Here is a 114,074-nt window from a genome sequence, read left to right on the forward strand (position 1 = left end):
CCGACGTGCCGACGGCGGGCAGCGCGGCACGCACCGCCCTGCGCGACGCACCCGCCGCCGCGGCGCTGCTCGCCGCGGCATCCCTCGCACTCGATCGCGAGCCCCTCACCCCCGAGCTCGCCGTCGCGGTGCTCACGGGTCCGCTCGGCCGGCTCGACGGCGTCGGGCTGCGCCGGCTCCGCCTCGCGCTCCGCCACGAAGAGCTCGCCGGCGGCGGCGACCGCACGGGCGATGAACTGCTCGTCGAGGCGCTCTCCGCGCCCGGCGGGTTCGAGACGATCGATGCCGCCCCGGCTAGGCGCGCGGGGCGACTCGCCAAGCTCCTCGCGGCAGCGCGCGGCGTGGCCGAGAGCGGCGGCACCGTCGAAGAACTGCTCTGGGCACTGTGGAGTGGCAGCGGCCTCGCAACCGAGTGGGCGGCGCAGGCGGCCGGCACGGGCGTGCTCGCCGAAGAGGCGAACCGCGCGCTCGACGCCGCCGTCGCGCTCTTCGCGGCTGCCCAGCGGTTCGTCGAGCGCGAGCCCGAGGCGCCGGCTTCCCGCTTCGTCGACGAGGTGCTCGCGAGCGAGCTGCCCGAAGACTCGCTGGCACCGCAGCGCAGCGCCGAGACGGTGCTCGTCACCACGCCGCCCGCGCTCATCGGGCGCGAGTTCGAGATCGTCGTGATCGCCGGCCTGCAAGAGGGCGTCTGGCCGAACCTGCGGCCGCGCGGCACACTGCTGCACGCCGCGCTCCTGCCGAGGGTCGTCGCCGCGGCTCGCGCGGGTGCCCCGCTGCCCGCGCCCGAGTCGGTCGCCGAAGCACGGGCGTCGGTGCGCGGCGACGAGCTGCGTCTCTTCGCCCTCGCGGCATCGAGGGCCACCCGCCAGCTCGTGCTCAGCTGCACCGCCAACGACGATGAGCAGCCGTCGATGCTCATGGGCTACGCCACCCAGCGCATCGCGGGCTCGCGTCGTCGTCCGCTCCATCTCCGCGGACTCGTCGGCGCGTTGCGTCACGAGGCGGTCGCCTCCGCGTCGGGCGAGGCGCCGTCCGCGCTCGCGCTGCTCGCCGAGGAAGGCGTGCCCGGAGCGAACCCAGACGACTGGTATGGGCTCCGCGCCCTCTCCACCACGGCCCCGCTCGTCGACCTCGACGGCGATCCCGAGGCGCTCGTGCCCGTGTCGCCGTCGCAGATCGACCGGGCCGAGGAATCACCGCTCGGCTGGTTCATCGACCACGTCGCCTCGCCGCCGTCGGGCCTCGCCGCCTCGATCGGCACGATCGTGCACGCGGTCGTCGAAGAGGCGGGTGCCCGCGACGACGGCGACACGAGCATCGAGACGCTCTGGGCGGCCGTGGAGCTTCGGTGGCGCGAGCTCCGATTCGAGGCGGGCTGGGTCGCCGAGCGCGAGCGTCGCGGTGCGCGACGTATGGCCGAAGGGGCATCCGATTACCTCACGAACTTCGCCGACGACGGCAAGGTGCTGCTCGGCGCCGAGGGCCGGTTCACCCTCATCGTCGACCGAGTGCGCATCACGGGCACGATCGACCGCGTCGAGGCCTCGCCCGATGGCACGACCGTGATCGTCGACCTGAAGACAGGGCGCACGCCGCCCACGGCCGAACAGACCGCGGCCCACCCGCAGCTCGCCGCGTACCAGCTCGCGGCTCGAGCGGGCGAGGTGCCGCACGCCGGTCTGCACGGAGGGGCGAAGCTCGTGTACGTCGCGAAGCCCACTCGGGGCGTGGGCTACACCGAGCGCGCCCAGCAGCCGTTCGACGACGACCCCGAAGCGGCATTCCGCGAACGGCTCGCCGCGGTCGCGCGCACGATGGCCGGCGCCGAGTTCGAAGGTCCGGCCGAACTCGGCTTCCGCTCGCGATTCGGCGCGTGGCAGTATCGCGTGCACCTCGTGCCGGCGGTGTCGGCGTGAGCGCGGGCCTCAGCGCCAGCGAGATCGCCGCGCGCCTCGGCCTGCACGAGCCGACCCCAGAGCAACGCGCGGTCATCGAGGCCGACCCTCGCGGGCAGAGCATCGTCGTCGCGGGCGCCGGCAGCGGCAAGACCGAGACCATGGCGAATCGCGTCGTGTGGCTGCTCGCGAACGGCCACGTCGACGTGCCCGAGGTGCTCGGCCTCACCTTCACCCGCAAGGCGGCGGGCGAGCTCGCCGAGCGAGTGCGCGAGCGCGTGGCGCAACTCGTGGCCGAGGGCATCGCCGACGTCTCACTCGACCCCCTCGAATCCGCCTCCGTCGGCACGTACAACGCCTTCGCGAGCGCCATCTACCGCGAACACGCGATGCTCATCGGGCGCGAGCCCGACGCCGCCGTGCTCGGCGAGGCATCCGCATGGCAACTCGCCCGAACTGTGGTCGCTGCATCCGACGACCCTCGACTCGTCGAGCTCGACGCCTCGCTCGACCGGGTCACCGGCGCTGTGCTGGCGCTCAGCCGCGCCCTCGCCGAGAACGTCGCCGACAGTCGCGACGTGCGGGCGATGTCACGCGACTTCCTCGCAATGGAGGGGCTGCCCATCGAGGCGCCCCGCAAGCGCACGCCCTTCACGTCGTTCACCGACGCGCTCGGCGTGGTGGGCGCCCTGCCGCCGCTCCTCGAGCTCGCCGACGCCTACACGGCGGCCAAGCAGATGCGCGGGTACGTCGAGTTCTCCGACCAGGTCTCGCTCGCCCTCGAGATCTGCACGAGGAATCCCGAGGTCGTCGCCGCCCATCGCGAGCGCTATCGCACCGTGCTCCTCGACGAGTACCAAGACACCAGTGTCGTGCAGACGAAGCTGCTCGCGACGCTGTTCGGCGGGCAGCCGGTGATGGCCGTCGGCGATCCCGACCAGTCGATCTACGGATGGCGCGGCGCGAGTTCGGCGAATCTCGCGCGGTTCGGCGGCGACTTCGCCACCACCGGGGCGGCGGCGGTCTTCGACCTGTCGACGAGCTGGCGCAACCCGAGGGTCGTGCTCGACGCAGCGAACGCCCTCATCGCGCCGCTCGACGCCGGCATCCCGAAGGCGCCGCTCACCGCGTCGCCGTTCGCGGGCCCAGGTCGCCTCGAGTTCGCGTGGGCCGAGACGATCGAGCTCGAGGCCAATCACGTCGCGCGCTGGTTCGCGGAGCGCCTCACGCGGCGCGGCGACGGCCCGGCGCTCAGCGGCGCGCTGCTCTGTCGCACGTTCGCGAGCGTCGGCGTGTTCACGGCCGCACTCCGCGAACACGGCGTGCCGGTGCACGTGCTCGGCATGGCAGGCCTGCTCGACCAGCCCGTGATCGCCGACCTCGTGTGCGTGCTGCGGGTGCTGCACGATCCGACGGCCGGGTCCGAGCTCGTTCGCGTGCTCGGCGGCGCGCGGTGGCGCATCGGGCCAGCCGATCTGGCCGCGCTGCACGGCCTCGCGAAGTGGCTCGCCGATCGCGATTTCGCGGCTCGGCGCCTCGACGACGACGTGCGCGCTGGCCTTCGCGCCTCGATCGCGCCCGATGAGTCGCCCTCGATCGTCGACGCTCTCGACTACCTCCTCACCGCTCCCGACAGCCATTCGGCCCTCAAGGGCTTCAGCGAGACCGGGCTCGCCCGCATGCGACGCGCGGGTGCGCAACTGCAATCGCTGCGCCGGCGCGCGGGGCTCGGCCTCGTCGACTTCGTCAGCCTCGTGCAGCAAGAGCTGCTCCTCGACATCGAGGTCGCCGCGAACGCCGATCAGCCGCTCGGGAGGCCGAGCCTCGAGGCGTTCGACGAGCTGCTCGCGGGGTTCGTCGACGTCTCCGAACATCCGACCCTCGGCTCGTTCCTCGGGTGGCTCACCGAGGCCGAGCAGCGCGACCGGCTGGCGCCGCGGCGCGACGAACCCGAGCCCGGCGCCGTGCAGGTGCTCTCGATCCACGGGTCGAAGGGGCTCGAGTGGGACGTCGTGGCGATCCCCCGCATGGTCGAAGACGAGCTGCCGTCCAAGCCGAGGTCGGCGAAGGGATGGCTCGCATTCGGCGAGCTGCCGAACGACTTCAAGGGCGACCGCGACGAGTTGCCCGAGCTGCAGTGGCGCGGCGTGCAGAGCCAGGCCGGGTTCGACGAGGCGGTCACTGCGTTCGCAGCCGAGAATCGCGAACGGCACGCCGCTGAAGAGCGCCGCCTCGCCTACGTCGCCCTCACCCGTACTCGTGCCGACCTCCTGCTCACCGGGTCGTGGTGGTCGACGCAGAAGGCGCCGCGACAGCCGAGCCCCTTCATCCGCGAGCTCGTGCACGCCGGTGTCATCGAGCCGGGCCGGCTGCCCACGGCGCCCGAGGCCGATGAGAATCCGCGCGGTGACGTCGCGGAGCGTGAACGCTGGCCGCTCGATCCGCTCGGCGCGCGGCGATCGGCGGTCGAGGCCGCAGCTCGCGCCGTGCGTGCCGCGGCCGAGGGTCCGAGCGGCGCCGGCATCGGGCCGCGCCTCGCCGAGCAGATCCGCCTCCTCCTCGAGGAGCGGCGCCGTCGCGCCGACGGCCCGGGCACCCCCGACATCCCGGCACGGGTGCCGGCGTCGAGATTCAAGGACTACGTCGACGACCCCGCCGCCGTCGCCGCCCAGCTCCGGCGCCCCATGCCGCAGCGGCCGTTCCGCGCAACCCGCATCGGCACGCTCTTCCACGAGTGGGTCGAGCATCGATCAACCGGCGAGGGCGAAGCCGCGGCGATCGATGCGCTCGATGGTATCGGCATCGGCATCGGCATCGGCGTCGGCATCGGTGCCGGTGGGGGAGCACCGGGAGAGTCGGGCGACGCCCGCGAATCCGGTCTGTATGTCGCGGATGCCGCCCCCGAGCGCCTCCGCGCCCTGCAGGCCACGTTCGCGGCATCGGAGTGGGGCACCCGCAAGCCCATCGCGGTCGAGCTCGAGCTGCACCTGCCGATCGGCGGAAACGTCTTCGTGTGCAAGCTCGATGCCGTCTACGAGGTCGAGCCGGGCACCGAGCTCGCGGCGCGCGGCATCCGATACCAGCTCATCGACTGGAAAACCGGCAAGGCGCCTCGTGACGCCCGCGATCTCGAGCTCAAACAGACGCAGCTCGCGCTCTACCGGCTCGCCTACGCGAGCTGGGCGGGAGTCGCCCCCGAGATCGTCGACGCGGTGTTCTATTTCGTCGAAGACGACCGAGTCATCCGCCCCGAGCAGCTCTACGACGAAGCAGCGTTGCGGCGTGCCTGGGCGTCGGTCTCGGCGTCGGAGTCGAGGGCGTCGGCCTGACCCGGGCGAGCGGGCGGATTCGCATCGCCCCAGTCGCTCAGGTCGAGCGGGATCGGGGCCGTGGCATCCATCGGGGGCGTGTCCCGTTCGCCGGCGTCGCGGCGCTCGAGCTCCGAGAAGTCGTAGGTGTCGGTGAGCATGCTCGAACCGCCCTCGCGCGGCACGTGGTCGCGCGGCGTCTCGTCGAGCATCCGCTCGACGTCGCCGACCGTGAGGATCGGGCCGGTCTCGGGCGACAGCGGCTCGCTCGATCGGTCGTGCACGCTCTCGACGAGCCCGTCGAGCAGCCCGACCGCATCGTCGACGATCGACTCGTCGTGAACCTCAACCCCGTGCAGCAGCCATTTCGCCAGTTCGAGCTCACCGTAGAGCAGCGCCCGCTGCGGCAGGTGCGCGTCGGCGCCACCCTCGCGAGCCGCGATGTACGCCTCGAGCGCGCGCTCGGCGGCGGCCCCTCGCGACGTGAGCAACCAGTGCAGGTCGATCGCCGGGTCGCCGAGCGCGAGCGCGGACCAGCCGATGATGCCCGTGACCGTCTCGCCGTCGACGAGCATCGAGTCCGCACTCAGCGCGCCGTTGACGACCGTCGGGCGGAATCGCCAGAGCGCCTCGTCATCGGTGGCCTCCTCCCAGCGGCGAAGGATCGCGGCGGGCAGGCGACCGGTGTCGGCGGTGCGACCGATGAGCTCGACGACCGCATCGTGCGATTCCTCGGCGGTCTGCCGCGGCAACCCGGCGTCGGCGACGAACCCGCTCGGCAGGGCGTGCACGGCGGCGATCGCGAGGCCCACGGATGCCGCGAGCCGCTCGTGCGCGGTGAGCCCGTCGGCCGACTGCACGGCACCCGGCAGGTACTTCGTGACGATCGCGCGCGTGCCGTCGATCGGAGCCTGCCCGACATAGGTCGGCACGGCGAACGGGAGGCGCGCGCGGATTCCCGGCGTCATCGCGTGAAGCGCCACGAGGTCGGCCGACTGCTCGGACTCCGCGGCTTGGGAACGTGGAACACGGATGAGCAGGTGCTGCTCGTCGAGGGCGGTGAGCTCCACCGCATCGAACGCGCCATGGCTGCGGCGAGTATGCGGCCGAGCGGCGTTCACCTCGAGACCGGGCACCGCCGCCGTGGCCAACGCGGCTAAGGTGAGAGGGGGTCTGGCCATGGCACTCAGCTTAAGCAGGCATCTCCGCGAGCCGAGCGACCGCCACGCCTTCCGGCCGACTCCGACCGAGCAGCGAGAGGTGGTCCGTGACCGTTTCCACGTCCCCACCACTTGCCCGTGCGCCAATCGATCGTGATGGCAGGACGCGCGCCGACCCTGAGTTCGAGGCGCGATTCGACGCCGATCCGACCTCCCGCGTCGTGGCACTCCGGCTCGGCCGGGCGCTCCTCGCCGAGCGCATCGAGGGTTCGATGCCGGCGCTGGAGCTCCGGCATCCGAGTGAGCTTCCCGAGCCGGTGCTGCGCTGCTACCTCGGCCGTGCCGACGACGTCCTGTACGAGGTGCGGGTGTTCGACGAGGATGCCGCCGCCCTGATCGAACCCGAGGAGGCACGCTGGTCGGGCCTCCGGCAGGCCGTGCCCCTGCTCGGCGGGCGCGATGCAGCACTGGTCACCGAGGCGGTGGCGATGGCCACGTGGCATGAAGGACACGCGCATTGCCCGCGATGCGGCGCGACGACGGTGTCTGTGCAGGCGGGCTGGGCGCGGCGCTGCGAGAACGAGGGCAACCTGCTGTTCCCGCGCACCGACCCCGCGGTCATCGTGCTCGTCGTCGACGACGACGATCGGGTGCTCCTCGGGTCGAACGCGCTCTGGGAACCGCACCGCTTCTCGCTCCTCGCCGGCTTCGTCGAACCCGGTGAGTCACTCGAATCCGCAGTGGTGCGTGAGATCGGCGAGGAGGCCGGCGTGCTCGTCGACCGCGTCGAATACGTCGCGTCGCAGCCCTGGCCGTTCCCGGCGAGCCTCATGCTCGGCTTCACCGCACGCATCGCCGACGGAACTCCTGCCGCATCGGCGGCGGCCGACGGCGAGGAGATCATCGAACTCCGCTGGTTCACCCGCGACGATCTCGTCGCCTCGCTCGGCGACATCGCCCTTCCCGGCGAGACGTCGATCGCCCGGTGGTTGCTCGAGCGGTGGTTCGGCGGCCCGATCGACGGGGGCTTGCCGTGGTCGACGCGATGACCGCGTCATCCGACCCGCTGCTCGACGCCCTCGACGATGAGCAGCGCGTGGCGGCCGAGGCGTTGCTGGGCCCGGTGTGCGTGCTCGCCGGTGCGGGCACCGGAAAGACGCGCGCCATCACGCACCGCATCGCCTACGGTGTGTCATCGGGCGCCTACGACCCGGCGCGGGTCATGGCGCTCACGTTCACGTCGCGAGCTGCTGCAGAGCTCCGCGCGCGCCTGCGCGCACTCGGCGCGGGTGCAGTGCAGGCGCGCACGTTCCACGCCGCGGCGCTCGCGCAGCTGAACCACTTCTGGCCGCTCGTCGTCGGCGGACAGGCGCCGCGCGTGCTCGAGTACAAGGGGCGGCTGCTCGGGCAGGCGGCCGAGAAGCTGCGGATCAGGGTCGATGTGCCGACGTTGCGGGATGTCGCAGCTGAGATCGAGTGGCGCAAGGTGGCGGCCCTCGGCCCCGACGCCTACGAGGCGCGGCTCGCCACTCGCGGAGCGCCGGGGGCCCTGAGCGCCGAGCCGTTCCTCGCGCTCGTGCAGGCGTACGAAGATCTGAAGGACGAGCGGCGCATGCTCGACTTCGAAGACGTGCTGCTCGCGACGGCCGGCATGATCGAGTCCGAGGCATCCGTCGCCATGCACGTGCGGGAGAGCTACCGGCACTTCGTCGTCGACGAGTACCAGGACGTCTCGCCCGCCCAGCAGCAATTGCTCGAGCTCTGGCTCGGCGGCCGTCGCGACCTGTGCGTCGTCGGCGACGCGAGCCAGACGATCTACTCCTTCGCGGGAGCGAGCTCGCAGTACCTGCTCGACTTCGAGCGCCGGTTCGACGATGCGATCGTCGTGCGGCTCGAACGCAACTACCGCTCGACGCGCCAGATCGTCGGCGTCGCGAACCGGCTGATGCGCGGCCGGGCGGGCGCCCTGCGGCTCGAGGCCGTCGGCGACCGGCAGGGTGCCGAGAGCGGTGGGCGCGGCGCAGCGGATGCCGCGGCGATCGCCCCGCTCGCCGAGCCCACGGTCACCGCCTACGCCGACGAGCTCACCGAGGCCCGTGGTGTCGCCACCCGCATCCGATCGCGTATCGACGCGGGCACCCCGCCCGAGTCCATCGCCGTGCTCATGCGCGTGAACTCCCAATCGGCGATTCTCGAGCGCGCTCTCGAAGAGGTCGGCGTCGGCTCGCGGGTGCGGGGCGCATCGCGATTCTTCGACCAGCCCGAGGTGCGCGAGGCGGTGCACGCGTTGCGCGCGGCGGCGCTCACGATCGCCGGCGAGCCCCTGTTCAAGTCGGTGAGCGACGTGCTCCGCTCGATGGGGTGGACGGTGCAGCCGCCCGACGGGCCGGGTGCCGTGCGGGCCCGTTGGGAATCCCTCAACGCGATCGCGCGGCTCGTCGACGACGCCCCGGCGGGCACGACGTTCCGTGCCTTCGCCGACGAGCTGCGTGCTCGTGCCGAGGCTCAGCACGAGCCGACCGTGTCGGCCGTCACCCTGGCGACCCTGCACTCGGCGAAGGGCCTCGAGTGGGACGACGTCTTCATCGTCGGCCTCACCGAGGGCATGCTCCCGATCGCCTACGCGAAGGGGTTCGACGCCATCGACGAGGAGCGCCGCCTGCTCTACGTCGGCATCACGCGGGCACGGCGCCGGCTCGAACTGAGCTGGCCGCGCCAGAGCGGAACGCATCGAGGGGAACGGGAGCCGTCGCGGTTCCTCCAGGAGCTCGGCAACCGCACCCAGGGTGCGGGGAATGGCGCTGGAGCCGCGGCTCGCCGCCGAGCCTCTGGAGGGTGATCGACGCCGCAGCGAGGTCGGAGGTGCCACGCGAGATGCGGTCGTCGATGATCGACGCCGCGAGCGCCGCGGCATCGTGCGCGACACGAGCGGTGAGGCCCGCCGCTGCTCGCCCGGCGAGCTGTGCGGCGATCACCGGCCACGCCACGTCGGCGTCGCGCCGCGAGAGGTCGAGGCAGCGCAGGCACGGCCCGGCGCCCGGTTCGACGAGCGGGCCCACTCGCGTGCCCGACTCGTCGAAGACGAGCGAGAGGTGGGGCACGTCGCTGCGAAGCCATGGCAGGTAGCGCGGTGGCGGGATCACCCATGCGGCGGCGATCACCGCGAGGTCGGCGTGTTCCGGGTCGACCTCGTCGACTGGCGCGACGTCGTGGCCGAGCGCCGTGAGGTTCGAGGCGAGGCGCTGCGCCACGATGCCGTCGGCGTCGAGTGCAATCACCGCCCGGTGCGACGGGGCGACGGATGCCGCGTCATCCGTTGCGGCCTCGGGTTCGAACGTCGGCGCGAGCACGTCGAGCAATCGGGCGGTGTCGGCGGGGGAGCCGCCGAGGCCGGCCCCTATCGTCTGGAGCGTCGAGAGACGTGCGCCGTGGCGGAGGGCCGCGATGAGGCCGGTCTCGAGCTCGCCCGGATCGCGGAGCACGACACGCGGCATTATTGCGCCGAACTGCAGTTCGTGCGGCGAGCGCCACACGAGCGGGAGGGCCGGGTCGATGCGGGGGACCATGCGGAGAGCTTGCCCCAAGTGCCGCGGAGGCGGCGGCATCCGTCCACAGGGCCAGTCGACGTGACGGCGCTCGCCGCCTAGGGAGCCGGCTCCTCGCCGTCTTCGCCGGGAGCCGTGGGCGTCTCGCCGCGCAGCAGCTGCTCGAGCGCCTGGTCGAACTCGTCTTCGGCTTCGGAGCCCGCGTCGGCGCCCGTGAGTCGTGCGATGAGGGCGCTCGGGTCGTCGAGGTCAGCGGCCGTCGGCAACAGGTCGGGATGCGACCACAGCGCATCGCGCGCGTCGACCCCGACGGCGTCGGTGACTGCACGCCACATCGCGGTCGCCTCGCGCAACCGCCGCGGCCGCAGCTCGAGCCCTACTAGGGTTGCGAACGCGGACTCGGCCGGGCCGCCAGAGGCGCGACGGCGGCGGATGGACTCGGCGATCGCGTCGGACTTCGGCAGCCGTTCGGTGGCTGCGGCCGTGGCCGCGTCGACCCAGCCCTCGACGAGCGCGAGCATCGTCTCGAGCCGGGCGAGCGCCGCCTGCTGGGCCTCGCTCTTCGGGCGGATCAGCGCGCCGTTCACCACGGCGTTGCGCAGCTCTTCGGTGTTCGATGGATCGAAGCCCTCGGCGAGCTCTTCGAGCCGATCGGTGTCGATGTCGATGCCGCGGGCGAACGCGGTGATCGCGGTGATGAGGTGCAGGCGCAGCCACCTCGCGTGCCGGAAGAGTCGCGCATGCGCGAGCTCGCGCACCGCGAGGTAGAGCTCGACCTGGTCGGTGGGGATGTCGAGTCCCTCGCCGAACACGGCGGCGTTCTGCGGAAGGATCGCCGCGTGCCCGTCTTCGAGCAGCGGGATGCCGATGTCGCCGCCCGAGACGACCTCGGTGGCGAGCTGGCCGACCACCTGGCCGAGCTGCATGGCGAAGAGCGCGCCGCCGATGCCCCGCATCATCCGGCTCGCACCCTGGATCATCGATTGCAGCTCTTCGGGAGCCTGCTCGCTCATGACCCTCGTGAGGGAGTCGGAGATGCTGATGGCGACGGGTTCGGCCAGCTGCGACCAGATGGCGATGGTCGAGGCGACCCACGCGCGTCGGGTGAGCAGTTCGGGGGCGCCCGCCAGCGCTGAGAACGAGACCGCCTCGTCGAGCCAGAGCGAGGCCACCTGGAACGCCTGGTCGAGCCGGGCGCGCTCCTGGTCGGTGATCTGACGCTGGCCGGATGACGCTCGCTCCTCGCCCTGGCGCTGGGCGACGCTCCAGTCGATGCCATCGCCGGCCTGGTTCATCGCCTGCTGCAGTTGGCCGAACAGCGCGGCGATGCTCGCCGGATCGTTCGGGAGGCCGGCCGCCCCGGCGAGTTGCGACGGATCGATGCCGCCCGCGCCCGAGAGCAGCTCGCGGAGCATCTCCCGGAACTCGTCTTCGGGGCTCAGGTCGCCAGGCTCATCGTCTCGATCGGCCACTGCAGCCACCTCCCAGTCGCGTCTCGTCAACCGTAACGCGAGCGCATGGCCCGATGTCTGGGAAATGGCCTAGGCTGGCGTTCCGGGTGTCCGCCCTTCGCGAACAGCGCCGGGCCACGGGCCCGCACACCGGCGACGACACCCCGGAAGGAACGAACACGGATGGCCCTCTTCGCCGACGAGCCGTCACCTCATGCTCCGTCGTCGGCACGTGACGAGCGCCGCCCGTTGCGTGAACGAATCGGCTGGGCGTCCCTCACGATCGCCACGGCCGTCGCGGTGGTGTTCGCGCTGCTGCCGTCGCCCTACGTCATCGAACGACCGGGACCGGTCTACGACACGCTCGGCACGGCAGACCGCGACGGCGAGGCGGTGCCGCTCATCGAGATCCCCGACGAGCGCACCTATCCGACCGACGGCGAGCTCAACCTGCTCACCGTCTCAGTGGTCGGACTCCCCGGTCAGACCCCGAACTGGCTCGAGGTGCTCGCTGCGTGGCTGGATCGCACGCGCTCGGTCGTGCCGGTGGAGTCGGTCTTCCCGGTCGGGGTGAGCAACGAGGACCGCGACGCGCAGAACGAGGCGGCGATGGTCGACTCGCAGCATGACGCGATCGCCGCGGCGCTCGTCGATCTGGGCTACGACTTCCGACGAGACGTGACGGTCGCGGGACTGCTCGACGACTCGCCCGCCGACGGCGCGATCGCCGAGGGCGACGTGATCGTCTCGGTGAACGGCGGCGACGTGCATTCGGTCGACGAGCTGCGCCGGGCGGTGCAGGAGAACGGGCCGGATGCCGCGGCGTCGCTCGTGATCGCACGCGACGGCGTCGAGCGGACCGTCCAGATCACGCCCGCCGATCGCGATGGCACGAGCGTGCTCGGCGTCGGGGTGCGCATGCAGTACGACTTCCCGATCGACATCGAACTGCAGCTCGACAACGTCGGTGGGCCAAGCGCCGGCATGATGTTCGCGCTCGGCATCGTCGACAAGCTGACGCCGGGCGCCATGACGGGCGGCGAGATCGTGGCGGGCACCGGCACGATCGACTCGGCCGGCGAGGTGGGGCCCATCGGCGGCATCCGCCAGAAGCTCTGGGGAGCCTCGGATGCCGGAGCCGAGTGGTTCCTCGCCCCCGAGGCGAATTGCGGCGAAGTGGTGGGGCATGTGCCCGACGGCATCGAGGTCTTCGCCGTGTCGACACTCGAAGAGGCTCGCGCCGTGGTGGAGGATCTCGCCGACGGCACCGTGACCGGCTCCTACCCCTCGTGCACGGCCGGCTGAACAGCCGTTTCCAAGCGAACGAACCGTAGGATGGAATCTCGATCCCATCCCGACCGAACACGAGGCCGAGAGTGTCAGCACAGTCGCAAGAACCGAGGATGCCGCGCCGTCGTGCGCCGATCGCGATCACGATCGGGGTGGTCGCAGCCCTCGTCATCGCATTCTTCGTCTTCGCGGGCCTCTACGCCGACGTCCTGTGGTTCGACCAGCTCGGCTTCCTGCCGGTGCTCACCACCGAGTGGATCTCGCGCATCGTGCTCTTCGTCGTCGGCTTCGTCGCGATGGCGCTGCCCGTGTGGGCGTCGATCCAGATCGCCTATCGCACGCGACCGGTCTATGCGAAGCTCAACTCGCAGCTCGACCGCTACCAAGAGGTCTTCGAGCCGCTCCGCAGGCTCGCCATGTTCGGCATCCCTGTGGTGCTCGGCGTGTTCGCGGGTGTCTCGGTGTCGAGCCGGTGGGAGCTCACGCTCACCTTCCTGAACCGCACGCCGTTCGGCACCACCGACCCTCAGTTCGGGTTCGACGTGGGCTTCTTCGTGTTCGAGCTGCCCTACTACCGTTCGATCGTCGGCTTCGCCTCGGCGGTCGTGCTGCTCTCGGTGCTCCTCGTGATCGCCACGAACTACCTATACGGCGCGATCCGGGTGAGCGGCCGCGAGGTCGTCATCTCGAAGTCCGCGCGAGTGCAGATCGCGATCACGGCCGGCATCTACCTGCTCCTCCAGGCCGTCAGCATCTGGTTCGACCAGTATGCGACGGTGACCGAGACCGGCGAGCTGATCACCGGTGCTGCCTACACCGACGTCAACGCGACGATCCCGGGCCACGGCATCCTCGCGGCCATCGCCGCGGTCGTCGCGGTGCTGTTCTTCATCACGGCGGCCATCGGGCGCTGGCGTCTCCCGCTCATCGGAACGGCGCTCCTCATCGTGTCGAGCATCCTCATCGGCTCCCTCTATCCCTGGGTGGTGCAGCGCTTCCAGGTCGACCCGAGCGCCCGCACCCTCGAGGCGCCGTACATCCAGCGCAGCATCGACCTCACTCGTGATGCCTACGATGTCGCCGACATCGAGCAGATCCCATATGAGGCGACGACCGACGCCACGCCGGGCGCCTTGCGTGCCGACGCCGAGACCACGGCGAACATCCGCCTCATGGACCCGCTGCAGATCAGCGACGCGTTCGCGCAGCTCGAGCAGTTCCGGCAGTACTACCAGTTCCCCGACGCCCTCGACGTCGACCGCTACAACATCGACGGCGCGACGCAAGACACGGTCGTGGCCATTCGCGACCTCAACCTCGCCGGCCTCGGCGACGCCCAGACGTGGTTCAACACGCACCTCGTCTACACGCACGGCTACGGCCTCGTCGCCGCGGCGGGCAACCAGCGCTCGGTCGACGGCCAGCCGGTCTTCCTCCAGTCGAGCATTCCGTCGACGGGTGACCTCGGCGAGTTCGAGCCGCGCGTCTACTTCGGCGAGGAGTCACCCGAGTACTCGATCGTCGGCGCCCCCGACGGCAACGACCCGGTGGAGCTCGACTATCCCGCGGGCGGCGACGGCGGCCAGACCCAGACCACGTTCAAGGGCGAGGGCGGCCCGAAGCTCGACAACGTCTTCACCAAGCTCGTGTACGCCCTGAAGTTCCAGTCGGAGCAGATCTTCCTCTCCGACGTGGTCACGAACGAGTCCCAGATCCTCTACGACCGCGACCCGATCCAGCGCGTGCAGAAAGTCGCGCCCTACCTCACGCTCGACTCCGACGCGTATCCGTCGGTCGTCGACGGTCGAGTCGTCTGGATCGTCGACGGCTACACGCTCACCGACCAGTACCCGTACTCGAACAAGCAGAGCATGAGCGATGCCATCGCCGACAGCGAGGGCCTCGCGCCGACGCTCGCGTTCGACGAGGTGAACTACATCCGCAACTCGGTGAAGGCCACGGTCGACGCCTACGACGGCAAGGTCACGCTCTACGCGTGGGATGAGGAAGACCCCATCCTGCAGACGTGGCAGAAGATCTTCCCGACGACCCTTCAGCCGATGAGCGAGATGTCGGGTGAGCTCATGAGCCACGTGCGGTACCCGTCCGACCTGTTCAAGGTGCAGCGAGCGGTGCTCGGCCGCTACCACGTGACCGACGCGAGTTCGTTCTACTCGCGTGAAGACGCGTGGACCACGCCGAAAGACCCGACCGCCGGCGCCGGCAGCACGCTGCTGCAGCCGCCCTACTACCTGACGATGCAGATGCCCGGTCAAGACGACCCGTCGTACTCGCTGTACTCGTCGTTCATCCCCGAGGCCAGAGGCGAGCAGAGCCGGAACGTGCTCCGCGGGTATCTCGCCGTCGACGCCGACGCCGGAAATGTCGATGGTGAGCGCTCCGACGGCTACGGCAAGCTTCGATTGCTGACGTTGCCCGAAGACGACAACGTGCCCGGTCCCGGCCAGGTGCAGAACAAGTTCAACGGTGATCCGAGCATCTCGGCGCAACTGAACATCCTGAAGCAGGGCCAGTCCGAGGTCATCAACGGCAACCTGCTCACGGTGCCGGTGGGTGGCGGTCTGCTCTACGTCCAGCCGGTGTACGTGAAGTCCACCGGAGAGACGAGCTATCCGCTCCTCCAGAAGGTGCTCGTGGCGTTCGGCGACCACATCGCGTTCGAAGACACCCTCGACCTCGCGCTCGACGTGCTGTTCGGCGGCGAGTCCGGCGCCGAAGCGGGCGACAACGAGGTCGAGCCGGGCACCGAGCCGACGACGCCGCCCGAGGAGGGCGCTCCCACGACGCCCGAGACGCCGACCGACGAGGTGCAGGCGTTGCTGAACGAGGCATCGCAGGCGCTGAAGGAAAAGGAGGCCGCGCTCGCCAAGGGCGACTGGGCCGCCTACGGCGTGGCCGATGAGCGGCTCGCGGAGATCATCACGAACCTCATCGAGTTGACGTCCGCGACGTCGACGACGACCGAGTGAGCTGAGCACCGACCGCGGCCGACGGCAGAGCCATCGGCCGCGGCCGGCGCGGGCAGTGCGCGGTTCAGTCGAGCGGGCCGGACTCGGCCGCGCGCAGGACCCCGCCGAGTGTTCCGCCGAGCTCGTTGCGGTAGTCGCCCGAGAGATCCCACCACATGGCCCCGCCGTATCCTTCGGTCGTGAGCCAGTCCGCCTTCGCCGTGATCGACGACGGGTCGTCGAGGCTCCACCAGTCGCCGGTCGCGGCGTCGTAGCGCCACGAGGCCCCGACCTCGGCATCGAAGTACGCGTCACCGACGTCGCGGATCTCGAAGTACGGCTTCGTGCCGAGCGATCCTGCAGCGGGCTGCCACGCCTCTGAGCCGTTCGTGACGCCGCTCCAGCCGTGTCCGTAGGCCGCCAGGCCGGCGTTCAGCTGTTCGGGGCGAGCGCCGGCGTTCAGGTACATGCCGACCGCGACGTCGAGGCCCAGGCCCCAGTTCTGCGTGCCGTCGGGATGCAGGTTGCCCTGGTGTCCCGTGGTGTTCGGCACCCAACCGCCGTGGAAGTCGTAGCCTTGCACGTTGAGGAAGTCGACGGCCGCGAACAGCCGGGGATCGAGCCATCCGCCCTGCCCGGCGTTCCAGCCGCCGGCGGGCGCGAAGGCGGTGAGCAGGTAGTCCTCGCCGGTCACGGCGCCGTAGGCGTCGAGCTGCGCGCGGAACTCCTCCATGAGGGCGAGGAAGTTCTCATTGTCGGCCGGGGTCGCGTTGGCCGTCTCGCCTCCGGTGACCGGCCACTCCCAATCGATGTCGATGCCGTCGAAGATGCCGGCTGCCGAGCCGGGGCCACCCTTTCCGTCGATGACGGGCAGGTTGCCCTTCAGGTAGAGGTCGATGCACGAGGAGACGAGGGCCGTGCGGCCCTCGGGTGTCGCCGCGGCCGCCGAGAAGTTGTCGGACCAGGTCCAGCCGCCGAGCGAGATGAGCACTTTCGTCTCGGGGCTGCGCTCCTTGAGCTTGCGCAGCTGGTTGAAGTTGCCGGCGAGCGATTGCGTCGCCTTGTCCTTCTTCCCGTCGACGGAGTCGGCTGCCGAGACGAGCCGGAGGAAGTCGTTCTGCGCATCACCCTCGCCGGCGACGTCGAGGATGTCGCAGCGAAGGTCGGCGGTCACATTGCCGAAGGCGTAGTTCAGGTGCGTGACGTCGCGGATCGCGCCCGTGTCGAAGAGGCCCTCGATCTGGTAGTCGCGAGTGACGGGAGCGTCGGACATGAGGTAGCCGACGCTGCGATATCCGTTGATGTCGGCCGAGCCCGCGACGGGCGGCGGTTTCGATTGGCCGGGCGCGGCGAGAGCAGGGGAGGCGATCGCGGAGGCGGCGATCGCGGTGGCGGTGGCCAGCGTGATCGAGGCGCGGCGGAGCGTGCGGCGGCGTGGTGACATGGAATCCTCATCGGTCTTGTCGGGGGTGGGTATCCGACGAACTGGAGCGGTCTCGGGGACAGTACCAACGCGCGGGCGAGTTGGGAAGGGTTCCTAACAAAGTGGTGCATTCCGACAGCCGATACCCGTGTCGGCGGCGGAAAGCTACAGTCGCGTGCGATGCGATGTCGGGATGCCACAGGCGACCGCGGCTTCGATTCGACGGTGGCCGGGACGCGTGCTAGTGTTATCTCTTGTGCCGCGGGGTGGAGCAGTTCGGTAGCTCGCTGGGCTCATAACCCAGAGGTCGTAGGTTCAAATCCTGCCCCCGCAACCAACAAGTCCCGGTCAGATCCGTTTTTTCGATCCCCACAGAGGGAAAGGGGATGACTGACTCGGCACAAATCCGGCGCAGCCTAGGCTGCGCCGGATTTTTTCGTCGCTGCGCGATCGTTGAAAATCGGCTCGGCTCGGAGAAGGTCCGCCAAACGATCCTTCAGCGGGTCGAATGCCCAAGGCCTTACTCCTGGCGCGGTCGCCGCCATACGACAAGAGCGCCGAGCCACATGACGATCAGGCCGCCGGCGATTCCGAACCCGATCACGTTGAGGTCCAAGCCGGCTGCGAGCCGCCACACGCTGCCGTCGAGTCCGAGTTCATGGCCGAACATCGCGACAAGCTCGGTGGTTCCGACTGCGACGGCAACGATGACGGAGATCGCGGTGATGGCCAGGTTGTACCGAAGCTTGCGTGCGCCGTCGGCGAACGCCCAACCGTACGCGTAGCGCATCACCAGTCCGTCGGCGGTGTCCAGGAGGGACATGCCCGCGGCAAAGAGGAGCGGTAACGCCAGCAGGGTGTACCACGCGATCCCGGACGCGGTGCTGGTTGCGGCAAGGACCAGCAGGCCCACCTCGGTTGCGGTGTCGAATCCGAGGCCGAAGAGTACACCGAGCGGATACATCTGCCAGGGTGCGCGGATCGCTTGCATCACCGGTGCGAAGAGACGGGAGAGGGGGCCGCGGCTCGTCGCGTGCTCTTCCACCTGAGTCATCGTCATCTCACCCGAGCGCACCTGCCGATATGTTCGCCACGTCGATGCCAGCAGGACGACGTTGATTGCCGCAATGAATCCCAGGAACAGACCCGACACGGTTGTGCCCACGGCGCCGGTGACCTGGTGCAGCGCGGATTTTTCGTCCTGGAGCGGACCGGCCAAGGCACCCACGCCGAGCGCGAGCAGCACCACGAGCGCCAGCACGATCGTGGAATGGCCGAGTGAGAACCAGAACCCCACCGACAGGGGCTTCTTGCCGTCACTGAGCAGCTTCCGGGTCGTGTTATCGATCGCCGCGATATGGTCGGCATCGAACGCGTGCCGTAGGCCCAGGACGTAGGCGGTGAGCCCCACCCCGAGACTGAGAGACGCGCCGGCACCCGCTTCTCGCCCACCTTGTGCCAGGAGGACACTGAACCCCGCGACATGGAGGGCCAGAATGGCCCCAACCATCCCCGCGAGAGAGAGGCCGGTTCCGCGGCGATCAGAACGCGCTGACGCTGGGGCGCTGCTGCTCGCAGTCGACGACATCGGACTCAACACCACCGCGCCCGGGGAAAGACGAGTCATTCGACTGACCTGACCGAGTCAACCCCTCGAGGCGAGGACAACCCTCCTGCCGTGAGAGGCACGGCAGTGGCCACGGGGGGAACCGCAGATGACTTGGCTATCTCCGACCACGTCGCCCAGACGTCATCCATCGGCGACTCGTGCATGAGGTCGCCCAAGTGTCGTGCCACCGCCCCGGGCTGGTCGAGCAGCATCGCGCCAGGCTGGAGGTCAGGGCGAAATCCGACCGCGACTACCGCGTCCAGCACTCGCGCCGAGCCCAATATGCCTGGCTCAGGGAAGGACCCGTCGACGTCGAGGTCCTCGTTGAGCACTGGGCCGTCGGGATCCGTGATCGAGATGTGGGACGTGAGGCTCCCAGCCGTCTCACCCTCCCGACCCAGCACGATGGTCTCCCGGATGACAGCGCATCCACCCTGGTCAAGGTCGATCTGTGTGCGGCGCTCGACGCGTGCGCCCGCTGCGACGACCAGCGGCAAGGCACGCCAGAGGAGAGTTCCCCCTGATCCGACCCGCGCAACAAGCGTCAATTGAGAAGCCGACCTCGGAGCGCGATAGGCGACCATGCCGCCGACGTCTTCGAGTTCAAGGGTGCAGTCGGGCCCGACGTCCACCTCGACGTGAACCAGGTCGCCGCCGAGAAGGAGCATGCCGGCAGCGCTGAGAGCAACGTGCGCGGTGCCGGAGGTCCGTCCTACAAGGCGCGGAGCCAGGGCGCCGACCGCCAAGTCGACGTGCGCCCGGGGATGCCCGGCCCGCACCGCGATCCGCGTCGTCGTCATTTCCGAGTGTCGGAATGCGAGTGGACGTGATGCGGCGCACTCGCGTGGTGCTCGTCCCCGCTCGTCTCGTCGTGGGCGTGGACGAAGCCTCCTTCTGGGTGCTCTTCGTCGGCGTGGAAGTGCGGTGCCATCGGCCCGGGGTCCTGAGGCACGTGCGTGCCGCGCCGGTGGCTCTCGAGAACGCCGAGCACCCAGGCGCGCAGCGCAGCGATGGACGCGACGTCCGAGCGCGACAGCGCCAGGACTGCCCGGCCCTCGCGCGCCACCGACGCATCCGCCACCATTTGCGGCACGTCGACGCCGACGTACGGTGCCAGGTCGGTCTTGTTGACCACCAGCAGGTCGGCTCGGCCGATGCCCGGGCCGCCCTTGCGGGCCACGTCGCCGCCACCTGCGACATCGAGCACGAAGATCTGCGCGTCGACCAGCGCCGGTGAGAACGTCGCGGTGAGGTTGTCACCACCGGACTCGATAAGCACGACATCGAGGGGGGCGAAGTCACGCTCGAGGTCTTCGGCGGCGAGCAGATTCGTGGTGATGTCATCGCGGATCGCGGTGTGCGGGCACGCGCCGGTCTCGACGGCACGGATGCGCTCTGGCTCGAGCACTCCGGCCGAACGGAGGAATCGGGCGTCTTCGTCGGTGTAGATGTCGTTCGTGATCACCCCGAGCCGGAGCTCGTCTGCGAGGGAGCGGCACACGGTTGCGATGAGCGAGGATTTGCCGGTTCCCACGGGTCCGGCAACGCCCAGGCGCAGTGCACGGGTGGGGGTGTTCTCAGGCACGGAAGAGCCTCCTGGTGGTCAGGGCATGGGCTTCCGACCATGCCTCGCTTTGCGGCGCACTCGCCGCGGGGATCTGGTGGGCAGCGGTGATGCTCGACACTGCGGCGACCTGCGGCTCGATGGATGAGCAGGCTTCGAGCACCATCGCGACACCGTGCGCGGGATCGCCGGGTTCGAGCTTCAGGAGCGCGGCTACGGCGCATGCCATGTCGTCGTAGACGGTGAGCCGGACCAGGCTCTCGGCATCGATTCCCGCGTGTGCGGCGATCGCACCGAGCACGAGCGGCCGCGGCGGGGACTCGCCGAGGTGGTCGAGCGAGGATCGCACTTCGGGCCAGATCCGCCCGGCAAGCCGAAGAAGGCCGCGTCCGAGATCCTTCGAGGCATCACGGATCGCACGGCTCGGCGTGCGCGCAGCCCATGCCCGCTCGATCGGTGCCACCGGGATGCAGTCGAGCGCCCTGTGCCGGGCGAGCACAGCGGTGCCGGCATCCACCATGCCCGTCGTCCGCGCTCTGGCACGCAGGAACGCGGGCACGTCCGCGACCGGCATCCCCGCCAGCAGTGCCGGCTCCACCCCCGACGACTGCGCATGACCGCCGCTGGGGAGGCGCGCATCCGCCAGCAGCAGGCTGATCGTCTGTGGTGACGGCTGCATCAGAAGAGGTTGTACAGCTGGGCGAGGGGGAGGGATGCCGCGGGCGCCGGTTCGACGTCTTCGCCGTCGATCGCGATCTCGAACGTGTCGGAACGAATGCGGATCGCCGGCAGAACGTCGTTGTTCTTCATGTCGGCCTTGCCGATCTGACGCGTGGGCTCGACCGCAGCCAGGCGACGACGCAGGCCGAGCGTTTCGGCGAGGCCGGCATCGAGCGCCGCCGGCGAGACGTACGTCACCGACAGGTCCGCCCCGATCGTGTCACCGAAGGACGGTCGCATCATCACGGGCTGGGGCGTCGGGATGGAGGCGTTCGGGTCGCCGAGCGCGGCCCACGCGATCGCGCCGCCCTTGATGACGACGCCAGGCCGGACACCGAAGAACTTCGGGTCCCACACAACGAGGTCGGCCAGCCTGCCGACCTCGACCGACCCCACGTCATACGCGATCCCGTGAGCGATCGCGGGGTTGATCGTGTATTTCGCCACATAACGACGCGCGCGCTCGTTGTCTGCCGGCATCCCGCCGCCCAACTGGCCGCGACGGTGTTTCATGACGTGTGCGACCTGCCACGTGCGCGTGACCACTTCGCCGATCCGGCCCATCGCCTGCGCGTCGGACGAGGTCACCGACAGGGCTCCGATGTCGTGGAGGATGTCTTCCGCGGCGATCGTGGTGGCACGGATGCGCGACTCGGCGAACGCGAGGTCCTCCGGCACCGCCGGGTTGAGGTGATGGCAGACCATCAGCATGTCGAGGTGCTCGGCGACCGTGTTGACGGTGTGAGGGAGCGTCGGGTTCGTGGAACCGGGGATCACGTTGGGCAGCCCTGCGATCGAGAGGATGTCGGGGGCGTGACCGCCGCCGGCGCCTTCGACGTGGAACGCGTGGATCGATCGGCCCCCCATCGCTGCAATCGTGGACTCGACGAATCCCGCCTCGTTCAGCGAGTCCGAGTGCAGCGCGACCTGCAGGCCCCAGTCCTCGGCCGCCCGCAATGACGCGTCGATCGCGGCGGGGGAGGAGCCCCAGTCCTCGTGCACCTTGTAGCCGGCGGCCCCTGCGAGAGCCTGCTCCTTCAGTGCGGCCATCGACACCGTATTGCCCTTGCCGAGCAGCAGGACGTTGATGGGCAGGGGATCGAGCGCACGGTGCATGGCTGACAGATGCCACGCCCCCGGGGTGACCGTCGTCGCCTTGGACCCCTCCGAGGGCCCCGTGCCGCCGCCCACGATCGTCGTGATCCCGGTGGCGAGGGCCTCGTGGATCTGCGAGGGCGAGAGCAGATGGACGTGCGAGTCGATGGCGCCTGCCGTGACGATGCGTCCCTCACCGGAGATGACATCAGTGGACGGCCCGATGATCATGTCGATGCCGTCGCTGATGTCGGGATTGCCAGCATGCCCGATCCCGACGATGCGACCATCTCGGATGCCGATATCGGCGCGGATGATGCCCCACCAGTCCAGGATGATCGCGTTCGTGATGACGGTGTCGAGGGCGCCGTCCGCTCGCGTCGTCGTCGCCTGCGCCATGGACTCGCGGATCGACTTGCCGCCGCCGAAGACAGCCTCCTCGCCGCCGACGGTGAGGTCGCGCTCGATCTGGATCCACAGATCGGTGTCGCCCAGCCGCACCTCGTCTCCTACCGTCGGCCCGTAGATCGCTGCGTAGCGTGATCGGTCAAGCCAGACCATGGAGCAGCTCCTGTCCGTCGGCCTTGATCTGGATGCCGGGAACCCGGCGCGCCCCGCGCAGTGCCACGGCGTCGAGCGCCCGCGACGCGCCCGGCTCGAAGCGCTGCGACGTTCCGGAGGGGATGTCGAGGCGAAATCCGTGTGCGAGGGCACGGTCGAACTCGAGGGCCCCGTTCACGTCAGGGAGGTGGATGTGCGAACCGATCTGGATCGGGCGGTCGCCCGTGTTCACGAACACGAGCCGGATGCGCTCGGCCTCGCTGCGGTCGGCGTTGAGCTCGATGCGCCCCGGTTGGATTCGGTAGGCGCCAGGGCCTTGCGAGGAAGGGGATGCCACGGCGACTCCTCAGTCGATCGGGTGGTGGACGGTGATGAGCTTGCGACCATCCGGGAACGTCGCCTCGACCTGCACATCGGCGAGCATTTCAGGAACGCCCGGCATCACCTGATCACGCCTGAGCACGGTGCGGCCCTCCTGCATCAGCTCGGCGACGCCATGTCCTTCTCTGGCGCGTTCGATGACCCAGCACGACAGCAGGGCGACCGTCTCGGGGTGGTTGAGCAGGATGCCCCGCTCGAGCCGGTCGCGCGCGACCATCGCGGCGACCGACAGCAGGAGCTTCTCGGTTTCGGCGGGAGTGAAGTGCATTCGGGCCTCCGGCGGGTGATGTCAGAAGTGTGCCATATCGAGCCAGTTGGCCGGAGGTCATCGCCCGTCTGAGTCCCCGCACTCGGGCATGGAAGCCCGGAATCACGCCGATTTCACCGCGAAGTCCGGCTGATGGTTAACAGAATCGGAACAATCGAGAAATGTCAGAGTAATGCCACGGTCCCATGCTGGCACTACCGGAGCAGTCGGCGATCACGTTCCGCCGATCCAAACCGGCATGCGAAGCCCGGCACCACCCGACATCGAGACGCACGCACCACCGGACCACCCCCTGCACCACGCTCCGATTCACCGATCAGCTCGTTCCGTCACTCCCTCGGCACGCCCTCCTTTCGGCGTGCCCCGGAATGGTGCCGGGGCGACGGCGTCATTCGGCGTGCCTGCAGGACGCAGCATCCGATCCGAGAACGCATCACCTGCATCACACAGAAACGGAGATCCACATGAAAACGACACGAACTCGAAGGGTGCGCAGCCTGCTGGCGATCCCCGCCCTCGCGGCGGCGGCGACCCTCGTGCTCGCCGGCTGCGGTTCCCGCGCCGGCGACTCCGCGGAGCCGACAGGGTCCGGTGCCGCGTCTGAGAGCTGCATCGACACGTCCGGCGACACGATCAAGCTCGGCTTCCTCAACTCGCTGACCGGTGGCATGGCGATCTCGGAGCAGACCGTCTCCAACGTCCTGCACATGGCCGCGGATGAGATCAACGCCGACGGCGGCATCCTCGGCAAGCAGATCGAGTACGTCCAGGAAGACGGCGCCACCGACTGGCCGACCTTCGCGGAGAAGACCGAGAAGCTGCTCACTCAGGACTGCGTCGCCGCGATCTTCGGCGGCTGGACCTCGTCGTCCCGCAAGGCGGTCAAGCCGGTCGTCGAAGAGAACAACGGCCTGTTCTTCTACCCGGTGCAGTACGAGGGCCTCGAGTCGTCGCCGAACATCTACTACACCGGTGCGACCACGAATCAGCAGATCATCCCCGCGATGGACTACCTCGCCGCGCAGGGCGTGAAGACGCTGTTCCTGGCGGGCTCCGACTACGTGTTCCCGCGCACCGCGAACGCGATCATCAAGTTGTACGCCGCCGAACTCGGGATCGAGATCGTCGGCGAGGAGTACGTGCCCCTCGACAAGGATGACTGGACCACCCAGGTGTCGAAGATCGCCGCGGCGGACCCGGACTTCGTCTTCAACACGATCAACGGCTCGTCGAACGTCGGCTTCATCAAGGCGTACTACGACGCCGGTCTCACCCCGGAGACGACGCCGATCATCTCGGTCTCGATCGCCGAGGAGGAGGCGCCGGCCATGGGTCACGAGGTCACGGGCAACTACGCGTCGTGGAACTACTTCCAGTCGCTCGAGGCTCCCAACAACCCGGGCTTCATCGAGCGCTGGCAGGCGTACCCCGACAGCAGTGGGGTGACCTCCGACCCGATGGAGGCCGCGTACATCTCGCTGTACCTCTACAAGGCTCTGGCCGAGGCGGCCGGTTCGTTCGACGTCGACGAGATCAATGCCGCCGCTGCGGAAGGCGGAATCACCGTCGACGCGCCGGAGGGCGTCGTAACGCTGGACGGCGAGAACCACCACATCTCCAAGCCGGGCAACATCGGCAGGATCAACGCCGACAACCAGTTCGACATCGTCTGGTCGTCCGAAGGCTTCATCGATCCTGACCCGTACCTCGAGGGGTACGACTGGTTCCCCGCAGACGTCCGCGATGCTCTCGTAGCCGCCGCGGGCTGATCGCCTACTGGGCGTGGGGTCCCGTGCACACTCGGGTACGGGACCCCACGCTCTAGAACCCCCTACCAGAACTCCTCACCGTAAAGAGAGAGGGCAGCACATGGATGCACTCATACCGCCGCTATTGAACGGCACCGCGCTGGGTGCGCTCCTGCTGCTCGCAGCGCTCGGGCTCACCCTCACCTTCGGCCAGATGGGGGTGATCAACATGGCGCACGGGGAGTTCATCATGGCCGGTGCCTTCATCGCGTACCTGACCCAGCTGGTCGTCACCTCCAGCAACACCTCGATCGTGCTGGCGCTACCGCTCGCCTTCCTGGGCGCGGGTCTCCTCGGCCTCCTTCTGGAGGTCGGCATCATCCAGTGGATGTACCGACGGCCACTGGATACCCTCCTCGTCACGGTCGGGGTGAGTCTCATCCTGCAGCAGATCGCGTTGCAGATCTTCCCCGCCCAAGGCGTCCCCGTGGAGAGCCCCGGCTGGCTGGATGGGCGGGTGGACACCCTCGGCTATGCGTGGCCGCTTCGCCAGGTGTTCACCATGCTGCTCGCAGCCCTCTGCCTGGCCGCTCTCGCGGCCTGGCTCAAGTACACGTCCTTCGGACGCCGGATCAGGGCGACAGTCCAGAACCGGGACCTCGCCGAGACCAGTGGTATCCCCACCCGCACGGTCGACCGCATCACCTTCTTCGTCGGCTCCGGTCTGGCCGGGGTGGCCGGAGTCGCCGCATCCCTGATCGGCGGCACGAATTCTCAAATGGGCACGCAGTACATCATCCCGGCCTTCCTTGTCGTCGTCGCCGGCGGAGTCGGACAGATCAAGGGCACCGTCATCGCCGCGTGGGCCGTAGGCATCGCGTTGTCGTTCTTCGCCGATTGGACGACCGGAAGCATGGCCCAAGTGCTCGCCTTCGTGCTCGTGGTGATCTTCCTGCAGTTCCGCCCACAGGGCCTGTTCACCGTACGAACCAGGGGATTGACATGATGAAACTCAAACCGTGGCTTCCCCTCATCGGCATCGGGGTGTTCGCCGTTCTCCTGCTGGTCGTCGCCCCCGCGGTGCTCTCCATGCATTGGATCAACAACCTCGGCAAGTATTGCTGCTGGGCGATCGCGGCGGTAGGGATCGGCCTGGCCTGGGGCCGAGGTGGGATGCTGGTCTTGGGTCAGGGGGTCTTCTTCGGGCTCGGTGCCTACGCCATGGCGATGCACCTCACGTTGGAGACCGCGGGGCCCGACCGCCTGCCGGTCTTCATGATCCTGTACGACCCATCGGCGCCGCTTCCGGCTTTCTGGGAGCCGTTCCGCAGTGACTCGTTCACACTCGTGGCCATCGTGCTGCTCCCGGTGATCGTGGCGTCGATCCTCGGCTACGCGCTGTTCAAGCGCCGGGTCAAAGGGGCGTACTTCGCGATCCTGACTCAGGCGCTCGCCGTGGCGCTGGCCGTCCTGATCAGTTCTACGATCCGGGAGACCGGTGGTGACACGGGGCTCAGCGACTTCAAGTACTTCTTCGGATTCGTCCTTGACGACGACGCCAACAAGATCATGGTCTTCATGATCGCGGCCGCGATGCTCATCGTGTGCCTTCTGGTGGTGTGGCAGCTCAACCGCAGCCGCTTCGGCGAACTGCTGATCGCCACGCGGGATGCGGAGGAGCGCGTTCGGTTCCTCGGCTACGACCCCGCCAACATCAAGCTGGTCGCCTTCGTGGTCGCCGCCGTGATGGCCAGCATCGCAGGAGCCATGTTCGTCCCCATCGTCGGCATCATCACGCCGGCGGAGATCGGCGCCTCCGCCTCGATCCTGATGATCGCCGGTGTGGCGCTCGGTGGCCGCGCCTCGCTCTTCGGTCCGGCACTCGGGGCGATGGCGATCGGGTGGGGTCAGTCGAGCCTCGGTTCCAGCTGGCCAAGTGGGTGGATCTACATCCTGGGCCTCGTCTTCATCCTGGTGACCCTGTTCCTACCGATGGGATTGTCCTCGCTGTCGGGCAGGGCGAAAAGCTTGGTGTGGCGCTCACGCGCAGCGCCGACCGCGCCCGCCGCCGCCTCGGCACCTGTGCTCGAGGAGCTGAAGAAGTGACCATGACTCGTTCGCTCGTTGTCACCGATCTGCGCGTCGAGTTCGATGGATTCGCCGCCGTCGGCGGCGTCTCCTTCGACGCCCACCCCGGCGAGGTCCGATTCCTCATCGGCCCCAACGGCGCCGGCAAAACGACGTGCATCGACGCCATCACCGGCTTGTCCAAGGGCTCCGGCTCGGTGAAGCTCGGCGACCAGGAACTGCTGGGCAAGTCCGTCAACAAGATCGTCCGCCTCGGAGTCGGCCGTACCTTCCAGACCGCGAGCGTGTTCGAGCAGCTCTCGGTTCTGCAGAACCTCGACATCGCGGCAGGGCTCCACCGCTCTTCCCTCTCCCTGCTGCGTGCCCGACGCGGCATCGAACCGGCGATCGAGTCGGCACTGGAGGAGACGGGACTCACCGCGGAGCGGGAGACGCCCGCAGGCATCCTGTCTCACGGCCAGAAGCAGTGGTTGGAGATCGGGATGATGCTCGTGCAGGAGCCCCGCGCGCTGCTGCTCGACGAACCCGTCGCCGGGATGAGCCAGGACGAGCGGACCGCGACGGGGGAGCTGCTGCAGCGCATCGCCCAGCGCCGCATCGTCCTGGTCGTCGAGCACGACATGGATTTCATGCGCCGTTACGCGTCGCGCGTCACGGTGCTGCACCAGGGCAAGGTGCTCTCGGAGGGCGCGGTGGCGCAGGTGCAGGCCGACCCCAAGGTGCAGGAGGTCTACCTCGGTACCGCCGGGGCCGCGACCACGACCGCAATGCTGGCCGTGGCCGACACGACGACCGCGGTGTCGAATACCGCTACGCAAGGGGAGGGGGCCTGAAGTGCTCGAGCTGAACGACATCCACGCCGGCTACGGCCGCACGCTCGTGCTGCACGGCGTGACGCTGCCGGCCTCCGACAAGGTGGTCGCCGTGCTCGGCCACAACGGCGCCGGAAAATCGACGCTGCTGCGCGTCGCGATCGGACTCATCAAGCCGCGCAGCGGCCACGTGATCTTCGACGGCGAGGACGTCACGTCGCTGGCACCCAACAAGCGCGTCGCGCGCGGCATGGCATACGTGCCGCAGGGCCAGCAGTCGTTCTCGCAGCTCACGACGATGGAGAACCTGCAGCTCGTCGCCGACGGCCGCAAGCGCGGCAAGTTGCTCATCGACCAGCAGCTTTCGCGCTTCCCCGCCCTGGAGAAGTTCGCCACTCGCAAGGCCGGCCTGCTCTCGGGCGGCCAGCGTCAGCAGCTCGCAATCGCCCGGGCGCTCATCACCGAGCCGAAGATGCTCATCCTCGACGAGCCGACCGAGGGCATTCAGCCGACGATCGTCGCCGAGATCGAGCACACGGTGATGCAGCTCGCAAGCGAGGGCCTCTCCGTGCTGCTCGTCGAGCAGCACATCGGCTTCGCGCTGGAGGCCGCGGACAAGTACCTCGTGCTCGCGAGCGGCTTCGCGTCGAGCACCGGCGACGGCGGAGCATCCGCGGCCGAAGGCGTGCGTGCGGCAATGGCGATCTAGCGCTGTCTGCGCGCAATGCGGCTGTAACACGCAAACCGGGACAATGAGCCCAACGTGCGAGGCGCAGGGAGTGCGACGTGGCGAGGGCAGACAACGCGCGGGCAGCCGCCGAGGACAGCCTCGAGGACTATGCCTTCCGCTACGTTCCGCGGACGTTCCGGCGCTGGAGCGCCGGCTCGATCGGGGTCACCGCCCTCGGCTCGATCGCCTTCCTCGCCGATTTCTCGATCGGGGCCAGCGTCGGCATCGAGCACGGCACGAACAACGCCGTGCTCGGCATCCTGTTCGCCTCGGTCATCATCTTCATCGTCGGCCTGCCCATCGCGTACTACGCCGCTCGCTACAACCTCGATCTGGATCTGATCGCGCGGGGGTCGGGGTTCGGCTACTACGGCTCGTCGATCACGACCGTGATCTTCGCCGTGTTCACGTGCATCTTCTTCGCCCTCGAGGGGGCGATCATGGCGCAGGGGCTCCACATCGCGCTCGCCATCCCGCTCCCGATCGGCTACCTCATCTCCACCGTGGTGGTGATCCCGATCGTGATCTACGGGATGCGCGCACTCGAGCGCCTGCAATTCTGGACCACACCGCTGTGGCTCGCGCTCGCTCTGCTGCCGCTGCTCTGGGTGATCGTGTCCGACCCCGACGCGGTGAGCGCGTTCGTCGCGTTCACGGGCGCTTCCGATGGCGCCGTCAGCTTCGAGGCGATCGTCGCGAGCGCGGCTGTGTGCTTCGCGCTGACTCCCCAGCTGGCCGAGCAGATCGACGTGATCCGGGCGATGCCGCCGCGCACGAGCGTGAATCGGCGGTCATGGTGGGCCTCGCTCATGTTCGCGGGACCCGGCTGGGTGCTCTTCAGCGGCATCAAGCAGGTCATCGGCGTCTTCCTCGCGGTCTACCTCATCACCCGCGCCGACCCGGCTCTCGGCCAGCAGGCCGCCGAGCCGGTCCGCCAGTTCATCGCCCTCTACGAATCGATCATGCCGGAGTGGCTGGCGATCGGGTTGGCACTCGTTCTCGTCGTCGTCGCCCAGGTCAAGATCAACGTCACGAACGCCTACTCCGGGTCGCTGGCGTGGTCGAACGTGTACACCCGGCTCACCAAGACCTACCCGGGCAGATCGATCTTCATCTTCTTCAACCTCGCCATCGCGCTCGCGCTGATGTGGATGGACGTCTTCAGTCTCATCAGCTTCGTGCTCAGCCTCTACGCGAACGTCGTGATGGCTTGGCTGGTCACGATCGCCGCCGATATCGCGATCAACAAGCATGTGCTGCACATGTCGCCGATCTACCCCGAGTTCCGTCGCGGCATGCTGCGCGATTGGAATCCGGTCGGCCTCGTCTCGGTCGGCCTAGCGTCGCTCCTGTCACTGGCGGCGTTCGGGGGACTGTTCGGCGAAGGGCTGCGGCCGTTCTCGGTGCTGATCGCCATCGGCGTCGCCGTGATCACGACCCCCCTCATGGCGGTGGCCACGCGCGGCAGGTACTACCTGCGACGCCAGACGGATGGCATCGCCTCGCCGATACTCGATGCCGACGGCAACCCGTCCGGGGTGCGGCTGCGCTGCCATGTCACTGGGTACACATTCGAGCGTCCGGATATGCTGGCATCGGCGGAGCGCGGGGCTCATGGCGAGACGCAGTATGTGTCGTCACTGGCGCTGACGCTGGACGACTCGGATCATTATGTGCTGCCTGCCGAGCCGACGTCGTGGCGGGACCATTCGCCAATGCGGACGGCCGAAGAGACCAGACGACCGAAGGGAAGGGGCGGATGATGGCGGAGGGAGTGGATACTCCGACCGCGATCCTTGCCAACGCCGCTGCGGCTCTGCGTGAGAGTCCGTTCGACGACATCTCGTACCGCTCACTGGGCGACGCGGTCGGCGTGTCGGAGAGGACGGTCTACCGTCACTTCCCGACGAGATCGCATCTCCTGGAGGGCGTCGCGGGGTGGATCGAGTCCGCCGAGTTCCCGTTGCCACCGTTCGTCACGATCCCTCAGTTCCAGGACGCGTCGCGCGCCCGGTTCCTGGCCTTCGATTCGTCGCCGGCGTTCGCCTTCGTGTGTGCACGCGCCGCATCCATCTCACCTACCGGAGAATCGGAAGCCACGTTCTTCACACGCGCCCTGGTAGCTATGCTCGCGACGAATCATCCCTCGGTGAACGAACGCGATCTGCGCCGGGTGGCGGCCACGCTGCGCTACTTCGCGTCGGCGCACTTCTGGGCTCGCATGCGGACCGGCTTCGACATGAGCGCGCCGGAGATCTCGGATGTCTTCGATCGCACTGTCGTCCAGGCCTTGAGCGGCCTTCCCACCCTGTCACGGACCTCGAGATGAATCACTCCTTTTCGCGAGCGCGGGCGTGACGATGTCCGCCACATCTGAACCCGATGACCGATCGGCGGGCGACGTCAACCGCACGCAGGAGGCGATCCTCGCCGCCTACGCCGAGTTGATCGAAGAACTCGGCACCGACGACGTGTCGTTCCGGCTGATCGCCCGACGTGCGGGAGTCGGCGAGCGCACGATCTTCCGCAACTATGCGACACGGGTAGATCTGCTGCTCGCTGTGGCCGCATGGATCGAGCGTAGGATCTTCCCGCGCCAGGACTCTCCGAGCATCTTCGACATGCCCCTCACGATCCGGGCGGCGATGGAGTCGTACGACCATCGACCGGAACTGGCGCACGTCGTGGCCGAAACCACGATGCGAGGCATCAGCGGCGCGACGCCCAGCCCACGAAGGGCCATGCTCGAGGAGATGATCGATGCCGAGGTCCCTTCGCTCGGAGACGCTGAGCGCAGGGCGATCGTTGCGGCCCTGGCTCACCTCGATTCGGCGGCGACGTGGGTCACGTTCCGTCGGGAGTTCGGCATGACCCGTAGCGACATCGCCGACGCTGCAGCGTGGGCAGCGGAGGCGGTGCTCGATCCGATACGCTCCCGCGTCGGCTGAGCCGAGCGAGCCCCGACAGTAGCGCGTCGATGCGGATCAACTGCACTCGAGTTGTGACCTAGACTGGAGGGACCATCGCAATTAGCTCGATCGAGAAAACACGATCTGACGAGGGCTGATTCGAGGGAAGACTGCCGAAAGGGAGTCGGTGCCGCGGGGTGGAGCAGTTCGGTAGCTCGCTGGGCTCATAACCCAGAGGTCGTAGGTTCAAATCCTGCCCCCGCAACCGAAAGAAGATCCCGGTCTCGTTCTGAGGCCGGGATCTTCTGCATTTCCGGGCGGTCCACAGACGCGCGTCGCACCGCCGCCCAGAGCGGATGCCTCAGCGCCGCGAGCCCGACGCGACTACGCTTTCGACATGGCCGAAGCGACCTCCCAGAGCCCCGCATTCGCGATCGCCGTCGCGCAGTTCGCACCCGGCCCCGACACCGCCGCGAACCGTGCGGAGATCGCGCGGCTCGCCGAGCTCGCGGCATCCCGTGGCGCAGGGCTCATCATCTTCCCCGAGTACTCGAGCTACTTCACGCCCGAGGCGGGTGAGGAGTGGCTCGCGGCATCCGAGCCCGTCGGCGGCCCGTTCACGCAAGCGCTCACGGTGCTGGCCGACCGTCTCGGCGTGCACCTCGTCGCCGGCATGATCGAGCGCCTCGAGGGTGAGCGCCGCGTCGCCAACACGGTTGTGGCCGTCGCTCCCGGCGCCGGCGTCGTCGCACGCTATCGCAAGCTCCACCTCTACGACGCCTTCGGGGAGCGGGAGTCCGACTGGGTCGCTCCGGGCGACATCGGCGAGCCCGAGCTCTTCGAGGCGGGAGGTCTCCGCTTCGGCCTGCAGACCTGCTACGACGCGCGCTTCCCCGAGGTCACCCGTCGCATCGTCGACGCGGGCGCCGACGTCGTGTGCATGCCCGCCGAGTGGGTGCGCGGGCCGCTGAAGGAGGCGCACTGGCGGCTGCTCGCCACCGCACGCGCCCTCGAGAACACGATGTACGTCGCGGCCGCCGACCATGCACCGCCCATCGGCGCAGGCAACAGCATGATCGTCGACCCCATGGGTGTCGAGCTCGCGACGATCGGTGAGGCGACGGATGTCGCGATCGCCTGGGTGTCGCGTGAGCGCATCGACGCCGTGCGCCGCATCAATCCGGCGCTCGAGCTGCGCCGTTTCGGCGTCAGCCAGCGCTGAGCGCGGCGAGCCGGGCCGACGCCTCCTCGAGCACGTCGAGGCGCTTGCAGAATGCGAAACGCACGAGGCTCCGGTATGCACCCTGGCGGTCGTGGTGCACGAACGCCGACACCGGAACTCCGACGACTCCGGCTCGCTCCGGCAGCTGGCGGCAGAACGCCGCGCCGTCGTCATACCCGAGCGGCGCGGCATCCGCGACGATGAAGTAGCCGGCCTCGGGAAGCGACACGGTGAAGCCGGCGGCGCTGAGACCCGCGGCGAGCACGTCGCGCTTGGCGTGCAGGGCGGCGGCGGCATCCGCGAAGGACGAATCGGGCAGGCCGAGTCCGACGGCGATGGCCGGCTGGAACGGCGCGCCGTTCACGAACGTGAGGTACTGCTTCACGGCGAGCACGCTCGTGACGAGCGAAGCCGGCGCGGTGAGCCAGCCGATCTTCCATCCCGTGGTGCTGAATGTCTTGCCGCCCGACGAGATCGAGATGGTGCGCTCGCGAGCACCGGGCAGTGTCGCGATGGGCGTGTGCGCGGCGCCGAACGTGAGGTGCTCGTAGACCTCGTCGGTCACGATGATCGCGTCGTGCCGGGTGGCGAGCTCGACGATGAGCGCGAGGGTGTCGGCGTCGAGCACGGTGCCGGTCGGGTTGTGCGGGGAATTCACGAGGATGAGACGCGTGCGATCGGTGATCGCAGCCCGGAGCTCCTCGGGATCGGGCCGCCAGTCGGGGAATCGCAGCGGCACCGTGCGGTGAACGCCGCCGGCTCGGGCGATGAGCGCCGCGTACGCGTCGTAGTACGGCTCGAACGTGACGACCTCGTCGCCGGTGTCGACGAGCGCCAGGATCGTCGCGGCGAGGGCCTCGGTCGCGCCCGCGGTCACGAGCACCTCGGATGCCGCGTCGACGTCGATGCCGTAGAAGCGCCGTTGGTGCGCCGCGATCGCCTCGCGCAGCACCGGTGCCCCGATGCCGGGCGGGTACTGGTTCACCCCGTCGCTGATCGCCTGGCGGGCGGCGTCGAGCACCTCGGCAGGGCCGTCTTCGTCGGGGAAGCCCTGGCCGAGGTTGATGGCGCCGGTGCGCGCGGCCAGGGCGCTCATCTCGGCGAAGATCGTGGCTGCGATCGTGCCGTCGGCGGCGAGGAGCCCGGCGCCGGCGGCGGTGCGCTGCCAGGGGCGCAGATCAGGTGCGGGGGAGAAGTCGCTCACGCTCTCACCGTACGTCAGGCTAGGGCCGGTACGCTGTCGCAGGGCGAGCGACGGGGCCACCCCGCGTTCGGATGAATCACTGCTCGTCGATAGCAGGATCACAGACTCCGCCGACCTGGCACACAGCTTGCGGCGGGAGGCTGGCAGCGCTTGGAAGGAGCAGACATGACCGACACCACCAACGGCGCCACGGGGGAGCCCCGCGACGGCGACGTCTCCGAGACCCCGGCCGCACCGGAGTCCGCCACGGAGCGGCCCGACGCGGCAGCACCTGCGGAGTCCGCACCCCCTGCCACCGGCACCGTCTACGAGCCCGGCCACGAGCCGCAGCCGTACACTGCGCCCCACTACGAGCACGAGGCGCCTGCCGCGGTCGCAGCACCGGCCTCGGCCGCACCCGCTGCGCCTGCTGCTTCCACCGGCAGCGCGAACGCGCCGGGCCACGTGCCGCCCGCGTTCGGCGGCCCGCAGCACACCCAGCCCACCACGCCGATCGCCGGCGGGCAGGCGCAGGGCACCGACGCCACCGGCACTCCTGGCGCACCGAAGCCGCGCAGGGTCGGTCTCGGCGTCGCCGCCGCGATCGTGGCCGCCGCCCTCATCGGCGGCGCATCCGGCGCCGGCATCACCACGCTCATCTCGAACAACGACGGCGTGGTCTCGAACGACAGCGCCGGTGTCGAGAGCATCGTCGTGAACGACCCCGATTCGGTGAACCAGATCACCGCGGTCGCCGCGAAGGCGAGCCAGAGCGTCGTGACCATCTCGGTCTCGAGCGGCCAGGGCGGCGGCACCGGATCGGGCATCATCCTCTCCGACGACGGCTACGTGCTGACGAACACCCACGTGGTCACGCTCGACGGCGCGACCGCCGACCCGTCGATCAAGGTGAAGACGAGCGACGGGCGACTCTTCGATGCCGAGCTCGTGGGCACCGATCCGCTGTCCGACCTCGCAGTCATCAAGCTCGCGGGTGCCTCCGACCTCACCCCGCTCAAGTTCGCCGACTCCGACGAGCTCAACGTCGGTGACACGGCGATCGCGATCGGCGCTCCCATGGGCCTCGCGGGCACCGTGACGAACGGCATCGTGAGCGCACTCAATCGCAGCATCGACGTGGCCTCATCGGCTGCTCCGGCGACGCCCGACGATGGGACCGACGAGGGTGACAACGGGCAGAACGGCTCGGAGAGCCCGTTCGACTTCTGGAACTTCCAAGGTCCTGAAGGCGGCGAGCAGCCGCAACAGCAGGAGGGCACCGGCCAGATCTCGATTCCGGTGATCCAGACGGATGCCGCGATCAACCCCGGCAACTCGGGCGGCGCGCTCCTCGACTCCGAGGGCAACCTCATCGGCGTCAACGTCGCGATCCTCTCGGCCGGCGGTGCGCAGACCGAAGCCGGCAACATCGGCGTCGGGTTCGCCGTTCCCGCGAACCTCGCCGAGCGCGTCGCGAAGGAGATCATCGAGAGCGGCTCGGCCACCCACGGCCTGCTCGGCGCCACGGTGACCGCCGCAGAGAGCGACGCCGAGAGCACCGTGGTCGGCGCACTCATCTCCGAGGTGAGCTCGGGCGGCGCGGCAGAGGCCGCCGGCCTCAAGTCGGGCGACGTCGTCACCGAGTTCAACGGAGTGCCGATCACCGACCAGACCGACCTCACCGCGCAGGTCCGGGCGCTGCCCGGCGGCGCCAAGGCGGAGCTCACGTACCTGCGCGGCGGCGATTCGCACACCGCGTCGGTCACGCTCGGCACGTTCGAGGGCTGATCTGAGCGGCATCGGATGCCGCACGGCGGGGCCGGATCCCAAGGGGTCCGGCCCCGCCGCGTGCGTGTGCCCCTCGAAGCCCGTCGCAAGGGCTGCTGCTAGGCTCGATCGACCCCAGCGCGAGTGAGGAACATGCCCGAGCAACACCCAGAGGCGGCGACATCGCCGCTCCTCGGCGTCTCCTACGTCATGCCGGTGCTGAACGACGCATCGCACGTGCGGGCCGCGGTGGAGTCGATCCTCGCGCAAGATTACGAGGGCCCCGTCGAGGTGCTCATCGCACTCGGCCCGTCGATCGACGGCACCGCAGGGCTCGTCGCCGACCTCGCCTCGCGCGACGAGCGCGTGCGAGTGCTCGAGAACGAGGTGGGCTCGACGCCGGCGGGCCTGAACATCGGCATCCGCGCCGCGCGTTACCCGGTGGTCGTGCGCGTCGACGCCCACTCGATGCTGCCCGTCGACTACGCCCGCGTGGCGGTCGAGGTGCTCGAACGCACCGGGGCCGACAACGTGGGCGGCATCATGGACGCGCACGGCGAGACGCCGTTCGAGCGGGCGGTCGCGATCGCCTACGGCACGAAGGTCGGCCTCGGTGGCACGCCATGGCACGTGGGAGGGCACGAGGGGCCCGCAGAGACCGTGTACCTCGGCGTCTTCCGAACGTCGGCGCTCCGTCGCGTCGGCCTCTTCGACGAGGGAATCAAGCGCGGCCAGGACTGGGAGCTGAATCGGCGCCTCCGCGAGACGGGCGGCATCGTCTGGTTCACGCCCCGGCTCAGCGTCACCTACCGTCCCCGGTCGAGCCTCGAGCGGCTCGGGCGCCAGATGTTCTCGACCGGCCTCTGGCGCGGAGAGCTCGCGCGTCGTTTCCCGGCGGCCAACGGCATCCGGTACTTCGTGCCCCCGGTCATGGTGCTCGGGGTCATCCTCGGACTGATCGCCGGCGTGTCCGGCATCGTGCAGGCCTCCGCCGGCGGGGCGCCGTGGCTGCTCGCCGGATTCGCCGTGCCGCTCGTCTACCTGCTCTTCGTCGTCCTCGCGACGATCGCCTACGCCCGCGGGCGTGGCGCAGCCACCGCCGCGTGGTTTCTCATAGTCTTGCCCTGCATCCACGTCTCGTGGGGGCTCGGCTTCGTGCTCGGCTATCTCTCGCTCACGAGCAACATCGCAAAGCACACGGGAAGGTGACGCGGATGTCCCCAGCCAGATCGGGTTCCGCCAGGCCCTCGAGCATCGCCGAGCTCCGCGCCGTCACCCAGCCGCCCGAGGTGCGCGGTCGCCGCAATGCCGAGCACTGGACGGCATCGCTCTACCTCCGTCAATTCTCGCCCTACCTCACATGGCTGCTCCTGAAGACGTCGATCTCGGCGAACGGCGTGACAGGGCTCATGATCCTCGTCGGGTGGTCGACCGCCGCCGCGCTGCTCATTCCGGGCATCTGGGGCGCGCTGCTCGCGGTCGTGCTCGGCCAGCTGCAGATGCTCGTCGACTGCTGCGACGGCGAGGTCGCGCGCTGGCGTCGCACGTCGTCGCCGGCCGGGGTGTTCCTCGACAAGGTCGGGCACTACACGACCGAGGCCCTCATCCCGATCGCGCTCGGCATCCGGGCGGCGGCATACCCGCTCGAGTTCCCCGCCGACTTCCTCTGGACGACGGTCGGCGCCATGCTCGCCCTCATCATCGTGCTGAACAAGGCGCTCAACGACATGGTGCACGTGGCACGCGCGAACGCGGGGCTCGCGAAGCTTGCCGACACCCCCGGTGAGACCGAGCCGCGCGGGGGACTCGTCGCCAAGCTGCGCAAGGCCGCGCGCTTCCTGCCGTTCCACCGCCTCTACCACTCGGTCGAGCTCACGCTCATCGCGTTCGCCGCGGCGCTCGTCGGCCTCGTGGGCGGCGAGCCGCTCGTCGACCGCCTCGTCGTCGTCGCGCTCCTGCCCCTTGCATTCGTCTCGGTGGTCGGCCACTTCGTGGCGATCATGGCTTCACGTCGTGTCCGTTCCTGACGACGTGAACCCCGGCTCGAACGAGGCGGCGCCCACGTTGCCGCACGTCGGCGTGGTGGTGCTCACGCAAGGCACCCGGCCCGACGACCTCGTGCGCGGCATCCGGAGCATCCTCGACCAGGAGGGCGTCGTCACCGATGTCGTCTGCGTCGGCAACGGGTGGGATCCCGCCTCGGCAGAGCCGCCGTTGCCGGCCGGGGTGAAGACCCTGCACCTGCCCGAGAACCTCGGCATCCCGGCCGGTCGCAACCGCGGCGTGCCGCTCGTTTCGGGCGAGGTGCTGTTCTTCCTCGACGACGACGCGTTCCTGCCGAACGTCCGGTTCCTGCGTGACGGATGCCGCATGCTCGCCGAGCGCCCAGAGCTCGGCCTCATTCAGCCGCGGGTCGTCGACCCCACCGGTCTCGTGTCACCGCGCCGCTGGATCCCGCGCATCCGCAAGGGCGATCCCGGGCACTCGAGCAACGTCTTCTCATGTTGGGAGGGAGCGGTGCTGCTGCCGCGCGCGGTCTTCGACCAGACCGGCGGCTGGGCCGACCCGTTCTTCTACGCGCACGAGGGTATCGAGCTCGCATGGCGGGTGTGGGACACCGGCCACGTCGCGTGGTACGCGGGCGACCTCGAGGCGGCGCACCCTGTGATCGACCCCGCCCGGCACGCGTACTACTACCGGTTGAACGCGCGCAACCGGGTGTGGCTCGCCCGCCGCAACCTTCCGGCGATCCTCGTGCCGTTCTACGTCGGCTCGTGGACCGCGATCCAGGTGCTGCGCTGGGTGCGCCACCCCGCTGCGCTGTCGGCCTGGTTCGCAGGATGGCGCGCCGGCTGGCGGGAGCACCCGGGGGAGCGACGTCCGCTCTCGTGGCGCACGGTCTGGCGGATGACGATTGCCGGTCGGCCGCCACTCGTCTGAGCCTCCACGGTAACGATCCCCTTTCGGTCCCGTCGTGAACGCGACCTCGCGGCATCCGTGCAGCCGGCCCTCGCTACCCTTGGACCCGTGGCATTGATGAGAGACGCGCGGCGCGCGATCAAGCTGGCGAAAGACGTCATGTGGTCGCGGCGCGCCCAGCGTGCGCTTGCGAAGAAGCTCGCCGAGCGCCCCCCGCTCGAACCGCACCACTACCGCGTCGGCGTCTACTTCGCCGATGGCAGGGTCAACCTCTACCAGCTGCGGCAGTGGTACAAGCCGCTCCTCGAGCTCTCGAAGCGGCATCCGGTGCTCATCCTCAGCCGCGCCTCGGGTTCCGCCCTGCAGTTGCTCGACGAGGCGCCGCTGCCCGTCGCCTACGTGCGCCGTGTCGTCGACCTCGAGCACGTCATCCACGAGCAAGACCTCCACGTCGTGCTCTATGTGAACCAGAACGCGAAGAACTTCCAGATGATGCGCTACGGGCGCCGCTGGCATGTGTTCATCAACCACGGCGAGTCCGACAAGATGTACATGACCACGAACCAGTTCAAGGCCTACGACTACGCGCTGATCGCGGGCGATGCCGCCCGCGCACGGCTCGAGAAGGTGCTCTGGGACTACGACTTCGACAAGCGGGCCATCCCGATCGGCCGCCCGCAGGCCGACCACTACCTCGACGGCTCGCCGCTGCCGTATCCGTCCGACGGGCGCGAGGTCGTGCTCTACGCCCCGACGTGGGAAGGCGACCGCGGGGCCGCAGCCTACGGCTCGATCGCATCGCACGGCGTCGAACTCGTGCGTGGCCTGCTCGCGACCCGCCGCCACCGGGTGATCTATCGACCGCATCCTCGCTCCGGAGTCGTCGACCCCGAGTACGGGGCCGCCAACCGCGCGATCATCGCGGCGCTCGCCGCGGCCAACGCCGCCGACCCGAGCGCCTACCACATCTACGACAACGGTCCGGAGCTCGGCTGGCAGCTCGCTGCCCCCGATGTCGCGATCGTCGACATCTCGGCCATGGTCTACGACCGGCTCGCCGCAGGCAGGCCCCTGCTCATCACCCGCCCGGCGAACCGCGAGGCGCAGATCGACACGGGCGGTTACCTCCAGGCGTGCGAGTGGCTCGAGGCGACGGATGCCGCGGCGATGGTCGCGCGCGTCGACGAGGTCACCCACGACGCGGCGGCACTCGCACGGCTCGGCGTGTGGGTCGAACGCTACTTCGGCGACACGACCCCCGGGGTGACGACCGCGCGATTCCACGACGCCGTCGACCACCTCATGGACGAGTGGTCGCGTTTCGCCGCCATTCACGCCGGCGAGCCGGAGATCGACGAGTTCGAGATCGAGGCCGAAGAGGCCGACGAGGCTCTCGAGGCCTGAGGTCAGTCGGCTGCGTCGTCGGGCGCGCGCTGACGGCGGCTGCGCGGGGTGATGGCACGCCTCGCTGCACCGGCGGCGCCCGCGATGCCGCCGCCGACAGCGGTGCCCACTCGTGAGAGGCGGCCTCCGGCGGCCCGCAGGAGCGTCGTGCCCTCGCCGGGTTCGAGCTCGAGCGGGAGCGCGGACGGTGGGGCCCCGAAGCCGAGTCGCGAGTGCCGCAGCACCCGTCGCCCGAGCATCTGATTGCCGGCGCCGCCGATCGCCGCCCCGATGCCGAATGGGATCGCCTTGCCGATGATGCCGGCACCGCCGCGCACCGCGAACTGCTTGATGAAGACCGTGCGCAGCCGGTCGACGACGGTGCCCATCACGGCCTTCGGCAGGCTGTTCGTGATGAGTTCGCCCCAGTACACGTTTCGCGTGACGCCCGCGCCGGTCACCTGCGACGCGAACTGGCGCACGAGGTCGACGCCCTCGTTCCCGAGCATGAGCGTCATCACGAGCGCGCGTGCTCGGTCTGGGTTCTCGATCGCAATGCCGTGCACCTCGGCGACGGACTGGGCGAAGAGCGCGGTCGCTTCGAGGAACCCGACGGTCTCCACGCCCGAGAGCGCCAGGGTGACGCCCGTGCCGATGCCGGGAATCACTGCCGTCGCGCCGACGGCCGCTCCGCCCGTGGTGACGGCGGCGAGGTAGCGGCGCTCGAGGATGCGAACGATCTGCTCGGGGGTCGCATTCGGAGACCGCCGACGGATGCCGCGAAGGTGAGCCACCACGATCGGACGCTGGATCGCCAGTGCACGGTCGATGGCGCGCTCCATGCCGTGGGCGCGGGGTTCGGCGGGGGAGGAGCTCTCGTGCTCGCCGCTGATGCCCTGGGGGCGCGGTTCGTTCGGGGCATCCGCCCCCATCGACGTGATCCGGTGCACGCGCTCGGTCATGGTGGGTCGATCTTACGAGATGCGCTCGACCGGGAGCTGAAAGCGAACGAATTCGGAACGCGAGGCCCGCCGAGCGTCGCGCTCACGACAGGTGCGCTCTGTTACGCCTTCGACCCGTGGTCGGCGTTGTAACGCTCGAGCACCTCGTCGATCGAGGCGTCGAGCACGAGCGCTCCCTTGTCGAGATAAAGGCCCCGTGTGCAGAACCTCCGCAGGTCGCGTTCGTTGTGCGAGACGAAGAAGAGCGTGCGGCCGCCCGCGAGCAGCTCGTCGATGCGCCGGTAGCACTTCTCGCGGAATCCCTTGTCGCCGACCGCGAGCACTTCGTCGACGAGCATGATGGGCTCCTCGAGCTGCGAGATCACCGCGAACGCGATGCGCACTTTCATGCCGCTCGAGAGGTGCTTGTATGGGGTGTCGAGGAAGTCGCCGATGTCGGCGAACTCGATGATCTCGTCGAACTTCGCGTCGATCTGAGCCCCCGTCATTCCGTGCAGGCCCGCGGTCAGGTAGACATTGTCGCGCACCGTGAGGTCGTCGACGAACCCGCCCGTGATCTCGATGAGCGGTGCGACGCCGCCCGTGACCTCCACGATGCCCTCGTCGGCGATCATGACGCCTGCGACGAGCTTCAAGAGGGTCGACTTGCCCTGGCCGTTGCGTCCGACGACGCCGATGGCCTCGCCGGGGCGCACATGGATCGACACGTTGCGCAGTGCCCAGAACTCGCCGGGACGGGTGCGGCGGCGGCGGCCGGCGAGCAGATCCTTGAAGGTTCGGCGACCGCGACGATTGCGACGGAACCGGATGCCGAGCCCGTCGGTGCGGATGGCGGTGTCGGTCGCCGAGACGGCGGTAGTGGCATCCACGTCAGATCTCCTTCAGCACTTGGCGCAGGCTTCCCCGGAAGACCAGAAGGCCGATGGCAAGCAGCGCAACCGACATCGCGGCCGAGATCACGACGTTGAACCAGTCGAGTTCCTCGGGGAAGAAGCCGGCACGATACAGGCCGAAGATGCCCGACAGCGGATTGAAGGCCGCCCAGACGTGCAGTTCGCTCGGCAGGTTGGACACGCCGTAGATGATCGGCGACGCGTAGAACAGGAAGCGCAACACGAGCTTCACCGCGCGCTCGAGGTCGCGGAAGAAGACGACGAGCGGGGCCACGATGAGCGCCACGCCGGCGGTGAGGATGGCCTGCAGCAGGATGGCGAGCGGGAAGTACGCGAGCTCCCATCCGACCCGCGTGCCGGGTACCAGGATCGCGAAGAGCGCGAGCACCGGGAGGGCGAACACGAACTCGATGCCCTTCGAGAGCACGATGCGGTTCACCCAGATCGTGCGAGGGATCTTCGTCGACCGCACGAGCTTCGCGTCCTTCAGGAACGCGCGCGTCGAGTCCGACACCGCCCCGTTGAACCACATCCACGGCAGCAGCGCCGAGAGCAGGAACACCATGTAGGGCTCGGTGCCCACGGGGCGCTGGAACACCTGTGTGAACACGAACCAGTAGATGCCCGCCATCACGAGCGGATCGAGCACCGACCAGAGGTACCCGAGCGCAGACGTCGAGTAGCGCACCTTCAGGTCGCGTGTGGTGAGCAACCACAGCGAGTGCCGGTAGCGATCCCACGGCGTTCGCTGCAGTGGATGCGTGTCGGCGTAGCTCATCACGCTCTCATCGTAGATGCCGTGCCGCGGTAGGTTTGTCAGCAGACGATCGGCGCGTGCCGAGCCCCGTCGGAAGGAGCGTCGTGCACCGCACCAGCACCCGCGTGATTTTGAGCTGCGCGGCCATCGGCGTCGGCGGCGGGCTCTTCGCGGCCGGGGCGGGCTACCTCGCGGGCCTCGTCGCCGGCATCGTCCCCATGCTCTACGGAATCACGATCGGTTCGCATTTCCTGCCGAGCGCCGTCGCACTCGCGTTGCTGAAACGACCGGGCGTCGCGATCCTCACGGGGTTCATCGCGGGTCTCGTCGGGGCGGCGTTCGCCCCGCAGTGGATCCTTCGCTTCCTCGGCACGGGCCTGCTCGTCGGTGCGCTCCTCGAGCTGCCGTTCCTGGTCACCCGATACAAGAACTGGTCGCCGGTGCTCTATTACCTCGCCGCAGGAGCCGCCGGCGTGCTCCTCGCCGCCGGCACCTTCGTGGTGCTCGGCCCCGAGCATTACGCCCCGTGGTTCTGGGCGCTCTACCTCGCGCTGTTCGTGCTCAGCCCGGTGCTCTTCACGTGGCTCGGCCGTGCGATCGCGGTGTCGCTCTCCCGGGCGGGTGTCGCGCGAGCGCTCACCTGAGCCGCCACAAGCGCTGACATGCGAAGAGCGGATGCCGCGAGGCATCCGCTCTTCACTGCTGTGCTGCTGCGATCACACGAAGTGGTTCGCACGCTCCAGGTCTTCTGCGAAGTCGATCTCGACCGCGTAGAGGTCGGAGATGTCCATCGGCTCGACAAGCAGGCCGTTCTGCTCGATGGCGAGCTCGAGGCCGCGCTCGAAGTAGTCCTGGTCGCCGACGCGCGCGAGGTGTGCGAGGAGCGTGGACTTGTCGCGGCTCGAGATGTAGTTGATGCCGACGGCCTCGCCGAGCCCGCCCTTGACGGTCTTGGAGAGCTCCTTGATGTAGCCCTCGGCGCTCGTGGTGTACTTGACCTCTTCGTCGGACACCTTCGAGGTGTTGACGGTCACGAACGACTGGTCGCGCGCGATGAACGGCAGCGCGCGGTCGAGGATGCGCGGGTCGAAGACCACGTCGCCGTTCATCCAGAGCACCCCGCCCGACTGCGACGCCTGCAGGGCGCGCATCAGGCTCTTGGAGGTGTTGGTCTGGTCGTATTCCTCGTTGTAGACGAACGACGCCTGCGGGAATGCCTCGATGATGTGCTCGAGCTTGTAGCCGACGACGATCGTGACGTTGGCGTTGCGGCCGAACGCGTGCTCGATGTTGTCGAACTGCTGGCCCATGATCGTGCGGCCGTCGCTGAGCTCGGTGAGGGGCTTGGGGAGGGATCGCCCGAGCCGGCTCCCCATGCCGGCCGCGAGAATCACGATCTGGGTGTTCACTGCATCTCCTTCGGTGGGTCGGATGTCGGGAGCCGCGACACCCATCGCAGGGTGTTCGGCGCAAATTCATCCGGAAGTTCACATATGGACACGCCGTTATGCCGGAGTTCAGGATACCGGGAGGGCGCCACCCCCACCACGGGGGAGGGACGTCGTGTCAGGATCGTGATGCGACGTTCAGGAGATCCCCAGCTTTTCGGACCGTGTGAGGAGGCCCGAACGAGCGCTGCAAGAGCCGTCTTGGTAGGTTGGCTTGGTGACTTCTGTTTCGCGCTCCAACCAAGACGACGAAGCAGCCGAAGGCACCGGCACGGGGGTGCCTGAAGCAGGGGAATCCCCGACGGGCGCGGCGGCTGAAACCTCGTCGACCCCGGCACGTTCGGGTGCGACGAAGAGCACGGCCGCGGGGAGGTCCGCGGCACCCAAATCGACGGCTGCGAGGCCTGCCGCGAAGTCTGCAGCCGCCAAAGCTGCAGCCGCGAAGCCTGCAGCCGCGAAGCCTGCAGCCGCGAAGCCCGCGGCGAAGGCAGCCGCTGCGAAACCGGCGGCGAAGTCGGCAGCGGCGAAGTCCGCAGCGGCGAGGTCGGCAGCAGCGAAGGCGGCGGCAGCCGAGCAGGCTGAAGCCGAGCAGGCTGATGCGAAGCCCGAAGACGTGAAGCCGGCGGCACCGAAGCCCGCAGGCGCGAAGCCGGCGACGGCGAGGTCGACCGCGGCGAAGTCTGCGGCGGCGAGGTCGACCGCAGCGAAGTCGACCGCAGCGCGGACCGGAACATCGAAGCCCGCCCCGAGGAAGCCGGCCGCGACGACGACGGCGGAGGGTGAGACGAACCAGCCCGCACCCTCGAAGCGTACCGCGGCCTCCCGAGCCGCGTCGGCGGATGCCGCGGCAGCGCGAGGCGAGGCGGCGAAGTCGACGCGCACCCCGCGGGTCACGGCAGCGGAGGGTGCGGCCAGCTCCTCTGCACCCAGCCGCGCGGCGGCGGCGGCGGCCGCGAGCAGCCAGCGCCAGGCCCAGCGCGTCGCGGCTTCGCTCACGACCGAGACGACGGCGGCAGAACGATCGTCCCGTAAGCCCGCGACGGAGGTGCCCTCCGCGGAGGTCGGCGAAACGTCGACCGCAGAAGCGCCGGCCGTGCGATCCGAGATCGATGAGGAGACGGTCGAGCGTGCGCCCTCGCGTGCCGCAGCCGAGGCGACCGAGTCGGCGGCGGCGATTCCCGCACCGATGGCAGCAGCCTTCGTTGCACCGACCACCGAGTCGGCGACATCCGATGCCATCGCACCGGCAGCTGACACGACGGCCAACGAAGAGACGGCCACCGCCGACCAGGCCGTCGCCGTCATCCCCGTGCCGAAGAAGCCCTCACCGCGCAAGAAGCGCACGCTGCGCGTCGCGCGTCCGGCTCCTTCCGCCGACGCGCCTCGAGTGCTCGCGATCGAGGGCCTCGTCAAGCGCTTCGGCCCGAACACCGCGGTCGACGGCATCTCGCTCGACGTGCGCGCCGGGTCGTTCTTCGGTCTCGTCGGGCCGAACGGCGCCGGCAAGACCACTACGCTCTCGATGGTCACGGGGCTGCTCCGGCCCGACGCGGGCACCGTGCGCATCCACAACATCGATGCGTGGGACAACCCTCGGGCCGCCAAGCGCGCCACCGGCGTGCTGCCCGACCGCCTGCGTCTCTTCGACCGCCTGACGGGAGCTCAACTCCTCTATTACTCGGGCGTGCTCCGGGGCCTCGACAACCGCACGGTACGTGAACGGAGTGCCGACCTCATCGCAGCGTTCGGACTCGACGACGCCGTCGACCGTCTCGTCGCCGATTACTCGGCGGGAATGACGAAGAAGATCGCCCTCGCCTGTGCGATGATCCACTCGCCGCGACTGCTCGTGCTCGATGAGCCGTTCGAATCGGTCGACCCAGTGTCGGCCGCGAACCTCACCGACATCCTCGAGCGCTACGTCGCGGGCGGCGGCACGGTCGTGCTCTCCAGCCACGGCATGGACCTCATCGAGCGGGTCTGCGACTCGGCGGCGATCATCGTCGGCGGGCGGGTGCTCGCTGCGGGCACCCTCGATGAGGTACGTGCCGGCCAGACCCTCGAAGACCGATTCGTCGAACTCGCCGGCGGACGCAAGGCAGCGGAAGGCATGGAATGGTTGCACAGTTTCTCCGACTGAAACTGCGCCTGCTCGCGAACATCTTCCGGCGGAGCCCCTGGCAAGTGGTTGGCATCGTCGTCGGGCTCATCTATGGGCTCGGTGTGGCCGTGCTGCTCTTCGCAACGCTCGTCGGCTTGCGCTTCTCAGGCGACGTCGCGGTGATCCGCGACGCGTTCATCGTCGCCGGGGCGGCGACGATCATCGGATTCATCGTGTTCCCGCTCGTGTTCGGAGTCGATGACACGATGGACCCGAGGCGGTTCGCGCTCTTCGGGGTGCCCAACCGCACGCTCGCGTTCGGTCTCGCGGTCGCAGCCGTGGTCGGCATTCCCGCACTCGTGCTCGCCATTGTGCTGGTCGGCACCGTGTTCACCTGGTCGCGCGGGCCGGCCGAGACCCTGCTCGCGATCATCGCGGCGGCGATGGCGTTCGCCACGTGCATCCTGCTCGCCCGTGTCGCAAGCGGGCTGGCATCGCTCCTCCTCGCCACTCGCCGCGCCCGCGAGCTCATGGGAGTGTTCGGGATCCTGCTCATCGTGATGCTCTCGCCGATCCTCGTCGTGCTCGTGTCGACGGACTGGGCCGATTCTGGCCTCGGGGTGCTCGAGTCGATCGCGGGCGCGCTCGCCTGGACGCCCCTCGGCGCCGTGTTCGCGATTCCGGGCGACGCTGCAACGGGCGACTGGGGCCCCGCGATCCTGAAGCTCCTGATCGCCGCCGCGACCCTCGGCGCGATCTGGCTCGCGTGGCAGGCGCTCGTCGCACGCATGCTCGTGACTCCGGGTCGCGAGGCATCCGCCAAGAACTACCGGGGGCTCGGCTGGTTCGACCGGATGCCGCATGGCGCAACGGGCGCCGTCGCCGCCCGCAGCCTCACCTACTGGTTCCGCGATGCGCGCTACTGGGTGTCGCTCCTGATGGTGCCGGTCGTGCCGGTACTCGTGATGGTGCCGCTCAGCCTCGCCGGCATCCCGCTCTCGTACGTCGCGCTCATTCCAGTGCCCCTCATGTGCCTGTTCCTCGGCTGGAGCCTCCACAACGACACCGCCTACGACAGCACCGCGGTCTGGATGCATGTGGCCTCGGGCGTGCGCGGTGCTGCCGACCGCACCGGTCGCCTCGTGCCGGTGCTCATCGCGGGTGTGCTCGTCATCGGGCTCGGGAGCGCCGTCACGGTGTTCGTGCTCAACGACTGGCGGCTGCTGCCGTCGGTTCTCGGGGTCAGCACGGCCCTGCTCTTCGCGGGACTCGGGCTCGGCTCGTTCACCTCCGCGCGGTTGCCGTATCCGGCGGTCAAGCCCGGTGACAGCCCCTTTCAGGCGCCTCAGTCGACGGGCACGATCACGGCGCTCGTGCAATCCGTCACGATGTTCGGTTCGCTGCTCATCGCGTCGCCGGCCGTCGTCTTCGCTGCCCTTGGGATCCTCGTCGACCCGGCCTGGTACACGGCATCGTTCGCGGCCGGCGTGGGCCTCGGGCTCCTCGTGCTCGTGTGGGGCATCTGGGTCGGCGGTCGCGTGTTCGACCGTCGCGGCCCCGAGATCCTCGCCGCCGCGCTGCGTGCGTAGGAAGTCGCAAGCCGAGGCCGTGGTGCCGGGTTCGTTGCGTAGAATCGAGGGCATGATCGAACCCGTGCACGCGAGCATCGCCGACCCGGATACCCCGGGTGGCGGCACCTCGGTCCTCGACCGCGAACTCGAGGAACTCCTCGAGAAAGAGGCCATCGAGCCGGGTGACCATGAGCGCTTCTCGCACTACGTGAAGAAGGAGCAGATCCTCGAGTCGGCGATGACCGGCAAGCCGGTGCGCGCGCTGTGCGGCAAGAAGTGGACCCCCGGGCGCGATCCCGAGAAGTTCCCGGTGTGCCCGTCGTGCAAGGCGATCTACGAGCGGCTCAAGGCCGGGTAGTGCCCGACGCGCGTCAGCGGTAGACCGTGGGGATCACCGCTTCGCCGCGCCCGAGGCGGAACGCGTCGATGGGGAGCTCCTGCATGACCTCGGCACGATGCGCTCGCGCGGCATCCGTGCCGGCCTTGCCGAGGTAGGCGGGATCGGCCTCGCCGGCCGTCATGAAGCGCACCATGAGTGGACGAAGCGACGTGCCGGCCTCGAACTCGGCCTCGCCGTCGGGACCATCGCCGACGAACACCACCTCTTCACGGGCGGTTCGCATGGAATCGAGCCGTCGCGCGGCGTTCTTGCGGCCGCCGACGCTCAGCTTCTGGGTTGACGCCTTCGCCACGGCCACCCATTCGCCGGCGTCGTCGCGCCGCGCGACGAGCTTGTACACCATGCCCGCGGCCGGGAAGCCCGAGCCGGTGACGACTGCCGTGCCGACGCCGTAGGAGTCGACCGGTGCGGCCGAGAGAGCCGCGATCATGAACTCGTCGAGGTCGCTCGTGACGGTGATCTTCGTGTCGACGGCGCCGAGCTCGTCGAGTTGCTCGCGCACCGCGGCGACGATCGTTGGCAGGTCGCCGGAGTCGATGCGCACCGCACCGAGCCCGAGGCCGGCGATCCGCACAGCGCGATCGACGCCCTCGGCGATGTCGTATGTGTCGACGAGCAAGGTTGTCTTCGGGCCGAACGCGTCGACCTGGGCCTGGAACGCGTCTTCCTCGGAGTCGTGCAGCAGGGTGAACGCGTGTGCCGCCGTGCCCATCGTGGGGATGCCCCACGTGCGGCCGGCCTCGAGGTTGCTCGTCGCGTCGAAGCCGGCGATGTACGCGGCGCGCGCCGCGGCGACCGCGGCGTATTCGCTCGTGCGACGCGAGCCCATCTCGACCACCGGCCGGCCGAGCGCGACCGAGACCATGCGCGCTGCGGCGCTTGCCACCGAGGAGTCGTAGTTGAGGGTCGACAGCACGAGCGTCTCGAGCATCACCGCTTCGGCGAAGGACGACTGGATGGTGAGCAACGGTGAACCGGGGAAGTACGCCTCACCCTCGCGGTATCCCCAGATGTCGCCCGAGAACCGGAAGTCGGCGAGCCAATCGATCGTCGCGGACCGCACCACCTCGTGCTCGCGCAGCCAATCGAGGTCGGCGTCGTCGAATCGGAACCGATCGATGAGCTCGAGCAGCCGGCCCGTGCCGGCCACGACGCCGTACCTGCGTCCGTCGGGCAGTCGCCGCGCGAACGCCTCGAAGAGGCTCTCGCGATGCGCGGTGCCGTCGAGCAGTGCGGCATCCACCATCGTCAGTTCGTAGCGGTCGGTGAAGAGCGCAGCAGACCCGGTCACACGGTCAGCCTATCGGTGACACCTCGGCCGGTCGGCGACGTGCAGGCGGGGATGCGGAGGGAGTGCCGCGTCCGACGGCGATGGCATTCCCGGCCGTGATGAGCACGAGGCCGGCGATCTGCCATGCCCCGAGCGTCTGGCCGAGCACGACGAGTCCGGCGACCGCGGCAGCGGCCGGATGCACGCTCTGCAGCACGCCGAAGAGCTGGCGGGGAAGGCGCCGGAGCACGAGGAGGTCGATCGAGTAGGGGATTGCGGAGGACAGGATGCCGGCGGCGAGGCCGACGACGGCGACGCGGAGCAGCTCGTGCGGATCGAGCCCGACGAGGACGATGACGAGGATCGGCGACGTGAGGATCGCGGCGACGAGGCTTGCGATCGCCGTGCCCTGGATGCCGGGCAGGCTGCGTCCCGCCCGCTGGCTCAGCAGGATGTAGGCCGCCCAGGCCGCGGCCGCCGCGAGGCCGAGGAGGATCCCCACGACGTCGAGCCCCGGCACGGTGCCGGTGAGGAGCACGACGCCCACCCCGGCGAGGGCGGCGCACACGAGGTCGAACCGCCGGCGAGAACCGAGGAGCGCGACGGCGAGCGGGCCGAGGAACTCGAGCGTGACCGCGAGTCCCAGGCCGATTCGCTCCACGGCGCCGTAGAGGGTGAGGTTCATCACCACGAGCACGAGGCCGAGCAGGATGGCGGGTCGCACGGTCGACCAGCGCAGTCCGCGGAGTCGCGGCCGCGCGACGGCGATCAGTGCGATCGCCGCGACGGCCTGTCGGAGCGCGACGACGCCCGCGGGCCCGACGAGCGGGAAGATCGTTGCGCCGATCGCCGCGCCGATCTGCACCGACACGGCGCCGCCGACGGCAGCGCTCGCTGCGATCCGTTCCCGTGCCATACCCGCCACGCTACGTCGCTATTGGTGCAATGAGAAATGCAATCTATGTAGATTGATACGCTTGTCGCATGAGTATCGACCTTCGCCAGTTGCGGGTACTCGTCGCGGTCGACGACGAGCGATCGTTCACGGCTGCCGCCGATCGGCTCGGGATGTCACAAGCGAGCGTCTCCCGGTCGCTCGCGTCGCTCGAGCACGAGCTCGGAACAGCCCTCATGCACCGCACGACACGTCGCGTGGAGCCCACCGACGCCGGCATCGCCTTCACGGCCACGGCCCGCCGCGTGCTCGCCGAGCTCGACCGAGCGGTGACCGAGGCCCGCGGGGAGCGCTCCGTCGTGCGCATCGGGTACGCCTGGGCCGCGCTCGGCGCGCACACCACGCCCGTGCTCCGCGCGTGGAATCGGGCGCACCCGGCGACGCCCCTGAGACTCGTGCGCATCAACCGGCGCGATGCCGGCCTCGTCGACGGCCTCGTCGACCTCGCGGTGGTGCGGCATCCGGTGGAACGGTCTGATCTCGACTCCGAACTCGTCGGCGTCGAACCGCGAATGGTCGTGCTGCCCGTCGACCATCCGCTCGCCGATCGCGACGCCGTCGGCCTCGCCGAACTGGTGCCGTTCCTCGTCGCCGTCGATCGGCACACGGGTACGACGAGCGCCGCCCTCTGGACGTCGGCAGGGCTCGAGGCGCCGTCGATGACCGAGACGGGCGATGTCGAGGAGTGGCTCGACCTCATCGCGGCGGGCGATGCCATCGGCGTCACCGCCGAGGCGACGGCCCACCAGTCCCCGCGTCCTGGCGTCGTCTTCGTGCGCATTCAGGACGCGCCGCCGATCGAGGTGCACCTCGCGTGGCACCGTCAGTACCGGCATCCGGAGGCCACGAAAGTCGCACGTGCCATCCGTGCCGCCTACGACGGCGCCGTGCTCACCTAAGCTTGGATGTCGTGACGGACGCACCGATCGGAATCTTCGACTCCGGCGTCGGCGGTCTCACCGTCGCTCGAGCGGTGAAAGACCAGCTGCCGAACGAGTCGATCCTCTACATCGGCGACCTCGAGCACTCGCCCTACGGCCCGAAGAAGATCGCCGACGTGCGCGGCTACGCGCTCGCCGTGCTCGACGATCTCGTGGCACAGGGCGTGAAGATGCTCGTGATCGCGTGCAACACGGCGTCGGCGGCGATGCTCCGCGACGCCCGTGAGCGCTACGACGTGCCCGTCGTCGAGGTCATCCAGCCGGCCGTGCGCCGCGCCGTCTCTGCGACCAGGCGTGGTCGGGTGGGCGTGATCGGCACCCAGGGCACGATCTCATCGCGTGCGTACGACGACGCGTTCGCGGCGGCCCCGCACCTCGAGCTGTTCTCGGCGGCGTGCCCGCGATTCGTCGAGTTCGTCGAGGCCGGCGTCACCACGGGCGACGAATTGCTCGCCGTGGCCGAGGAGTACCTCGCGCCGCTCCGCACGGCCGACATCGACACCCTCGTGCTCGGGTGCACGCACTACCCGTTCCTGAAGGGCGCGATCTCCTATGTCATGGGCGAGGAGGTCACGCTCGTCTCGAGCGATGTCGAGACGGCGAACGACGTGTACCGCGTGCTCGTGAGCACCGGCATGGAGCGCCGCGCCGCGCAGCCGCCCACCTACCGCTACGAGGCGACGGGGCACTCGACGAGTGACTTCCTCGACCTCGCCCACCGCCTCATCGGCCCCGAGATCCCGAGTGTCGAGCTCGTGGAGACGGGTGCCGTGACCCTTCCCGACCATGCACAGCTTCGACAGGAGACCCGATGACCGAGGCATCCGAGACCACTACGCCCGCCACCGCCGTTCGCGCCGACGGCCGCACCGCCGACGAGCTGCGGGTGGTGACGATCGAGCGGGGCTGGAGCGAGCACGCCGAGGGCAGCGCGCTCGTCTCATTCGGCCGCACCAAGGTGCTGTGCACGGCGTCGTTCACGAACGGCGTGCCGCGGTGGATGTCGGGCAAGGGCAGGGGCTGGGTCACCGCCGAGTACGCGATGCTGCCGCGCGCGACGAACACGCGCAACGACCGCGAGTCGGTGAAGGGGCGCATCGGGGGCCGCACGCACGAGATCAGCCGGCTCATCGGGCGGAGCCTGCGCGCCGTCGTCGACACCAAGGGCCTCGGCGAGAACACCATCCAGATCGACTGCGACGTGCTGCAGGCCGATGGCGGCACCCGCACGGCGGCGATCACGGGCGCCTACGTCGCGCTCGCCGACGCGATCGAGTGGGCGCGAGAGAAGAAGTTCATCGGCCAGCGCGCGAAGCCGCTCATCGACACGGTCTCGGCGGTCTCCGTGGGCATCATCGACGGCGTGCCGATGCTCGACCTCGCCTACGTCGAGGACGTGCGCGCCGAGACCGACATGAACGTCGTCGCCACGGGGCGCGGCCTCTTCGTCGAGGTGCAGGGCACCGCCGAGGGCGCGCCGTTCGATCGACGGGAGCTCGACTCGCTGCTCGACCTCGCGCTCGACGGCACCGCCGAGCTCACCCGCATCCAGCAGTCCGTGCTCGCCCGAGTCGAGGCGTGATCTCGATGCCGCTCGCGTTCGTGCTCGCAAGCCACAACCAGCACAAGGTCGCCGAGTTCCAGCGCATCATCGCCGAGCGGATGCCGGGAGCCGTCGTGCATGCGTACGACGGGCCCGAACCGGCCGAGACCGGCGTGACGTTCGCCGAGAACGCCTTCATCAAGGCGCGAGCTGCTGCGCAGCACACGGGACGCATCGCACTCGCCGACGACTCCGGCATCTGCGTCGACGTGCTCGGCGGCGCTCCCGGCGTCTTCTCCGCACGCTGGGCCGGGTCGGCAGCGGGCGACGAGGCGAACGTGCGACTGCTGCTCGACCAGCTGAGCGACATCCGCCGGCCCCATCGGGGCGCCGAGTTCCGGTGCACGATCGCACTCGTGGTGCCCGACTCGGTGCTCGCCGGCGGGCACGAGTTCACGGCCGAGGGTCGATGGCGCGGCGCGCTCGCCTACGAGCCGCGCGGGTCGTACGGCTTCGGCTACGACCCCATCTTCGAGCCCGAGGGGCTCGAAGTGACGTCGGCCGAGCTCCTTCCGGCTGAGAAGAACGCGCAGAGCCACCGGGCCCGCGCGTTCGAGGCGCTGCTGCCCGAGCTCGAGCGCATCGCGGGCGACGCCTAGACGTCAGCCCCGATCGGAGGTTCGTTGACGGGCGCAGGGGACGCTGCCATAGTGAGGGCATCTCAATAGTGGTGCAAAGGAGCCCGTCATGGCCGCCATGATCCGCAAGAGTCTGAACGAACCCGAAGAAACGCGTCCTTTTGAGGATGGGAAGGGAAAACTCGAGCTCGTCAACGTTGAGACCGGCGCCGTCGGCAGGGCCACTTTCGAATCCGGCTGGCAGTGGTCCAAACACGTCAAGCCGATCGCCAAGACGGACAGCTGCCAGTTCGCCCACACGGGTTATGTCCTGTCGGGGCGGATGAAGGTCGTCATGGACGACGGCGAAGAAAATGAGTTCAGCGCCGGGGACTACATGTTTGTCCCGCCGGGCCACGACGCGTGGATTGTGGGGGACGAGGCATGCGTCGTCATCGACTGGCAGGGGATGAGCGACTACGCCAAGCGCCAGGCATAGCGGATCGCAATCGTCAGCTTCGAGGGCGCACTCGGCTCCGGACTACGCCGGCGGGCCGTCGCCGTCGTCGGTGCCGCCACCCATGAGGGCGTAGAGGTCGCCGACTGGCCCGAGATGCGTGAGCTTCTCGGGGTTGAGCTGGTTCGCGATCACCTGGGCGCCATTCGCATCGAACTGCACCATGAGCACGCTGAGCAGAGCGCCGTCGGGGCCCCGCACCCAGAGCGCGGGTGCGCCGTTGACCGGACGCCGCTCGAGCCGCACCCCCATGCTCGTTCCGCGGCGGACGAGCCCGCCGAGGAACCGCGCGACCGCCAGTGCACCGTGCATCGGCTCGCGGATCGCGGGCGCGCGGCCGCCGCCGTCGCCGTAGAAGACGACGTCGTCGGCGAGGACGTCGACGAGCCGGTCGACGTTGCCCGCCTCGACCGCGGCGAAGAACGCGTCGGTCAGCTCGGCATCGCGCTCCTCCGCGGCCTCGAACCGCGGACGGCCCTCGGCGATGCGCGCCTTCGCGCGATGGAGGATCTGCCGGCACGCAACCTCGTCGCGCCCGACGATCTCGGCGATCGCCGCGTAGTCGTAGGCGAATACCTCGCGGAGCAGGAACACGGCCCGCTCGACCGGACCGAGGCGCTCGAGCACGGCGAGAAACGCGAACGAGAGCGTCTCATCGCGCTCGACGCGGTGCGCCGGGTCGGCGTCGTCGTCGGGTAGTGGCTCCGGCATCCACGGGCCGACGTAGACCTCGCGCTGGCGGCGCGCCGAGCGCAGGGCGTCGATCGCGATCCGCGTGGTGACCGTCGAGGCGTATGCGGCAGGATTCTCGATCTCGAGCCCGGCCACGCGGCGCTCCTCGATGCGCAGATGCGCCTCCTGCACGACGTCTTCGGCCTCGACCACGCTGCCGAGCATGCGGTAGGCGATCGAGAACATCAGTGGTCGCAACTGATCGTGGGCGACGGATGCTCCGGCCATGGTTCGAGCATGGCACACCTGCGTTCCGGCGTGGCCGTCACAGATCGACCGGCTCGTACGTCGTAGGGAGTGAGAGAAGGGATGCACGATATGAGAGTGCTCATCGCCGGCGCCACGGGCGCCGTTGGAACGAGGCTCGTGCCGCTGCTCGTAGCGGCCGGGCACGAGGTGGTCGGCACGTCACGGAGCGAGGCGCGCTTCGGCGAGCTCCAGCGGGCGGGCGCGTCGGGCGTCGTCATGAACGGCCGCGACGCGGCATCCGTGCGCCGTGCCGTGCTCGATGCCCGCCCCGACGTGATCGTGCACCAGCTCACTGCCCTGAGCGGGCAGGTCGGCGACGTGAAGCACTTCGACGAGAGCTTCGCCGCGACGAACGAGCTGCGCACCCGCGGCACCGACCACCTGCTCGCGGCCGCCGCCGAGGCGGGCGTCGGGCGCTTCATCGCGCAGAGAGCTACTCCGGCTGGCCGTACGAGCGCACGGGTGGCCCCGTGAAGACCGAGGAGGACCCGCTCGACCCGACTCCGACGAAGGCGTCGCGCGAGACGCTCGCCGCGATCCGCCATGTCGAGCGGCAGACGACGGATGCCGGTGGGCTGGCGCTGCGCTATGGCGGGTTCTACGGCCCGGGCAACGCCATCGGGCGTGGCGGCGAAGTCGTCGAGATGGTCATGGAGCGAAAGCTCCCGGTCGTCGGCGGCGGCACCGGCGTCTGGTCGTTCTGCCATATCGACGACGCGGCATCCGCCGCCGCGGCAGCCGTCACGCGCGGCGCGCCGGGTGTCTACAACATCGTCGACGACGAACCGGCGCCGGTGTCGGAGTGGCTGCCGGAGCTCGCGCGTGCGATCGGCGCGAAACCGCCGATGCGGGTTCCCGCGTTGATGGCCCGACCACTCATCGGCGAACACGGCGTCTCGATGATGACGAAGGTGCGCGGCTCGTCGAACGCCAAGGCGAAGCGGGAACTCGGGTGGGAGCCCGCGTGGCCGAGCTGGCGCGAGGGATTCCGCAGGGGACTCGGCTGAGCATCCGCCGGCGCCGGGTGCCTCAGGCGTCCGCTGAGAACGCGACTCATTCCCGTCACGGGTCCGCCGGCGATTTGCGGCCTACGCTGGAGAGGACATGGGACACTCGCACGATCACTCGCAGCAGGGCGCGAACCGCGCCCGGCTGGGGGTTGCCATCGGCATCGTCGCGACGGTGCTCGTGCTCGAGGTGGCGGGCGCGTGGCTGAGCGGCTCGCTCGCACTGCTCGCCGACGCGGGGCACATGCTCTCCGACCTGATCGGGCTCATCATCGCGCTCATCGCCGTGATCGTGGCTGCGCGCCCGGCGACCGACCGGCAGACCTATGGCTACCAGCGCGTCGAGGTGTTCGCGGCGCTTATCAACGGCGTGATTCTGCTCGTGGTCGCCGCCTCGGTCACCGTCGAGGCGGTCGGCCGTCTCGTGGCGCCCGAGCCGAACGAGGTGCAGGGCGGGTTGATGCTCGTGATCGCGGCCGTGGGCCTCGTCGCGAACTCGGCGGCGCTCCTCGTACTGCGCGGTGGCGCGAAGGACTCCATCAACATGCGCGGCGCGTACCTCGAGGTGTTCGGCGACCTCATCGGGTCGGTTGCGGTCATCGTCGCCGCGATCGTGCTGCTCACGACGGGCTTCGAGCAGGCCGACGCGGTCGCGTCGCTCTTCATCGCGGTGCTGATGGTGCCGCGCGCGTTCCTGTTGCTCCGCGACGTGATGCGGGTGCTCAGCGAGTCCGCGCCGGCCGACACGGATGTCGCCGAGATCCGCGAGCACATTCTCGAGACGAACGGCGTTGTGGCAGTTCATGACGTGCACGTATGGGCGATCACATCGGGTTCCCACGTGTTCAGCGCCCACGTCGAGGTGGAGCCCGAGGTCTTCGCCACAGGCCGCACCGGAGAGCTCCTTGATGAGCTCGGCGGATGTCTCGACGCGCACTTCGACGTCGCGCACTCGACGTTCCAGCTGGAGCCCGCAGGGCGGGCCGAACGCGAACAGTCGCAGCATCCGTGATCCCGCAGGAGGAGCGCGGTCGCACCCTGCGCGAGGAGTTGCGGGCGCTGCCCGCGCTCGTCGGCGAGCCGCCGCCGTTCGACCCCGCGGAGGTACCGGCCGGGCCGCATGAGCTCTTTCTGCGCTGGTTCCGGGAGGCCGTCGACGCAGAGGTGCCCGAACCGCACGCGATGACGTTGTCCACGGCGGATGACGCCGGGTTGCCCGATGCGCGGGTGCTGCTGCTGAAGGACCTGACGCCCGAGGGGTGGTGGTTCGCGAGCGACGAGGCCAGCGCGAAGGGACGCCAGCTCGCCGGGAATCCGCGCGCCGCGGTCACCTTCTATTGGGGGTCGCTCGCGCGCAGCGTGCGGATTCGCGGTGAGGTCACGCACGGCAGCCGTGCGCAGGCCGCCGAGGACTTCCTTGCGCGCGGCGCCGGAGCGCGCGCCGTCGCGCTCGTCGGACGCAGCGGAAGCCCCGTCGACCGAGCGGGTGTCGACGCAGAGATCGACGCAGCTCTCCGGCGCGTCGAGGCCGATCCCGGGCTCGTCGCCGAGGACTGGAGCCTCTGGTGCGTGCACGCGACGTCCGTCGAGTTCTGGCAGGCGCATCCCGAGCGGCGGCACGTTCGGGTGCGCTACGAGCGGCCCCGCGGCGGCGACGCCTGGCGCACGGCCGTGCTCTGGCCGTAGCGCACTACGAGCGTCGACGCCGATGCTCGGGGTCGGAGCATCCGGTGCCGCGACCGGCGGACGGCGCGCTCAGTGCTCGTCGGCGCGGCGCTCGAAGATCTTCGGGTCGAGCGCGAGATGCTCGGCCTCTTCGTGGTCGGTCACGACATCGGCGCCGGCGGCCGCGGCCTTGCGTGCGTTGCTCGCCGAGCGGAAGTAGTGCCACAGAGTCGGGATGAGCGTGAGCACGACGGCGCCGAGAAGGATGACGTCGATGTACTCCTGTACGAAGTCGGCGACCGGCGGGATGTAGCCGATGAGGAAGCCGAAGTAGGTCAGCCCCACGCCCCAGATGAGCGCGCCGATGAGGTTGTAGATCGAGTACTTCCGGTAGTTCATGTGGCCGACGCCCGCGGCGACGGGCGCGAAGGTGCGCACGATCGGCACGAAGCGGGCGAGGATGATCGCGAGTGCGCCGAAGCGCGTGAAGAACGCGTTGGTGCGTTCGACGTTCTTCACGCTGAACAGGCCGGATTCCTTGCGTTCGAAGACGCTCGGGCCGAACTTGTGGCCGATAAGATAGCCGACCTCGCCGCCGAGGAACGCGGCGACGCCGATCGCGAGGCACACCCACCAGATGTCGACGCCGAACACGAGCACGGTGTGGGTGAGCAGGCCAGAGATGACGAGGAGGGTGTCGCCTGGCAGCAGGAAGCCGACGAGCAGGCCCGTTTCGGCGAACACGATGGCGCAGACGACGACGAGTGCCCACGGGCCCGCGCCCTGGATGATCGATTCAGGGTCGAGCCACGGGATGAGCGCGGTGTTGATCACGGGCGGAAAGCTCCTGTCGTCGTCGGACACGGCGAGTGCCGGTCAAGGCGGCGCGGTGTCGTTGCAGTCTACCGAGGCGACGGGTGTGCGAGCGGAACGGGGGATGGGAATCATCCCGGAGGATGACCCGGATGATGAGGGCGGTTCGGGGCGACGCGAAGGCCGGCTCGCGGCATCCGTCGCTCAGCCCGCGAGCTCTTCGAAGATCGCACCGTTCAGACGGAACGATGCCCGCACCTCGTCGATGAGCACTTCGACCTGCTCGGGCGAGAGCGCGAGGTCGTTCATCGCGTCGCGGTAGCGCCACTTGTAGCGCTCGGCGCTGCTCCTGGCGACGTCGAACCGGTAGAAGGCGAGCTGCTCGGGCGTGGCGCTGTAGTGGCGCGCGACGAGCTTGGCGATCGCCTGGCCGCCCGAGAGGTCGCCGAGATAGCGCGTGTAGTGGTGGGCGAGGTAGCGCACGTCATCGCGCTGGATCTCGCGCAGGTGCGCTGCGTATGCGGCCGTCGCGGGCAGGGGCGGGTGGGCCGTGCGCCAATCGGATGCCTCGAGCGAGGCCAGGTCGGCGTCGATCGCGGCCATTCGCGCGAGTGCCGGATCGAAGATCGCAGGGTCGCCCTCGTGGGTGCCGCGTTCCTCGAGGGCCTCGTACACCCACGCGAGCTGCGCGAGGTAGCGCGTGTATTCGGCAAGCGAGAGCTCGCCGCCCATGAGCGCTGTGATGAACCCGCGGGTCTCGGCGGCGCGGTGATCGTCGGCGGAGGCCGCGCGCACGAGGGCCGCGACGTCGATCGGCTCGCCGTCGGAGTGCGGGCGGAGAGCGGGTGGAGCGGTCGTCATGAGCTGCCTTCGAGTTAGGTAAGGGTTACCTCACCCTAGAGCGCACGAAGCTGCCGCGATAGTGCGCATGTCGCCATTCGTGGCACTCTCGCAGGCCCTTCACTGCCCGCGGAGCCGGTCGATCTCGTCGCGGTTCAGCTCGGCGGCACGCGAGAAGAGCTCGTTGGCGAAGGCGAGCTGCTCGTCGCTCAGGGTTTCGAGGTAGTCGTTCCAGCGGGCACCGACCCGGCCGTAGACCTCGCCGAAGCGCTCGAGGATCGCGCCGGAGTTCGCCGTGACGATGACCCGGCGGCGATCGTTCGGGTCTCGTTCGCGGGTGACGAAGCCTGCCCGCTCGAGCCGATCGATCGCGGTGGTGATGCCTCCGCCGGCGGTGAGACCGGCGCGGTCGGCGAGCTCACCCGGCGTCGCCGGGCCCTGGCTCATGAGCAGGCTCGCGCACTGCAGGTCGGTGCTGTTCAGGCCTCCCCATTTCGCGACCGCCTCCTGGAAGAGCACGGCGCGAGCCATGAACTCGCGCATCACCTCGCCGGCGCGCTCGATCTCGCGATCGCGCGTTGACTTCTCGGCCATCCGCTCCTATTCTCTCTACTATCGAGAGACTCCATAATCGAGAGTCTCGCTCACAGTCTACTCAAGGAGCATCCCATGTCACGAGCACTCATCATCGGAAGCGGGGTCGCCGGCCCCGCCGTCGCCCTCTTCCTCCATCGTGCCGGCTGGCAGGTCGAGATCTTCGAGGCCGCCGAACAACCCGACGAGTACGCAGGACTGTTCCTCAACGTCGCAAGTAACGGACTCGCCGTGCTCGAGCAGCTCGGGCTCCGCGAGCGACTCGTGGGTGAAGGGCACCGCGCTCCGCACATGGCCATGTGGTCGAGCACCGGGAAGCAGCTCGGAACGGTGCCGAACGGCCCGGCCCGCGAACCCGATCGCGGCGGCGTCGTGGTGCGCCGCGGCATCCTGCATCGCGTGTTGCGCGAGGCCGTGCAGGAGGCCGGCATCCCGATCACCTTCGGGGCGCGCCTCGAATCCATTCATGAGACGGATGCCGCGGTGCACGCGACGTTCGCCGACGGACGCACCGCGACCGGCGACCTCCTCATCGGGGCCGACGGCATCGGCTCGCCCACGCGCCTGCACATCGACCCGGCCGCCCCGGCGCCCGAGTACAGCGGACTCGTCGGCCTCGGCGGCTTCGCGCACGTGCCGGGACTCGCGGCGACTCCCGAGACGCAGCACATGGTCTTCGGCCGCCGCTCCTTCTTCGGCTACCTCGTGCGCGACGACAGCGAGGTGTACTGGTTCGCGAACATCACGCACCCGGCCACCGACCGCCCTGCACTGCGAAAGGTGAGCACGGGGGAGTGGCTCGCGGAGTTGCGAGAGCTGCACGCCGACGATCCGTATCCCGTACCGCAGATTCTCGAGCACGCGAGCGGTGAAGTGGGCGGGTACCCGATCGACGACCTCGCGCACGTGCCGCACTGGAGCCGCGGTCGGGTCGTGGCCGTCGGCGATGCCGTGCACGCCATCTCGCCGAGCGCCGGCCAGGGGGCATCCCTCGCCCTCGAAGATGCGATCACCCTCGCGCGGTGCCTGCGCGACCTGCCCGACCACAGTGCTGCGTTCGCCGAATACCAGCGCTTGCGCCAGCCGCGCGCCGAGGCCGTCGTGGGGTACGCCCGTGCCATCAACAAGCAGAAGCGCGTGACGAAGTCGCGGCTCGGCATCGCCATCCGCGACGCCATGCTGCCGATGTTCCTGAAGAAGGCGCGCGACGACACCCGCAACGACTGGCTCTACAACCACTCGATCGAGTGGGAGCAGCGGGCCCCGATCGGCTGACCGGATGCCGGGAGCCGCAGCCCTCCTTCGGATGACCGCGCCGGGATCCGTCGCTCCGGCGCCATCCCGCATCTGCGCATCTGCGCCACTGCGCGACTGCGCTTCTGCGCCACTGCGCGTCTCGCGCCGCGCTCCGGGGTCTGCCGGGTCCCCCTCCCGCCCATGCGCGGATGAGGCAGATCGGGCGACGCGCCAGCGCAGAGGCGCCGACACGCCGGGAAGAGCGCGGTTCTGCCTCATCCGCTCTGCCTGCTCCTCGGTGACCCGACCCGCGACACGTGCGCCCGTGCGACTGTGTGCTCTGCATGCTGCTCGGCGACCTGACCCGCGACACGTGCGCCTGTGACTGTGCGCTCTGCCTGCACTTCGGCGACCTGACCGGCGACGTGCGACTCGGCGTCATTCGCTCGCTCCGGAACCGCACCCGCGCCGCTTCTGTTCTCTCCCATCGTCGGATGAGGCAGAATCGGGCGACGCGCCGGCGCGGGGGCAGCGACACGCCGTGACGAGCGCGGTTCTGCCTCATCCGCTCTGCCTGCTCCTCGGCGGCCCGACCCCGCGACTCGCGCGAGCCGATGAGGGCGGCCCAGCCACGGCTGTCGGCGGTCGGGGATAGCGTCGATCGCATGAAACACGGGTTCATCTTCACGGGCACCGATCCGAACCTGGCGGTCGAGCTCGCGCCGCTCGCCGAGGCATCCGGCTGGGACGCCTTCTTCGTGTGGGAGGGCATCTGGGCGACCGATCCGTGGGCGACGCTCGCGGCCGCGGCGATGGTCACCGACCGAATCCGTCTCGGCACCATGCTCACGCCCGTGCCGCGCCGCCGCCCGTGGGAGCTCGCCGGGCAGACGATGACGGTCGACCGGCTCTCGAATGGCCGGGTCATCCTCTCGGCGGGGCTCGGGGTGCCGGCCGACGTCGAGGCTCGCTTCTGGATCTTCGAAGACGACCCCGGCCGCAAGGTGCGCGCCGAGCTCCTCGACGAGGGACTCGAGCTCCTGCAGCCCCTCTGGCGCGGCGAGCCGTTCGAGTACGTGGGCGAGCACTACCACGCGCACCGCACTGACTCGATGCTGCCGCCCGCCATCGTGCAGCAGCCGCGCATCCCCACGTGGGTCGTCGGCGTCTGGCCGCGCATGCGCTCGATGCGCCGGGTCGCCCGGTACGACGGGTGGATCCCCAACTACGCACCGCCTGGAGCTGACGGCATCGATCCCGTCGAGCAACAGCGCACCTACACCCCCGAGATCGCCGCCGAGGCGATCGCGTGGATCCGCGCCGAACGCGAACAGGCCGGCCTCGCCGATCGCCCGTTCGATGTCGTGCAAGAGGGCACCACGAGCGGCACCGATGCAGCAGCGGATGCCGCGATCGTGCGCCCGTGGGCCGACGCAGGCGTCACGTGGTGGCTCGAAGCCGACTGGGGCGTCGCGGCCGACCGGGTCGCCGATTACGCACGCGACCGCGTGCGCGCCGGCCCGCCGCGGGCGTGACGAGCGGCGGCCCCAGCTCGGTGGTGCTTATTCGAGGTTGTCGACGGGCGTGGTGTCGTCGAGCGGATCGCCCTCGCTCGCGCTCGTCACCTCGGTGCCGTCCTCCGGCTTGGTACCGGCCGCCGCCGCGCGCCGGTCGGCTTCGGCGGAGGTGAGCACGTCGTCGTTGTCCAAATCCGGATCGAGCGGCGCATCGGCGTCGCGGTCGAGGTGCGTCTTCAGTGGTTCCTTGATCGGGTCAACGAAATCAGCCATGATCACGTTCCTCTCCTCTGACACGAACGTACCTCGACGGCCTGCCGACCGGCAGAGGCTTGCGCTGCGCCCGATTCATACCTTCGTGCCCTGGATTGCGCGGAAAGAGCTCAGCGACGGCGGTATTCGACCTCCGGGCGCCCGGGCGTGCCGTAACGGCCGGCACGTTCGACGATGCCGGTGTCGGCGAGGTGCTCCAGGTAGCGCCGCGCGGTGACGCGCGAGAGATCGAGTTCGGCCGCGAGTTCGGCCGCCGACATCGCGCCGGCGGGGGAGTCGCGCACGGCCGCGCGTACCCGATCGAGGGTCTCGCGAGTGAGGCCCTTCGGGAGGTCGGCGCTCGACGAGGTGCGTAGCGCTGCGAATGAGGCATCCACCTCCTGCTGGTCGGTGACCACGGCGGAACCCACCCGGCCGTGATAGTCGCGATAGGCCTGCAACTTCTCGGCGAAGGCCGCGAAGTTGAACGGCTTGATGAGGTACTGCACGATGCCGAGCGAGACCGCGGAGCGCACCACCGCCGCGTCGCGCACCGCGGTGACCGCGATCACGTCGATCTCGATGCCCGATGCACGGAGCGAACGGCAGAGGTCGATGCCCGTCGTGTCGGGCAGGTTCACGTCGAGGAGGATGAGGTCGATCGGGGGAGTGCGGCCCTCCCTCGAGTCGCGGAGCAGCCGGATCGCCTCATGGCCGGTGTGGGCGATGCCGGCGACGGTGAATCCGTCGACTCGCGCGACATACGCGGCGTGCGCCTCTGCGGTGACCGGCTCGTCCTCGACGACGAGCACCCGGATCGGTGCGGACACGTGCGGTTCAGGCATCCGGAACCTCCCGAGCTGCAGCAGCCGGCGTCGCCGACGACGTGGTGACCGGAAGCGTCACCTCGAATGTCGACCCGTGCACGCCGATGCGGCCGCCGAGACGCACGACGGTCTGGCGCACGAGCGCGAGTCCGATGCCGTGACCGGCCGCTCGCTTCGTTGTGACACCGAGCTCGAAGACGCGATCGGCGTCGGCAGGCCCGCCGCCGCCGTCGCTCACCGCGATGCGCAGTTCGTGCGTCGTCAGCTCCACGGCGACGTCGACGCGCGGCGCCGGGGTCGCCGCCGCCGCGTCGAGCGCGTTGTCGATGAGGTTGCCGACGATCGTGATGAGGTCGCGGGCGGGCACCGACGTCGCCTCGAGCCTGGCGGGCAGGTCGATCTCGAACGCGATGCCGCGTTCGCTCGCTTGCGCCGCCTTGCCGAGGAGGAGGGCGAGGAGCACTGGCTCCTCGACGGCCGACAGCAGGCGGTCGGCGAGGGCCTGGCTGAGCGCGAGCTCCGAACTCGCGAGTGCCGCGGCATCCGCTGCCCGGTCCAGTTCGATGAGGGCGATGATCGTGTGCAGCCGGTTCGCGAACTCGTGGGTCTGCGAGCGAAGGGCGTCGGACAAGGTCGTCATCGTCTCGAGCTCGCCGGTGAGCTCCTGCAGCTCGGTGTGGTCGCGCAGCGTCGTCACGGATCCGATGAGACCGCCACCACGACCGCGATCCTGCGAGACGATGAGGTCGCGATCGATCACGAGCACGTGCGTCGGGGTGATCGCGATCTCGTCGACGACCGCGTCGCTGCGCCCGAACACCTCGGCGACGGCGGGCGGCAGATCGAGATCGGCGAGCGGCACCGCTGCGTGGCCCGGGTCCCGACGGTCGCGTCGCGGCAACCCCAGCAGTTCGGCGGCGCGGTCGTTGTAGAGCACGATCGCGTTCGACCGGTCCTGCAGCACGAGGCCCTCGCCGATGGAGTGCAGCACGCCCTCGTAGTACGAGAACATGCGGCTCATCTCCTCCGCGCCGCGTCCCCAGGTGACGCGCCGCAGGTACCGGCTGAGGAGCCACGCGATGACCGCGCCGATGCCGATCATCGCGAGAGCCGCGGCGATGACGGTCGCGATGCGGCCACCGAGCGCCACCTCGGTGTTCGAGACGGTGACGCCCACCGCCACGAGCGCGATCAGCTCACCTGCGTCGGTCTCGATCGGCACGACCGCCCGAACCGACGGGCCGAGGGTGCCGGTGTACGTCTCGGTGAACGCGTCGCCCTCGAGGGCGCGGTCGATGTTGCCGAGGAACTCCTTGCCGATCTGCGCGGGGTCGGGATGCGTGTAGCGGGTGCGGTCGGGCGCCATGATCGTGATGAAGTCCACGCCCGCATCGGCCATCACGTCGACCGCGTAGGGCTGCAAGCGGGCCGTCGGATCGGTCGTGCCGAGCGAGGTCTCGACGAACGGGTCGGCGGCGAGCGTCTCGGCCACCGCGAGGCTCTTCGCAGCGGCATCCCGTTCGACGTCGGCGCGGGCGTCAGCCCAGATCCAGAGCACGGCGAGCGTCGCGAGCGCCACGATCATCACGAGTTGCAGCGCGAAGAGCTTCGCGGCAATGCTCCAGCCCCGGATCCACTGCTTCATGCTCACCTCGCAACGCTGCTCGTCATCACTCTAGACAGGCGGAGCGATCGAGCACCGCGAACAGTATGAACACAAGCGGATGTCGCGGCATCCGTCATCGCATCCTTGGTCGATATCCCGAAGTTCGTCGCCGACCGGCGATGACCGACCAAGGAAGGCAGGGACGGCAATGGCGCTCCAGTCTCGCACCGAAGGCACGAAGCCCCGGCGAAGGATCGAATCCTCGCACTACCTCTACATCGCGGTGATCGTCGCCGTGCTCGCCGGCGTCACCGTCGGACTCGTCGTTCCCGAGTTCGCACTGGGCCTGAAGCCCATCGGCGATGCCTTCGTGCTGCTCATCAAGATGATGATCGCCCCGATCATCTTCTGCACGATCGTGCTCGGCGTCGGATCGATCGCGAAGGCGGCGACCGTCGGCAAGGTCGGCGGCCTGGCGCTGCTGTACTTCATGATCATGTCGACGTTCGCGCTCGGCATCGGCCTCGTCGTCGGCAACATCATCCACCCGGGCGAGGGCCTGAACATCGCCGGCGCCTCGTATGACACCAGCACGCTCGAGCCGAAGACCTCGACCGAGTTCCTCCTCGGGATCATCCCCGTGTCGCTGCTGTCGTCGCTCACCGAGGGCAACATCCTGCAGGTGCTGTTCGTGGCGCTGCTCGTCGGCTTCGCGCTGCAGAAGATGGGCTCGAAGGGCGCACCGATCCTCGGAGCGGTCCGCCAGATCCAGGCGCTCGTGTTCCGAATCCTCGCGATGATCATGTGGGTGGCGCCGATCGGCGCATTCGGTGCCATCGCGGCGGTCGTGGGCGCCACGGGCGTCGCGGCCATCATCAGCCTCGGCACCCTCATGATCGCCTTCTACATCACGTGCGCGATCTTCATCGTGGGCGTGCTGGGATCGCTGCTGTGGGCGGTGGCGCGGGTCAACATCTTCCGCATGATGAAGTACCTGGGCCGCGAGTACCTGCTCATCGTGTCGACGTCGTCGAGCGAGGTCGCCCTGCCGCGCCTCATCGCGAAGATGGAGCACATCGGCGTCTCGAAGTCGGTCGCCGGCATAACCGTGCCGACGGGCTACTCGTTCAACCTCGATGGCACGGCGATCTACCTGACGATGGCCTCCTTGTTCATCGCGAGCGCCATGGGCACGCCGCTCGCGCTCGGCGAGCAGATCGGCCTGCTGCTGTTCATGATCGTCGCCTCGAAGGGTGCGGCCGGCGTGACCGGCGCGGGCCTTGCGACGCTCGCCGGCGGGTTGCAGGCGCACCGCCCCGACCTCGTCGACGGCGTCGGCGTGATCGTGGGCATCGACCGCTTCATGTCGGAGGCGCGTGCGCTCACGAACTTCACGGGCAACGCCGTCGCCACGCTGCTCGTGGGCACGTGGACGAAGCAGCTCGACCGCGAGCAGTTGACGAGCGTGCTCGCCGGCGATCGGCCGTTCGACGAGTCGACGATGAGCGTCGACGACCACCTCTCACCTGACGAGCAGGCCGAGCTCGAGCGCGAAGAGCGCCCGTCGACGGCAGCTATCGCGGCCATCGTGGGGGAGCTCGAGGAGGAGAAGGCGGGTCAGGGCCGTGGCCGCTGATTCAGCCGTCTCGGCCCCGGCGGGCACCGCATCCGCGGTGCCCGCCGGGCTCGCCCGCTCGTGGCTGCTCGTGCCGGGCTCCGCGCCTGACCTCGCAGACCGCGTCGCGGCATCCGCTGCCGACGTGGTCATCGTCGATCTCGAAGACGGCGTGGCGGGTGCCGACAAGGGTCGCGCACGTCGTGCCCTGGTCGCGGCCGCCGATTCAGGACTGCGCCCGTGGGTGCGCATCGGCGACGCGGCTTCCGATGAGTGGCGAACGGATGTCGCGCTGCTGCGCGGTCGCGAGCTCGTCGCGGGCGTCATGCTCGCGAAGGTGGAGGCGCTCGACCATGTGCGGCGCACTGTGGACGCCCTCGATGGCGCGCTGCCGATCGTCGCCCTCGTCGAGAGCGCGCGGGGCGTCGAGGCGGCGCTCGACATCGCCGAGGCTCCCGGCGTGACCCGACTCGCATTCGGCAGCGGCGACTTCCGGCGCGACACCGGCGCGGCCGACGACCCGCTCGCCTTGCTCTACGCGCGGTCGCGCCTCGTCAGCACGAGCCGCGCGGCGGACCTGCCCGGCCCGATCGACGGACCGACCGTGCCGCGCGACGCCGCGGTGCTCGAGGGCGCCTCGCGGCATGCGGCATCGCTCGGCATGACCGGCCGCCTCTGCCTCCGAGAGGAGCAGGTGGCCGCGGTGAACACGGCACTCAGCCCGTCTGGTGACGAGCTGGCCTGGGCGCTCGGCGTGCTCGAGACGCTCGAGCGCTGCGGCATCCGCGATGGCAGCGACCTGCCCCGTATCGCCCGCGCTCGTGCGATCTGCGCGGCCGCCGAGGCGTTCAGCATCGAGGCGGATGCCGCGGCTGTGCACGTCTCCGACTACGCGAACTGACCTCGGATCGCGTGCAGCCGACGCCAGCTGCGAGCAGAGCGGTCAGCAGCCGAGACGTTCCAGAGCGGAGTCGAGATTCGCCCGTGCCGTGGTCTCGTACCAGACCGCGAAATCGCCCTCATACCCGCGGATCGTGACCTCCGTGACGAGCAGGATGGCGTAGTACATCCGGCACAGGTGCAGTCGCGCCTGCCCGCCTTCCGTCGAGAGGAGGTCTGCCAGCACGCCGCCCGCTGCCGTGTCACCGGCGACGATGTCCTCATCGGGTGGAGCCGCCGAGAACTGCTCCGCGCCGACCAGGTCGAGCAGCGGATCCGCCCACACCGTCCGCTCGGTGTCGATGATCCCGACGATGCGCAGTTCGGTCTCGTCGACGAACACGTTGCCGGGCCATAGATCCGCGTGCACCACTGCCGGCGCGATCACCTCGTCCAGACATGCCGCGTGCGCCGCCAACGCCGCCCGCACGCCGTCATCGGGCAGCGGCACGCCCCAGCGGTCGGCATCCGCCAGTGCCGCCGAGACCATCAGCCCGAACGCCTCCCGCCAGGTGTCGCCGGAGAGTCCTGACTCGGGCGCCGGATATCCGAAGTGCGGCGCTGTGACGCGATGCGCGGCAGTCATCACTGCGCCCAGCTCACGGCGGAGCGTGCGCTGCTCGTCGTCGCCCAGGGAGAGATCGTTCCACGCCGCGCCCGGCAGGTGCTCGGTCACCACGACGTCTGCTGCGAGCCGTGTACGTGTGAAGTCGGTCAGCTGCACCCGAGGCACGGGCACGCCGCTGTCGGCGAGCATGCCGAAGATGCGTGCCTCGGTGCCGAGGATCCCCTTCTCGTAGGTGCTCATCCGACCGGTGTCCGCGGCCACCATCTTGACGACGGAACGTGAGCCGTCGGCGAAGGTCGCGCGCACCGCAGTGGCGAACGTACCCCCGCCGAGAGTCTCCAGCGCCTGCACGTCGCCGAGCGGGGCGAGCAGGTCTTTGAGAGTCGCCGGATCGGCTTCGTATCGTCCCGTCACACGAAGAGTATGGCGGGCCGCTCGACGCTCGACAAACTTCGGTTGAGAGCCGCCCGGTCGGCGGCATCCGTGCGGTGACGCGAACGGCGACCGGAGCGCCATGAGTGGCGAACGGATGTCGTGCTGTTCCGCGATCGCGAGCTCGTCGCGGGCGTCATGCTCGCGAAGACTGAGCCGGCGGCGACCCGTCACTTCGCGACGAGGGTGGTCTCGAAGCTGTAGAGGTCGGGGCGGTAGCAGTGGTGGCCGTACTCGATGGCGCGACCTGAGCTGTCGAACGCGACACGCTCCATCGTCAGCACCGGGCCGCCGCGGTCGATGTCGAGCACGTCGCTTTCGTCACCTTGGGCGCGGCGTGCGCCGATCTTCTGCCGTGCGATCCGGATCGTGACGCCCCGGGCGCGAAGGATCTGGTAGAGACCGCGCTGCTCGAGCTGCTCGGTCGTGATGTCGGCGAACTCCGCCGGCAGGTAGTTCTCGAGCACGGCGACGGGGACGCCGTCGGTGCTGCGCCGGCGGCGCAGGTAGACGACCTCGTCGCCGGGAGCGACGCCAAGACTCTCGGCGACGATCTCCGTCGCCGGGACGATCTCGTGGGCGAGCACCTGGGTGCCGGGTTCGTGATTTGCGTTCTTCAGATCCTCGTAGAGGCTGGTGAGCTCGACCTGCCGGGTGACCTGTCCCTGTCCCTGGACGACCTGGGTCCCGATGCCGCGGCGGCGCACGAGCAGGCCCTTGTCGACGAGCTCCTGGATTGCACGCCGAACCGTCGGACGGGACAGGCCCAGCCGCTGGGCGATCGAGATCTCGTTCTCGAGCCGCGCGCCGGCGGGCACCGCCCCTGAGCTGATGGCCGATTCGAGCCGTGTGGATACCTGGAAGTAGAGGGGCACGGGACCCGTGCGGTCGAGGTCCGCGAAGAGCTCGTCGGGCCAGTAGGTTTCCTCGCCGGCCATAGTGTTCCCCCGCACGTCAGCAAGATGTTCTGTCAATCTTATGTGCTCCTCTTCCAGTTCCGTCATCTTGCGGTGAAAGAGCCTTGTGTTATTGTTAGGACATGATTTCGGCACCCGTCGACGTCACCGAAACTCACTCAAGAGGGTTGTACAGCGAAGTATGACTGACAGGCTCCCTTCCCTGGACGTACTGGCCTTCGGGCGGCTCGGTGTCGATCTCTATCCGCTTCAAGACGGCGTCGGTCTCGAGCAGGTGGAGACCTTCGGCAAATACCTCGGAGGCAGCGCGGCGAACGTCTCCGTGGCTGCGGCGCGCTACGGCCGCAGCGTCGGTCTCATCTCGCGCGTGGGTGACGACCCGTTCGGGCGCTACCTGCTCCAGGAGCTGGAGCGCCTCGGCGTCGAGAATCGCCAGGTGGCCGTCGATCCGGGGTTGAAGACGCCCATCACCTTCTGCGAGATCTTCCCGCCCGACGATTTCCCGATCTACTTCTATCGTGAACCGAAAGCGCCCGACCTGAACGTCGAGCCGAGCGACCTCGACCTCGACGCCGTCCGCTCCGCGAAGGTGTTCTGGTTCACTGCAACGGGGCTCAGCCAGGAGCCGAGTCGGGCAGCGCACTTCACGGCGCTCGATGCGCGCGCACGAGCGGCGCACACGATCTTCGACCTCGACTATCGCCCGGTGTTCTGGGCCGAGCCTGCCGACGCGACGGCGCAGGTGAGTCGGGCCCTCGAGTACGCGACCGTGGCGGTCGGCAACCGTGAGGAGTGCGAGGTCGCCGTGGGCGAGTCGGAGCCGGAGCGCGCCGCCTCGGCGTTGCTGGATCGGGGCGTAGAGCTCGCGATCGTCAAGCAGGGGCCGAAGGGCGTGCTCGCCAAGACACGGAGCGAGACGGTCGAGGTGCCCCCGTACCTTGTCGACGTCGTGAACGGCCTCGGTGCCGGCGATGCCTTCGGCGGCGCGCTGTGCCACGGGCTCCTCGCCGGCTGGGACCTCGAGCACATTCTTCGCTTCGCGAACGTCGCGGGTGCGATCGTCGCCTCCCGTCGGGAGTGCTCCACGGCCATGCCCACCGCGGCCGAAGTCGGTGCGCTCATCGAGACCGGGGTGCGCCCGTGAATGCGATCCTGAGTGCTGCGGACTTCGCGCGGCTTCGCGACCTGCGAGCCACCCGGCCATCGGCGATCCACGATGCGCTCGCCGGCCGTCGTCGCCGCGACGTGCTCCACGGTGATGGGCGCCTGTTCATCGTCGCGGCCGACCATCCGGCCCGCGGCGCGCTCGCCGTGGGCAAGCATCCCACGGCCATGGCGAACCGCTATGACCTCCTCGAGCGCCTCGCGATCGCGCTGAGCCGTCCTGGCGTCGACGGAGTGCTGGGCACTCCCGACATCATCGACGACCTCGCGGCACTGGGGCTGCTCGACGACAAGGTCATCGTCGGTTCGATGAACCGCGGTGGCCTGCGCGGGGCGAGCTTCGAAATGGACGATCGCTACACCGCCTACGACGTCGAGACCATGGCGCGTGAGGGCATCGACTTCGCGAAGACGTTGATCCGCATCAATCTCGAGGACCCGGCGACGGCATCCATCCTCGAGGCGACTGCGCAGGCGGTGACGGATGCAGCAGCGGCCGAGCTGCCGATCATGCTCGAACCGTTCATGAGCCGGTGGGTCGACGGCCGCGTCGTCAACGACCTGACGACGGATGCCGTGATCCTCTCGGTTGCCATCGCCGCGGGCCTGGGTGCGAGCAGCGCGTACACCTGGATGAAGCTCCCCGTCGTCGCCGACATGGAGCGGGTCATGGAGGCGACCACGCTTCCCACGTTGCTCCTCGGAGGCGACGCGGGCGTCGACCCCGACGAGACCTTTGCCGCATGGGAGGACGCCCTGGCGCTTCCCGGGGTGCGCGGCCTGACGGTCGGTCGAACGCTCCTGTACCCGCCCGATGGCGATGTCGCCGCAGCGGTCGACACCGCCGCAGCGCTGGTCCATCCCGCCCGGGCCGCCGTCACCACGCGATGAGCGCCATCGACCAGCGCTGGTTCCATCGCCGTGGCGCCCTCGCCCGCGATGGCTGGGAGAGTGTCGTCGACGAGTCCCGCCCCGGCTGGCGGCACACGGGCATCCGCGTGGCGCAGCTGGAGTCCGGCGACGTGCTCGATCTCTCCGACACAAGGGTGGAGCGCATCGTCGTCCCGCTCGCCGGGTCATTCACCGTGATGCACACGGAAGGCTCCACGACCGAGACGACGCGACTCGACGGCCGCGCATCGGTGTTCGACGGCCCGACCGACGTGCTCTACCTCTCCTCGGCCGCCACCGCCGTGCTCACGGGCGAGGGGAGAGTCGCCGTCGCGACCTCCCCGACGAGCGAGGTTCGGCCGACGCGGTACATCCCTGCCGCAGAGACGCCCGTCGAGCTTCGCGGCGCCGGCGCCTCCAGTCGCCAGGTCCACAACTTCGGAACGCCCCAGGCACTGGATGCCGCGCGCCTGATCGTGTGCGAGGTGATCACGCCGGCCGAGAACTGGTCGTCGTACCCGCCCCATAAGCACGACGAGCACGTGCCGGGTCATGAGTCGCGCCTCGAGGAGATCTACTACTTCGAGGCTGCGCCGGCAAAGGACGCCGACAGCGCTGCGGTGACGGATGCCGCGTTCGGCATGTTCGCCGCGTACTCGTCGCCCGCGGGCGACATCGACATCAACGCCATGGTGCGCACGGGCGACATCGCCCTCGTTCCCTACGGCTACCACGGCCCCGCTGTCGCAGCTCCGGGATACGACCTCTACTACCTGAACGTCATGGCCGGACCTGACGCCGAGCGAGTCTGGCTCATCAGCGACGACCCTGCGCACGCCTGGGTCCGCGACACTTGGAACGGACAGGACGTCGATTCGCGCCTGCCGTTCGGCAACGAGAAGGAGGGCCCGCACTGATGGCTTCGACGAACCGGATGACGGTCAGTCAGGCGCTCATCGAGTTCCTGGCGCATCAGTACACGGTCGACGGCGACATCCGCGAGCGCACGATCCCCGGCGTCTTCGGAATCTTCGGCCATGGCAACGTGGCAGGGATCGGCCAGGCGCTGAAGCAGGTCAATGTCGAGCAGCCCGCGCTCATGCCCTACTACCAGGCTCGCAACGAGCAGGCCATGGTGCACCAGTCGGTCGGCTATGCGCGGATGCATCGGCGTCGCGCGACCTTCGCGTCGGCGGCATCCGTCGGTCCGGGCGCGACGAACATGCTGACCGGTGCCGCGTTGGCCACCACGAACCGGCTTCCCGCGCTGCTGCTGCCCAGTGACACGTTCGCCACGCGGGTCGCCGACCCGGTGCTGCAGCAGCTCGAGCAGCCGTGGGATACCGGACTGACGGTGAACGACGCGTTCCGGCCGCTGTCCAAGTTCTTCGACCGGGTGCAGCGGCCCGAGCAGCTCTACTCGATCGCCCTGGCTGCGATGCGCGTGCTGACCGACCCGGCAGAGACCGGCGCGGTCACGATCGCGCTCCCCGAGGACGTGCAGGCGGAGGCGCTCGACGTCCCGGTCGAGTTCCTTCAGGATCGCGAGTGGCACCTCCGGCGTCCGCTCCCCGAGCGCGGCGCCCTCGCGCGAGCGGTCGCAGCGATCCGCGCCGCCGAGAGGCCGTTCATCGTCGCCGGCGGCGGCGTGCTGTACTCCAGCGCCGAGCAGCAGTTGCGCGCGCTCGTGGAGGCGACGGGCATCCCGGTCGGCACGACGCAAGCGGGAGGAGGCTCGTTGCCCTGGGACCACCCGCAGTACGTCGGCGCCGTAGGGGCGACCGGTACGACCGCGGCCAACCGGCTCGCCGCCGAGGCCGACGTCGTCATCGGCATCGGCACGCGCTACAGCGACTTCACCACGGCGTCGCGCACCGCGTTCCGCAACCCGGCGGTGCGGTTCGTGAACATCAACGTCGCGTCGTTCGACGCGTACAAGCACGGCTCCCAATTTCCGATCATCGCCGATGCGCGGGAGACCCTCGTCGAGCTGTCGACAGCGCTCGAGCGGTTCGTGGTCGCCGACGAACATGCGCAGCGCATCGACCGCGAGAAGGGGGAGTGGGATCGCCGGGTCGACGACGCGTTCGCGCCGTCGGGTCGTGCGCTTCCCGGCCAGTCCGAGATCATCGGCGCCGTGCAGTCCTCGAGCGACCCCGCGGATGTCATCGTGCAGGCGGCCGGCTCCCTGCCGGGCGATCTCCACAAGCTGTGGCGCGTGCGCGATCCGCTCGGGTACCACGTCGAATACGCCTACTCGTGCATGGGCTACGAAATCGCCGGCGGCCTCGGGGTGAAGCGCGGGCTGTTGGCAGACGGTGACGATCGCGATGTCATCGTCATGGTCGGCGACGGCTCCTACCTCATGCTCAACAGCGAACTCGTCACTGCGGTCGCCGAGGGACTCAAGGTCATCTTCATCCTGATCCAGAATCACGGCTTCGCGTCGATCGGGCACCTCTCCGAGACGGTGGGGTCCGAACGCTTCGGCACGTGGTACCGGCGATACGACGACGATGCCCGCAACTTCCAGAGCGACGAGGTGCTGCCGGTCGACCTCGCGATGAACGCACGAAGCTATGGAATGGACGTCATCGAGGTGGCGCCCGGGCCCGGCGCGATCGACGACCTGAAGGCCGCGATCGCGGAGGCCAAGGCATCCGACCGTTCGACGTTCATCCACATCAACAGCGATCCGCTCATCTACGGGCCCGACGGCGAGGGGTGGTGGGATGTCCCGATCGCCGAGGTGTCGTCGCTCGAGTCCACCGTGCGCGCCCGAGGCGAGTATGAGCGGCTGCGGGCGGCGCAGCGACCGTTGCTCGGAGAGGAGACCGGCCAGTGAACGCGACGGTTGCCGGTGCGCCGGTGAGCTTCGGGGTCTTCGAGATGACCCCCGACGACGCCGAGGTGCTCGAGCCCGACGACATGCTCTCGATCCTGCATGAGGCCGGATACGGCGGCGTCGATCTGGGACCCGTCGGCTACTTCGGCCGCGGCGAGGAACTGCGGAGGCGCCTCGACCGGTGGCGACTGGAACTCGCCGGCGGATGGGTGGAACTCCCGCTGTCCGACGACGCCGGTTTCGAGGCGGCGCTTCCGAGCCTCGACGACGCGCTGCGCGTCTTCGCCGACGCCGCGGAGGCGGGACCCCGGCTTCTGCCGAAGCCCACGCTCGCCGACCATGGGTCACCCGCCCGCAAGGCCCGACCGGGGCGGGGTGCCGTCGAGCACAGCCTCGACGACGCCGCTTGGGAACGGCTCATCGCGAACACGCAGCGGGCTGCCGACCGCGTCCGCGCGGCCGGGTTCGAGCCGACCTTCCACCACCATGCCGGGACCTTCGTGGAGTCGCCTGAAGAGATCGACCGGTTCCTGGATCGCGTCGACGTCGGGCTCACGCTCGACACCGGTCACCTCGTCATCGGCGGGGGAGACCCCCTCGAGGTGCTGCAACGGTGGGGGACCCGCGTGAACCACCTGCACGTCAAGGACGTCGACCTGCGTGTGCTCGAACGCGTGCTCGCCGCGGGCGGCGGCATGGCGGACGTCTGGTCGTCGGGGGCGTTCGTCGCGTTCGGCACGGGCGACATCGACGTGACCGCCGTCATGAACGCGGTCGACGCGCTGGGCTTCACCGGCTGGGTCGTCGTCGAACAGGACGTGCTCCCCGGCCGAGACATCTCGCTGGCGGACTTCCGCTCGCAGCGCGAGGCGGATCAGCGGCTGAATCGTGAAGTGCTCAGGCAATGGTGCTGAGCGGGAAAGCAGAGGAAATGAACGAGAAGCCGCTTCGGTTCGGATTGATCGGCACGGGGAGGATCGGACAGGTCCACGCCGCGAGCATCGCGGCCGACCCTGATGCCGTGCTCACCTGGGTGTGCGACCCCTTCGTCGAGGGCGCCCGGTCGGTCGCCGAACGGTACGGGGGGACCGCGACGGAGTCCTCGGATGAGGTCTTCAGCTCGGGCGAGGTCGATGCGGTGCTCATCGCATCGCCGACGCCCACGCACATCGACCTCATCTCCGCGGCCGTCGACGCAGGCATCGCCGTGTTGTGCGAGAAGCCCATCGACCTCGACATCGCTCGAGTCGACGCGCTTCGTCCCAAGGTTGCCGCAGCCGGTGTCCCTGTCGCTCTCGGATTCAATCGCCGGTTCGATGCCGGGTTCGCCGAGGCGCGTGCGCGCGTCGCGGCTGGTGAGATCGGCGAGCTGGAACAGCTCTCGATCATCAGTCGAGACCCGGCGGCACCGCCCGCGGCCTATGTCGCCGTGTCCGGTGGCATCTTCCGGGACATGACGATCCACGACTTCGACATGGCCCGATTCTTCGTCCCCGACATCGTCGCGGTCAGTGCGGTGGGCACGACGACGTTCGACCCTGGGGCTCGCGAGCACGGCGACTTCGACACGGCCGTCGTGGTGCTGCGTGCGGCATCCGGAACCGTGGTCTCGATCACGAACTCCCGGCACAGTGCGATCGGGTACGACCAACGCATCGAGGCGTTCGGGCCGAAGGGCATGCTCCAGGTCGCGAACGCCGGAACGAGCCTCGTCAGCCTCTCCACCGCCACCGCGGTCGAGGCGCGCCCGCCGTATCAGGACTTCTTCCTCGAGCGCTACGCGGGAGCGTATGCAGCAGAGCTCAGCGAGTTCATCAAGCTGGCGCGGGGGCAGGCGTCGACGAGCCCGACCTTCGAAGACGGTCGCGCTGCACTGATCCTCGCCGATGCCGCCCAGCGATCGGCCGTCGAACGCATCGTCGTCCCGGTCGACCTGGCCTGACGACATGACACGGCACGACGAGAGCCGACCACGATGAAGTTTCGCCTCGCGGCATCCGCCGAGATGCTGTACCTCGACCTGCCCTTCGTGGAACGTGTCGCGCGGATCCACGAGCGCGGGTTCGAGGTGGAGATCTGGGACTGGACGACGAAGGACCTTGCCGCGATCGCCGCGACCGGGGCTGTGATCTCCTCGATGACGGGCTACGTACGCGGAGACCTCACCACTGCCGACGGCATCGGCGAGCTGCTCGCCACCGCGAAGCAATCCCTCGCGGCCGCGGAGGTCATCGATGCCCCGCGACTGAACCTGCACGGCACTGGACTCGACCCGAACGGCCTTCCGGTCACCCCGCGCGAGCACGCCACAGGGAAGGACTGGCTCAGGGCGGCGGACACGCTGCGCCGCGTTGCCGAGCTCGGCGAGGCCGCGGGGCGCGTTTTCACGCTCGAGAACCTGAACACGGCCGTGGATCACCCCGGCACCCCGTTCGCAACCGCAGCCGACACCCTTGCGCTCGTCGAAGCCGTCGACAGCCCGGGATTGCGACTGAATCTCGATCTGTATCACGCCCAGATCGGCGAAGGGAACCTCATCGAACTCGTCCGCCGCGCGCTGCCGTGGATCGGCGAGATCCAGGTCGCCGACGTGCCCGGCCGGTGCGAACCGGGCACCGGCGAGATCCGATACCAGGCGATCGCCGACGAGCTGCGAACGCTCGGCTACGACGGCGTCGTCGGTTTGGAAGGGTGGGCGAGCTCGGACTCGGATGCCGCCCTCGACGCCTATCGTGCGACGTTCATGGAGTGAAGCCCCGCGCTCAGCGCCGCGACGAGCTCTCGAGCCCGGCGTCGTAGGTCGTCGGCCCGTCGACGGCGGGCACGTCGACCCAGCTGCCTGAGGCCGAGCTGCGCAGTGCAGCATCGACGACCTCGGCGGCCGACCAGGCGTCGGCTGCCGACGGAGCGAGCTGTCGGTGCTCGAGCACCGACCGCAGGAAGAGGGATGCCTCGACGGTCTTCAGGTCGTCGAAGCCCATGCCCGTGCCGGCCCCGGGCTGGAAGCGGGCGAACTCGCCATTTTCAGGCGCCATCATCATCGTGCGGTAGCCCGACGCGTCGTCGGCGACCTGCAGCTCGTTCATCCGCTGGAAGTCCCAGCGCAACGACCCGGTAGTCCCGTACACCTCGAGCGCGTACTCGGCGCGTGGGCCGACGGCCACTCGGCTGGACTCCAGCACGCCGACGGCTCCACCTTCGAACCTCGCCAGGAGCGCCGCGTAGTCCTCGTTCTGCACGACGCCCTTCGGGTCGGAGTCGTCACCCTTGCTGAAATGGCTCGCCGCGCTTGCGCGCGGAAGCGGACGTTCGGTGATGAACGTCTCCGTCATCGCCGTGACCGACGTGATGCGTCCGACGACGAACTGCGCGAGATCCGCTCCGTGCGACAGCAGGTCGCCGAGCACTCCCGATCCCGCCCGGTCGCGCTGAAAGCGCCATGTCAGCGCGCCGCTCGGATCGGCCGAGTAGTCGGCCATGAACGCCACGCGCACGTTCGTGACGGTGCCGATCGCGCCCTCACGGACGAGCCGGCGCGCGTGGGCGATCGCCGGCGCATGACGATAGTTGAAGCCGACGGATGTCACGAGCCCGCGCGTCGCCGCCCCGCGCGCGATCTCACTCGATTCCCGCACTCCGCGGCCCATCGGCTTCTCGATCCAGAACGGCTTTCCCGCCGCGATCGTGGCGAGCGCGATCTCGTGGTGCAGGAAGTTGGGCGAGCAGATCGACACGACGTCGACATCGGGATCGGAAAGCACGTCGCGGTAGTCGGCGGTGGTCTGCCGGTAGCCGAGCACATCGGCGGCGTGCTGCCGACCACCCTCGTCGGGGTCGGCCGCCATGACGAGGGCGGCCCGCGCCGCGAGTTCCGGATAGTGATGTGCGGCCGCGAGGTAGGCGCGCGAATGCAAGCGCCCCATCCAGCCGACCGAGATGAGGCCCACGCCGATGTGAGCGGATTCCGACATGACAGAGCATCCTTTTCCAAGCTGGGAACGAAGCGGGGCAATGGCGACAGTCTTACACAGATGACAGAATGTATAGACAAACTATTGACACATGGTCATTCCTGTTCCAGACTCTTCTCGACGCCGAGACGGACACTCGGAGGAAGAGAACTCAATGGAGACTTCGCCCCTCGATGCACCGGTCCCGTTGAACCTTCCCACCTCGCTCATGCGGCTCGCATCCGCCGGTTCGCCCGCCGACGCGACGACGCTCGCCACCCGCGGCGTCACCACACACCACCAAGAGAGGGAACCCGCATCATGAAGAGAATCATCACTGGCGTCGGCATCGTGGCCGTCGCCGGCCTGCTGCTCAGCGCTTGTTCGGGCACGGGTCAGGAGACCGATGAGAGCACCGACACCGCATCATCCGACCTCACCTACGCCGTCATCACCCACTCCGGGCCTGGCGACGCGTTCTGGGATCGGGTGAAGTCGGGCGCTGAGCAGGCAGGTGAGGACTACGGAGTCGAGATCACCTACAACTCCGACCCCGACCCGGCGAAGCAGTCCCAGCTCATCGACAATGCGGTCGCCCAGGAAGTCGACGGCATCGTCGTCTCGATGGCGAACCCTGACGGCGTCAAGTCGAGCGTCGAACGCGCAGTCGATGCCGGCATCCCGGTCGTGACGATCAACTCGGGCATCGAGCGCTCTGCCGAGTTCGGCGCCATCACGCACATCGGGCAGAGCGAGACGGTCGCCGGCGAGGCGGTCGGCGTGGAGCTCTCCGAAGCGGGAGTGACGAACGCGCTGTGCGTCATCCAGGAGGCGGGCAACGTCGGCCTCGAAGAGCGCTGCAAGGCCGCAGCATCCACCTTCAGCGGCACGATGGCGAACCTGCAGGTCGACGGAACCAACGATGCCGAGGTGAAAGCCACGATCAAGTCGAAGCTGCAGGCCGACGCGACGATCGATGGGGTCCTGACACTCGGCGGCCAGTACGCGATGGACGCGGTCGGCGCCGTCGACGAGTCCGGCAGTGCGGCGACCGTGGCCACCTTCGACCTCTCCGACGACGTCGTCTCGGCCATCTCCGACGGAGCGATCCTGTTCGCCGTCGACCAGCAGCCGTACGTTCAGGGATTCCTCGGCATCACCGCGGTCCACCTCCGCGCGACCAACGGCAATGACGTCGGCGGCGGCCAGCCGGTTTTCTCAGGCCCAGCGTTCGTCACGAAGGCCAACGCGGCCGACGTCGCGAAGTACGCCGCGAACGGGACGCGCTAGCCGTCCCGAAGCGGCTGGGTGGGGCGGAGCGGTGTCGCTCCGCCCCACCTGGCCCCTCGATGAAAGGAGTCACTGTTGACTACGACAGATATCGTGACCATCGCGACACGGCCGCGAATGGAGCGGCAGCCCATCCGACGGCTGCTCGCCCGACCCGAGATGGGCGCGCTCGTCGCTGCGCTCGCCGTGATGATCTTCTTCTCGGTCTACACGAGCAACTTCATGACGCTCGCGGGCGCCGGCGTGTGGCTCGAGTCGGCGTCAACGTTCGGCATCATGGCGGTCGCTGTGGCGCTGCTCATGATCGGCGGAGAGTTCGACCTCTCGGCCGGTGTCATGACCGGATTCACGGCGCTCATCGTCGGAGTGCTCACCACGAACTACGGGCTGAACATCTGGGTCGCGGTGGTCGTCTCGCTGGCCGTTGCCCTCGGGGTCGGCGCGCTCAACGGCTTCATCGTCATGCGCACGGGGCTCCCGAGCTTCATCGTCACGCTCGGCACGTTCTTCGTGCTCGCCGGCATCGACCTCGCCGTCACGAAGCTCATCACCGGCCAGGTGTCCATTCAGGGCATGGCCAAGGTGCCGTTCTACGACACGATCCAGCCGCTGTTCGGGGCGTCGATCCGCATCGGCGGCGGCGTCTTCTACGTCTCGGTGCTGTGGTGGTTCCTCGTGACGGCCATCGCGACGTGGGTGCTCCTGCGCGCACGCGCCGGCAACTGGATCTTCGCCGTCGGCGGTGCGCTGAACTCGTCGCGACAGGTCGGAGTTCCGATCATGAAGACGAAGGTCGGCCTGTTCATGACCACGGCAGGCGCTGCGTGGCTCGTCGGCATGATCTCGCTCTTCCGAACCTCGACTGTGCAGGCCAACACCGGCGTCGGGCAGGAGTTCATCTACATCATCTGCGCGGTAGTGGGCGGCTGCCTGCTGACGGGCGGTTTCGGATCGGCGATCGGCGCAGCGCTCGGTGCCCTGATCTACGGGATGGTCTTCCAGGGCATCACGTTCGCACAGTGGGACACGAACTGGCTGCGCACCTTCCTCGGGGCGATGCTGCTGCTGGCGGTACTGCTCAACCACTGGGTGCGCACACGAGCAGGAGGTGGACGATGAGCCAGATCACGAAGACCCACGATCCGATCGTTGCGGTCAAGAACATCGGCAAGCGATACGGGGCCATCAACGCGCTCGCCGGCGTGACGACCGAGGTCCGTGCCGGAGAGGTCACGTGCGTGCTCGGCGACAACGGCGCCGGCAAGTCGACGTTCATCAAGATGCTCGCGGGCGCGCACACGCCGAGCGAGGGCGAGATGCTCCTCGACGGTGAGCCGGTGACCTTCTCGTCGCCGCGTGCGGCTTTGGACGCCGGCATCGCGACCGTGTATCAGGACCTCGCGGTCGTGCCCCTCATGCCCGTGTGGCGCAACTTCTTCCTCGGCTCAGAGCTCACGAAGGGGGCCGGACCATTCCGCCGCCTCGACGTGAAGCGGATGAAGACGATCACCTACACCGAGCTCGACAACATGGGGATCGACCTCCGTGATGTCGATCAGCCGATCGGCACGCTGTCGGGTGGTGAACGCCAGTGCGTCGCGATCGCGCGTGCAGTGTACTTCGGTGCTCGTGTGCTGATCCTCGACGAGCCGACGGCAGCGCTCGGCGTCAAGCAGTCGGGCGTCGTGCTGCGCTACATCGCGCGGGCACGTGACCGCGGGCTGGGCGTGGTGTTCATCACGCACAATCCGCACCACGCCTATCCCGTCGGCGACCGCTTCCTGCTGCTCAACCGCGGCACGAGCCTCGGCGACTACGCCAAGGCCGACATCACCCTCGGCGAACTCACGAGCCTCATGGCCGGCGGCGCCGAACTCGACTCGCTCGCGCACGAACTCGAACGTTCGATGGGCGCCGACTCGCCCGTCGTCAAGGAGCTCGAGCGCGAGGCGGAGGCGCTGCCCGAAGCGGCACGCGAGGAGCTGGTGCCGCCGACTGCGTCGTAGTGGTCTGATCGGAACCGAACGGCGAACGGCGGATGCTTCGCGGCATCCGCCGTTCGCCGTCGCCCTCGAGTGCGGAAGGTGGGACTTGAACCCACACGCCCGAAGGCACAGGAACCTAAATCCTGCGTGTCTGCCGATTTCACCACTCCCGCGAGTGCCCGATCAGTCTACGGCGCGGTGGAAATCACCGGGCCCGGCTCAAGGCGGGGGACTCGGGTGTCTTTGGTCCAACGGCGCCAGGAGCGCCAGCCGCCCGATCTGGACGAGTGAGCATCAGATCCGTTGGTCGGTCGAAGCGACCAATCAAATGCATGCAGCAAATGCAACTGGAAGAACGCGCCTAATGCTTCTTGTGCGCGGCATCCCCCTGGTGCCAAGCGCCCGGCTTGTGCGCCTGATCTGCCTTGTGCGCCTCTTGCACCGCATCGGACGCGGCGCTCATGTCGTGGTCGTGCTGCTTCGCGTGCTTCTCGGCGCGCTTCTCTTTGAGCGTCTTGGTGGCCGGCTTCTTCACGTGATGGTCGTGAGGCGATTTGTCAGGCATGATCTCTCTCCAATTAACCCACTGTACGCGCCATTCCGGCGGATCGAACGGTTCATCCGCGCATGCACTGGCATCATCGCGCGTATGATCGTCGGACTGCCCAGGGTCAGGTCGCGGGGCGGGCGCTCGCTCGCGGTGGGTGCTCCCACTGTTCGTCGGTCTCACCGAGCACCTTCCAGCCGAGGTTCCGATATGTGTGCGCTGCCAAGGACAGTTCGGCCCGTCGCAGTTTCCGCCTGGAACAAAGTGGGATCCGATGGGGCCTTGGGGGTAAACAGATGATCGAGAGACTGCTCGTGAATTCAGTGTCCTGGAGCGAACGACGGTCGATAATGGGCCCATCGGCGTACGTTCCCGAGGCGTTTGGTGCTCTCCTTGAGGCAAACACAGACGAGGAAGCAGATGCCGCCTACTGGCAGCTGGACAATCGGATCGTCGTCCAAGGTCAACTGTTCGAAGCATCGCGATGGCTGATTGGTCCTCTCGTTACCGCACTCGGTCGCGCGCTATGGTCGGGAGTTCGCCTTCGCATCGTGAACCTGCTCGTCGAGATCGCGCTTGGACAGCCCGATGAGTCAGAGCTCCGGGCGGGGAATGAAGCGCTCCTAGAACACTGCCACCGCGAACTGCTGGGTGGGTTGTGGGTCTTCTATGGTCTGCTCGAGGACCCGGATCCAGATGTGCGGATAGGAGCAATCGACTTGCTCGAAACAGTTGAGCCAGATCGAGACCGCCTTATTGCGGTGTTGACTGAAGCTCGCATCCATGACGCCGATTTCAACGTAGCGCGACGGGCATCCGAGGTTATCAAGTCTCCCGAATGAACCCTTCGCGCGATCGGTTGAAATCTGAGTAGATGGAACGGTGCTGCCAGAAGGCAAGTTCGGGTATTGCTGGACGACTCGAGCAAGTCGGGCGTTTTCCGAGAGTCGATGGGTTTCGATCAAGCTAGTCAGGACTCGGCACTCTAACGTCACTTGAATAGGCGAACTTCGATCCACGGATTGATTCGGCCTGGGTGATTCGGCCTGGGTTTCGTTCCTACCGGTTTCCCTGTCCAGCGGTCGCTGTCAGGCTTGAATCGGTCTCAGCGTAGTAGGCCTGCTCGACCTCGACGGGGGTGCGCAGGTCAAGCTCGCCGTGCAGGCGCTGATTGTTCCACCACCACACGTACTCGAGCGTCGCGAGCTCGACCTGGTCCACGGTGCGCCACGGGCCGCGGCGGCGGATCAGCTCGGTCTTGTAGAGGCCGTTGACGGCCTCGGCCAGGGCGTTGTCGAACGAGTCGCCGACGGTTCCGGTGGACGGTTCCGCGCCGAGCTCGACGATCCTGTCCGTGTAGACCACGGCCAGGTAGTTCGACCCGTGATCGGCGTGATGGACCAGCCCGTCGAGCCTGCCGCCGGCAGCCCACGCGGCCATGTCCAGCGCCTGCAACGGCAGCACGTCGGCCTTCAGAGTTGCTGCGACGTTCCACCCGACGATACGACGCGAGTAGACGTCGGTGACGAACGCGACGTACGCGAACCCGGACCACGTCGCGACGTAGGTCACGTCGGCGACCCAGAGCCGACGCGGGGCAGGCGCGGTGAACCGCCGCTGCACGAGGTCCTTCGGTTTCTCCGCTGCCGGATCGGACTTCGTGGTGAAGACCTTCTTCGACCGTCTCACCCCGCGCACCCCGGCCAACCGCATCAGCCGCTCCGCCTGGTCACGACCAACAGCCCATCCCTGCCGGCGGAGCAGAGCGTGCATCTTCCGCCGCCCGTAGACGCCGTAGTTCTCCGTGTGCAGCCTGACGACTTCGGGGACGAGCAGGTCGTCCCGCAGCCGTCTGGCTGACGGCGCACGGGTCTTCGCCGCCCGGTAGCCGCGGGACGTGAAGAACCCACGAACTGCCGGGCGCAGCACCCGGCAGATGGCCTCGACCCCGAACTGATCCTTGTGCTCATCGACATAGCGGATCATCTCGTCGTGGGACGGTCGAGTTCCTTCGCGAAAAACACGCTGGCGGACTTCAAGATCTCGTTCGCACGCTTCAACTCGGCGTTCTCACGCTTGAGCCGCCGGTTCTCCTCCGCAACGTCGCTGGTCACGCCCGGGCGCTCGCCCGCGTCGACCTCGTACCGGCGCTGCCACACCCGCAAGGTCTCCGGACTCATCCCGAGCATCCCCGCGACGTCACGGACCGCGGTCATCAGGTTCGGGTGATCCGGACGTGACTCCGCGAGCATCCGCAACGCCCGCTCACGCATCTCGCTGTATATCTGGCCATCAGTTCCATCCTTGATCAAAGAACGGAACAAAACCCAGGCCGAATCAGTCCAACGCTTGGACGGTTCTGGACCGAGTTGACGCGAAGGGCGCGCCGTTGGCAGGGCATAAAGGCGGCTCGGTGTTCAAGAACAGCGAATCGACGCTCCCGTCGACCGACGCTGTCGGAGGGTCGATCACGTATCGTGAGTGGGATGTCAATCCGTACGTCCAAGGCGTGAATCGCGGCGCTGATCGTATGGTGACTGGTAGCGACGGTTCGGCGTACTTTACAACTGACCATTACGAGAGCTTTGTCATGTTCCGGGGGCCATTGGGATGAGCGGATACGAGCAACTGACGCGCGTGGATGAAGAGTTCCGTCTACTCCTGCTGGAAGGCAACCACCAAGAGGTAGCGACCGCGATCACAAGCTGGGCTGAGGCTGGCCTGACTACGCGTGTGGTCCGCGGGCGTAAGATGCGAACGCTGCAAGCGCTATTCGACGAGTTCGCCGCGGCGCTACAGTTCCCCATCTACTTCGGCGAGAACAGGGATGCGTTTGACGAGTGCATAGCCGATCTGGAGGGACTTCGTCCGGCGTCAGGATTCGTGGTGGTGATCACCGAGCTCGACCAAGTGCTTGACCATTCAGACGCCGATTTGCTTCGGTGGCTCGTCGGCAGCCTTGTCGGCGCGGCCGCAGGCTGGGCGCAGCCGGTGGAGCTCGGCGAGTGGTGGGATCGACCCGCGGTCGCCTTTCACGTAGTGCTCGCGGGAGAGCCGGCGAGGTTGGCAGATGGGGAACGCCGTTGGTCAGCCGCTGGCGCTTCATTCGCCCGGCTGTCTTAAGAGCATGATTCGGCTCGAGCGCTGTTGACGACGCGGGTCTCGAGCTTGGTCGGCAAGCTCAGGCACTTGATGCCACCTCGTGCGCGGCTTCATCGGTTGGCACGAACTGTTGCGCGAGCCGCATGCTCGGTCCGGCGTCACTCGCTAACGAATGCTCGGACATGGAGCGGCGATGGGCTTCAAATCAGCTGAGGAGATGGGAACCCATATAGATTCGATGATGAACGCTAGTGAGGGAGTGCTTCGCGAAGACGGAACTCGATTCTGGGTTGACTATGCAAACTCAGCGATCATTTTCCGCGGCCCGAATCCTGGTGTTCCCGGCTCGTTTCTATCGGCCCGACAACTTCGACTTAACAGTCGAAAAGAACATGAAACGATCGGTGGTGGACCCGTGATCGCGAGGTTTCGACGTGACGGGGTGGAGCTCGACCTCGATAAGTCTGAGTACATCTTTGTGTACCTTACGTTGTCGTACGTAATGGACGGTGTCGCCCTTGCTGATCACGACTTCAGGAACATCTTGGGGATGACCCGCGAAGACGCCGAAGCGTTCCGGAACGGGCTAGTGGGGGCTGAGCGCGTGGCCAGGCGTCAGGGCGAGCACTGGAACCCGAATGTCCCGCGCACGGAGTAGCCCCGGCGCCAACTGTTTGACTTACCAGTTCCATTTTTGTCATCCCCGGCGATATTCCGCTGGACCTCACCGGTCGCCTCGTAGGATTTGGAGCCAACTGATGCTTACGTAACTCAAAGTGATTTGGTTCCGAACGAGGTCGCCTGAGTACGGACGTCCCGATTAACGTTGTCATTCGAGACGGCAACACGCTGATTACGAACACGCGCTCGGCGCAGGCGCTGACTCGCGCAGGGATTCCGCGGGACTCCTGGAACGTGATCAACCGGACCGGGAATTCGTTGTACGAGCAGCTTCTGTCGGGTCAGCTCAACCGAAACGGGCTCGGTAGCGGGGGGACTGATTTACCATGAACGGCGTGATTGGCGGCAACTCTCATGGCACGAAGCGGCCGATCGGCCCGCTCTCGCTGCCCCCGTCTGCGTTTACCGAGGACGTGTCGTTTACCCATCCAGGGGGAAGCGCTGAACTGCGCTGCACCTACGAGCGGAATGGCGCGATGTATGTCGGTGGCCTTCTGTTCAAGGGCGTACGGGCTTATCGGTTCCACGCTGAAGGGCACTGCACTCCATGGCACGTCGAAGATGCTTACGACACCCTCGTGGAGGTCGAGGCCTCCGAGTGGGTTGCCGAACTGCTGGCGGCCGAGCCAAGCAAGACCGGGGGCCAATGGAAGATCCGGCACTTCCTGATCTACATCGATAGCGCTGGCGCTTACGAGGTCGCAGCCGTGGATTGTGAATGGCTTCCCGAGCAAGCGGCTTCGTGACGATGAGAACCCGGGCGCGATGGCGGTGCTCCTCGCCATCTCGATGTGGTCGGCGTTCGTGCCGATAGACGCGTGGGACGCGGTGACCGGATACCGCTTCTACGGGGCTGCTCGTGAACGTGGGCGTCGACCTCGGCTGGGTCGTCGTTGGGCGTCACCGAAGCGCTGCGAGGCTCCTGCGTGCTGCGACGAGCACGAGTCCGAGCATCATGAGGGCGACCGCCGGAACGGCGAGTGACGCCGCGCCTCCGGTTGCGGCGAGCTGCGCGGCGGGGGCCGGGGCGGTACCAGCAGGCGGTGCCGCTGGGCCGGTTGGGCAAGAACCGGGCTCGGCGAGTTCGAGGACGGCGCTGATGCCATCGAAGTTCTCGGCGGTCCCGATGGTCATGGTGGTGGCTGTGTCGAGGCTCGGCTGGTTGTCGAAGTACTCGGGTGCGTAGCATCCGCTGCCCTCGAATCGGTTCAGGAACCCGATCTTGTAGTTGCCCGGGCGCAATCCCACGATGGTGAAGTCGCCGTTCGCATCAGTGGATCCCTGGAGCCCTTGTACCGAGACCCAGGCGCCGTCGGCGGTCTGCCGGAAGGCGGTGGCGGACGCGCCCGTCTGCGTCGCGCCGTCCGCTCCGGTGATGCTGCCTGTGATGGTGCTGCCGAGGATCAACGTGCCGTCGATGTCGGAGCGGGTCTCGCCGCTGCTCAGGGTGAGGCGTTGTGCAGTGTCGGCGTCGAGGGCTCCGTCCCAGTACGAGGCCAAGTGCGTTGCGATGGTTCGAACGTCATTGAACTCCACGAGGTAGGTGCCGGATGGGATCCCCGAGATGGTGTAGTCCCCGTTCTCGTCGACTTCAGCGCCAGCCCAGAAGAAGGTGCCGCCCTCGTTGGTGAGCCGCACGTGCGTGCCGGGAATGACGGTCAGGGTGCCCTCGGAGGTCTCGGCAAGTACGTTTCCCGAGATCGTGGCGCTTCGCTCGAGCACCTGGTCGAGGGTGTTCTCTCCCGCCTCGAAGGCGAAGTCGACTTTCGTCCTGACGTAATCCTGGGTCGGGGGTACGAACTCGACGTCGTTGAATCCACCGAGTGCGAGGTCTTCGATGAGATATGCGCCGTCGGGCCCAGTGACAGCGGTTCCGACGACCTCTTGCCACGCCTCGGCGACCCAGCGGTACACCTTCACCTCGACGCCGGCGAGTGGCTCGCCGGAATCCGATGCGGTCACGGTTCCGCTGAGGGTCTGGGGGGTCTCGGCCGCGGTCGCGGTGGTAGCGGTCACGAGGGGTGTGACGGCGAGGATCAGCGCGATGATGGCTGCAGCGATGACCCTGATCGAGTGCCCGCGACCTGCGTATGGTGTGATTGGCATAAGGTGCACCCTATCGGTTCGGGGTACAGCACTGGGGACAGTCGAAGGTGCTGTCTGCCGGAGTTCGACCGCGTCATCCGCTCAAGGAAGCGAGCCACGACCTCACCGTGAAGTCGTCGTAGTCCAGCCGGTGCACCACGGCGGTCGTGTTGCCGTTCCGGGAGATCTTCACCGTCACCTGCCCGGCGGCGATCGAGGTCTCCGACGTCGGGAACGATTCTTGCGTGGTCGTTCCGGGTGCGACCCGGCTGAGCTTGCGCTCGCCGAAGGGAGTGGTGATCCGGAGGTCGACCTTCGCCGAATCGAGGTTCTGCACAGTCACCACGAGGGACACCTGCTCGTCGACCTTTCGCGCCTGCACGGTGACGGGCCCGACGGTCGACGGCGCTCCCTCGGTGGCGCCCGACAGTGCGAGACCGTAGAAGATGCGCGGGGCACCGTCGAGCACGACAGTGGTCTTGCGGGAACTCACTGCGAGGGCGGTGGTCTGGCCGATAGAGTCGAGCTGGTTCGCCGTGTCGCCGCTCGTCAGGATGGTGAGCGGCGTCTTGGTCGGCCACGGGTCGACCCACACCTCGGGGGCCGGGAAGTACCGGCCGGCGGGGTCGTGGTCGGCGTTCAGGATGTATCCATCGGCGCGGCTCCACAGCACGGCCGCCTCGCCGTCGGGCGTGTCGAAGAGCAGGCCCTTGAGGTTCGGGTCGTCGAAGGCGAGCCAGCCCAAGAACGTCGCCTGGTCGAACGTCTTGGCGGCCGTCGCGTACGCGAGCAGCGACGGCTTCGCGCTCACGTCGCGGTTCATGAGACCGAAGTGGTACTCGACGTTCTCGGGGTTGGCCGCTTGCGCGTTGCCGAGCACGCTGTCATGGAACTGGTACCAGTTCACGCACCGGATGCCCTCGGCCTTCGCGAGGGCGAGCGTGAGGAACACGTTCTCGGCGGCGTGCCGGTAGGTGTCGTTCCACCAGCCGTTCGGACGGGTGCACGCATAGGCCTCGGTGAGCCAGATCTCCTTCTCGCCGTGCTCGGCCATGATGGCCTTCAGCTGCTTGAGGCCGCCGTAGAAGTTCCAGTACAGGCCCGTAGCGCCTGCGCTCCAGTCGTCGTCGGACGGGATGAAGTCGGGGGTGAAGTTGCCCCGGCCCGGGTGGTAGGCGAAGCCGTCGATGAGGTCCCAGCCACCGCCCGCGATGAAGTTCTCGACCCAGGGCTTGTCCATGCCGGCGAGGCCGTTGTTCAAGATCTTGAGTGAGGATCCGGATGCCGCGACCGCGTCGACGACCGGCCGCAGGGCCTTGTCGATGTAGGCCTGCGCCGCGACACCGGTGTTGAACGGGCGGTTGAGCTCGTTGCCGACCTCGAAGTACTCGGCGCCGGCCCCGATCGCGGTCGCGACATTCGTCGCCGCCCATTGCGCCGCGGCCGCGTCGGTCGCGTCGAGCGAGGGTTGCAGCTCGATGTTGTGCGACATCCCTCGCTCGTCGAATGCCGAGGGCGGGAGTCCCGGCCCGCCCTCGTACGAGATCCGCACCCGATCGACGCCGACGCGCTGCCACAGGTCGAGCAGTGCCCCCGCCGACGGCACTTGCAGCCACGGGTAGTTCGAGATGCCGAACATGCTCTGGTTGCCGGCCGTGTAGGTCTGGGTCGGCAGCACGGTGATCGTGGTTCGCGCGAACGCCTCGTCGTCGCCAGACACGGCGGAGACCTCCGCGACCGAAATGCCATAGGCCGGAGCGGGCATCGTGAAGGTGTGCTCCCATGTGGATGCTGCAGCGACGATGCCCGTGACGGTCGCGGCGGCGAGGTCGGCGCCGTTGTAGTCCCTCACCCACCACGTGAGGTCGACGGCGCGCTCGGCGGAGCCGCCGTTCGCGACGAGCGTCGTGACCGAGACGGTCTCGCCGGCGGCATCCCAGATGTTGAAGTCTCGGTCGGTCCAGATCTCGATGCCGAGCTCGCGGCTCGTGCCGATCGACGCCGTTGCCGACGGTCGCGTGGAACTGAAGAAGAAGTCGGCTTGGCTCACATAGGTACCGTCGGGTTGAAGTACGCCGGGGGAGTGGATCCAGGTGCTGTTGGTCCACGCCTGCTTCGACCGCTCGAGCAGGAACATGCCATGCAGCTCGCCCCACGTCGACGTGTGCGCGATGCCCATGGTCTCTTCGTACGGGATGCCTCCGCCGGCATCGCGCACCCATTCGGTGATGGGCACGAAGCGGTCGGGTTCGGTGGCGCCGGCGATGGCGCGGCTGAAGAGGAATCCGTCGGGGATCAGCGTCGAGGGGCCGCTGATGTGCCACTCGAGGTACGCGCGGTTCGTCGAGACCGTGAAGATGCCGTAGACCTTCGTCGCGCCGGCGGCGGCCGGCATCACGTAGTCCATTCGAATCGCGGGAGTGCCGTCGGCGAGGGTGACTAGTGTCGGCGTTCCGCCGGTGGAGATCTGGATGCCGGCGCCGGTGTCCTTCACCTGGAATCGGGAGCCCTGGGACCGAACGACGTTCGATCCGTCGCGGATCGCGATCCTCCCGCCCACGCTCGCGAGGATGCTGATGCCGTTCGCGCTGAGGATGACGTCGCCGGCGGCGGCGGTCGCGGTGATGGGGCTCGGCTCGGCGACGAGCAGTACTCCGGCGGCGAACGTCGCCCCGAGGAATACGCGTCGTGACAGGCCGTGTCGTTGGGTCTCAGACGTCATCGTCTTCTCCTGCTCAGGGCCGGTGCGTTGTGCCCGACCGATGATAATACCTATTATCAAAAGTTGCACGTTCATCATGCGCATATCGATTCCCCGGCGTCAAGATGACTTGCATTTCTTGATGATGCGTATTAGCGTCACCACCACGGCCTGCCAATAGGCATTATCAGTATCGATTGGAACACCCGCATGTCACCGAAGACGCGCAACGTCACCCAACGCGAGATCGCACGCATCGCCGGCGTCAGCCAGACGACGGTCTCGATGGTCTTGAACGACCGAGACGGGTCGAACGTGCGAATTCCAGCCGCCACACGAGAGCGCGTGAAGCAGGCGATCGAGCAGTCGACCTACGTCGCCGATCCGGCCGCGCGCCGTTTGGCAGGTCTCGACAACCAGATCATGGGCGTCTTCACGTACGAGCCGGCGCTGTCGCCCGAGAGCATGGACTTCTACGGCCCGCTGCTGAACGGACTCGAGCGTGCAGCCGAACAGGTCGGCTGCGACCTGCTGTTCTTCACGAGCTCGCCGGTCGAGAACGGCTCGAGAAGCCTCTTCCACCGCAAGACGCGCCTGCGGCTGGCCGACGGATGCATCCTGCTCGGCCAGCAGATGGACGGGGACGACCTGAAGCGGCTCGTCGACGAGCGATTCCCGTTCGTCGCCGTCGGTCGGCGAGACGAGACCACCGCGAAGGTCCCGTATGTCGGAATCGACTACGTGAGCCTCACCGCCGAACTCATCGAGCGGGCGGTCGGGCTCGGCCACACCGATGCGCTCTATGTGCACCGCAACCTGCACAGTCCGGCGGCTCGAGACCGCATGCAGCAGATCCAGGCGTCAACCGCGTCGGGCGGGCTGAAGTTCACGCTCGTGGTCGCCGAGGACGGCGACCTCACCGGGGTCACCCGGGCTGCGGAGCAGACCGGCGCCACCGCCGTCTTCACCGAAGATGCCTTCCTCGCCGAGGATGTCGCACTCGTGCTCGGCAACGCCGGCGTCGAGGTGCCCTCGGCGATCTCGCTCACCGCGCTCGCCGAGGTGCGCGGACACCGCGTGCACGGCCGCGCGCTCTCCGGCTTCCAGACGCCCCGCCTCCAGGTCGCGGCCGAGGCGCTGAGCCTCCTGCAACAGCTCGTCACGACGCGAGCCGAGGAGTGGGATTCGCTCGACACCCAGCGCCTCCTGCAGGGCAAGGTCGAGCTCGGCGAGACCCTGGTGGAGCGGATGTCGGCGACGTGAGGCGACTGACAGCCGACGTCGCGATCATCGGCGGTGGGCTCGGCGGCGTCGCGGCTGCCCTGGCGGCATTGCGCCGCGGCTGCAGCGTCGTGCTGAGCGAGGAGTACGCGTGGCTCGGCGGCCAGCTCACGTCGCAGGCCGTTCCGCCCGACGAGCACATCTGGGTGGAGCAGTTCGGGGTGACGGCGAGCTATCGCGCGTTGCGCGAGGGCATCCGCCGGTACTACCGCGACTTCTATCCGTTGACGGATGCCGCGCGGCGCGACCCGCAGCTGAACCCGGGCCTCGGCCGCGTGAGCAAGCTCTGCCATGAGCCTCGCGTCGCCCTGGCGGTCATCACGCAATCGCTGGCGCCGTACCTGTCGAGCGGGCGGCTCACGGTGCTGCAGCCCTATGTGCCGGTCGCCGCCGAGGTGGTGGACGGCACGGTCGTGTCAGTCACGCTCGAGCAGGTCGACGGGGGAGAGCAGCTCGAGGTCGTGGCATCCGTCGTCCTCGACGCGACCGAGACCGGCGACCTGCTGCCGCTCACAGGCACCGACTACGTCGTGGGCGCCGAGTCGCGCTCCGAGACGGGGGAGCCGAGCGCGCCGGCCACGGCCGATCCGTCGAATGTGCAGTCGATCGCATGGTGCTTCGTCTTCGAACATGACGACGCCGCCGACGCCGACCACACGATCGAGCGGCCGCGCAACTACGACTACTGGCGCGAGTACGCCCCGCCGTTCTGGGGCGACGCGATGCTCTCGTTCACGGCGCCGAACCCGCGCACGCTCGAGCCCGACGTGCGCACCCTGCGGGTCAATCCCGATCTCGATGCGCCTCGCACGGTCGAGGATCCGCGGGTCGACGCGGGCGACGGCGACCTCTGGGAATTCCGGCGAATCGCAGCCCGGCAGACGTTCGAGCCAGGCGCCTATGCCAGCGACATCGTGCTGGCCAATTGGCCGCAGCTCGACTACCTCGACGGGTCGATCATCGATACGCCCACCCGGGTGGCGCACCTCGCCGCGGCGAAGGAGCAGTCGAGGTCGTTCTTCTACTGGCTGCAGACTGAGGCCCCGAGGCCTGACGGCGGCGCCGGATGGCCAGGGCTGCGGCTTCGCGGCGACCTCGTCGGCACCGACGACGGCTTCGCGCAAGCGCCATATGTGCGCGAGTCGCGACGCATCCGCGCGGTCACCACCGTGCGTGAGCAGGATGTCTCGATCGCCGTGCGCGGTCATGCCGGACCAGCCCGGTTCGAGCAGTCGGTGGGGGTCGGGATGTACCGCATCGACCTGCATCCGTCGACCGGGGGCGACAACTACATCGACGTCGAGTGCGCTCCCTTCGAGATCCCGCTCGGGGCGCTCATCCCCGTGGCCACGAAGAACCTCCTCCCGGCGGCGAAGAACATCGGCACGACCCACATCACGAACGGTGCGTATCGACTGCACCCCGTCGAGTGGAACATCGGCGAGTCCGCCGGCGAACTCGCGGCGTTCTGCATCGAACGCTCACTGCTTCCGAGAGACGTCGTCTCGGACCCGGAGCTGGTCAGCCAGTTCCAAACCCGCCTCGTCGAGGCGGGCGTCGAAATCCATTGGCCCGAGATCATCGGCTATTAGAGGAAGAACGAGAATGAACACAGCAACGAAGCTGGTCAGCCTTGCTGCACTGGCGACCTCCATCGCGGTGGCCACCGCGGGGTGCGGGGCATCTCCCGAAGCTCCAGTGGCCACGACCGCTCCGCCGAACAGTGTCGAACTGCGGATGACGGTGTGGACCTCGAACGAGGACCAGCTCGCCCTGTTCGACACCATCGCCGAGGAGTACAAGGCGGATCATCCCGAGATCAAGTCGATCACGTTCGAGAGCCTGCCGTTCCCCGACTACAACACGACCCTCACGACGCAGATCGCCGGCGGCAACTCGCCCGACCTCGCGTGGATGGGCGACCTGTCGAGAGACCTCATCGCCTCGGACGCGCTCGTGCCGCTGACCGATCGCCTCACCGAGACCAAGGGCTGGGACTACGACGACCTCCTCGGCAGCGTGACCTCGGAGTTCACGGCCGACGACGAGCTCTACGCCTACCCGTTCTCGAACTCGCCGTTCGCGCTCTACGTGAACGAGAGCCTCCTCGCAGCGGCCGGACAGTCACTCGACACGTCCGACCTCACGTGGGACCAGGTGTCTGCGGTCGGCTCGGCCGTCAATGCGGCCACGGGCAAGGGCGGCTTCGTCATCCGCGATTTCAACTACTCCTCGTGGAACACGCTCGCGACCGTTTGGACCGGCTGGGGCGCTTCCGCGTGGAACAAGGACGGCACGAAATGCACGTTCGACAGCGACGAGATGGTCGACGCGTTCCAGTTCCTGCACGACGCGATCTACGTCGACGCGTCGATGCCAGGCCCCGGCACGACCGCCGACTTCTTCGCCGGTGACTCGGCGTTCACGATCGCGCAGGTCTCGCGCGCAGCGCTCCTCGACGGCTCGTTCGAGTACGACGTCTACCCGCTCCCCGACGGCCCCGAGGGTGAGTACTCGGTGCTCGGCCAAGCGGGCGTCGGCGTGCTCGAGTCGAGCGCGCACGTTCAGGAGGCGACCGACTTCCTCGCGTTCCTCACCAACCCCGAGAACGCAGCGAAGCTCGCGCAGTTCTTCCCGCCGCCCCGCAAGTCGCTGCTGACCGGTGAGAAGCTCGCCGAGAACAACACGAAGCTCACGGCCGACCAGCTGGAGGCGGTCGTCATCGACCAGCTTCCCGACGCCGTGACGCTGCCGAACCACACGAGCCCGGCCGAGATCAGCCAGAAGGCGAAGACGGCGCTCGACGCGATGTGGACACCCGACGCCGACGTGAAGGCCGTGCTGTCCTCCGTCTGCACCGCGATCGATCCTCTGCTCGCGACCTGACGATGACGACGACGCACTCGACGACCCGGGGGGCATCCACCGATGCCCCTCGGGGTGCGGCGACGGATGTCGCGCCGCCGTCGTATCCGAAGCGCCGCCCCGGCCGCTTCTGGACGATGGCTCGGCGAGACGCCCTCACCGGCTACCTCTTCATCACGCCGCAGCTCGTGGGCGTGCTCGTCTTCGTGCTCATTCCGGTGGGCCTCGCGATCTACTACAGCCTGAACGACTGGAACATCTTCACCGGTGAGCTCAGCTTCGTCGGCGGCGAGAACTACGCGGCGCTCCTCGACGACCCGCAACTGCCGACTGTGCTGGGCGCCACGGCGATCTTCTCGGGTGGCGTGGTCATGCTGAACATCGCGCTCGGCCTCGCGCTCGCCGTGATGCTCAACCGCCGGTTCCGCGGCGTGACGCTGTTCCGCACGATGTTCTTCTCCCCGGTCGTCGTGTCGGTCGTGGCCTGGACGCTCGTCTGGGGGTTCCTCCTGCAGGACAACGGCGGCATCAACGGGCTCCTCGCCCAGTTCGGAGTGGTCGGCCCCAACTGGCTGCAGGAGGGGCCGACCGCGATGACGGCCGTCGTCATCACCCAAGTGATCCGCAGCGTCGGGATCAACATGGTGCTCTTCCTGTCTGCGCTGCAGGGCGTGCCGGGCGAGCTCTACGAGGCCGCCCGCATCGATGGTGCGCGCAACAGCACGATGTTCACGCGCATCACCCTGCCGCTCATCTCGCCGACGCTGCTGCTCACCGCGATCATCACGATCGTGGGCGCGCTGCAGGCCTTCGCCCAGATCGCCGTGCTGACCGAGGGCGGCCCGGGCCTCTCGACCACGGTGCTCGTCTACTACGTGTTCCAGCAGGCGTTCGAGTTCAACCACATCGGGTATGGCTCGACCCTCGCGCTCATGCTCCTGACCTTCGTGATGCTGCTGACCGTGCTGCAGTGGCAGCTCCGCAGAAAGTGGGTCTTCTATGAAGACTGACACGGCTCCTCCGACCATCGACGTCGTTCGTCAGCCGAGTGGCTCGGCTGAGCTCCCGGCCGGCGCCGGCGTGACGCCGCGTCGCGTTCCCCGCTCGGGCGCCGCGATCGCCCGGCGCATCATCCTCTATGTCGCCCTCGTGGTGCTCGCGGTGCCGTTCGTGGTGCCGACGATCTGGATGATCGCCTCGTCGTTCAAGCCGCTCAGCGAGATCTTCGCCTCGCCGCCGACGATCTTCACCGATTCGCCGACGTGGGCGGCCTATGGCGAGGCGTTCGCCTTCCAGCCGTTCGCGCAGCAGTACTTCAACAGCGTCTACATCGCCGTGCTCGTCACCGCGATCACGATGCTCGTCTCGAGCCTCGCGGGTTACGCGTTCGCGCGCATCCGTTTCCCAGGCCAGAACCTGCTGTTCCTCGTCGTGCTCATCGGGCTGCTCGTGCCGGGGGAGGTGACGATCGTGCCGCTCTTCCAGATGTTCAAGCAGGTCGGCCTCATCAACACGCACTGGCCGCTCATCCTCGTCACCGCGCTCGCGGCGCCGTGCGTGCTCGCCACGTTCGTCATGCGGCAGTTCTTCATCGCGCTGCCGGGTGAGCTCGAGGAGGCCGCCCGCCTCGACGGCCTCGGTCGCGTGGGCATCTGGTGGCGCATCTGCCTGCCGCTGGCGAAGCCGGCACTCTCGGCGGTGGCGATCCTCACCTTCCTCGCGTCGTGGAACCTCTACCTCGAGCCCACCGTGTACATCACCTCGCCCGAGCTCTTCACCCTGCCGCAGGCGCTCACCCGCTACACCGACGCCTATGGCGGCGAGATGTGGAACACCCAGCTCGCCGCAGCGACGATGACGGTCGTGCCGGTGCTCGTGGTCTTCCTCATCGCGCAGAAGCAGTTCGTCGAGGGCCTCGCGCACTCGGGCCTCAAGGGGTGAGCGGATGCCTCAAATGGCCCGGGGAATGGGCGCGAAGCGGGGCACGAGGCGCCCGTCGCGTTCGACGTTCTCGGCGAACATCGCCGCGGGCCTGACCCAGCACGAGTGGTCGCCGTAGAGCTGGCGGTAGACGACGAACTCCTCTTCGGTCTCGCTGTTCCTGGCCACGAGGAGCACCTCGTATCGTGCGCCCTTGAAGTGCTCATAGACGCCGGGTTCGATGGGTGCAGTTGCGGCCGCTTCGGTCATCGCCCCATGCTACGGATGCCGCGTCGTGGAACTGCCTTCGGGCTGCACTGGCAGCGACGACGGTGGCGCTCCTCGCCGCGTGCAGCGCCACAACCTCGGTCTACCCGACAACGACGGTTCGGTCCGAGCTCTGCCGCGCCTGCTCCCCAGTATTCCCAAGCGTCGAGCTCGGGGACTTCCCAACCCGCCCGAGGGTCCCCTTCCGTGGCCGCAGCCCAGGTTCTCCGGCTGGGTCGAGGAGGGCATGCTGGGACTAAACGATCCCGTTATGCGGCAGCCGAACCGAGTGCGTGGGTGATTCGATGGTGACCGGCGGTCAGGAGTTGGGGCGATTCGCCGGGGAGTTCGAGGGCGCCGACTGATCCGTGCGGAATGACGACGTCGATATCAACGGTGGATCCCGCACGACGCCATGCGATCCCAGCGCGTCCGTATGGCGTGTCATGCACGGCTGCTGCGTGGCTGAGCCCGCTTTCGAGCCCGGGCCGGTAGCGGATGCGTTTCCATCCGGGCTCGAGCGATTCGAGGCCGGCGATCGTTCGGTGCATCCAGTCGGCCACTGCGCCGAAGGCGAAGTGGTTGAACGACGTCATGTCGCCAGCGTTGACCTCCCCGTGGGGGAGCATGCTGTCCCAGCGCTCCCAGATGGTGGTGGCCCCCATGGTCACGGGGTAGAGCCACGAGGGTACGGTGCGCTGATTGATGAGCGCGTGCGCGAGATTCGCATGTCCGGTGATGGTCAGGGCGTCGAGGAGGACCGGGGTGCCGAGGAAACCGGTGGTGAGATGCACATCTGATTCGCGCACGAGGCGGGCGAGATTGCGGCCAGCCGTTTCCAGCTCGTCGGACTCGAATAGCCCGAAGACGATCGCAAGGGCGTAGGCAGCCTGCGAGTCCGAGGTGAGTGTCCCGGGGGCGGTGCGGTATCGATCCCGGAATCCATCGCGCGCGAGCGCAGCTCGCGCGCTGAGATCCGCGTGGTCATGGGTGTATGTCTCACGTGTCATCTTGGCCAGCGTGGCCGAGGTGTGCGCGTAATAGGCCGTGGCGACGAGGTTGGGGTCGGTGAGGCCGTTGGCGGGGTCGTCGGGGGGTGCGCTGGGATCGAGCCAGTCCCCGAGCTGGTAGCTGGAGTCCCAGACGTGGTCGGGTCCGGCGAGGCGGTGCTCGAGGTCTGCCCAGGCCTTTGCGGTGGGGTACTGGCGTTCCAGAAGTGCCCTGTCGTCGAACTCCCGGTGCAGCGCCCAAGGGACGAGGGCGGCGGCATCGCCCCACCCAGCGCCGGGGCGCGGCGGTGTCCACTGCTCTCCGCCGGGGATCCCTGGGACGAACCATGGGACTGTGCCGTCGGGCAGTTGCTCGGCTGTCACGTCTTTCAGCCATGAGCTCAGAAGTCCGGCACAGTCGTAAAGGTATCCGGCCGTGGGGGTGAACACCTGGATGTCGCCGGTCCAGCCGAGCCGCTCGTCACGCTGTGGGCAATCAGTGGGGAGGTCGACGAAGTTGCCGCGCATGCTCCATACGACGTTCTCGTGCAGGCGATTCAGGTCGGGGTCGGAGCACTCGAACCAGCCCGTGCGCCGCATGTCCGTATGCAGCACGCGCGCAACGACGTTCTCTGAGACTCGTTGACCGCTCATGCCCGTGATCTCGACGTAACGGAAGCCGTGAATGGTGAACATCGGCTCCCACGTCTCCGTGCCTTCGCCGCGGCAGATGTAACGATCGACGGAGTGGGCGCCTCGAAGTGGTCTCGTGGAGAGGTTCCCGTTGCTGTCGAGGACTTCCGCATGTCGAATCTGAATCTCGTGGCCGGCTTCGCCGGTCGTCGTGAGTCGGACCCGACCGACGACGTTCTGTCCGAAGTCGATGATCAATCGTCCGCCGGGGTGACTGGTGACGTTGATCGGTGCCACCTCATCGGTGCAGCGGACCGGCGGCCCGTCAGGCGCGACGATGACTGAGGTGTCCATCGTGCGAGCGCTCACGGGTTCCCACCCGCGCGGGTCGAAGGTGGCAGTGGACCAGCCGGTGTGCTCTTCTCGCGCGTCGTAGTGTTCACCCTCGAGGAGGCCGGAGGTGATGATCGGAGCCGGCGCACACGTCCATTCCGCGCCGGTACGGATCGTGGCGTGCGTGCCGTCGGCGTAGTCGACATGCAATTGAGCGAGCAGCGCCGTCTGCGTGCCGTAGAGATCGACGTGTCCGCCGTGGAATCCGAGGCGACCGCGGTACCAGCCGTCACCGAGCCATGCGCCGATGGCGTTCGGGCCGCGGTGGAGGTGGTGGGTGACGTCGTAGGTGTAGTGGCGCAACCGGGAGGGGTAGCTCGTCCAGCCCGGTGCAAGCTCGTCATCTCCGACCCGCAGCCCGTTGATCTCAGCTCGATAGAGACCGTGAGCCGTGATGTACAGGCGCGCCGAACGCACTTCTCCGTCGAGGGTGAAGGTGGTGCGGAGCAGTGCCGGACGCCGCATCGCGTCGGGGTCTTCAGTCCACGACGGGCCGATGGGATGGGCGAGCCAGTCGCTCGCGTCCAACAGTCCGGCTTCCAGGCTGACGAACGGGCTCCAGGCGCTCGGAGCGTCGGTCTCGTCTCCCCAGACGCGAACCCGAACGGTTCCTTGCTGCTGCGATCGCAGGGCAGGGAAGGGCCAACGCACCAGAACCGACTCGCTGCCAACGGCCTCGTGAGTATGCGTGCGCCCGTCCGATCGCAGTTCGATTTCCGCACGGGTCTGCTGCCAGCCTGCTGGTGCGGTTGAGACGACCCAACTGATCCGGGGACGACGTTCACCGATTCCCAGCGGGTTGCGGTGGTGTTCGATCGTGGGGGTGGCGAGGGACACAGTCAAGAGAGCCTCCGGGGCAACGAGGAACGTGTGAGGTGGGTGGTGCGAGGTGGGTGCGGAGGCTAACCCTTGACCGATCCGGCCGTCAGGCCCTTCATGATGCGCTGATTGAGGAAGAGGTAGAGGATCAGCGTGCCGAACACGTTGATGCAGATCCCAGCGAACAGCGGGCCATAGGCCGTCTGGCCGAATTCGCCGGTGAAGCTGAGGAGTCCGACCTGGATGGTGCGAAGGCTCTGATTCGTCGTGAAGGTTAGGGCGATCAGCAGGTCGTTCCAGATGAAGAAGAACTGGACGAGAGCGACGGTGAAGACGGCGTTGCGGACCATGGGGAACCCGATCGACCAGAAGGCTCGGAGCACGCTTGCGCCGTCCAGGGTTGCCGCTTCGAACACCTCCCGCGGGACGGCCCGGAAATAGGTCGCCATCATGAAGACGGCCAGCGGGAGTCCTATCGCCGTGTAGGTGATGATCAGCGGCCACAGGGTGCCGGCCAGTCCGATCTGAAAGTACACGGTGAAGAGGGGGAGCAGGATCATCTGCGCGGGGACCATGATTCCGACCAGGAACAGCAGGAGGATCTGGCTGCGGCCGCGCCACACGAGGACCTCGAGCGCGAAACCTGCCGCCACGCCGAGGATGATGATCAGGGCGAGCGAAGGAAGCGTGGCCAGCAGGCTGTTCCGTACATAGGTGCCGAGGTTCCCGTCGACCCACGCGTCGGTGTAGTTCGCGAAGTTGAGCTGGGAGGGGAGCGCCCAGCTGGGCTTCGTGAGGAACTCGTTCTGGGTCTTGAAGGAGCTGAGCAGCAGCCACACGAGGGGGTAGGTCTCGATGATGAGCAGTACCGCTATGACCGTCCGGAGCGGCAGCTTCCGCAGGAAGCGGGTGATCCGCCGTCCGAGCTGGCCGGATGACGGCGTCGTCGACGGGTTGGGGATCCCGGTGGTGAGGGTGGTGTTCGTGGCGGTGGTGAGAGTCATGGCTCAGCCCAGAGTGTTGTCGCGTCGCGCGGAGCGGAAGATGAAGAGGGTCACGCCCAAGCAGAGGATCGTGAGCACGAGTGCGATCGTGCTGCCGTACCCGTATTCGCCGTAGCTGAACGAGGTTTGGAACATGTAGAGCGTCAGTGGCGTGGTCGAAGTGCCGGGCCCGCCATTGGTGAGCGCGAGGATCGAGTCGAAGACCTTCAAGGTTCCGTTGATCGAGAAGATGACCGCGGAGAGGAGCACTGGAAGGGACAGCGGCAGGACGATGTTGGAGACCAGCCGCCAACCGCGGGCCCCATCCAACCTCGCGGACTCCAGGACTTCCTCAGGGATGTCGACGAGGCCGGCGTAGAGGAGGACGGCGTAGAAGCCCATCGAGCGCCAGATGTCCATGATGACGATGACCAGGAAGGCGGTTCCGGCGCTGCCGAACCAGTCGACGCTGGCTACGCCGAAGAAGTTCAGGAACTCGTTGACGATGCCGTTCTGCGGTGCGACGGCGAAGAGCTGCTGGAACATGAGCGCGACCGCCACCGTCGGAAGCACGACGGGGAAGAAGACGAGGGTGCGCACGATCCCTGATGCGCGACGCAGCGCGAAGACGTAGAGGAGCGAAAGCCCGTAGCCCAGCACGATCTGGCCGACGGTGATGATGACCGCGTACCGGATGGTGAACCAGATGGCGTCGAGGACGCGGGGATCGCTGAAGAGCTGGACGAAGTTGTCGAAGCCGGCGGGCTGGAAGCCGAAGAGGGCGTTGCCCTCGAAGAAGGTCAGACCGAGCGACCAGAGCACCGGGACGAGCATGACGAGGGTGTACACCAGCAGGGCCGGGCCGAGCAGGATGACGATCGCCTTCCGATCGCCGAGGATGTTTTGCATGAGGTGCTTCCTGGATTGAGGGAGGGCGGCGGCGAAGTGCCGCCGCCCCAACGAGCGTGGCTCGCTTACTCCGAGTCGAGATCGGCCTGGACGGCCGCCATGAAGTCCTCGGCGGACATCGCGCCCGTGACCAGCTGCGCCGCGTTCTGCTGGCTGGTCAATGTCGCCTTGGCGCCGAAGAGGGCCTCGAACCAGAGGGTGCTCTCGGTGGTGTCAGCGATGGTGTCCTGAACCAGCTGGGTGAGCGGGGGAAGGTCCCCGACGTCACCGGTCGCCTTGAAACCGGAGACCGTGCCTTGTTCGGCCAAGGATTCGGTCCCGTAGTTCTCGGAGATGCAGGTCAGCCACTTCCCGACTTCGTCGTTGTACCCCTTCGCGGACACTGCGATCGGCAGGCCGACGTTTGCCGGGATCTGGTCTGCACTCCCGACTCCGCCGGAAACCTCGGGAAGCGGGAAGAATCCGATGTTGTCTTCGCCGATCTGGTTCTGCTCGGGGTCGTTGAAGGCACCCAACGTCCAGCTGCCCATGTAGAACATGCCGGCCTGGCCGGTGAGGAACTGCGACACAGCGGTGTCGTAGTCGATCGAGCCGACACCAGCGCCGAAGTAGCCGGCCGCCCCGAGGTCGGCGATGGCCTGAGCTGCCGCGACGTACTCGGGGTCGGTGAGCTTCGCGTCTCCGGCGGCGATGCGCTGAAGCGCGTCCGGACCGAGCTCGCGGTAGAGATAGCCGCTGATCAGACGGGTGATCGGCCATCCCTGCTCGCCGGAGGCGGAGAACGCAGTGACGCCGGCGTCGGTCAGCGTCTGTGCCGCCGCGACCATCTCGTCCCAGGTGGTCGGCACCTCGAGGCCGTTCTCGGCGAAGATCTGCTTGTTGTACCAGACGCCCTCGATGTTGAACTGATAGGGCAGGACGATGAATCCGCCGTACAGGTTCTCGATCGTCGAGAGGGCAGCCGGCTCGATGTCGTCGATGACACCGAGGTCGGTGAGCGTCGCCTCCAGGTCGAGGGTCTGGCCCGCCTCATCGAGCGACTTCGTGACCGCGGGAGAGCCGCTTGCCGCGAACTGGGCCGGCAAGGCACTCTGCCCGCCGAGCAGCTGAAGCTGCTGGTCGAGCCCGGACTGGGGAACCGTTTCGATATCGAGCGGCAGAGCCTTGTTCTCCGCCTCGCACGCACCGGTGCTCAGTGACGTGAGGGCGTCCTGCACGATGGCGTTGTCGTCGTTGATCAGCAGACCGAAATGGCCGCTGCCGCTGTCGGACGAGGTTCCGCAGCCGGCAAGGGTGACGGCTATCGCCGCAGCGGCGACGAATGGCAGCGTCCGCCGAAGGGGACGCAAGTGGATGGTGGGCACATTTCCTCCTTGAAACGCAGGACCGATGTCTTCCTGGCGGGTGACCGCGTTGGTTAAGCGCTTATCTGAAGATAGGTGGTGCTTCGCACCGTGTCAACCCGCCGTTCAGGATCAGGCGTACGCGCCCGCGATCGCGGAGCTGCCTCGCATGACCACGGTCGGTTCCAGCATCACCGTCCGGTGCCGATGTTCATCAGCGGGCGTGGAGAGTTCCTCGAACAGCAGCTCCGTAGCGGCCTGCCCCATCTCGATGCCGGCCAGGCGAACAGTGGTGAGCATCACCGGGCCACTCTGCGCGGAGCGGTTGTCCTCACAGCCGACGATCGCGACATCCTCAGGGACGCGTGCAGTGAGATCGGTATGAAGCCCCGCCGCCAGTCCATTGCCGATGTCATCCGTTACCGCAATGACTCCGTCGGGCACATCTGCGAGCTTCCGTTCCCTGAGCATCGCCGCGGCTGCGAGTCCATGCTCGAACAGCAAGCCGTCCGTGTCGATCTCTTCGAGGGTGACCCCCGAGGTCTCCGCCGCTGCGCGACGTACCCCCTCTCGACGCGCGTGGACCGGCTGGTAGTAGTCCTTGCCGGCCAGGAACGCCAGGCGGCGGCGGCCGTTGTCGATGAGGTGCCGGGCGGCGAGATAGCCGACCATCTCGTTGTCGACGAGTACCGTGCAGCAGTCAGCCCCGTCCTGCTGATAGTTCAGCAGGACGATGGGTCGACCGTGGGATCGCATCCGTTCGATGCCCGCCAGGGAGTCTTCCATGGGAGCCAGCAGCACTCCGGCCACGCGCGCCTCATCGAAGAGACGAAGGTAGTCGTCCTGTCGGTCGATCGTGCACGCGGCATTACCCAGGAGCAGGCGGTGGCCGTTCCCGTCGGCCCCCTGTTGCGCTCCGTGGGCCATGTCCACGAACAGGGAGTTGTCGAGATCCGCGAGGACCATTCCGATCGAGTTCGTGGAACCGGTGGCGAGCATGCGTGCTGCGTCATTGCGCACGAAGCCGAGCGCAGCGACGGACTCTCGCACGCGGGTCGCCGTGTCCTCCGTGACCCGGCCCTTGCCGTTGATCACGTTGGAGACCGTTGCGATGGACACGCCCGCGTGGCGGGCAACGTCCATCATGCTCGGTCCGCCCTTTCCTGCAGTAATGCGCACCATCGCGCCCACCTCCATCCTCGCGATGTTCTGAGGATACCTGCGAAGCGCTTAATCTCGTCATTCGCCGCGGCATCCGGCGCGGCGCGCGTCTGGCTCGAACGCGGATGCCGGAACGCGCGCGAGTGGCTCGCACCGTACGCGATCCGCACCTCGGCCGGGCCCTCGACGCATTCATGGCGGCCACCCGGCTCGCCATGGACTCCGACAGTTGAGCGCTCATTGGCAGTGTTCGGCGGTGTGCCTGACCTGCAGCAGGGAAATGAACATTCGGAGCCCCCTCAGCGATGGGTCACCCCGCCACGCTGAGGAGCTACCGGTTCGGGTGCTGACCAGTTTGCGCCCGTTCGCGAAGTGCCGGCAAGACGGTCCACACAGTGTCAACGCCGGGGAAACGCGCTCGCGAACCGGATGGCCGTCGGCGAAGGCCTGTATCGGGGTCCTCGCAGCACTGTGGATAACTTCGAGGCGCGGCATCCGGCGCATCGCAAGATGGTGCCATGACCGACCCCGTGCGCACCATCGCCGATCGGGTGCGAACGCGGGTCCTCCGCGACGGGGTCGATCTCGCCGGCGATGAGGCGATCGCTGCACGCTACGCCCGCGAGGAGGTGCGCCGTTACAGCGAGCGCGCGCTCGCGGGGGCGCATGCCCAGTTGGGCGACGAGCACGGCACTGCGCGCGAGGTCGTGGCATCCATCACCGGGTACGGGCCGCTGCAGCCGTACTTCGATGATCCGGGCGTCGAAGAGATCTGGATCAACTCGCCCACACGGGTGTTCGTCGCTCGCGACGGCGTGGCCGAGCTCACGACCGTCGTGCTCTCCGACCGCGAGGTCCGCGAGCTCGTCGAGCGGATGCTGCAGCACTCGGGCCGGCGCGTCGACCTCTCGTCTCCCTTCGTCGATGCGTCCCTGCCCGACGGCTCGCGCCTGCACGTCGCGATCCCCGACGTCGCTCGTGCGCACTGGGCGGTCAACATCCGCAAGTTCCAGCGCCGCATCCGCTCGCTCGCGCAGCTCGTCGAGCTCGGCTCGGTCACGCCGCAGGCATCGGAGTTCCTGCGCATGGCCGTGCTGGCCGGCACGAACATCCTGGTGTCTGGGGCGACGCACACGGGCAAGACCACGATGCTGAACTCGCTCATGTCGAGCGCTCGCACGGGCGACCGCGTGGTCACCGTCGAGGAGACGTTCGAGCTCGACCTCGACGTACGCGATCTCGTGTCGTTGCAGTGCCGCCAGCCGAGTCTCGAGGGCACCGGCGAGATCACCCTGCGCCGGCTCATCAAAGAGGCGCTGCGCATGCGGCCCGATCGTCTGATCGTCGGCGAGGTGCGCGAAGCCGAAAGCCTCGACCTGCTCATCGCGCTCAACTCCGGGCTGCCCGGCATGTGCACGATCCACGCGAACTCCGCGCGCGACGCCCTCGTGAAGCTCTGCACCCTTCCGCTCCTCGCCGGCCGCAACATCGACTCCTCGTTCGTCGTGCCGACCGTCGCGAGTTGCATCGACCTCGTCGTACACCTCGCGATCGACCGCGACGGCAGACGCCGCGTGGCGGAGATCACCTCCCCGACCGGAGGAATCACCGGGGCGGCCGTCGAGGCCGACCCGATCTTCGCGACCAGGGCGGGGCTCCTCGTCGCCACGGGGGGCCGCCCGGCCCGTCTCGAGAAGTTCGACGCGGCCGGACTCGATCCCGAGATCGTGCTCGCTCGAGGTGCCCGATGAGCCTCATGCTCGGTGCGCTCCTCGGTCTCGGCGTGCTGCTCGCGTTCTCCCCGCTGCTCTGGCCGACGCGCGAAACGGTGCGTTCGGGTCCCGCCGCCGGTGCACGCATCCGCGACGAGCTCGCGTTGGCGGGTCTCGGCGGCGTCCCAGTCCCGGTCGTCGTCGCGGTGGCGGCACTCCTCACCGTGGTCGGAGCGGCGCTCGCCCAGGCAGTGCTCGCGATCCCGGTGCTTACCGTGGTCGCCGGTGTGCTCGGCGGAGCACTCCTGCCGCTGCTCATCCGTGCGCGCGCAACTCGCCGGCGTGCGGCGAATCGCGCCGTCTGGCCCGACGTCGTCGACCACCTCGTCGCGTCGGTTCGTGCGGGGATGTCGCTGCCCGAGAGCGTCGGCGCCCTCGCCGAGCTCGGTCCGGCCGCCACACGAAGCGCGTTCGCGGCATTCGACGTCGACTACCGCCGCACCGGAAACTTCTCGCTCTGCCTCGACCGACTGAAGGCAGCGCTCGCCGATCCGGTCGCCGATCGCATCCTCGAGACGCTCCGGATGGCCCGTGAGGTCGGCGGCAGCGACGTGACCGCTGTGCTCCGCGGCCTCGCGGGCTACCTTCGCGAAGATGCCGCGCTCCGCGCCGAGGTCGTCGCCCGCCAATCGTGGATCCGCAACGCCGCACGCCTCGGCGTGGCGGCACCGTGGCTCCTCCTGATCGTGCTCGCCTCGCGGCGCGAGACGCTCGTGGCGTATGACTCGCCGGCCGGCACCGTGCTCATCATCGCCGGCGTCGTCGTCACGATCGTCGCCTACCAGGCCATGATCGCTCTCGGCCGACTTCCCGAGGAGCGCCGATGGTTCCACTGAACGCGATCGGCGCGATCGGCGTGCTCCTCGGTGCCGTGCTCGGCCTCGGCATGTGGCTCATCGTCTCCGCCGTGCCGCGCATCGGCAGGCCTCGGCTCGTCGAGCGCGTCGCGCCGTACGTGGCCGACATCTCGAGCGAGGCACGAGCGATCCTCGAACGCCGGCCCAGCGATCCAACGCCGGTGCTCGGCGTGATGGTCGCGCCGGCGGCGCGGTGGCTCCGTCGGATGCTCTCGGAGTGGCTCGGCGGGAACGAGACGATCGCGCGTCGGCTACGGCAGGCCGGGTCGACCTCCAGCGTCGAGCGGTTCCGCGGCGAACAGCTCGCTTGGGGCGCGGCGGCATTCGCGATTGCGCTGGCGCTCGCCTTGCTGTCGCCGGCGTTCGGAACTCTGCCCTCGGTCGTGCGCGTTGCGATGCCATTCCTCGCAGCGGCACTCGGCGCCGTTGTGCGCGATTGGTTCTTGCAACGACGAGCTCGACGCCGGTTGTCGCGCATCTCCGACGAGATGCCGACGGTGCTCGAGTTCCTCACCCTCAGCCTCACGGCCGGCGAAGGGATGCTCGACGCGATCCGACGCATCGCGAAGGCCGGGTCGGGGGAGCTTCCGCGCGAGTTCGCAGGAGTCGTGGCATCCGTCGGCACCGGCGTTCCGCTCAGCCAGGCACTCACCGAGCTCCGCGACGGGCTCGACCACCCGGCGCTCTCTCGTGCGCTCGACCAGGTGCTCGGCGCGCTCGACCGCGGTGCGCCGCTCGCCGGCGTGCTGCGGTCGCAAGCGGGCGATGCGCGTGACGAGGCGAAGCGCACCATCATCGAGCTCGCGGGCCGCAAGGAAATCGCGATGCTGGTTCCGCTGATCTTCTTGATTTTGCCGGTGACGGTCGCGTTCGCACTGTTCCCGGGATACCTCGTGCTGCAGACGGGGTTCTGATGGCACGGCGCTCGAGCTCTGCAACTCGCAATGGACTCACCGAAGGGAATGCACATGGGGAACTGGATCACCGAGCGCTTGCGAGACGAACGCGGCGACGTGCCGGGATGGGTGCTCATAACCCTGATGACCGCCGGCCTCGTCATCGTCATCTGGGGGCTCGCCGGGCCCGCGTTGTCTGGCGTCTTCGACCAAGCGATCAATCGCGTGATCGGGTTCTGAGCGCTGGGGTTCTGAGGCGTTCGCCTCGCTCGGTGCTCACTGCGCTCGCGCGCGACGAGCGTGGATCCGCCGTCGCCGAGTTCACGCTCGTCGGGGTGCTGCTCACGGTGCTCGCGCTCGCCGTGGTGCAGCTCGCGCTCGCCCTGCACGTGCGCAACACACTCCTCGATGCGGCGGCCGAGGGAGCGAGGTACGCCGCGCTCGCCGGCTCGTCCGCAGCCGATGGAGTCGCGCGCACGAAGGATCTCATCGGCGCCGCCATCTCGGCAGAGTATGCGCAGGATGTCGCGGCGGCGCAGTCCTCGATCGGCGGCGTTCCGGTGGTCGCCGTGACCGTCCGCGCGACGCTGCCGGTCATCGGATTGCTCGGCGTCGAACGCGGACTGGAGGTGACGGGGCATGCGGCAGTCGAATCGTTCGACTAAGTGGCGCAGGCCGCGGTGGACGCGATTTCTGGCGGCTCGGCTCGCCCTCGTAGCTTCCGAACGCGGCTCGGCGTCGCTCGAGTTCCTCACCGTCGGCATCATCCTGCTCGTTCCGCTCGTCTACCTCGTGCTCGCCGTGGCGGCGATCCAGGGTGGTGCGCTCGCCGTCGAGGGTGCCGCCCGACAGGCCGCGCGCGTCGCCGTGCAGGCGAGTGCCGAAGGGGCAGCGGATGCTGCGGTGGAGCGCGCGGTGCGGGTGACGCTCGCCGACTACGGGGTCGATGCCGATGCGGCATCCGTCACCATCGAGTGCAGCGCGACCGACTGCCTCGAGCCCGGAAGCCGCATTCGTGTCTCGGTCGCAGCCCGAGTCAGCCTGCCGCTCGTGCCCGACTTCCTCTCGCTCGATGCGGTGGGCAGCGTGCCGCTCGAGGCGAGCGCAACCCAGACCGTGTCGCGGTTCGCGCGGAGCGGTTCATGATGCGACGCCTCCGCGCGGCCCTGGCCCGTGATGAGCAGGGATCGACGCTGCTCCTCACGATCTTCTACTGCTTCCTCGGGCTCTCGCTCGTGCTCGTCGTGGTCTCGGCGACGTCGCTGTACCTCGAGCGCAAGCGGCTCTTCACACTCGCCGACGGCGCGGCTCTCGCGGGAGCCGAGGCGTGGAGCCTCGACACGGTGCGCCTCGACGGCGACCGCCTCTCGCTCGAACTCGACTCCGCCGGCGTCCAGCACGCCGTCGCCGAATACCTCGGCGATGCCGCGCACAGCCTCGAGGATGTCGCGGTCGTGCGGGCGGCATCCGACGATGGGCAGAGTGCGACCGTCACGCTGCGCGCCGTCTGGTACGCGCCCGTCCACACCGAGCTCCTGCCGATCGCGGTGCCGATCGAGGTGACCGCAACCGCCCGGTCGGTGTTCCACTGATCGCCGTTTCATTGATCGCCGTTTCACTGATCGCCGTTTCACTGATCGCTCGGGAATGCGGTTGACTGAAGCGATGAGTATCGAACGTTCCGACCATGTCGCCCGTGTCACCAGCCTGCCGCTCACTGATCACTTCACCCGCATCCTCTCCGCGCCCGTCTTCGGCCACCTCGCCACGGTGCGGCCCGACGGCAGCGTGCAGGTGAACCCCATGTGGTTCGAGTTCGACGGCGACGCCGGCGTCATCCGCTTCACTCACACGACGAAGCGCGCGAAGTTCCGCCACTTGCAGGCGAACCCGCTCATGACGCTCGAGGCGATCGATCCTGCGAACCCCTTCAAATACGTCGAGGTGCGCGGGCGTCTCATCGAGGTCATCCCTGATCCTGAGGGCGCGTTCTACGTGCATCTCGGCCAGCGCTACGGCAACCCAGACCAGCAGGCGCCCGCCGACAAGGACGACCGCGTCATCCTCGTGATGAGCGTCGAGAAGGTCAACGGTCGCTGACATCATGACCGAAGGCGCGCCGAAGCGGGGCCCCGGCTCGGGCGGCCCGCGCTATTCGTGGAAAGCCGTGACCGCGCTCGTGCTTGCCGTCGGTGCGCTGTTGATGCCGGCAATCTTGGCACTCGCACTCGCCGCCGTGGCCCTCGTGCTCGGGCTGGTCGCGCGTCGCGAGCTCAAACGCGAGCCGTCGCTGACCGGGGGAGCGCTCGCGCTCGCCGCCGTGATCGTCGCCGCGTTCGTGCTCGTCTTCGACGTCATCCTCCTCGCCCTGCCTGCACCTCCAGGCTGACGCCGACCGGTTGAACGGCGTCGGCCGGCCACGGGCAACGCGATGACGGATGCCGCCGAAACTCCTCCGCGCGTCATCCGTGTGAAGCGGGAAGATGGGTGGCATGGCGACCGACGCGCTCAACGAAGACGCCGACCACCTCTACGGGCTCGCGCCCGAGGAGTTCACCGCGGCGCGCAACGCCCGCGTTCGCGAGCTGAAGGCCTGTTCTGGAGGGCATGAAGCTCTCCGCGACGCGTTCGAGCGCCTTGACCATGCCACGCAAGTTGACGTCGTCCACAAGGCAGAACAGATGGAACGGGACGGCATCGGCGCTGTCATCTACGGCGAAAAAGACTTCCCGAGTCGCTCGTGCCACCCTCGTACGCGGCGTTCGACGTGCTGGCCGTGGGCGGTCGAGACATCCGTCACGCCCCGCTCGAGCGGCGTCAGGCGCTGCTCGAGGAGCTGGCGGCCGAGTGGCATCCGCCCCTCAATCTCTTGCCTGTCACGCAGGACGTCGAGGAGGCGCGGGAGTGGTTCGAGTCGATGCCGGCCGTACCTCTCGGGCGGCAGATGGGACGGCGACATTCGTGGGGTCTCCTGACGCGTAAGGCGAGGTATCCGGCGGCAGGATCTTCGTTGGGGGATACGCTCGTGGCATGAGAGCGGAGCGACGCCGGCGGGTTCTTCTATTCGTCCTGCTCGCAGGGGTCCCATTGGCGTTTGGCGCGGCGATTCTGTACTACGCATTCGACGTCCAAGAGCCTTGGGTCCGCCTCATTCTCGTGGTCGGAACCGTCCTCATGGTGGCGCTCGGTGTAGTGATTGAAGTGAGTATCAGACGCAACGTGCGGGATGCGGCGCGTAGGCGACGCGAACTTCGAACGGATTCCCCGGATCCTTGGTAAGCCTGTCGAACATCGCCAAGGTACGGGTGACGAGGCGCTCGCGTACGGATTCGGACATAGCGGCGATTCTTTCGACGACGGCCGCGGCACCCTCAAGCAACCTGCTCCCTGGTGGTCTTGGCGGTATTCATCTTTGAGAACCTAGCCAGAGTGGTCGCGTGCGGCCGCGACTAGCATGCGCTGGGTTGCGCCTTACGCTGCCTCAGGTTGTGCCTTCCTCCGCACAACGCCGGGCGCGCGGCCGGATTGGGTCAAGCCGAGATCACCGCGAACCTTCGTGACCGTCGCCTGCGAGAGGCCGATGAGCTTCGCGACCCGGGAGTCGGAGACCCGCTCGGCGTTCAATGCGGCGATACTGGCGCGCACCTCATCGGTCACCTTGCCTCACTGTCGCCGCTTGGGAGCGAGCGCGCGGGCGATCGCCTGTTCGAGAAGCTTCCCCGCCGTCATGTTCAACCGCTCGCGCGTCGGCAGAAGCTGCCACCAGAGCGCCGGGTCCAACCGCAGATGCAGCGCCCCGTTCGGAGAGGCCTTCCCCGGCACGCGCCTTTCCCCGGGATGGTGTGCGCGTTACGACAGTAGGCTGAGCCCGTTCCGGACGATCCGGTCGGCGAGCTCATCCGGGCTCACGTCGAGCCGGTTGCACCAGTCGAGGAACCACGAGAAGTCTCGGCGGGATGTTCACTGGTACCGGCACTAGTGTGTCGCCGGGTTGGGGCAGCGGTCGCGTGGCCATGCCACGGTTATGCGCGGCGCGCGGCGAACGATGAATCCCCGTCGCCACGCCGCGCGCGAGCCAGATCAGATGTCACCTACTCGTGCAGCACATCCTCCGTGTGAAGCGGGAAGATGGGTGGCATGGCGACCGACGCGCTCAACGAAGACGCCGACCACCTCTACGGGCTCGCGCCCGAGGAGTTCACCGCCGCGCGAAACGCCCGCGCGCGCGAGGTGAAGCCCGATGACCGCGAGCTGGCCGCGCGCATCCAGGAACTGCGCAAGCCGTCGCCCGCGGCGTTTCTCGTCAACCAGCTCGTGCGGCGAAAGAGCGCCGAGATCGACGACGTGCTCGACCTCGGCGTCGAGCTGCGCGATGCTCAGGGCAAGGGCGATGGGCGGCAGATGAACCGGCTCGCGCGCGAGCGGCGGGGGCTCATCGGCGAGCTCCTCGACATGGCGGCGGCGATCGCCGAGGAGTTCGACCGCGACGCCTCGCGCGCGGTGCTCGACGAGGTGGAGCAGACCCTCGCCGCGGGCACGGTCGACGAGCCGGCGGGTGATGCGCTGCGGAGCGGCCGGCTCATCCGCGGGCTCCAAGCGGTCGGGTTCGACCCCGTCGACCTCGACGGTGCGGTGGCCGGCGCTCCGGTCGCCGCGTCAGCCCGGCCGAAGCGCGAGCGTCGCGGGGCCGAGGCGGCCGAGAAGGTCGACGAGCGCGCAGCGACCGGGGAATCCGAGCGCGAAGCCCGTGAGCACGCCCAGGCGCGGGCGGAGTTCAAGGTGCGTGAGGCGCGGGCTCGCGCCGAGGAGGCCGACAGGGAACTGCAAGCCGCCACCGAACAGGCCGAGGAGGCCGAGGGCCGTCTCGAGGCGCTCCGCGACGAGCGGGAGGAGCTCAGCGCCCGGCTCGATGAGGTGCGTCGTGAGATCACCGACGCCGAACGCCGCGCGCGAATCACCGAGCGCGATCGGGGGCGCGCCGCGAAGGCAGCGGAGCAGGCGCACGGCGAGCTCGACGACGCCACGGCGAAGCGCGGCTGACACGCTCGCAGTGCAGATCAGTCCGGCGGATGCCCCCGCGGCCCCCGCGGCCTCCGCGGCACGTACCGCGGGATGTACCGCCACATGACCACCGCGCCGACGAGCCCGAGCACGCCCATGGTGGCGCTCGCCGCCATGATCGACACGAGCGACGTCACGCCGGCGACGATGAGCGGCGCCGCCGCTTGGCCGGCGTCGCCGATCGTGCGGAAGGCGCCGAGGAACGGCGCCGGGTTCATCTTCGGCGCGAGGTCCGCGCCGAGCGTGAGGATGACCCCGCTCGAGAGCCCGTTCGCCACACCGAGGAACACCGCGACCGCGGCGAACCACACCTCGTTGCCGGGCAGGTCATGCGTGAACGCGAGCACGAGGTGGCCGGTGCCGAGGCCGATGAGCCCGGGCACTGCGCTCCAGAGCCGGCCGAAGCGGTCCATGATCTGGCCGCTCACGTAGAACAGCGCGAAGTCGATCGCCGCCGAGACGCCGATCACGAGCGCGGCCGTCTCGGGCGGCATCCCGATCGATACCGCCCACAACGGAACAATGACGGTGCGGCTCGCGCGGATCGCGGCGAGCAAGCCGACGCCGGTGCCGATACGGGCGAGCACCGCGCGGTGCGTCACGATCGCACGGAAGACGCCGTGCGACGCGGCATCCGCTTCGGCCTCGCCTTCGGTGAGCGGTTCACCCGAAGCGGATGCCGCGCGCGCGAGCCGAGCCGCGCCGAACACCCGCTCGGGGTCGGGCAGCACGAGCAGCACCACCACGACCGCGAACGAGCTCGCGACGAGCACCCAGAACACCATCTCCGACGAGCCGGTCCACGCGATGAGGGCAGCGGCGACGAACGGGCCCGCCGCGTGGCCGCCGCGGAACACCCCGGCGAGCGTCGAGAGCGCCCGCGCGCGGGTGCGTTCCGGC

108 protein-coding genes and 3 tRNA genes (1 of these 111 running past the window's edge) are annotated in these 114,074 nt (G+C 68.4%); 69 read left to right on the plus strand and 42 right to left on the minus strand.

What is annotated here, in order from left to right; translation table 11 throughout:
- Both J7E25_RS10265 and J7E25_RS10270 read left to right on the plus strand, forming a co-directional pair.
- On the plus strand, positions 1–1,916 hold a 1,916-nt coding region (locus tag J7E25_RS10265), incomplete at its 5' end, for a UrvD/REP family ATP-dependent DNA helicase (protein ID WP_214870075.1).
- Positions 1,913–5,224, plus strand: a complete 3,312-nt coding sequence (locus J7E25_RS10270) for an ATP-dependent DNA helicase (RefSeq protein ID WP_214870076.1) — start codon at positions 1,913–1,915, stop codon at positions 5,222–5,224. The genes J7E25_RS10265 and J7E25_RS10270, both read left to right, overlap by 4 nt.
- Here the strand turns inward: J7E25_RS10270 and J7E25_RS10275 are convergent.
- Entirely contained in the window at positions 5,155–6,384 is a 1,230-nt protein-coding gene (locus J7E25_RS10275) for a phosphotransferase (protein WP_214870077.1), read from the minus strand. The two genes, J7E25_RS10270 and J7E25_RS10275, sit on opposite strands and share 70 nt — an antisense overlap.
- A gap of 86 nt (positions 6,385–6,470) precedes the next feature.
- Between J7E25_RS10275 and nudC the strand changes: the two genes are divergently transcribed.
- Positions 6,471–7,412 (plus strand): NAD(+) diphosphatase, encoded by a 942-nt coding sequence (nudC, locus tag J7E25_RS10280; protein ID WP_214870078.1) that lies wholly within the window; start codon positions 6,471–6,473, stop codon positions 7,410–7,412.
- On the plus strand, positions 7,409–9,202 hold the full coding sequence (locus tag J7E25_RS10285) for an ATP-dependent helicase (RefSeq protein ID WP_214870079.1): 1,794 nt from the start codon (positions 7,409–7,411) through the stop codon (positions 9,200–9,202). The genes nudC and J7E25_RS10285 overlap by 4 nt, the downstream gene beginning before the upstream one ends.
- 804 nt (positions 9,203–10,006) lie before the next feature.
- On the opposite strand, the gene J7E25_RS10290 is transcribed toward J7E25_RS10285, so the two are convergent.
- Positions 10,007–11,323 carry a zinc-dependent metalloprotease gene (locus tag J7E25_RS10290; protein ID WP_214870580.1) on the minus strand — a complete coding sequence of 439 codons (1,317 nt, stop codon included), beginning with the start codon at positions 11,321–11,323 and terminating at the stop codon, positions 10,007–10,009.
- A 219-nt stretch (positions 11,324–11,542) separates the two neighbouring features.
- Between J7E25_RS10290 and J7E25_RS10295 the strand changes: the two genes are divergently transcribed.
- The gene (locus tag J7E25_RS10295; protein WP_214870080.1) at positions 11,543–12,664 is read left to right on the plus strand and encodes a PDZ domain-containing protein; all 1,122 of its coding nucleotides are present in this window, start codon (positions 11,543–11,545) and stop codon (positions 12,662–12,664) included.
- A gap of 98 nt (positions 12,665–12,762) precedes the next feature.
- Entirely contained in the window at positions 12,763–15,639 is a 2,877-nt protein-coding gene (locus tag J7E25_RS10300; protein ID WP_214870081.1) for a UPF0182 family protein, read from the plus strand.
- A 64-nt stretch (positions 15,640–15,703) separates the two neighbouring features.
- Here the strand turns inward: J7E25_RS10300 and J7E25_RS10305 are convergent, their stop codons facing one another.
- Entirely contained in the window at positions 15,704–17,062 is a 1,359-nt protein-coding gene (locus J7E25_RS10305; RefSeq protein ID WP_214870082.1) for a glycoside hydrolase family 18 protein, read from the minus strand.
- A 239-nt stretch (positions 17,063–17,301) separates the two neighbouring features.
- Between J7E25_RS10305 and J7E25_RS10310 the strand changes: the two genes are divergently transcribed.
- Positions 17,302–17,378, plus strand: a tRNA-Met gene (locus J7E25_RS10310).
- A 183-nt stretch (positions 17,379–17,561) separates the two neighbouring features.
- On the opposite strand, the gene J7E25_RS10315 is transcribed toward J7E25_RS10310, so the two are convergent.
- The 7 genes from J7E25_RS10315 to J7E25_RS10345 form a co-directional block, all read right to left on the minus strand.
- Positions 17,562–18,452: a HoxN/HupN/NixA family nickel/cobalt transporter gene (locus tag J7E25_RS10315; RefSeq protein WP_214870083.1), complete on the minus strand. Its 891-nt coding sequence runs from the start codon at positions 18,450–18,452 to the stop codon at positions 17,562–17,564.
- Between the two features lie 212 nt (positions 18,453–18,664).
- On the minus strand, positions 18,665–19,450 hold the full coding sequence (locus tag J7E25_RS10320) for an urease accessory protein UreD (RefSeq protein WP_251038986.1): 786 nt from the start codon (positions 19,448–19,450) through the stop codon (positions 18,665–18,667).
- Positions 19,447–20,235: an urease accessory protein UreG gene (ureG, locus tag J7E25_RS10325; protein WP_308164496.1), complete on the minus strand. Its 789-nt coding sequence runs from the start codon at positions 20,233–20,235 to the stop codon at positions 19,447–19,449. The genes J7E25_RS10320 and ureG overlap by 4 nt, the downstream gene beginning before the upstream one ends.
- Entirely contained in the window at positions 20,228–20,893 is a 666-nt protein-coding gene (locus J7E25_RS10330) for an urease accessory protein UreF (protein ID WP_214870084.1), read from the minus strand. The genes ureG and J7E25_RS10330 overlap by 8 nt, the downstream gene beginning before the upstream one ends.
- Positions 20,893–22,590, minus strand: a complete 1,698-nt coding sequence (locus J7E25_RS10335; RefSeq protein WP_214870085.1) for an urease subunit alpha — start codon at positions 22,588–22,590, stop codon at positions 20,893–20,895. Before J7E25_RS10335 ends, J7E25_RS10330 begins: the two co-directional genes overlap by 1 nt.
- Complete coding sequence (ureB, locus tag J7E25_RS10340; RefSeq protein WP_214870086.1) at positions 22,577–22,927, minus strand: urease subunit beta; 351 nt, start codon at positions 22,925–22,927, stop codon at positions 22,577–22,579. The genes J7E25_RS10335 and ureB overlap by 14 nt, the downstream gene beginning before the upstream one ends.
- 9 nt (positions 22,928–22,936) lie before the next feature.
- Complete coding sequence (locus J7E25_RS10345; RefSeq protein ID WP_214870087.1) at positions 22,937–23,239, minus strand: urease subunit gamma; 303 nt, start codon at positions 23,237–23,239, stop codon at positions 22,937–22,939.
- A 464-nt stretch (positions 23,240–23,703) separates the two neighbouring features.
- Here J7E25_RS10345 and urtA point away from each other — a divergent pair, with 464 nt between their 5' ends.
- From urtA to J7E25_RS10395, 10 genes are all read left to right on the plus strand, one after another.
- Positions 23,704–25,008, plus strand: a complete 1,305-nt coding sequence (urtA, locus tag J7E25_RS10350; RefSeq protein ID WP_214870088.1) for an urea ABC transporter substrate-binding protein — start codon at positions 23,704–23,706, stop codon at positions 25,006–25,008.
- A 124-nt stretch (positions 25,009–25,132) separates the two neighbouring features.
- The gene (gene urtB / locus J7E25_RS10355; protein ID WP_251038987.1) at positions 25,133–25,993 is read left to right on the plus strand and encodes an urea ABC transporter permease subunit UrtB; all 861 of its coding nucleotides are present in this window, start codon (positions 25,133–25,135) and stop codon (positions 25,991–25,993) included.
- 38 nt (positions 25,994–26,031) lie between these two features.
- Positions 26,032–27,093, plus strand: a complete 1,062-nt coding sequence (gene urtC, locus J7E25_RS10360; protein ID WP_215005442.1) for an urea ABC transporter permease subunit UrtC — start codon at positions 26,032–26,034, stop codon at positions 27,091–27,093.
- A 2-nt stretch (positions 27,094–27,095) separates the two neighbouring features.
- Entirely contained in the window at positions 27,096–27,908 is an 813-nt protein-coding gene (gene urtD, locus J7E25_RS10365; protein ID WP_214870090.1) for an urea ABC transporter ATP-binding protein UrtD, read from the plus strand.
- A 1-nt stretch (position 27,909) separates the two neighbouring features.
- Positions 27,910–28,596, plus strand: a complete 687-nt coding sequence (locus J7E25_RS10370) for an ATP-binding cassette domain-containing protein (RefSeq protein WP_214870091.1) — start codon at positions 27,910–27,912, stop codon at positions 28,594–28,596.
- 77 nt (positions 28,597–28,673) lie between these two features.
- Entirely contained in the window at positions 28,674–30,380 is a 1,707-nt protein-coding gene (locus J7E25_RS10375; protein WP_214870092.1) for a cytosine permease, read from the plus strand.
- Between the two features lie 11 nt (positions 30,381–30,391).
- Positions 30,392–30,946, plus strand: a complete 555-nt coding sequence (locus J7E25_RS10380; RefSeq protein WP_308164498.1) for a TetR/AcrR family transcriptional regulator — start codon at positions 30,392–30,394, stop codon at positions 30,944–30,946.
- A gap of 31 nt (positions 30,947–30,977) precedes the next feature.
- Positions 30,978–31,565, plus strand: coding sequence for a TetR/AcrR family transcriptional regulator (locus J7E25_RS10385; protein WP_214870094.1), 588 nt, complete (start codon positions 30,978–30,980; stop codon positions 31,563–31,565).
- Positions 31,566–31,717: 152 nt separating this feature from the next.
- Positions 31,718–31,791, plus strand: a tRNA-Met gene (locus J7E25_RS10390).
- 132 nt (positions 31,792–31,923) lie between these two features.
- On the plus strand, positions 31,924–32,748 hold the full coding sequence (locus J7E25_RS10395; RefSeq protein ID WP_214870095.1) for a carbon-nitrogen hydrolase family protein: 825 nt from the start codon (positions 31,924–31,926) through the stop codon (positions 32,746–32,748).
- Here J7E25_RS10395 and J7E25_RS10400 read toward each other — a convergent pair.
- Positions 32,735–33,952 (minus strand): pyridoxal phosphate-dependent aminotransferase, encoded by a 1,218-nt coding sequence (locus J7E25_RS10400; protein ID WP_308164499.1) that lies wholly within the window; start codon positions 33,950–33,952, stop codon positions 32,735–32,737. The two genes, J7E25_RS10395 and J7E25_RS10400, sit on opposite strands and share 14 nt — an antisense overlap.
- A 165-nt stretch (positions 33,953–34,117) precedes the next feature.
- Here J7E25_RS10400 and J7E25_RS10405 point away from each other — a divergent pair, with 165 nt between their 5' ends.
- From J7E25_RS10405 to J7E25_RS10425, 5 genes are all read left to right on the plus strand, one after another.
- Complete coding sequence (locus tag J7E25_RS10405) at positions 34,118–35,719, plus strand: S1C family serine protease (RefSeq protein ID WP_214870096.1); 1,602 nt, start codon at positions 34,118–34,120, stop codon at positions 35,717–35,719.
- A 132-nt stretch (positions 35,720–35,851) separates the two neighbouring features.
- Positions 35,852–36,907: a glycosyltransferase family 2 protein gene (locus J7E25_RS10410; protein WP_251038988.1), complete on the plus strand. Its 1,056-nt coding sequence runs from the start codon at positions 35,852–35,854 to the stop codon at positions 36,905–36,907.
- A 5-nt stretch (positions 36,908–36,912) separates the two neighbouring features.
- Positions 36,913–37,725: a CDP-alcohol phosphatidyltransferase family protein gene (locus J7E25_RS10415; RefSeq protein WP_214870097.1), complete on the plus strand. Its 813-nt coding sequence runs from the start codon at positions 36,913–36,915 to the stop codon at positions 37,723–37,725.
- A complete protein-coding gene (locus tag J7E25_RS10420; RefSeq protein ID WP_308164501.1) occupies positions 37,712–38,638 on the plus strand; it encodes a glycosyltransferase in 927 nt (308 codons plus the stop codon). The genes J7E25_RS10415 and J7E25_RS10420 overlap by 14 nt, the downstream gene beginning before the upstream one ends.
- A gap of 87 nt (positions 38,639–38,725) precedes the next feature.
- Entirely contained in the window at positions 38,726–40,021 is a 1,296-nt protein-coding gene (locus J7E25_RS10425; RefSeq protein WP_214870098.1) for a CDP-glycerol glycerophosphotransferase family protein, read from the plus strand.
- Positions 40,022–40,023: 2 nt separating this feature from the next.
- Here the strand turns inward: J7E25_RS10425 and J7E25_RS10430 are convergent, their stop codons facing one another.
- From J7E25_RS10430 to J7E25_RS10440, 3 genes are all read right to left on the minus strand, one after another.
- Positions 40,024–40,962 carry a hypothetical protein gene (locus tag J7E25_RS10430; RefSeq protein WP_214870099.1) on the minus strand — a complete coding sequence of 313 codons (939 nt, stop codon included), beginning with the start codon at positions 40,960–40,962 and terminating at the stop codon, positions 40,024–40,026.
- A gap of 101 nt (positions 40,963–41,063) precedes the next feature.
- Complete coding sequence (locus tag J7E25_RS10435; protein ID WP_214870100.1) at positions 41,064–41,831, minus strand: ABC transporter ATP-binding protein; 768 nt, start codon at positions 41,829–41,831, stop codon at positions 41,064–41,066.
- 1 nt (position 41,832) lies between these two features.
- A complete protein-coding gene (locus tag J7E25_RS10440; protein WP_214870586.1) occupies positions 41,833–42,633 on the minus strand; it encodes an ABC transporter permease in 801 nt (266 codons plus the stop codon).
- Positions 42,634–42,716: 83 nt separating this feature from the next.
- Here J7E25_RS10440 and J7E25_RS10445 point away from each other — a divergent pair, with 83 nt between their 5' ends.
- Positions 42,717–43,256, plus strand: a complete 540-nt coding sequence (locus tag J7E25_RS10445; protein ID WP_214870101.1) for an ECF transporter S component — start codon at positions 42,717–42,719, stop codon at positions 43,254–43,256.
- 72 nt (positions 43,257–43,328) lie between these two features.
- Here the strand turns inward: J7E25_RS10445 and J7E25_RS10450 are convergent, their stop codons facing one another.
- Positions 43,329–44,021, minus strand: coding sequence for an NTP transferase domain-containing protein (locus J7E25_RS10450; protein WP_214870102.1), 693 nt, complete (start codon positions 44,019–44,021; stop codon positions 43,329–43,331).
- Positions 44,022–44,198: 177 nt separating this feature from the next.
- A complete protein-coding gene (locus J7E25_RS18205) occupies positions 44,199–45,056 on the minus strand; it encodes a hypothetical protein (RefSeq protein WP_285289839.1) in 858 nt (285 codons plus the stop codon).
- Positions 45,057–45,153: 97 nt separating this feature from the next.
- Here J7E25_RS18205 and J7E25_RS10460 point away from each other — a divergent pair, with 97 nt between their 5' ends.
- From J7E25_RS10460 to J7E25_RS10470, 3 genes are read left to right on the plus strand one after another with little or no spacing between them, the layout of a single operon-like run.
- Entirely contained in the window at positions 45,154–46,200 is a 1,047-nt protein-coding gene (locus J7E25_RS10460; RefSeq protein WP_374196212.1) for an ABC transporter ATP-binding protein, read from the plus strand.
- Positions 46,176–47,750 (plus strand): hypothetical protein, encoded by a 1,575-nt coding sequence (locus J7E25_RS10465; RefSeq protein WP_214870103.1) that lies wholly within the window; start codon positions 46,176–46,178, stop codon positions 47,748–47,750. Before J7E25_RS10460 ends, J7E25_RS10465 begins: the two co-directional genes overlap by 25 nt.
- Positions 47,751–47,802: 52 nt before the next feature.
- Positions 47,803–48,090 (plus strand): DUF3039 domain-containing protein, encoded by a 288-nt coding sequence (locus J7E25_RS10470; protein WP_214870104.1) that lies wholly within the window; start codon positions 47,803–47,805, stop codon positions 48,088–48,090.
- Positions 48,091–48,103: 13 nt separating this feature from the next.
- Here the strand turns inward: J7E25_RS10470 and J7E25_RS10475 are convergent, their stop codons facing one another.
- Together J7E25_RS10475 and J7E25_RS10480 are read right to left on the minus strand one after the other, a co-directional pair.
- Positions 48,104–49,423, minus strand: a complete 1,320-nt coding sequence (locus tag J7E25_RS10475) for a nicotinate phosphoribosyltransferase (RefSeq protein ID WP_214870105.1) — start codon at positions 49,421–49,423, stop codon at positions 48,104–48,106.
- 4 nt (positions 49,424–49,427) lie between these two features.
- The gene (locus J7E25_RS10480; RefSeq protein WP_214870106.1) at positions 49,428–50,318 is read right to left on the minus strand and encodes a DMT family transporter; all 891 of its coding nucleotides are present in this window, start codon (positions 50,316–50,318) and stop codon (positions 49,428–49,430) included.
- 68 nt (positions 50,319–50,386) lie between these two features.
- Between J7E25_RS10480 and J7E25_RS10485 the strand changes: the two genes are divergently transcribed.
- The 5 genes from J7E25_RS10485 to J7E25_RS10505 all read left to right on the plus strand — a co-directional run bounded on the left by J7E25_RS10485 (position 50,387) and on the right by J7E25_RS10505 (position 53,957).
- Positions 50,387–51,256 carry a LysR family transcriptional regulator gene (locus J7E25_RS10485; RefSeq protein WP_214870107.1) on the plus strand — a complete coding sequence of 290 codons (870 nt, stop codon included), beginning with the start codon at positions 50,387–50,389 and terminating at the stop codon, positions 51,254–51,256.
- An 11-nt stretch (positions 51,257–51,267) separates the two neighbouring features.
- Positions 51,268–52,113 carry a glutamate racemase gene (gene murI / locus J7E25_RS10490; RefSeq protein WP_214870108.1) on the plus strand — a complete coding sequence of 282 codons (846 nt, stop codon included), beginning with the start codon at positions 51,268–51,270 and terminating at the stop codon, positions 52,111–52,113.
- Positions 52,110–52,880 carry a ribonuclease PH gene (gene rph / locus J7E25_RS10495; RefSeq protein ID WP_214870109.1) on the plus strand — a complete coding sequence of 257 codons (771 nt, stop codon included), beginning with the start codon at positions 52,110–52,112 and terminating at the stop codon, positions 52,878–52,880. The genes murI and rph overlap by 4 nt, the downstream gene beginning before the upstream one ends.
- Positions 52,881–52,885: 5 nt before the next feature.
- Positions 52,886–53,500 (plus strand): RdgB/HAM1 family non-canonical purine NTP pyrophosphatase, encoded by a 615-nt coding sequence (rdgB, locus tag J7E25_RS10500; protein WP_214870110.1) that lies wholly within the window; start codon positions 52,886–52,888, stop codon positions 53,498–53,500.
- An 88-nt stretch (positions 53,501–53,588) separates the two neighbouring features.
- Positions 53,589–53,957: a cupin domain-containing protein gene (locus J7E25_RS10505; RefSeq protein WP_214870111.1), complete on the plus strand. Its 369-nt coding sequence runs from the start codon at positions 53,589–53,591 to the stop codon at positions 53,955–53,957.
- Positions 53,958–53,999: 42 nt separating this feature from the next.
- On the opposite strand, the gene J7E25_RS10510 is transcribed toward J7E25_RS10505, so the two are convergent.
- Positions 54,000–54,935 (minus strand): RNA polymerase sigma-70 factor, encoded by a 936-nt coding sequence (locus tag J7E25_RS10510; protein ID WP_214870112.1) that lies wholly within the window; start codon positions 54,933–54,935, stop codon positions 54,000–54,002.
- A gap of 81 nt (positions 54,936–55,016) precedes the next feature.
- Here J7E25_RS10510 and J7E25_RS10515 point away from each other — a divergent pair, with 81 nt between their 5' ends.
- The 4 genes from J7E25_RS10515 to J7E25_RS10530 all read left to right on the plus strand — a co-directional run bounded on the left by J7E25_RS10515 (position 55,017) and on the right by J7E25_RS10530 (position 57,649).
- The gene (locus tag J7E25_RS10515) at positions 55,017–55,430 is read left to right on the plus strand and encodes an NAD(P)-dependent oxidoreductase (protein WP_214870113.1); all 414 of its coding nucleotides are present in this window, start codon (positions 55,017–55,019) and stop codon (positions 55,428–55,430) included.
- On the plus strand, positions 55,427–55,963 hold the full coding sequence (locus J7E25_RS10520; protein WP_214870114.1) for an NAD(P)-dependent oxidoreductase: 537 nt from the start codon (positions 55,427–55,429) through the stop codon (positions 55,961–55,963). The genes J7E25_RS10515 and J7E25_RS10520 overlap by 4 nt, the downstream gene beginning before the upstream one ends.
- A 97-nt stretch (positions 55,964–56,060) precedes the next feature.
- The gene (locus tag J7E25_RS10525; RefSeq protein WP_214870115.1) at positions 56,061–56,975 is read left to right on the plus strand and encodes a cation diffusion facilitator family transporter; all 915 of its coding nucleotides are present in this window, start codon (positions 56,061–56,063) and stop codon (positions 56,973–56,975) included.
- On the plus strand, positions 56,972–57,649 hold the full coding sequence (locus tag J7E25_RS10530) for a pyridoxal 5'-phosphate synthase (protein ID WP_308164504.1): 678 nt from the start codon (positions 56,972–56,974) through the stop codon (positions 57,647–57,649). Before J7E25_RS10525 ends, J7E25_RS10530 begins: the two co-directional genes overlap by 4 nt.
- Positions 57,650–57,718: 69 nt before the next feature.
- Here J7E25_RS10530 and J7E25_RS10535 read toward each other — a convergent pair whose 3' ends face one another.
- The 3 genes from J7E25_RS10535 to J7E25_RS10545 all read right to left on the minus strand — a co-directional run bounded on the left by J7E25_RS10535 (position 57,719) and on the right by J7E25_RS10545 (position 59,875).
- Positions 57,719–58,462 (minus strand): DedA family protein, encoded by a 744-nt coding sequence (locus J7E25_RS10535; RefSeq protein ID WP_214870117.1) that lies wholly within the window; start codon positions 58,460–58,462, stop codon positions 57,719–57,721.
- Positions 58,463–58,645: 183 nt separating this feature from the next.
- Positions 58,646–59,302: a heme oxygenase (biliverdin-producing) gene (locus J7E25_RS10540; protein ID WP_214870118.1), complete on the minus strand. Its 657-nt coding sequence runs from the start codon at positions 59,300–59,302 to the stop codon at positions 58,646–58,648.
- A gap of 99 nt (positions 59,303–59,401) precedes the next feature.
- The gene (locus J7E25_RS10545; RefSeq protein WP_214870119.1) at positions 59,402–59,875 is read right to left on the minus strand and encodes a MarR family winged helix-turn-helix transcriptional regulator; all 474 of its coding nucleotides are present in this window, start codon (positions 59,873–59,875) and stop codon (positions 59,402–59,404) included.
- 75 nt (positions 59,876–59,950) lie between these two features.
- Here J7E25_RS10545 and J7E25_RS10550 point away from each other — a divergent pair, with 75 nt between their 5' ends.
- Complete coding sequence (locus tag J7E25_RS10550) at positions 59,951–61,150, plus strand: NAD(P)/FAD-dependent oxidoreductase (protein WP_214870120.1); 1,200 nt, start codon at positions 59,951–59,953, stop codon at positions 61,148–61,150.
- A 626-nt stretch (positions 61,151–61,776) separates the two neighbouring features.
- On the plus strand, positions 61,777–62,646 hold the full coding sequence (locus J7E25_RS10555; RefSeq protein WP_214870121.1) for an LLM class flavin-dependent oxidoreductase: 870 nt from the start codon (positions 61,777–61,779) through the stop codon (positions 62,644–62,646).
- Positions 62,647–62,673: 27 nt separating this feature from the next.
- On the opposite strand, the gene J7E25_RS10560 is transcribed toward J7E25_RS10555, so the two are convergent.
- The 3 genes from J7E25_RS10560 to J7E25_RS10570 all read right to left on the minus strand — a co-directional run bounded on the left by J7E25_RS10560 (position 62,674) and on the right by J7E25_RS10570 (position 65,352).
- Positions 62,674–62,901 carry a hypothetical protein gene (locus J7E25_RS10560; protein WP_214870122.1) on the minus strand — a complete coding sequence of 76 codons (228 nt, stop codon included), beginning with the start codon at positions 62,899–62,901 and terminating at the stop codon, positions 62,674–62,676.
- A gap of 110 nt (positions 62,902–63,011) precedes the next feature.
- A complete protein-coding gene (locus tag J7E25_RS10565) occupies positions 63,012–63,725 on the minus strand; it encodes a response regulator (protein WP_214870123.1) in 714 nt (237 codons plus the stop codon).
- Positions 63,718–65,352: an ATP-binding protein gene (locus J7E25_RS10570; RefSeq protein ID WP_214870589.1), complete on the minus strand. Its 1,635-nt coding sequence runs from the start codon at positions 65,350–65,352 to the stop codon at positions 63,718–63,720. Before J7E25_RS10570 ends, J7E25_RS10565 begins: the two co-directional genes overlap by 8 nt.
- Before the next feature lie 169 nt (positions 65,353–65,521).
- On the opposite strand from J7E25_RS10570, the gene J7E25_RS10575 reads away from it, so the two are divergent.
- Together J7E25_RS10575 and J7E25_RS10580 are read left to right on the plus strand one after the other, a co-directional pair.
- Complete coding sequence (locus tag J7E25_RS10575; protein WP_214870124.1) at positions 65,522–66,949, plus strand: cation:dicarboxylate symporter family transporter; 1,428 nt, start codon at positions 65,522–65,524, stop codon at positions 66,947–66,949.
- Entirely contained in the window at positions 66,939–67,829 is an 891-nt protein-coding gene (locus tag J7E25_RS10580) for a CoA ester lyase (RefSeq protein WP_214870125.1), read from the plus strand. The genes J7E25_RS10575 and J7E25_RS10580 overlap by 11 nt, the downstream gene beginning before the upstream one ends.
- Positions 67,830–67,871: 42 nt before the next feature.
- On the opposite strand, the gene J7E25_RS10585 is transcribed toward J7E25_RS10580, so the two are convergent.
- Together J7E25_RS10585 and J7E25_RS10590 are read right to left on the minus strand one after the other, a co-directional pair.
- Positions 67,872–68,849, minus strand: a complete 978-nt coding sequence (locus J7E25_RS10585) for a phosphotransferase (protein WP_214870126.1) — start codon at positions 68,847–68,849, stop codon at positions 67,872–67,874.
- Positions 68,850–69,037: 188 nt separating this feature from the next.
- Complete coding sequence (locus tag J7E25_RS10590) at positions 69,038–69,805, minus strand: GntR family transcriptional regulator (RefSeq protein ID WP_214870127.1); 768 nt, start codon at positions 69,803–69,805, stop codon at positions 69,038–69,040.
- A 160-nt stretch (positions 69,806–69,965) separates the two neighbouring features.
- Here J7E25_RS10590 and iolC point away from each other — a divergent pair, with 160 nt between their 5' ends.
- The 7 genes from iolC to J7E25_RS10625 are packed head-to-tail and all read left to right on the plus strand — an operon-like array spanning position 69,966 to position 77,436.
- A complete protein-coding gene (iolC, locus tag J7E25_RS10595) occupies positions 69,966–70,928 on the plus strand; it encodes a 5-dehydro-2-deoxygluconokinase (protein ID WP_214870128.1) in 963 nt (320 codons plus the stop codon).
- The gene (locus J7E25_RS10600) at positions 70,925–71,839 is read left to right on the plus strand and encodes a class I fructose-bisphosphate aldolase (protein WP_214870129.1); all 915 of its coding nucleotides are present in this window, start codon (positions 70,925–70,927) and stop codon (positions 71,837–71,839) included. The genes iolC and J7E25_RS10600 overlap by 4 nt, the downstream gene beginning before the upstream one ends.
- Positions 71,836–72,756: a 5-deoxy-glucuronate isomerase gene (gene iolB, locus J7E25_RS10605; protein WP_214870130.1), complete on the plus strand. Its 921-nt coding sequence runs from the start codon at positions 71,836–71,838 to the stop codon at positions 72,754–72,756. Before J7E25_RS10600 ends, iolB begins: the two co-directional genes overlap by 4 nt.
- Positions 72,756–74,684, plus strand: coding sequence for a 3D-(3,5/4)-trihydroxycyclohexane-1,2-dione acylhydrolase (decyclizing) (iolD, locus tag J7E25_RS10610; protein WP_214870131.1), 1,929 nt, complete (start codon positions 72,756–72,758; stop codon positions 74,682–74,684). Before iolB ends, iolD begins: the two co-directional genes overlap by 1 nt.
- Positions 74,681–75,598 (plus strand): sugar phosphate isomerase/epimerase, encoded by a 918-nt coding sequence (locus J7E25_RS10615; protein WP_214870132.1) that lies wholly within the window; start codon positions 74,681–74,683, stop codon positions 75,596–75,598. Before iolD ends, J7E25_RS10615 begins: the two co-directional genes overlap by 4 nt.
- A gap of 17 nt (positions 75,599–75,615) precedes the next feature.
- Positions 75,616–76,626 (plus strand): inositol 2-dehydrogenase, encoded by a 1,011-nt coding sequence (gene iolG / locus J7E25_RS10620; protein WP_214870133.1) that lies wholly within the window; start codon positions 75,616–75,618, stop codon positions 76,624–76,626.
- Positions 76,627–76,659: 33 nt separating this feature from the next.
- On the plus strand, positions 76,660–77,436 hold the full coding sequence (locus J7E25_RS10625) for a TIM barrel protein (protein ID WP_251038990.1): 777 nt from the start codon (positions 76,660–76,662) through the stop codon (positions 77,434–77,436).
- A gap of 10 nt (positions 77,437–77,446) precedes the next feature.
- Here the strand turns inward: J7E25_RS10625 and J7E25_RS10630 are convergent, their stop codons facing one another.
- Positions 77,447–78,655, minus strand: a complete 1,209-nt coding sequence (locus J7E25_RS10630) for a Gfo/Idh/MocA family protein (protein WP_214870134.1) — start codon at positions 78,653–78,655, stop codon at positions 77,447–77,449.
- Between the two features lie 300 nt (positions 78,656–78,955).
- On the opposite strand from J7E25_RS10630, the gene J7E25_RS10635 reads away from it, so the two are divergent.
- The 3 genes from J7E25_RS10635 (at position 78,956) to J7E25_RS10645 (ending at position 81,930) form a co-directional block, all read left to right on the plus strand.
- Positions 78,956–79,924 carry a sugar ABC transporter substrate-binding protein gene (locus J7E25_RS10635; protein ID WP_214870135.1) on the plus strand — a complete coding sequence of 323 codons (969 nt, stop codon included), beginning with the start codon at positions 78,956–78,958 and terminating at the stop codon, positions 79,922–79,924.
- Between the two features lie 75 nt (positions 79,925–79,999).
- A complete protein-coding gene (locus J7E25_RS10640) occupies positions 80,000–81,043 on the plus strand; it encodes an ABC transporter permease (RefSeq protein WP_214870136.1) in 1,044 nt (347 codons plus the stop codon).
- Complete coding sequence (locus J7E25_RS10645; protein WP_214870137.1) at positions 81,040–81,930, plus strand: ATP-binding cassette domain-containing protein; 891 nt, start codon at positions 81,040–81,042, stop codon at positions 81,928–81,930. Before J7E25_RS10640 ends, J7E25_RS10645 begins: the two co-directional genes overlap by 4 nt.
- Positions 81,931–82,000: 70 nt before the next feature.
- Here the strand turns inward: J7E25_RS10645 and J7E25_RS10650 are convergent.
- Both J7E25_RS10650 and J7E25_RS10655 read right to left on the minus strand, forming a co-directional pair.
- Positions 82,001–82,082, minus strand: a tRNA-Leu gene (locus tag J7E25_RS10650).
- 188 nt (positions 82,083–82,270) lie between these two features.
- A complete protein-coding gene (locus J7E25_RS10655) occupies positions 82,271–82,474 on the minus strand; it encodes a hypothetical protein (protein WP_214870138.1) in 204 nt (67 codons plus the stop codon).
- Positions 82,475–82,752: 278 nt separating this feature from the next.
- Between J7E25_RS10655 and J7E25_RS10660 the strand changes: the two genes are divergently transcribed.
- Positions 82,753–83,298 carry a hypothetical protein gene (locus J7E25_RS10660; protein ID WP_214870139.1) on the plus strand — a complete coding sequence of 182 codons (546 nt, stop codon included), beginning with the start codon at positions 82,753–82,755 and terminating at the stop codon, positions 83,296–83,298.
- 217 nt (positions 83,299–83,515) lie between these two features.
- Here J7E25_RS10660 and J7E25_RS10665 read toward each other — a convergent pair.
- A protein-coding gene (locus tag J7E25_RS10665; protein ID WP_374196213.1) for an IS3 family transposase occupies positions 83,516–84,729 on the minus strand; the annotation gives its coding sequence in 2 pieces (ribosomal slippage) (positions 83,516–84,468 and positions 84,468–84,729; 1,215 coding nt in all).
- An 86-nt stretch (positions 84,730–84,815) separates the two neighbouring features.
- Between J7E25_RS10665 and J7E25_RS18450 the strand changes: the two genes are divergently transcribed.
- From J7E25_RS18450 to J7E25_RS10690, 4 genes are all read left to right on the plus strand, one after another.
- Positions 84,816–85,070 (plus strand): ribonuclease domain-containing protein, encoded by a 255-nt coding sequence (locus tag J7E25_RS18450; protein WP_374196227.1) that lies wholly within the window; start codon positions 84,816–84,818, stop codon positions 85,068–85,070.
- The gene (locus J7E25_RS10680) at positions 85,067–85,579 is read left to right on the plus strand and encodes a barstar family protein (protein ID WP_214870142.1); all 513 of its coding nucleotides are present in this window, start codon (positions 85,067–85,069) and stop codon (positions 85,577–85,579) included. Before J7E25_RS18450 ends, J7E25_RS10680 begins: the two co-directional genes overlap by 4 nt.
- A gap of 172 nt (positions 85,580–85,751) precedes the next feature.
- Positions 85,752–86,216: a hypothetical protein gene (locus J7E25_RS10685; protein WP_214870143.1), complete on the plus strand. Its 465-nt coding sequence runs from the start codon at positions 85,752–85,754 to the stop codon at positions 86,214–86,216.
- Between the two features lie 349 nt (positions 86,217–86,565).
- On the plus strand, positions 86,566–86,985 hold the full coding sequence (locus tag J7E25_RS10690) for a hypothetical protein (RefSeq protein WP_214870144.1): 420 nt from the start codon (positions 86,566–86,568) through the stop codon (positions 86,983–86,985).
- A 154-nt stretch (positions 86,986–87,139) separates the two neighbouring features.
- Here the strand turns inward: J7E25_RS10690 and J7E25_RS10695 are convergent, their stop codons facing one another.
- Positions 87,140–88,345 carry a collagen binding domain-containing protein gene (locus tag J7E25_RS10695; protein ID WP_214870145.1) on the minus strand — a complete coding sequence of 402 codons (1,206 nt, stop codon included), beginning with the start codon at positions 88,343–88,345 and terminating at the stop codon, positions 87,140–87,142.
- Between the two features lie 73 nt (positions 88,346–88,418).
- Positions 88,419–91,046 (minus strand): hypothetical protein, encoded by a 2,628-nt coding sequence (locus J7E25_RS10700; protein ID WP_214870146.1) that lies wholly within the window; start codon positions 91,044–91,046, stop codon positions 88,419–88,421.
- Positions 91,047–91,235: 189 nt separating this feature from the next.
- Between J7E25_RS10700 and J7E25_RS10705 the strand changes: the two genes are divergently transcribed.
- The 5 genes from J7E25_RS10705 to J7E25_RS10725 are packed head-to-tail and all read left to right on the plus strand — an operon-like array spanning position 91,236 to position 97,112.
- Positions 91,236–92,288 (plus strand): LacI family DNA-binding transcriptional regulator, encoded by a 1,053-nt coding sequence (locus J7E25_RS10705; protein WP_214870147.1) that lies wholly within the window; start codon positions 91,236–91,238, stop codon positions 92,286–92,288.
- Positions 92,285–93,898: an FAD-dependent oxidoreductase gene (locus J7E25_RS10710; RefSeq protein WP_214870148.1), complete on the plus strand. Its 1,614-nt coding sequence runs from the start codon at positions 92,285–92,287 to the stop codon at positions 93,896–93,898. The genes J7E25_RS10705 and J7E25_RS10710 overlap by 4 nt, the downstream gene beginning before the upstream one ends.
- A gap of 13 nt (positions 93,899–93,911) precedes the next feature.
- Positions 93,912–95,192, plus strand: coding sequence for an ABC transporter substrate-binding protein (locus J7E25_RS10715; RefSeq protein ID WP_214870149.1), 1,281 nt, complete (start codon positions 93,912–93,914; stop codon positions 95,190–95,192).
- A gap of 2 nt (positions 95,193–95,194) precedes the next feature.
- Positions 95,195–96,181, plus strand: coding sequence for a carbohydrate ABC transporter permease (locus tag J7E25_RS10720; RefSeq protein WP_251038992.1), 987 nt, complete (start codon positions 95,195–95,197; stop codon positions 96,179–96,181).
- Positions 96,171–97,112 (plus strand): carbohydrate ABC transporter permease, encoded by a 942-nt coding sequence (locus tag J7E25_RS10725; RefSeq protein ID WP_214870150.1) that lies wholly within the window; start codon positions 96,171–96,173, stop codon positions 97,110–97,112. Before J7E25_RS10720 ends, J7E25_RS10725 begins: the two co-directional genes overlap by 11 nt.
- A 9-nt stretch (positions 97,113–97,121) precedes the next feature.
- On the opposite strand, the gene J7E25_RS10730 is transcribed toward J7E25_RS10725, so the two are convergent.
- The 6 genes from J7E25_RS10730 to J7E25_RS10755 all read right to left on the minus strand — a co-directional run bounded on the left by J7E25_RS10730 (position 97,122) and on the right by J7E25_RS10755 (position 104,624).
- Positions 97,122–97,361 carry a DUF1653 domain-containing protein gene (locus J7E25_RS10730; protein ID WP_214870151.1) on the minus strand — a complete coding sequence of 80 codons (240 nt, stop codon included), beginning with the start codon at positions 97,359–97,361 and terminating at the stop codon, positions 97,122–97,124.
- Positions 97,362–97,627: 266 nt separating this feature from the next.
- Positions 97,628–99,901, minus strand: a complete 2,274-nt coding sequence (locus J7E25_RS10735) for an alpha-L-rhamnosidase (protein WP_251038993.1) — start codon at positions 99,899–99,901, stop codon at positions 97,628–97,630.
- A 374-nt stretch (positions 99,902–100,275) separates the two neighbouring features.
- Positions 100,276–101,196: a carbohydrate ABC transporter permease gene (locus J7E25_RS10740; protein WP_214870153.1), complete on the minus strand. Its 921-nt coding sequence runs from the start codon at positions 101,194–101,196 to the stop codon at positions 100,276–100,278.
- Positions 101,197–101,199: 3 nt separating this feature from the next.
- Entirely contained in the window at positions 101,200–102,084 is an 885-nt protein-coding gene (locus J7E25_RS10745; protein ID WP_214870154.1) for a carbohydrate ABC transporter permease, read from the minus strand.
- A 65-nt stretch (positions 102,085–102,149) separates the two neighbouring features.
- Positions 102,150–103,448 (minus strand): extracellular solute-binding protein, encoded by a 1,299-nt coding sequence (locus J7E25_RS10750; RefSeq protein WP_308164508.1) that lies wholly within the window; start codon positions 103,446–103,448, stop codon positions 102,150–102,152.
- 111 nt (positions 103,449–103,559) lie between these two features.
- Complete coding sequence (locus J7E25_RS10755) at positions 103,560–104,624, minus strand: LacI family DNA-binding transcriptional regulator (RefSeq protein ID WP_214870155.1); 1,065 nt, start codon at positions 104,622–104,624, stop codon at positions 103,560–103,562.
- A 482-nt stretch (positions 104,625–105,106) separates the two neighbouring features.
- Here J7E25_RS10755 and J7E25_RS10760 point away from each other — a divergent pair, with 482 nt between their 5' ends.
- From J7E25_RS10760 to J7E25_RS10800, 9 genes are all read left to right on the plus strand, one after another.
- Positions 105,107–106,339: a CpaF family protein gene (locus J7E25_RS10760; protein WP_214870156.1), complete on the plus strand. Its 1,233-nt coding sequence runs from the start codon at positions 105,107–105,109 to the stop codon at positions 106,337–106,339.
- A complete protein-coding gene (locus J7E25_RS10765; protein ID WP_214870157.1) occupies positions 106,336–107,196 on the plus strand; it encodes a type II secretion system F family protein in 861 nt (286 codons plus the stop codon). The genes J7E25_RS10760 and J7E25_RS10765 overlap by 4 nt, the downstream gene beginning before the upstream one ends.
- A complete protein-coding gene (locus J7E25_RS10770; RefSeq protein ID WP_251038994.1) occupies positions 107,184–108,131 on the plus strand; it encodes a type II secretion system F family protein in 948 nt (315 codons plus the stop codon). Before J7E25_RS10765 ends, J7E25_RS10770 begins: the two co-directional genes overlap by 13 nt.
- A gap of 54 nt (positions 108,132–108,185) precedes the next feature.
- A complete protein-coding gene (locus J7E25_RS10775; protein ID WP_215005255.1) occupies positions 108,186–108,353 on the plus strand; it encodes a hypothetical protein in 168 nt (55 codons plus the stop codon).
- 32 nt (positions 108,354–108,385) lie between these two features.
- Positions 108,386–108,778: a TadE/TadG family type IV pilus assembly protein gene (locus J7E25_RS10780; RefSeq protein WP_214870639.1), complete on the plus strand. Its 393-nt coding sequence runs from the start codon at positions 108,386–108,388 to the stop codon at positions 108,776–108,778.
- Entirely contained in the window at positions 108,753–109,259 is a 507-nt protein-coding gene (locus J7E25_RS10785) for a hypothetical protein (RefSeq protein WP_251038995.1), read from the plus strand. Before J7E25_RS10780 ends, J7E25_RS10785 begins: the two co-directional genes overlap by 26 nt.
- Positions 109,256–109,705 carry a pilus assembly protein TadG-related protein gene (locus tag J7E25_RS10790; RefSeq protein WP_214870159.1) on the plus strand — a complete coding sequence of 150 codons (450 nt, stop codon included), beginning with the start codon at positions 109,256–109,258 and terminating at the stop codon, positions 109,703–109,705. Before J7E25_RS10785 ends, J7E25_RS10790 begins: the two co-directional genes overlap by 4 nt.
- Before the next feature lie 73 nt (positions 109,706–109,778).
- Entirely contained in the window at positions 109,779–110,213 is a 435-nt protein-coding gene (locus tag J7E25_RS10795) for a PPOX class F420-dependent oxidoreductase (RefSeq protein WP_214870160.1), read from the plus strand.
- A gap of 4 nt (positions 110,214–110,217) precedes the next feature.
- Positions 110,218–110,502 (plus strand): hypothetical protein, encoded by a 285-nt coding sequence (locus J7E25_RS10800; RefSeq protein WP_214870161.1) that lies wholly within the window; start codon positions 110,218–110,220, stop codon positions 110,500–110,502.
- A gap of 73 nt (positions 110,503–110,575) precedes the next feature.
- Here J7E25_RS10800 and J7E25_RS10805 read toward each other — a convergent pair whose 3' ends face one another.
- Positions 110,576–110,860 (minus strand): hypothetical protein, encoded by a 285-nt coding sequence (locus J7E25_RS10805; RefSeq protein WP_214870162.1) that lies wholly within the window; start codon positions 110,858–110,860, stop codon positions 110,576–110,578.
- A gap of 724 nt (positions 110,861–111,584) precedes the next feature.
- Positions 111,585–111,770 carry a hypothetical protein gene (locus J7E25_RS10810; RefSeq protein WP_214870163.1) on the minus strand — a complete coding sequence of 62 codons (186 nt, stop codon included), beginning with the start codon at positions 111,768–111,770 and terminating at the stop codon, positions 111,585–111,587.
- Between the two features lie 480 nt (positions 111,771–112,250).
- Here J7E25_RS10810 and J7E25_RS10815 point away from each other — a divergent pair, with 480 nt between their 5' ends.
- Entirely contained in the window at positions 112,251–113,153 is a 903-nt protein-coding gene (locus J7E25_RS10815; RefSeq protein ID WP_214870164.1) for a hypothetical protein, read from the plus strand.
- A gap of 17 nt (positions 113,154–113,170) precedes the next feature.
- On the opposite strand, the gene J7E25_RS10820 is transcribed toward J7E25_RS10815, so the two are convergent.
- Positions 113,171–114,074, minus strand: the 3' portion of a protein-coding gene (locus J7E25_RS10820) for an MFS transporter (protein ID WP_214870165.1). 386 nt of this gene lie beyond the right edge of the window; only the last 904 of its 1,290 coding nucleotides appear in the window; the start codon falls outside the window, past its right edge; its stop codon occupies positions 113,171–113,173.

The organism is Agromyces sp. ISL-38, from assembly GCF_018613935.1.
In the GTDB taxonomy this organism is placed as follows: domain Bacteria; phylum Actinomycetota; class Actinomycetes; order Actinomycetales; family Microbacteriaceae; genus Agromyces.

Bases quoted from the DNA above. Each gene is read 5' to 3' on its own strand.
- J7E25_RS10415 (WP_214870097.1), top strand. From the start codon at position 36,913: ATGTCCCCAGCCAGATCGGGTTCCGCCAGGCCCTCGAGCATCGCCGAG.
- J7E25_RS10275 (WP_214870077.1), bottom strand. From the start codon at position 6,384: ATGGCCAGACCCCCTCTCACCTTAGCCGCGTTGGCCACGGCGGCGGTG.
- J7E25_RS10525 (WP_214870115.1), top strand. From the start codon at position 56,061: ATGGGACACTCGCACGATCACTCGCAGCAGGGCGCGAACCGCGCCCGG.
- J7E25_RS10465 (WP_214870103.1), top strand. From the start codon at position 46,176: ATGGTTGCACAGTTTCTCCGACTGAAACTGCGCCTGCTCGCGAACATC.
- J7E25_RS10680 (WP_214870142.1), top strand. From the start codon at position 85,067: ATGAGCGGATACGAGCAACTGACGCGCGTGGATGAAGAGTTCCGTCTA.
- J7E25_RS10745 (WP_214870154.1), bottom strand. From the start codon at position 102,084: ATGCAAAACATCCTCGGCGATCGGAAGGCGATCGTCATCCTGCTCGGC.
- J7E25_RS10685 (WP_214870143.1), top strand. From the start codon at position 85,752: ATGGGCTTCAAATCAGCTGAGGAGATGGGAACCCATATAGATTCGATG.
- J7E25_RS10630 (WP_214870134.1), bottom strand. From the start codon at position 78,655: ATGTCGGAATCCGCTCACATCGGCGTGGGCCTCATCTCGGTCGGCTGG.
- J7E25_RS10430 (WP_214870099.1), bottom strand. From the start codon at position 40,962: ATGACCGAGCGCGTGCACCGGATCACGTCGATGGGGGCGGATGCCCCG.
- J7E25_RS10800 (WP_214870161.1), top strand. From the start codon at position 110,218: ATGACCGAAGGCGCGCCGAAGCGGGGCCCCGGCTCGGGCGGCCCGCGC.
- rdgB (WP_214870110.1), top strand. From the start codon at position 52,886: ATGCCGCTCGCGTTCGTGCTCGCAAGCCACAACCAGCACAAGGTCGCC.
- J7E25_RS10775 (WP_215005255.1), top strand. From the start codon at position 108,186: ATGGGGAACTGGATCACCGAGCGCTTGCGAGACGAACGCGGCGACGTG.
- J7E25_RS10395 (WP_214870095.1), top strand. From the start codon at position 31,924: ATGGCCGAAGCGACCTCCCAGAGCCCCGCATTCGCGATCGCCGTCGCG.
- J7E25_RS10330 (WP_214870084.1), bottom strand. From the start codon at position 20,893: ATGCAGCCGTCACCACAGACGATCAGCCTGCTGCTGGCGGATGCGCGC.
- J7E25_RS10545 (WP_214870119.1), bottom strand. From the start codon at position 59,875: ATGGCCGAGAAGTCAACGCGCGATCGCGAGATCGAGCGCGCCGGCGAG.
- J7E25_RS10765 (WP_214870157.1), top strand. From the start codon at position 106,336: ATGAGCCTCATGCTCGGTGCGCTCCTCGGTCTCGGCGTGCTGCTCGCG.
- iolB (WP_214870130.1), top strand. From the start codon at position 71,836: ATGAGCGCCATCGACCAGCGCTGGTTCCATCGCCGTGGCGCCCTCGCC.
- J7E25_RS10385 (WP_214870094.1), top strand. From the start codon at position 30,978: ATGTCCGCCACATCTGAACCCGATGACCGATCGGCGGGCGACGTCAAC.
- J7E25_RS10725 (WP_214870150.1), top strand. From the start codon at position 96,171: ATGAAGACTGACACGGCTCCTCCGACCATCGACGTCGTTCGTCAGCCG.
- urtD (WP_214870090.1), top strand. From the start codon at position 27,096: ATGACTCGTTCGCTCGTTGTCACCGATCTGCGCGTCGAGTTCGATGGA.
- J7E25_RS10755 (WP_214870155.1), bottom strand. From the start codon at position 104,624: ATGGAGGTGGGCGCGATGGTGCGCATTACTGCAGGAAAGGGCGGACCG.
- J7E25_RS10480 (WP_214870106.1), bottom strand. From the start codon at position 50,318: ATGGCACGGGAACGGATCGCAGCGAGCGCTGCCGTCGGCGGCGCCGTG.
- J7E25_RS10290 (WP_214870580.1), bottom strand. From the start codon at position 11,323: ATGCTCCGCGAGCTGCTCTCGGGCGCGGGCGGCATCGATCCGTCGCAA.
- J7E25_RS10690 (WP_214870144.1), top strand. From the start codon at position 86,566: ATGAACGGCGTGATTGGCGGCAACTCTCATGGCACGAAGCGGCCGATC.
- J7E25_RS10570 (WP_214870589.1), bottom strand. From the start codon at position 65,352: ATGAAGCAGTGGATCCGGGGCTGGAGCATTGCCGCGAAGCTCTTCGCG.
- J7E25_RS10655 (WP_214870138.1), bottom strand. From the start codon at position 82,474: ATGCCTGACAAATCGCCTCACGACCATCACGTGAAGAAGCCGGCCACC.
- J7E25_RS10660 (WP_214870139.1), top strand. From the start codon at position 82,753: ATGATCGAGAGACTGCTCGTGAATTCAGTGTCCTGGAGCGAACGACGG.
- J7E25_RS10795 (WP_214870160.1), top strand. From the start codon at position 109,779: ATGAGTATCGAACGTTCCGACCATGTCGCCCGTGTCACCAGCCTGCCG.
- iolD (WP_214870131.1), top strand. From the start codon at position 72,756: ATGGCTTCGACGAACCGGATGACGGTCAGTCAGGCGCTCATCGAGTTC.
- J7E25_RS10505 (WP_214870111.1), top strand. From the start codon at position 53,589: ATGGCCGCCATGATCCGCAAGAGTCTGAACGAACCCGAAGAAACGCGT.
- iolG (WP_214870133.1), top strand. From the start codon at position 75,616: ATGAACGAGAAGCCGCTTCGGTTCGGATTGATCGGCACGGGGAGGATC.
- J7E25_RS10515 (WP_214870113.1), top strand. From the start codon at position 55,017: ATGCACGATATGAGAGTGCTCATCGCCGGCGCCACGGGCGCCGTTGGA.
- J7E25_RS10410 (WP_251038988.1), top strand. From the start codon at position 35,852: ATGCCCGAGCAACACCCAGAGGCGGCGACATCGCCGCTCCTCGGCGTC.
- J7E25_RS10715 (WP_214870149.1), top strand. From the start codon at position 93,912: ATGAACACAGCAACGAAGCTGGTCAGCCTTGCTGCACTGGCGACCTCC.
- J7E25_RS10730 (WP_214870151.1), bottom strand. From the start codon at position 97,361: ATGACCGAAGCGGCCGCAACTGCACCCATCGAACCCGGCGTCTATGAG.
- J7E25_RS10785 (WP_251038995.1), top strand. From the start codon at position 108,753: ATGCGGCAGTCGAATCGTTCGACTAAGTGGCGCAGGCCGCGGTGGACG.
- J7E25_RS10345 (WP_214870087.1), bottom strand. From the start codon at position 23,239: ATGCACTTCACTCCCGCCGAAACCGAGAAGCTCCTGCTGTCGGTCGCC.
- J7E25_RS10320 (WP_251038986.1), bottom strand. From the start codon at position 19,450: ATGACGACGACGCGGATCGCGGTGCGGGCCGGGCATCCCCGGGCGCAC.
- J7E25_RS10590 (WP_214870127.1), bottom strand. From the start codon at position 69,805: ATGGCCGGCGAGGAAACCTACTGGCCCGACGAGCTCTTCGCGGACCTC.
- J7E25_RS10295 (WP_214870080.1), top strand. From the start codon at position 11,543: ATGGCCCTCTTCGCCGACGAGCCGTCACCTCATGCTCCGTCGTCGGCA.
- J7E25_RS10700 (WP_214870146.1), bottom strand. From the start codon at position 91,046: ATGACGTCTGAGACCCAACGACACGGCCTGTCACGACGCGTATTCCTC.
- J7E25_RS10575 (WP_214870124.1), top strand. From the start codon at position 65,522: ATGGCGCTCCAGTCTCGCACCGAAGGCACGAAGCCCCGGCGAAGGATC.
- urtA (WP_214870088.1), top strand. From the start codon at position 23,704: ATGAAAACGACACGAACTCGAAGGGTGCGCAGCCTGCTGGCGATCCCC.
- J7E25_RS10770 (WP_251038994.1), top strand. From the start codon at position 107,184: ATGGTTCCACTGAACGCGATCGGCGCGATCGGCGTGCTCCTCGGTGCC.
- J7E25_RS10635 (WP_214870135.1), top strand. From the start codon at position 78,956: ATGAAGAGAATCATCACTGGCGTCGGCATCGTGGCCGTCGCCGGCCTG.
- J7E25_RS10645 (WP_214870137.1), top strand. From the start codon at position 81,040: ATGAGCCAGATCACGAAGACCCACGATCCGATCGTTGCGGTCAAGAAC.
- J7E25_RS10720 (WP_251038992.1), top strand. From the start codon at position 95,195: ATGACGACGACGCACTCGACGACCCGGGGGGCATCCACCGATGCCCCT.
- rph (WP_214870109.1), top strand. From the start codon at position 52,110: ATGACCGAGGCATCCGAGACCACTACGCCCGCCACCGCCGTTCGCGCC.
- J7E25_RS10550 (WP_214870120.1), top strand. From the start codon at position 59,951: ATGTCACGAGCACTCATCATCGGAAGCGGGGTCGCCGGCCCCGCCGTC.
- J7E25_RS10540 (WP_214870118.1), bottom strand. From the start codon at position 59,302: ATGACGACCGCTCCACCCGCTCTCCGCCCGCACTCCGACGGCGAGCCG.
- J7E25_RS10470 (WP_214870104.1), top strand. From the start codon at position 47,803: ATGATCGAACCCGTGCACGCGAGCATCGCCGACCCGGATACCCCGGGT.
- J7E25_RS10705 (WP_214870147.1), top strand. From the start codon at position 91,236: ATGTCACCGAAGACGCGCAACGTCACCCAACGCGAGATCGCACGCATC.
- J7E25_RS10285 (WP_214870079.1), top strand. From the start codon at position 7,409: ATGACCGCGTCATCCGACCCGCTGCTCGACGCCCTCGACGATGAGCAG.
- J7E25_RS10335 (WP_214870085.1), bottom strand. From the start codon at position 22,590: ATGGTCTGGCTTGACCGATCACGCTACGCAGCGATCTACGGGCCGACG.
- J7E25_RS10695 (WP_214870145.1), bottom strand. From the start codon at position 88,345: ATGCCAATCACACCATACGCAGGTCGCGGGCACTCGATCAGGGTCATC.
- iolC (WP_214870128.1), top strand. From the start codon at position 69,966: ATGACTGACAGGCTCCCTTCCCTGGACGTACTGGCCTTCGGGCGGCTC.
- J7E25_RS10405 (WP_214870096.1), top strand. From the start codon at position 34,118: ATGACCGACACCACCAACGGCGCCACGGGGGAGCCCCGCGACGGCGAC.
- J7E25_RS10305 (WP_214870082.1), bottom strand. From the start codon at position 17,062: ATGTCACCACGCCGCCGCACGCTCCGCCGCGCCTCGATCACGCTGGCC.
- J7E25_RS10510 (WP_214870112.1), bottom strand. From the start codon at position 54,935: ATGGCCGGAGCATCCGTCGCCCACGATCAGTTGCGACCACTGATGTTC.
- J7E25_RS10560 (WP_214870122.1), bottom strand. From the start codon at position 62,901: ATGGCTGATTTCGTTGACCCGATCAAGGAACCACTGAAGACGCACCTC.
- J7E25_RS10485 (WP_214870107.1), top strand. From the start codon at position 50,387: ATGAGTATCGACCTTCGCCAGTTGCGGGTACTCGTCGCGGTCGACGAC.
- J7E25_RS10440 (WP_214870586.1), bottom strand. From the start codon at position 42,633: ATGAGCTACGCCGACACGCATCCACTGCAGCGAACGCCGTGGGATCGC.
- J7E25_RS10790 (WP_214870159.1), top strand. From the start codon at position 109,256: ATGATGCGACGCCTCCGCGCGGCCCTGGCCCGTGATGAGCAGGGATCG.
- J7E25_RS10565 (WP_214870123.1), bottom strand. From the start codon at position 63,725: ATGCCTGAACCGCACGTGTCCGCACCGATCCGGGTGCTCGTCGTCGAG.
- J7E25_RS10740 (WP_214870153.1), bottom strand. From the start codon at position 101,196: ATGACTCTCACCACCGCCACGAACACCACCCTCACCACCGGGATCCCC.
- J7E25_RS10760 (WP_214870156.1), top strand. From the start codon at position 105,107: ATGACCGACCCCGTGCGCACCATCGCCGATCGGGTGCGAACGCGGGTC.
- J7E25_RS10625 (WP_251038990.1), top strand. From the start codon at position 76,660: ATGAAGTTTCGCCTCGCGGCATCCGCCGAGATGCTGTACCTCGACCTG.
- J7E25_RS10555 (WP_214870121.1), top strand. From the start codon at position 61,777: ATGAAACACGGGTTCATCTTCACGGGCACCGATCCGAACCTGGCGGTC.
- J7E25_RS10300 (WP_214870081.1), top strand. From the start codon at position 12,763: ATGCCGCGCCGTCGTGCGCCGATCGCGATCACGATCGGGGTGGTCGCA.
- J7E25_RS10815 (WP_214870164.1), top strand. From the start codon at position 112,251: ATGGCGACCGACGCGCTCAACGAAGACGCCGACCACCTCTACGGGCTC.